Genomic DNA, 115077 nt, shown 5'->3' on the forward strand with positions numbered 1-115077 from the left:
CAAACACGACTACGCAATGTACTACAACTGAAATCTATGAATTATTAATAGATGAATATCCGGTAAATCTTTCAACGTCGGTCTCTCCTATTACCACTTGTAATCCGGGAGATGATGGTGTGGTATTCGGTGTGGTTATGAATGCGCCTAATAATTATACTTATAACTGGACTGCACCAGCTCCCGATAACTCCACGTTTGTTGGCAGAGAGTGGTCAGGTCGTTCTTTAGAAGGAACCTACTCATTGACAGCAGTAGATAATGCTGACCCTGGTTGTGAGGCATCTGGTACTGCAACTATCACTATTGAGCAAGACATGCCAGTGGTTACCGCTGAAGCCAAAGGAGCCGTAACAGTATGTGACCTTACCAAAGCTGACGGTTCTGCAATTGCTATGGTCGATGGATCTTATATTGGCTATACTTTCGAGTGGTATGATGCCAGTGGCTCCCCTACCCCGGTTTATGTAGGTCCTGAATTCTTTGGAATGAAGCCTGGAACTTATGAGGTAGTGGCTATTGACAATATCACAAAATGTAGCTCAACGCAGCAGCTAACCATTGAGGAAAACATTACTACCATGCCAGACCCTACCATAGAGGTATTGTCTCATGTTACTAACTGTTTGACTCAGGATAATGGTGCTCTTTCAGTATCTGTAAATGGCAATACCAGCGACTACATTTTCTACTGGTTTGTGGGTCAGGAAGTAACTGCTGATACAGCTCATATTGGAGAGGTATGGAATAATCTGACAGTTAGTGAATATACTGTAATTGCGAAGAGTAGAATCACCGGTTGTGTTTCCAACCCTGATACGGAAGCAATTCTTGGGGAGTTCGTATATCCCGAGTTTGAATTCGTAGTTGGTAACGCCAGCTGTAGTCAGGAAAATGGTTTTGCACGTTTTGTACTTACCAATAGTGTTGAAATAGATAGCATTACATGGACATATGCTGGCTCTGATAATATCATAGCCCATGGGCCAAACCTTTCTCCGGCTTATGCAGGCATATACACTGTAACAGCAACAACAGCTCAAGGATGTTCAATATCTGAGGATATTGAAATCCGAACTGAAGTCAACCCTTATAACGGTATATCAAGAAATGGCGATTCTTCTAATGATTATTTCAGAATAGATTGTATTGATCAATATCCTGATAACATTGTGAAGATCTTTAACAGGGCAGGTACCCAGGTATACGAGGCCGAAGGCTATGACAATGAAACAACTTTCTTTGATGGTGTTTCTAATAAAGGAATTAGCATAATTGGCACAAATTTACCAGATGGTACTTATTTTTACGTGATCGATAAGAGAGATGGTTCTAAGCCTACAGCAGGCTATCTTGAAATCGTTAATTAAAACTTGTTACCCCTGACCATGAAAATTTTAAAGACTAGTTTAGTCATTGCCTTACTTGCTTTGTTTTGGAATACTTCCAACGCTCAGCAGTATCCGGTTTACTCACAGTACCTGTTCAATGGCCTGGTTATTAACCCTGCCTATGCAGGGAGCCATGTGCAGTTTAGTGCTACTGCCATGTACAGAAACCAGTGGGTAAACTTTGACGGGGCTCCGAAAACCCTATCGTTCAGTGCACATAGTGCCTTGGCAAAAAACAAAGTAGGTTTAGGGCTTCTGATTACAAATGATGAAATCGGGAGCTACTCAAACCAAAGCGTGTTTGGGAGCTACGCATTCATTATAAAGTCTCCTGTAGGTACCCTCGCCATGGGCTTGCAGGCAGGCTTCAACCTTACATCAGCCGATTTCAGTAACTTAAATCTAGACGATCCTAATGATGCCTCCTTTGCTAATATAGAAAACAGGTTTAAGCCTAACTTTGGGGCTGGTGTCTATTTTCATAATGAACTTCTCTTTGCCGGCTTATCCGTACCGTTTCTATTGAACAATAAGGTATCCGGAGGTGTGGAGCAACTGGCTAGTGATATTACAGAGGCCAGGTACTATTACCTGCACGGAGGGATGGTTCTACCCCTTACCAGGGGAAAGACGGTACAGTTTAATCCGGCCATGCTTATCCAGGCACAAGAGGGATCTCCATTGAGAATTGATATTAATGCAGGTTTTATCTTTCATGAAGTGTTTAGTGTTGGAGCATCTTATAGAAATATTGATGCCATCATCACTTATATTGACCTGAAGCTAAGTGAGCAGTTTCACTTTGGATATTCTTATGACTGGACCACCTCTGACCTCAATCAGTTTTCGCAGGGAACTCATGAGTTTATGCTTAACTACAGATTCAGAATCAGGAAAATTCATGGAAATGTTGAATGTCCAAGCCTGTTGAAATTTTAAAATTTATTAAAGGTATTTACCAATGGCCGGAATGGAAATTCCGGCCATTTTTATTTAATCACTTTTTCAGCAAAAGAACTAAGTACATCCTACAAACAAAAAATGGCCGACAATGAGTTGCCGACCATCTTTCGGGTTTAGGTTGATATAAGTCTTAATATCCTTATAATTAGCATATACAACAAATAATACTCCAACTTTACATACGTTGTAAATACGAGAAAAATAACCAAACCTGTTGATGATTCTCAACACAAAAGAAACAACGCCTAAACATAGTGCTGCATTTTCCCTCAGACCTTACCCAACTATTAATCTGTTTACTACAGGGTTTAAAACCCCAAGTTAAGAGAAGGTACAGATAAAAGGCCCAGTATCCAGATTAGAACACCCCATAAACTACAGTATGAGGATAATATAAATACAATATGCTATCTGATTTTCATTAGAGTTAAAATCATGCTAATTTGGCTGTAATAGAGTACAATATGCTTTACCTTATGACAGAAAACAAACTCAAGGTTTCGGGCAAAATCGGTCAGGTTACCTTTGAACTCCTACCCTCCCACTCTCCCAAGGCTGTAATAGTATTAAGCCATGGAGCTGGTGCTGGAATGTACCACTCATTTATGACTTCTCTGGCTCAACAATTGGCTGAAGTAGGCCTTACTACATTAAGGTTTAACTTTCCATATATGGAAAATGGAAAAAAACGACCTGATAATCCACAAATAGCACAAAAAACTATAGCAGCAGCTATTCAAAAGGCACAACAACTCTTCCCTGAGCTGCCCATCCTGGGTGCAGGAAAGTCTTTCGGCGGAAGAATGACCTCATTATATGCTGCCTACAATACACACAATCTTTCAGGTCTGGTATTCTTTGGGTTTCCTCTTCACCCTCCTGGCAAACCATCCGTAGATAGAGCAGATCACCTGAGCAAAATTAGCTGCCCTATGCTTTTTCTTCAGGGAACCCGGGATAAACTAGCGATACCTGAACTCATGCAGGAAGTAACGGCACCCTTACCCAAAGCCACTTTAATCAATCTGGAAGGTGCTGATCATTCTTTTCATATGCTTAAAAGGAGCGGTATTACTGATGAGGAAATAATAAAACAACTTGCCACTCATACTATGAAATGGGCACCTGTTTAGTGTAAATCTGCTTGCTTTTTCATACATTTGCTGTTTAGTCAAAAGGTTGTTTTTCGTAAAATGAACGTTTTCTGCGTCTCGAAACGAAAAGATCATGACTTATAAGTCAATTGCATGTGAAACCGCATTTTTATATCATATTCATTCTTTTTGCCACTTCCTCGTTGGCTCGGCAAGATACCGTAATCATAAGAAATTTTAATACCGGTAATTACAAAGCCACCTCTTTTAATTATATGGGGATACAAGGGAAAGATGGCATTTATTATTTTGGTAATGAGGACGGAATACTTCAATATGATGGTAGTGAATGGCAACTTCATACCGTAAAAAATCATACTGGTATTTTCTCTATGGTTGAGGATGACGATGAAACCCTTTACGTTGGCGGATTCAATGAATTTGGCTATGCAAAAAAAGACTCTTCAGGCACTCTGATTTACTCCTCATTAAGAAATAAAATAAGCCCTGATTCAACCATCAATGAGGTCTGGCAAACACTCATCTACAATAAAAATGTCTACTTCCTTTCCTACGATAGAATATTAAGATGGGACGGCAGTTCAGTACATCATATTCCCGTGAAGGATGCTTATTTATTTCCAGTAAATGGCCATTTGTATGCATCAACTTTTAATGGAAATGTCGTACGACTTGAGGGAGACAGTGTGATATTTGTCAGCAATAAAATCAAATTTAAAGAAGATGCTGCCTTTCAGATCTTACCGGGGCCAGGTGGCAAACATGTTATCTTTACCTCCTCGCATGGATTGTATCTTTTTGATGAAAAAAATGGAGAGATTGATAAATGGGATGTTGATGCCAATACCTTTTTAAGTGAAAGCTTATTATACTCAGCCGTTTATTGGCGAGATAGTCTATACGCCTGTACAAGCTGGACTAACGGACTTATACTGCTCAATAAGAAAGGTGAGATCGTTAAAAATCTCACTAAAGGTGATGGGCTTGCCACCAACTCCCTACGCGAACCCATGCTGGATACCCGAAACAACCTCTGGGTTGCCTCCAACTACGGTATTTCATACCTGCAATGGCCCGTACTTAATCAACCTCAAAAGGTACCTCCTACCATTATTACTAAAGCTACTTTTGACGGAAAATCATTAACACACCCTTATTTATCCAACCTGAATTTAACGTATGAATTACCAGTGACTTTTCATTATGCAACTCCAGGATTTGACAAAGAAGACTTGGAGTACAGCTATTTCCTGGAAGGTGTTGATCCAGGATGGTCAGAGTGGAACCATGATGTAAAAAAAGAATACAGCCACATGAGTGGTGGAGAGTATACATTTCATGTCAAAGCACGCCTCCTGAATGGAATGGAAAGCCAACCGGCTACGCTTACATATCATGTACTTAAACCGTGGTATTTATCAAACTGGTTTGCCATAGTATTGATACTCATTCTAGTAGCATTGATATACATACTGGTTAAGCTTCGTACGCTACACCTCAGCAGGATCAACAGACAATTAGAGTCTCTTGTAGAGGAAAGAACAACCGAATTAGTAACACAAAGGGAGAAGCTTCAGAATGTGAACAAGGATTTACGCACCATGAACACCGAACTCGACAACTTTGTATATCGATCTTCTCATGACTTGGTAGCTCCATTAAAATCTTTAAAAGGACTCATTAACCTAGCTAAAATGGACAGCCCTGGTGACAGGCAAATGCACTACCTCCAGATCATGAATTCAAGTGTATTGAAGCTTGAAGATTTTATTAAAAGTATTATGGACTACTCCATTAATACCAAGAGGGAGGTTGAAAAGAAGGAAGTCACACTTGACAGCATCATCAACGAAATTGTTTCTGAAATAAAATATTTCGAAAAAGCTGAAAAGGTAGACCTTTTCAAAGAGTATGAACCGGACTTTACCATTAAATCAGACCCTAGCAGGCTCAAGATCATTTTCAGCAACTTGATTACTAACGGTGTAAAGTATCACAATTATGATCAACCCCAGCCATACATCAAAGTGATAGCGAGCAAAAATTCTGTAGGTACTGAAGTGAAAATATCAGATAATGGCCAGGGTATATCTGATGAATTCCATGAAAAGATCTTTGATATGTTTTTCAGGGCATCAGAAAGTGCCGAAGGCTCAGGGTTGGGCCTATATATCGTTAAGGACACAGTGGATAAACTGGGCGCTAAAATATTGGTAGAATCTGCATACGGAGAAGGAACGACGTTCACTTTGAAGTTGGATAATTAATTTTATATTCTACTGCTCAACTTTCACAGGTGACTGTTAATTGGCCTGAAAAGATTACATCAACTCCCGGTCTTTCTTTGGACTTCGGAGTTCTTTTTGGAGTTGGCTTTTTGCATGGGGAGTTTACCGGGAATGTCTATTTCCTCACTATTATTTATCTTATCCAGTAATTCGGCCAATTGTTGATGTAATTTCTGTCCTTCCGAACCAAGAGCGCCACTTCTTTCTCTGGTATCAAAATAGTTGAATATATTCTTCAGCAATGTAAGCACCTCTCCTTCTCCTTGTTCTGCATCAGCCTGCTTATTAATTGCATCTCTTAGTTTGCTAAAATACCCTTGTAGTATTAGTTCTGCCGTTGAGTCCATTGTGTGTCGAATTTATTGTGCTTTTGATTTCATTGATCTTTGTAGACTATTGATAAGTTTATCTACATTATCTTTCTCTCTCTCGGAGGCCAACTCTTTATACTTATGCAACACCTTGACTGCTTCCTTAAAATCCTTTTGCATGGCCATTACCAAACCTAGATTATAATATGCACTTTCAAAAGTCGGCTCTATCTCTATAGAAATTTCATAATGAAGTTTCGCCAGGTTAAGCTCCCCTAACTCAGAGTAAACATTGGCTAGGTTATAGTGAGCTTCAAAATGTCTTGGGTCATGCTTCAGACAGTTGGTTAAGCAATCAATAGCCTTAATATAATTCTCCCTGGCTGATTCAAATATGCCTAGGTTACAATAGGCATCTGCCACACATTCACCAGCCTTTATAGCTTTCCAGTAATATTCAATAGCTTTTTCATCATTCTCCTCATCAAAGTACAGCGCCTGTTCAAAGGCACTCTCATGGCTTTGCATACTGACTACCCTGGCTTCGCTAGGTGGAGTAGTAAACATATTAAGCTGGCCATAATCTTCCAGGTTAACACGCCGGCTCTTGCGTACTTTTCTATAGCCTAACTTTGCGCTGTTGTTGATCGGAAACTTAACTATTTTTGCCACTACAAATAACTTTCACTCATAACTAACCTACTTTCTGCTTTTTAGTTTTGGCCGACTCTTTTTCTTCCCCTTTCTTTCCTTTCCTGCCGGTAGCTTTTTTCATTGGCTTCTTCTGAGATTTGGCCTGATCAATACTTTCTTTAAGAGCAGTCATGATATCTACCACTTCTGGCTCTTCCTCAGTATAGGATACTATCTCTTTACCTTCTATTTTGGCTTGGATCATTTCCTTGAGTGCTTCATGGTAATGATCGGTCATGTCAATTTTATCAAATGGCTTACTCATTGAGTCTACCAGTGTTTTGGCAAGTTTCAACTGTTCTTTATCTGCACCCTTTACCTCATCAAGTTTTGGTACATCTGCCATATCCCTTATCTCTTTAGGGTTCCTGAGCTTATACAGCATAATACCATTACCATACGGTGTAAGCAATACCATATTTTCTTTCTCCCTTAAAACCACACGCCCCACTCCTACTTTTCCCGATTGCTTCAGGGTTTGCATAAGCAAGGCATAAGTTTTGGTCGCAATATCTCCATCAGGTCCAATAAAATAAGGTGAATCATACAAAGTGGGGTGTACTTCATCAGAATTAACAAACCCCTCAATTTCAATCACTTTCGTACTTTTAAGCTTAATTTTCTCCAGGTCTTCAGGTCCAATAATAACATACTGACCCGGCTCGTACTGGTAGCCTTTAATAATATCATCGGCCTTCAGCACCTCTCCTGTTACCTTATCTCTTTTCTCATATTTTACAGGGTTCTTCGTTTCTTTCGATAGTTGATTGAATCGAATACTTTCATTGGAATCTATAGCCGTATATATCCTGATTGGGATAGTTACCAGGCTGAAGCGAATGTGTCCTTTCCAAATAGCTCTCATAACTTGAGGGGTTAAGGGTATGTTAATAACGAAAAGAGCGCTCTGATTGTTTATCACCCCATGTCCGGCCTCAATCGTAAAAAAACAGGTTCCCTGAAGCTTCCTTTTCTGGTGATCATCGAATATTCTACCTCGCAAACCAGTCTGGGTTCAACCCAAACCGTTCTGGCTATATCCACAGGATCTTCATCAATCGGTTTATCAATTTTCTGAAGCCTTGACAGGTTCCTAAACAGTCCTTTGATCATCTTATCATTAAAACCTGTACCGACTTTACCCCGATAAACCAACTTATTATCAATATATTGCCCTAAATGTAAGGCTCCAAAAGCAAACTCCCTATCTCCTCTTCCTTTGGTATAACCAATTATAAGCGCTTCAGCGGTCTTCTTCGACTTGACCTTTACCCAACCGGCACTCCTTTTGCCCGGGTAGTATTTGCTATTACCATCTTTGGCCATGATGCCCTCCAATTGCATTTTTTTAGTGGCCTCATATAACTCTTTACCTTCTTTAACGGCTTCACTCATCCGGTAAGGCATATCTTTCCTTATAGAATCGTGCAGCCATTCTCTACGCCTGAGTAGCGGTTCGTTAATTAAAGGTCTTCCATCGAGATATAGCAAGTCAAACACATAACAGTAAGCAGGGTATTTTTTCGAACTTCTCTCAATTTCAGATGCCCCGGTTCGCTGCATTCTATGTATCACAGTTTTAAAATCAGGTTTTCCGACTTTATCAAAACAAACTATTTCAGCATCAATGACGGCGTTAGTAACCCTAAATGCTTTATCGGCGGCTAAAAGCTCAGGAAACTGCTTATTCAGGTTTTTATGGTTTCTACTCCAGATATTAACTTCTCCTTCATTCACAATGATAATGCTCCGTATACCATCCCATTTAAGCTCATATATATATTCATCACCCATAGGCACCTTGGTTGCCGTGTCTGCCATCATAGGTTCTGCTGGAGTGCTCAGCCAATCTATTTGAGGGGTATCCACACGCTCTAACAGCCACTCCTTTCCCTTCATTTGGTGCATACGATATTCCCCATTGATCTGCGGACTATTGAGTGTAAAGTAAAAACCGTCTTTCTTCTTTTTGCTGATTTCGTATCGACCATTGGCATAAATCCACATCTTACCCCCTCCATACTGCCCTTTGGGTATCTCTCCTTCAAATGTGATATATTCCAGAGGATGATCCTCCGTTTCCATAGCAAGTCTTTTAATTCCAGGCACTGAAGGCAACCCCTTAGGCACTGCCCAGGATTTCAGGACTCCATGTTCCTCTAAACGCAGGTCGTAATGCAGGTGTGAGGCATGATGTCGATGAACCACAAAGCCGGTATCACCCCCTCCACTGAACAGGGCCTTGGGTTCCGGGGTTTTAGTGAAATCACGCTTTTTACTGTATTCATTAAGCTGCTTAGGAGACTTATAATGTTTGTTGGCCTCTAACACTTTGCCCTTGCTTCCAGCCTTTCTTTTTGTATGTAGCTCTACTGCGTAAGCCCCCATGCCTTCCCATGCATCTCCATACTCAAGCACGCGATCGGACGCACTATTGATATCATATGCCTGAGAATTTTCAATATCTTCGAGTTGATCCCAAGATAAAGGCATGGAAACCGGAGCCCCGGCGTAACCTCTCAGGCTATAAGGAGCTACAATGGTCTGGCTGCTTCTATTGCGGTAGATATCAATCAACACTCGGCCCTTTCTGGCGTCTTTCTTGATATTGAGTGTCGCCTCCTTATACTTCTCAACAAAAGGTTGTGCTATGTTCTTTGCTGCTTCAAAGGATTCATCAAAAGTCCATTTAGCTTGTACCGGAGTCAAAATGTGCAGCCCCTTCCCGCCAGTGGTTTTAACAAAGCACTGATAATCGTAAGACTCCAAATGATCTTTAAGGTTAAATGCTAATTCTTTTACTCCCTCAAAATCATATACTTCGGGTGGGTCAAGGTCGTAAACTATATAGTCAGGATGATCATGATGAGGACGCCTGGCATGCATTTGATGTAACTCCAAACACGCCATGTTGGCCAGCCAAACCAGAGAGGCTGCCTCGGTTGCCATAATATAATCCTTCTTTTGCTCGCTACCCAAAGCGACATGCTCCAGCCAATCCGGAGCCCACTCCGGCCTGTTTTTCTGAAAGAATCGCTCGCCCGTAATACCATCAGGGAAGCGGATCAGGGAAAGGGCTCGCCCTTTGATGTGAGATAAGATTGTTGGTGCTATAGACAGATAGTATTTAATAACCTCTGCCTTCACTATATCCTCTTCCGGGTACAAGACCTTGGTAAGGTTTGACAGCTCCAACCGTCGCTTTCCTATTTGTACAAACTGAGAGTCACGTCCCATAGCGTACAATTTAATGTTTTCAAACCGTTTTATCCATGGTTGTAACAAACATCAAACATTTATTGTAGTGTCAAGCATTAACTGACACTATATCTGGTATCCTCTCCTACATAAAAAAAGCGCCCGAGTGGAATATTACCACCCGGGCGCCTTTACAATTCAATATTTAATATGTTATTCCTTAACTACTTTTATTGTCTGGTCAAGGCCATCCAGTTCGCTTTGAACTTTGATAATGTAGATACCTTCAGGAACATTCTCCATATTTATCTTATGCTCTTCAACACCAAATGAGAAGCTCACTTCCTGGTTAAGGTGTACTCTACCCATAATATCCAACACCTGAACAGTAGCCTTACCACCGTCTTCTGAAGCAAATGTAAGGTTTACATGGCTGGTAAACGGATTAGGATAAACCGAAACTTCAAAACCATTAACCTCATTAGGCACATAGTTTTCGTGATCTTCCAGTGCACTTGTTCTTGCTGCTGCTTTGCTTCTGTCGGGGATCAGGTTATAGATACCATCGACATCATAACCATCAGCATTGCCAAAGAAATAAGCCGTTTCAGAAACATCTTTGATACGGATAAATTTGGCTTTTTTCATACCGGCAGAAGCCAGGTCAAACTCTCCATCCTGACATGTAGTACCCAATGAATAGAAATCTGATCCATTTTCTGAAGCGAATACTTCAGCGGTTTCGGGATACCACTCGCAAGGTAAGTTTAGCGGCCCAAATGTACTTTCAAAAAGTTTGAACTCATTACCAGATAAGTCATACATGTAATTATCTAGCTCTAAAGTAATCTCTCCTCCAAATCCAAGACTTACGAAGTTAAAGTAGAAGTTCTCAAGAGGTCGTCCCAAAGCTTTTCCAGGATTGCTTCTTAACCAGTGTACAGGTCTGCGATTTCTTCTTTTACCCTGAACAAATGAAACCACATTTACTGCGGTAAAATCATTGAAGGTAACTTCCTCTTCAAATATAAACCTTGCAGATACGATCATGTGATCTGAAACTGTTGATGCATAGTCACTATCATAGTATTGATAGCCAACTCTGGCTGATCCTTCTATAAACTCATCAGCCAATTCATCAGAGGTAATAATATGATCGATCATATTCTCTCTGAAAACATAAGAACGGAAACCCTGCTCGCTAAGGGGCAAACTTAATAGCTCGTACGATGCTGTATCTGATACATAAACCTCATAAGTAGAAGCCGTGGAAGATACACCATCAGCAACCGTAAAGTCAAGGTCATCGTTATAGTCACCCAACATGATCAGGTTAGCGTCTGCATAATATGTATCCAGAGAGTCCTTAAGAACTTCCACATCATATTTACGCATATCATACCTGCTTTGTGCTCCTGAACTGCCATTAGCTCTGGCATGTACGGCTACAAGGTTTACTCTTTTGGTAACCCCATTGATCGTAACATCAGCCACAAACATGTAAGGCAATCTTCCACTCGCCCAGAACCTGCTTGGAGTATCAGGGTAGCCGGTCAGGTGAGAAGCATCACCACCATTATACAATGGGTGAATAGATTCTAGAAGAACTCTTGATTCAGTAGTATCAGGTGATACGGTAGCTGTATTGTAAATAAAACCAACATGCTGAGCATCTGCACTTCCAGGATAAGAAGTAGCAGAAGACATTACATAACTGTAACCTGGCAATTCACTAATCAGTTGATCAAACAAAGTCAGATCCGTTATCTCCTCTACGGCTATGATATCGGCATCAAGTTGCTGTAAAATAACTTTTACACTGTCCTTCTGAATTGCATCAGAGTTAGGGTTGCCTGCTGCCGGTGAATTGCTCTCATCACCAAACCACTCGATATTCCATGCAGCAACATCAAAGGTTTCAGAAACCGGAATACCCAGATCATCACCTTGAGGCTGATATTTCTCTGCACATGGCATATCTTCTGACTGTCTCGGCAGTAGTTGGTAGATATTCATAAAACGTCCAATTACACCTGTAATAGCGCTACAAGTATCGGGCTGAGCATATCCTACAAGATCTTCTACGTCAGCATCCAAACGAAGCTCGCCTGAACCACTTGCATCCGTAATCGCATAATTTGAGTTGCCGAAAAGCAAGTGCCCTGGCTGAGGGAAAGTAACGTTGGTAACTGTAACTAACTCTCCAGAGTGTAAGCTCATTTCACCAAGAGAGATAACTTTAGGCACAATAGGGCTGTTGGCGGGGCCGTAATTTTCCATTGCAGAAACTCCTGACAGTTGCTCCTGATCGTTGAAAGCTCCACGAACAGCTGTTACTTTTATAGAGTCTCCAATCTGAAAGATCATATCTCCATGTATTGATGCATCGAAAATGGCAATACCTGCCGTACTATCCTGAATATAAGCAGGTCCTCCAAAGTGATCGGTTGCTGTAAGTATACCCAGTATGGTCACTGACTCACCTACTGCTTTTGCACGAGCTTCAGCAATAGTAATTACTTCACCTGGCACGACTATGCCACCACCATTCTCAGCACCGGGTGTCGGAGCTTGAGTTGCAAAAGAAGAAGTATTTCTGGCACCACCAGAGCCATTAGGTACTCTTTGCAGAGACTCATTGTCTTTGTTACCAGCTGCATCTTCATTGAGCTGCGGTTCGCCAGCATTTAAAAGAACCAACAGTTCAGCATCATCGCTATCATTAGTGTCGTAAACAACGGCGTCAATTAGGTTAGCAGTATGTACTAATGTACCTGAAGGGAAATCAGTCGCATCTGCCTGATAAAGTGCTATTGCATCTGCTCCGTTTTGCAAACCGTTGTTTGAGAAAATAAGATCAACATTAGTAACACCTGCATTTCCTAATACAAAGTAACCCTCTGCATTGGTGCTATAACCATCAAGATCTATTGCATTGTAGCTGGCATCTCCATTACCATTATAAAATACAACTACAAGACCGCCCAATGATGAGTTACCAACTCCTCCATCATAAAGTTCTATGAACTCCGCCTCGTCTGAACCAGGAGTATCTACATCAATTTCATTGATAACTATAGTCAAAGGCTCAGTAAGGTTAGTATTTGCTGCTCCCGGAGTAGGCAGAGCTGCATTGTAAGTATCAGTATTTCTTAAGCCTCCCTCACCATTAGGGTAGCGCTGTAATGAGTGACCATCTTTACTACCATACATATCTTCATTTACCTGGGGTTGACTTGCATTAAGCAAAGTCAAAAGCCCGGCATCGTCACTATCGTTGGTATCATAAACAATGGCATCAACCAGATTTGTATCCGTCACTAAAGTTCCTGAAGGAAAATCAGCTGCAGTGCCTAAATACAGCGCTACAGCATCAGCACCGTTTTGAAGTCCATTAGATGGAAATTCAATTGATACATTAGGTACCCCGACGTTACCCAATACAAAGTAACCCTGTGCGTTAGTTGTATATCCTGTAAGATCAAAGGCGTTATAACTCTGATCGTTACTTCCGTTATAAAATACCAGCACCAGACCGTCAAGAGATGTATTTCCCGCACCACCATCAAATAGCTCCACAAATTCCGCCACATCGGTACCTTCTGTATCCGCATCTACCTCGTTGATCACAAGAACAGCAGCAGGTCCGGCCTGAACCTGATTAGAAGCTCGTATAGTATTAATGGCTTCACCAGGTGCAGCTTCTGCGGTAGGGAAGTCTGGCAGACCAGCACCAGAGAAACTATTTCGAACCCAATCACTGCTCATATCCGTATCCTGACCGTCCGGAACCCTGGATGCTCCTCCAACAGTAAATGTAGAACCATCAAAATCAGCTGCCAGTACTGTACCGAGGTAATTGAGATCATCAGCACCACCATCGTATACACCTACAACATCTAATACTGACTCCCAATTTAGGGTATCTAGTACACCATCATCCTCAGGGTCAAGATCATCACCTACTGAACCTGTAAAATTTCTAACTAAAAGAAGAGACAATGAACCATTTTCGAAAGCATTGCTTAAAGTACCGGTAGTCCAAAAACCGGAAGCATCTGTTGTACCTAATTGAATGGCCTCATCAACAATACCTGTAGAGGGGCTGTCTCCTTCTATTTCCAACAACCAAAGGTCACTGTAATCCGTGTTTGCAGCACCAAGTATCTCCACAAACTCATTGGTATCTGACCCGGTATGGTTAAACACGAACTCGTTGATCACAGGGTTGATCACTATTGTACCAAAGCTTTGCCCATCGTTTATGCTGTTGTAACTGGAAGGAGATGGGTTTTGCCAGTTAAAGTCGGTATAGTCGGTCCCTGTACCTGTCAACTGCAATGAGTTACCAATAGCAGTTGATCCACTTTCGCTTACTATAATATCAGTACTAATTTGTCCGTCAGCACTTCCGCCTACAGCGGTAAATGATCCTTCATAGCTTAGAAACTGGATCACATTATTGGCCGCATCTACAAGGACTACTCCATCAGGTGCTCCATTTTGCACACCTGCCTGGTCAAAGAATATGGCTCCATAACCACCTTGTTCATTTGCTATAACCCCCGAAAGCGAAACAGTAGCGTATAAAGCTCCTCCGCTACCATTATAAAATTCCAAGGCCCATCCTGATAGATCGGTTCCTGCGGGTCCTGCAATTTCCACACCCTCCTGGGTATCGGCTCCGTCGTTATCATAATGGATTTCGTTGATAAAAATACTTTGTGCCTGCAAACCAAGGCACACTTGCATCAGCAGAACTATTGATAATAGTCTGTAAAGTTGTTTCATATGAGGCTAGGTTTAAGTTATTGATAATTAGCACAAAGGTATATAATACCTCTCAAAAACCAACAAGGCCAAATGTTAAATTAACTTTATCAAATTGGACTATATACAATAAAATCAAAGGAAGTTTAAAGGAAAATTAGAGCAACATACTTTTAACATATTGATAATCAAACAAAAAATTACCTGTTTCAACCCAAAGATCCGTTAAAGTTATGCACCGATAGCTAGTAGTTATATTACCATAATATTACCACCATCAATGGGCTGTATCCTATATTGCATCTAATTGGCTTAACTTTTAAATTGTTTTTTTCTCTTTCAATGCTGTTGTTATCCTTTAATTTCAACAAATAAAATACCATTATTCTTTCATTGATTAAATCGCTCTTTATCAGTAACTTTATATACTCAATTTGAGAAACAAAATCTCACTTTAGGGGACAATGCGCACTTTCATTTAAAACAAAATGGTATCACAAGTGATTAAACTGTATTGGTAAAGAAATTGTCGGACTATAACTGCGTTTAAACCACCAGATAAATATGGAGTTGGAAGAGCTATTGGTAAACAAGTTGATCAATAAAAGCATTTATCACCCCATATATGGAGAAATTGGGGAAATAAATGGATTTCAAAAACATCAGGATCAGAAATACATCATTTTCAAGGAGAGAAGTGTTGCCAACCTGACGGAAGAACAAGATGTACTTAGGGCAATTCCCTCGAAATTATTTTACTTGCACCTCAAGACAAATGAGTTGAGGGTAAATTTTGGACCTCAATGGATCTCAGATGCCCCAAAATTCACTCAGGAAGAGTTGGATAAGGACCCAGAGAAAGTTCTATCCAAGATCAATGAATATTATAAAAACAATTCTCTCTGGCAAGGCAGCTCCTCTATTAAAAATCAGAAGTAAATTTCCTGCGCCAGCCTGTAAGTATTGGCATGTGCCTCAATAATTACCTTAATATCTTCTGAGTACCCACCACCCATCGAAGCAACCAGTGGAATGTTCAGGTCTTTCGCACTTTGAATAACCAACCTATCTCTATCCCTGCAACCTCCTATGCTCAAGCCAAGCCTTCCCAACTTATCGGTTGACAAGACATCTACGCCTGACTGAAAAAATATGAAATCAGGCTGAATCTTTTCAAGCAGATTTTGCAGATTTACTTCCAAAGTATTTAAATAAAAGGAATCCAGAGTACCATCTGGCAAGGCAATATCGAGATCGCTGTATTCTTTATGTAACGGGTAATTATTTGCTCCGTGCATGCTAAAAGTAAATACCCTATGATCGTTTCTAAATATTTCAGCTGTACCATTGCCCTGATGTACATCAAGGTCCACAACCAGTATTTGTCTGGCTAATAAATTGTTAAGCAAGTAATGGGCTGCAACCGCAATATCGTTCAACAAACAGAAACCCTCGCCTCTATCGGAAAATGCATGATGAGTGCCTCCCGCAATATTCATTGCTATACCATACTCAAGTGCATATAATGCACACTGAACTGTACCCTGAACAATTGTAACTTCTCTATCTACAAGCTGCTTCGAAAGTGGAAATCCGGTCCTTCTAATTTCCGATCTTGTCAAAGACAGGTTCTTTAGCTTTTCCCAATAGACTATGTCATGTGCATTAAGTATGACTTCTTCGTCAGTTTTTCCCGGAGTAAAAAGGTTAGCACTAGTAATGGTCCCCTCATAAAGTAATTGCTCTGGCAACAATTCGTACTTTATCATGGGAAACCGATGTTTCACGGGCAGTGGGTGACTGTAAATATCTGACCAGGCTATTTTTAACATTTTAAGGACTATCTTCCAACATACTAAGTAAGCTTGACATCTGAGGGTTTGCAAAATTCGGCAAGGTGACCTGAACGGTAGTGCCCTGGCCTGGTTCTGAAGATATATGAATCTGCCCTCCAAGCTTTTCTAAAACATTATGAACAATGTATAAGCCTAACCCTGAACCTTCGGAATTCTCAGAAGCCCGATAGAACATATCAAAGATTTTGTTCAGGCTTTCGGCAGGTATCCCTTCTCCATTGTCTTCGATAGTAAGCAACAGGCTTTGTTCTGTTACACCGGCCTTTATTTTAATATATTGGTCAGGATTACCCTTAACCTGATATTTCACGGAGTTGCTAATCAGGTTGTTGAGAACTACCCCCACTCTTACAGGGTCTGATTTAAAAACACAATCTTCATTCACTTCAACTGAAACTTTAATTTTATCAAACCTAACCGGATCAATCTGCTCAATGGCAGTCTCAATCATCTTTTTGATATTAATCTCCTCAATCTGTCCTTTTATTCTGCCGTTTCTAGAAAATGTCAAAAGATCGGTAATGAGCTTATCCATCCTCTTAATACTCGCCTCCACACGTGCCAATATTTTAAATATGTTTTCCTTAGATTTCTCCAGGCCGGCAATATGTATAAGTCCAAGTATGGTACGCAGGGGTGATCTTAAATCGTGGGAGGCATGGTATACGAAGTTATCAAGCTCAAAATTCACTTTTTGCAGCTCAATAAAGTTTTTCTTCTTCTCTGATATATCTTGTATTACTCCTTCAAAATACCCTTCCTTTTGGTTTAGCCGACCTGAAACACTTATCCAAACCGAGTAATTATCTTTTGTTGATATTTTGAGTTCACTATTTTCTATAAACCCATTATTCAGTAAAGATCTCAATAAACTCCACAGATTTTCTGTCTTTTTGAAGTGCTTAAATATAGCATCATGAAATATAGGATCCATATTGAGAATATCCCAGGTCCGTTTATTAGCTTGTATTACCTTACCTGAATGAACATCTATCCTAAAAATACCCACGATGGAGTTCTGGAAGATATTCTGATAGTTCTCCTTACTAAGCTTTAAGGCACGGTTAATCCGTAACTGCTCTATCTCTTCTACACGCACCTGCGAAAGCAAATGGTTAAATCTGTCATAGAGGTTGCCTATCTCTCCCTTTTCATCGTGAGTAATGCTTCGCGAATAGTCATTATGAATGGCAATATCCTCTGCAAAGTCCGCCAGCCGAGTAATAGGCTTTGATATATAACCTTGGAGCTTATTGGTAAAAAAAACTGATAAAAGAACAATAACAGCAAAAATGATTAATAGATAAACTACGTCCTTTCTTACTATCTGACTTACAAGAGATTTAGGCACCAGAAGCAATACCGATCCATAGTACTCCTCTTTGTACTCTACGGCTTTACCAATTTTAAAGTATTGCTCACTATTGAGTAAAAGCATCAATGAGTCAGGGGCAACAGCCTGATCTCCTTTGTAATAAGCAAAAAGTGAACTGTCTTTGTTCAATATATAGGCGTGACTTATCTCAGGTATACTAGCCACCTTTTCAATGATCTCCTGACCACCATTTTGGTCCTCAAAGATCATGGGGCCAACACAATATTCGCTGATCAGTCTGGCTGTAACATCCATTTGATTCAGAACTGCCTTTCGGCTGTTGTAATAGGAGTAATAGCTGTAAAATGAAAAACTTATTAGCAAAGCTGATATAGTCACGGACAAAATAATGGCCGTCAGTTTATTCTTAATGGTTAATTTTTTAAAGAACAACATTATATCTTCTTTATTATTCTGGCAGCTTCTAGCAACCGAAAATCTATATCCAACCCACTGGACTTTGCAGCCGATATGTTTAACTCAAACCGAACCTTATTTTGTTCAAGGTAAAAGTTAATGATCACCCCTTTTTTCGCAAACCCTTGGGTATCCCCAATGGTGAGTATTGGTTTTGACTTTACTCTATCGAGTACCTTATCCAACTCTTTGGCCTGCCCAGTGTTAACAAACAGTATATTGCAATATTCAATATTATCTATTTTGTTAATGACATTTATTTTGACGGGTTTGTTCTTAATGGTCCTGTTCTCATATATATCAAACAAGTATTGATTGATATCTCCTTCCCCAAGAATGGTTATGGTAAAATACTCAAGAGTATCAGTTGTTGGCCATTCTATGAACTTGGAAAACTTCTCCAGCCAAATACTTTTCAGGCGATTTTCACCAATCTGGGCCGGAGCCTCGACATTAAAGAAAAGGAAGCACAGAATAACAGGGCCGTATTTCTTCAAAAAAGACTTCATATGCACAACTCATTGTAAAACAGCATCCATCGTGCTGTGTCAGGCATTCCCCCCTGATTTAATTTACAAACAAATGCTTTGACTTTATCCACTATTGATTCAATAAATTACAGAGATTCCTTTATTTAACTGAACAAAAAGCACTAAAAATAACTTATAAGATAAATAATAATACCTGAATTTACCAACATTTAGCACCTATCTCTCACCCTAACTTTATGCCCTTACCCTTTTCCTGCGGGTAGTAAAAAACAGCATGGTTAGTTGCAATACCCTGAAATACAATGCAATAAACAAAACCAGTGACATACACCAGATAACCAGCAGGTTAAAAAAAAGTGTATCGATATAAGCCCCGGCAAAATGCTTTTGTGGGGCAAAGAATTTTGTTCTAAAATCCAGATAACTATCTGGCTCAAAGTCTTTAAAATAGACAGGATAAATCTTTTGTACCAATCTGTTATCCAGGGCTATTACCCTGTAAGTGTTGTTTGTATTCTGTACAGCAGTAACTACAGCATCATTTTGATAGGTCAATCTTAATGAATCTAATTTTTCAAACCCCTCTGCAGTATTTGCCATTGACTCAATTTTTCTGTTTTTTTCATCCACAGCAGCGTTATACCTGTTCACGTACATTTGTTTCAGCTTATTCAAAAACTCTCCGGTTGAAACATAAACGGCAGAATCAAACTCTTCAAGCTGTAGCTTATCCAAATGAGGAAATTTGTCCTGCCCTACAGCTTCCAATTCCTTACCAATTTCATTTTTCAATAACTCGAGTGACCAACGCATTTTCTTAGACTCTGGTGTCAGTCTTTTGGACATATTATTAAAAACATACGCTAGCTCTGACTCAAGTCTTGGTATATAGTAAAGCTTCTTATACTCGGCATTCGCCGCCGCTCTATCTACAGTGTAGAACTGTTTTTCATACTCATTATCCTTAAACTGCGTAACCATAGCAGCCTCAAAGGCCCAACGAGAGACCATGATCTCCCCTATCAAAGGGACTCCGTCCATGGTACTAACCTTAGGGTTAAACTTGTCAAAGTTAATCACAACGCCGCTCAGCAAAAGCTGTGGTATCAGCAAAATAGGTATTAAAATATAAATAGTTACAGCAGAGTTGAAAGAGGCAGAAACATTGAGACCAAGCAAATTAGCAAAACAGGAACTGCTGAATAATATAAGCCAAAACCTGAACCCCATACCCTCTATCTCCAGAATCCAATTACCAATTAATATAAAAGATGCTGTCTGAATAGCACTAATGAAAAATAATATACCAATTTTTGAAGCCAAATAACTGCTACGACTAAGGTTAAGAAACCTTTCTCGCTTCCTTATTTTTCTGTCCCTGAAGATCTCTTCTGCACTTACAGTAAGCCCCATAAACAAGGCTACAATGATACTCATGAAGAAATAAACAGGAATGTTATCATTTTCAAAAAAAGAATAAGTAGCCTTATCACTCTCTATTGTACCATAATAACGAACTAAAAAAGCCATAAAAAAAGCTAATATAGGTGCCTGAAAAAAATTAATCACCATGTATTGTGTATTAGCAATTTTAGAGAGGATATCACGTGTCATATAAACACCAAACTGTCGAAACCAGTTGGGGATCTCCTGCATTACTTTAATTCGCTCACTGACATGCTGTATCTTAGGAAGCTTGATTTTGTCCCTAAAATATTGGTACCATTGCCCGGGAGATACTTTTCTGGTATTCGTCAAGCGCCCGTATTCATTAACAATTTTGGTCTCAATAATACCAAATATTTGCTCTGCATTAATATTACCACACTCCGGACAGGCACTTTGATTTTTATTAGCAGCATTAATGATTTCCTTAAAATAGGTTACTGCCTCAATGGGGTTACCATAATATATCTGCAACCCGCCTACGTCTAATATAATCAGGCTATCAAACATTTTAAATATGTCTGATGATGGCTGATGAATTACAACAAAAACCATTTTCCCTCTTAAAGAAAGTTCTTTAAGCAGGTCCATAATATTTTCAGAGTCCTGAGACGATAGCCCTGAAGTTGGTTCGTCTACAAATAGCACGCTCGGTTCCCGAAGCAGCTCCAGTCCTATATTTACCCTTTTTCTCTGCCCTCCGCTTATGGTTTTATCCAACGGTGACCCAACCTTAAGGTTCTTTATGTCGACCAGTCCAAGGTTCATGAGCACTTTCTCCACCAGATCCTCAGTCTCCCTTCTGGTGTATTGGCCAAAACATAAGCGAGCGGAGTAATAAAGATTTTCAAAAACGGTAAGCTCTTCTATTAACAGGTCATCCTGAGGTATATACCCAATAACACCTTCAACCTCTTCAGGATGCTTATAAATATCAGTGCCGTTGATCAACACCCGGCCACTTGAAGGTTTTTCTGAGCCATTGATAACACTAAGCAGAGTAGATTTCCCAGATCCACTGGCTCCCATTATACCTATAAGCTTTCCTCCCTGCTCACTTATATTTACATTTTGCAAACCTGCCCGACCACTTTTGAAATGGTAAAATATATGCTCCCCTGTAAATGTTATTTTGCTTTCAACCTGGCCCTGTAAGAATTCGCTTACAACATCACTATAATAAACGGTGTCAATTTTATTTCCTCTAATTGTACTTCCTGTAGGGAAGATGTCAATTTTTCGACTCTTCAGAGGAATACCGTTGAGGGTAAGAACCGATATACCTAAATACTTAATAAAGTAAGTTTCAATATTGGAGAGCCTCAAAATAGCGATCAGACCAGTCAGGTTCTTAGCCACCAGCCTGGGACCATCAAATTCATATTCTCCGGAACCTTCATCAATGATCAACACGTCTTTAGAGGCTAGTTCCTCAAGGTCCTGCCCAGTCACAAATTTACGTAGTGATACCATATCGCGACGGGATATCTTAAGGGCTTCTCCTATATAAAATATAAGATTACCTTGTCTTTCAGATATTTCATTATCAGCAAATACAAGTTCTATGATCTTGATAACCAACACTACCTTCTGTTGCATGGTAAGTGCCTTGTTAACCTGCTTGCTTATCGCCATGATCCTACCCCAATCGCCTACAAACTCAAGGGTATCATGGTCCAGATTAAGGCCTTCTCTTTGCTCAAGACCATTTTCACAACAATACTTATCGAACAGGTTTAAGTAGAATCCTATTGCTTCCTGATTGAGGTGTACAGAAAGAAACTCTTTTATGTTATTACGTTCATCTTCAGTTACCCTTTCTTTGGCAACAATGGCAAATAACTGAATTATAGCTTTGAGAAGTTCCTCACTCATGTATGGGTGTCCTTCGCTTTAAATGTAAAAGGTTAAATAATAAAAGGCTACTTAGCAAAACAATTGTAACCATAATTAAATTTAAAAAAGTATCAATAACTACTTCTTCTTGCGTTTTACTTCCACGCTTTTGAAAAGTAAATCGGCAGACTGCAACACCTTATTTTTTAGGTTTGCAGGATAATCATTATGTCTGTATAAAAATTGTCTGACCTCGTCAACTGCTTTTTCGGAACTATGTCCTACAAGGGTATTATCTAGCCAACGCTTAGGGAAAAATATATCACCTGTCAATTGAATTTCCTGAAGCATTTCAAGACTGGGTTTAATATACTTCACCGAGCTTTGCGATCTCAATGGGTGGTGTAAATAGGCCAGTGCTTCAAGCACCCAAGCTTCATTTTCTCTATTCTTTGCCTCTTTCAGACTTTCAAAAAAAGCATCTCTGACAGCCTCGTCTTCTGATAGTGCAGGCAAAATAAAATTAAACCTTTTCTTTCGATCCGGGTTAGTTATTCTATTACCTTGCTCTTGGAGTAAGCTTTCAACCCCATCAATCTCCCTAATCGCTAATTCATAAGCAAGGCTTGTAAAATCCTTTTCAGATAGAGGAAGTCCATCTAGTTCCATTTCTTCATTCCATATCTTCTTTAATACTAATACACCATTTTCAGATATTGCTATGGACTTTAAAGCGTTAAAATAAGTAGATTTCAAATTGACAGATGTAGCATGCAACATCATATTAAGCAAGATACCCTCTAACTTAGGAGCCAGACTAATACGGCTTTCTTCAGTGAGCATTTTCCAATAAATGGTATGGATTACTCCTGTAATATACTCCGTAATCAAGGTCTCTTCCTCTTTAGGAAGGCTCTCTATAGCCCTATCGATAAGTTTATCAGGTTTTATATGCCCTCTGAGCGAAGCTTCATAAAGATTGATCCATATGGATGCTCTAACCACCGGGTCCTTTATGCTATCAACATTTCTGATTAGAAAATCCTTAGAATCCTTATTCATTTTAAAGTAGCCATACCCCAGTCCACCACCATTGGTAAAAAGATATTCCGGATAGGGTTCCCCACTGAATTCAGGCTCCTCTTTATTCGTAAGCAAGTTTGCATTATAGTACCTTGATGTATCACCATATCCCATTAAAACTTTGAGGTCCTGACGCCACCACAGATCATCATCCATCTCCATTTGGTCATTGGTCGACCATATTTTCATCTCTGAAATATTCTTATTGTCCCAGCTTTCAATCGCGTATTGCACTATAGGCATACCTCCCGATTTTACCCAATGCTTATTCCACCTTTCGATATCAAAAGAAGCATCCTTTGCCAGTATATTAATCAGATCGTCCCATGTGGCATTACCAAAAGCATAGCTATTGAGATATTGCTTCAAACCATTTTGAAACTTCTCATACCCAAGGCTATTTTCAAGCATTCGCATTACAATGGGAGCCTTTTGGTAAATGATGGCTCCATACAAAGTGCCGGCATCTTTAAGATTATCAAGCGTTTGCTGTATAGGGTGGGTACCCATTGTTCGATCTACACTGTAGGCACTTGGATAGTGAGCTGTCAAGAACTGTAGATCATGATTAATCTGAGGAAAGCCAGGATTTACAATTTTCGAAGCCATCAAGTTGGCAAACACCTCTTTTAGCCAAACATCATTGAACCATTTCATAGTCACCAGATCTCCAAACCACATATGTGCTGTTTCATGTGCGATTAACCGGCCACGCCCCAGTTCTTGTTTAAGTGTGGACGACTCGTCGAGCAGTAGCGCAGAAGCATTATACAAAACGGCTCCCGGATGCTCCATACCTCCATATTGAAAAGAAGGAATAAGAATAAAGTCAAATTTTTCAAAAGGCAGGGGCACGCTGGTATAGTCTTCCATCCACTTCAGAGACTTTTCGTGCCAATCAAATATTGCATCAATATTACTGGAGAGTTTTACCGAATCAGTTTCTCGATGATACATGTTCATTACTCTGCCATTAATATTTTTTGCAACCTTTTTAAAGTTGCCCACAACAAACGAGAAGAGATAACTACTGATTAATGGTGTTTCCTCAAACATATATGCCGTTTTTGCCTCTACATTTTTTTGAGATACAACATTTCCATTAGCCACTGCTTTCCATTCGGAAGGAACTGTTAGCGAAAGCTTATATCTGGCTTTTAAGTCCGGTTGATCAAAAAGAGGAAAACACGTGGAAGCACGGTCAGGAACAAATAGTGTATAAAGATAATCCTCATGCCTGTTAAGCGATTGTTCACCAGCATCAAACTGTATATCAACGACATTACGCTTCTTCAGAAAATTAGCAGGTATGACTATATGCTCTTTTTCCCAACGAATATCCACAGCCTCATCATTTACATGTATGACCTTCAATCTTTCAGGGTCAGCATTGAAATCCAGAATGAGATCATCTCTGGTATTTTTCAGGTCAAAAGATATTTTCGCAGTGCTGTGAATGGCATTATCTTTAGTGCGCGGAATATCAAAATGCAGCTCGTAAGTGATATCGTCAACAACCGATTTTCTATGCTGGGCCAATTCTTCTGAAATCCCCGGAACCAAAAGGTTATCACCTTTTTTGGTGCATGAGACAAGTATTGAAAGCATTACGGTGATTGCAAATAATCTAAAATGGCATGGAGTCATACCATAAACATAAAAAATAAATTCAACACTTCGCATTTATTTGAATCAGCCTTTAATTTTTAGTCGCCATCTCCTGGCGAAGGTGCTTATTCCCTGACGCTGTGACATATTTAAACCAGGCTGTAGGTATTTTGTTATCAAGGTGAATATATAACCAAAATACTCCAGATTTGAGATATGTATATCAAAAAATTCGGGCAAATGCTACTAGACTCTTTCAAGTTATTAAGGGCCAATCAACCCCTGCTGTTGGCTGCATCAACCGCTTTCTTTACACTATTTTCTCTTGCTCCTATTATTATCATCATTCTTAATGTACTAAGTCTTTATTTTCAGAAAGAGGAAATATCAGACCAACTTTATAACCAAATTGAAGCTCAATTTGACAATAATACAGCAGAACAGATTCATAACATTGTCAATAACTTTAGAAAGCAGGCCAGCAGTACCTGGATTACTATTGGAGGAAGTATATTTCTTGCCTTCGTTTCCACTACGCTCTTTCATGTAATAAGACAAGCATTTAATCACATTTGGAATATTCGCCTGAAAAGCAAACAAAACTTTGCATACACCCTTAAACATCGGACACAAGCCCTGCTCATCATATTTGTCGGCGGGTTATTATTTGTAGGCTCACTTTTTGCCGATACCACGGTTGCTGTATTGAAAGACTACCTTGACGAGATAATTCCATCTGTAGATGCACCGCTAATAAGAAGTATAAGCATAGTACTGTCTCTTATTGTGGTTACACTATGGTTCGCTATTCTACTAAAGTACCTTCCAGATGCCCAGTTAAAGGGAAAAGATGCCATGATCGGTGGACTCTTTACAGCGGTACTATTCAATATTGGCAAGTATATTTTAGGGAGATTTTTGATTACGGAGAACTTCAATGATATTTTCGGAACATCGGCATCTATCATGCTGCTTCTACTATTTATTTTTTACTCTTCGCTTATTATGTATTACGGAGCAGCCTTTACCAAAGTATACATACAAACCATGAGTAGGAATATAATACCTAAAAAGAATGCAGAATTATATACAGTTTCTGTTGCAAGGGAATAATTAATTTTGTCAATCCTCTGACACAATATGCAGGTATACTCTCATTACATTTGCTCCTTCTAAATATCAGTTATGAAAAACTTACTACTTATACTACTTATCACATCTATGGCCTGTACCAGGCATTCTCCCAAGGAAGCTTCTATCTCTGTAACAGAAAAGGACTCTGTGGCATATCCTGTCCTATTGCAAAAAGCCTTAAAAGCGCATGGAGGGCAGAAACACTGGGAAACTTTTAATACCCTAAAATACGAGGTAAAAACAACACTGGGCACTGAAAAAACAGAAACACAATTGATTGATTTAAAGTCAAGAAAGGTCCTGATTACCGGAAGTGGTTATACCCTGGGCATGGATGGTGCGAATGTTTGGGTTGCTCCTGATAAAGAAGCATTTGGTGAAATGCCTCCAAGGTTTTATCACAACCTTGTCTTTTACTTCTTTGCAATACCATTCGTATTATCAGACCCCGGGATCCAATATGAGGACTTAGGAGAACGATCAATTGAAGGCCAAAACTATAGAGCATTAAAAATCTCTTTTAACGAGGGAATCGGGGACGCAGACGGAGATCTTTACATTGCCCATTTTAACCCTGAAACCTACCAATTGGAGCTATTGCTGTATACGGTGACCTATTTTAGTGGCAAGAAGGATGAGAACTATAACGCGCTCAGATATACAAAGTGGTAAAAAGTGAATGGCTTACTGGTACCAGCAGTAATGGAGGGGCATAAATTTGAAGCTGATAGTATTGGAGACTTAAGGTACAGAGCTGAGTTCTCCAAAGCACTATTCTCAGAAGAAGCTCCTGACCAGTCTTTATTCATGATGCCTGAAAATGCAGAGGTAGATAGTCTTCATGTGCAATAAACCAGGTGCTAAGGAAAAATAAAATGCCGAAACAATTACTGTTCCGGCATTTCCCAATACACCTTGTAAAAAACAAAGTTATTTCGCTATAGTAAACTGGTGATATCCTTCACTCCTATATTTTTATTAATAGTGAAACCTTCACCATATTCAACTCCTATGCTGTGACCTAACTCTTTGGCTCTCGCCTCAAGCATTCTCATAAACTCGGGATTGGAGATAAACGTTTCAGGCTCGCTGCTCTCAGGGTCATGAAACTGAGACTTAAAGGCCTTTATAGCCTGTTTTTTTATAGACCAAAAGCCACTGATATCCACTACAAAATCAGGCTGAATAAAATTACTTTGAATATAATGATACAAGGTTCTCGGACGCCAGGCAGGCAACTCATCTCCTTCTTCATCATTCAACTCAATACGTCTTAAACCCGCCAAAAAACAAGCATCTACGGCCAGCTTTGCCGCCTTACCATGGTCAGGGTGACGATCTGTAACTGCATTTGCCAATACTACATCTGGCTGATACTTTCTCACTACGCGAGCCACTTCCAATTGATGCTTTTTGTCATTTGCAAAAAAACCATCCTCAAACCCTAAATTCTCTCTGATGGTAAGCTTTTGTAATTTCGCAGACTCTCTGGCCTCATGGTCCCTGATCTCTGCACTTCCTCTGGTACCTAACTCTCCTCTTGTAAAATCTACAACCCCTACCTTGTACCCCATAGCTATATGCGCCGCCAAAGTACCAGCACAACTTAATTCGGTATCATCGGGGTGCGCAGCAAATGCCAAAATATCTAACTTCATAAATACCCGCTTTTAATGAAATTTTGACTAAAGTAATCAAAAAACATTAATATGACACGGGATTGCAAACAATCAACGTTCAAACTTTATTTTTTAGCAAAAAACAATAAAAAAGGTTGCCTCAAAAACTTTATTCCAACTACACTTTCCCTGTCAATCTCAAAGTTTCTGAAGCAACCTTAATGGTCAAAATTCAAACAAAACACAAAATATTATCTCCAGGCTACACTCAGACAGTAGTCTGTTATGTCATGATAAGCCAAATGATCATGTACGGAGTATGATAGATCTAGCCTATCACCAGATACGCTACCTTCACCTTCAATGTGAAAGCCTCCTACATCCTGGTTTGGAATATAAAGGTAATTCCCCTCTATATGAGCAATTACATCTATTTCCGCACCATAAAAATTTCTTAGTATCACTGAATTGGGTTCTCCATGTAATGCTACAATCTCGACATGATAATAGCTGTAGCTATCAAAAGTTTCGCTGTATTCCTCTACGTCAAAAACTCCCAAAAAACGGTCTCTTATGTCTACATGCACATGTGGCTCTTCTATTACAGTGAGTTGACAAGATGAAAGAGCAAGCAAAATAATAACTGAGAATAGTAATTGTTTTTTCATAGCCGTAAGTTTTCGTTTCTTACTGGTCTCAAACAATTATGAGGCCAAAACTTGAAAAAATAATTAAATAGTTGAAAAACAGTTACTTAAAAAATAAAACTAATCTTACTTACAGCTTACCATAAACTTCATCATTTAGAAGGAAGTCTCCAGATTCTGTAACCTCTAAAGTAATTTTTGAATTGACATTTTTATTCTTATCGAAGAAATATATGTTATAAAGATAAGGCACCAACTTTTCTTTAAGATCCTCTGCAAACCCCAGATCCACATTAAAGTCCATTGGTAAACGCATTTTTTTACTATATACCCGCACGCCCTGGTTATTAATAACCTTAACCCTATAATCATCTGCACCAAGCCACAGTAATGAAATATTTACAGTAACATAAGGAAGCATTTCATTAGTAGACTGGTCATAGTACTCTCCATATGTAATTTCTCCATGAGGAGCAGGTGGTTTAAGTTTAAAGTCGTAGTTAAGTTTAAAATCATAAGTAGAGTCCGACCTGAAGGGCACAGCATCCTGCCCCTGAGTAGCGACAGATATTATAAAAAAGCATGCAACGCCTATTATTAGGCTAATATATTTTGTCATACTATTAATATAATGAAATAAACTATCCTTTAAAATTCATGTAGAGAACATTAATAATAAATACTCTCCTACACCCTCACAAATGACCTTTATCATGAAAAAATGTGTAATAAAATCAGTATATTATAGTATTAGAGCCTTTAAATTAACATCAAATAAAATGTTCAACCACAAGTTATTTCATGATGCATTATTCAACATACACCAATAATAGAGTAAAAAAATTTGAGGGAGAAAACCAAAAGATATATTGGGAGAGTCATTTAAGACTATTTAAAAGCATATTAGGCAAACCTCAAAAAATCAAAAAAAACAAACACTATCAACGATAAGACTTTTAAAGCTATGGGACATAAAAAAATTCTCGTTCCGGTGGATTTTTCAAAATGCTCAAAAAATGCATTAAAATACGCCATACACATTGGAAAAAGGATGCCTGCTGATTTACAGTTGATGCATGCTTTCAGTGTACCTGTTACTCATGGAGAAATGGGTGCCATCTCAATTGTAAATACCCTTGTTACAGGTATTGAGGAAGACTTGGAAAGTGATTTTGCCAAGTTGACTGAAGAGGTACCTGAGTTAGCAGAAGTAAATTATGAAACAGTGATCAAGCATAATTCCGTTGTCGATGCTTTTATTGCTCAATCAAAGCAATTTCAGCCAGATATGGTTATCATGGGCACTAAAGGGGCACATGGTATCGATGAGGTGGTATTGGGCACTAATGCCTTTGCTGTAACAAAGAACAGTAAAGTGCCAGTATTAGTTATTCCTGAAACTGCCGGATACCGCCCACTTAAAAAGATAGCACTAGCGAGTGATTATAAAGATGTTCATGTTGGCCTTTTTGATCCTCTACTCGATTTAAACAAGGTTTTTGGTGCAGAAATACATATTGTACATATCAGCAAAGAAAAAAATTTAACCGCCGAAGAAACTGAGGAAGCAAAAAAAATGCAACGGTACTTAAAGGATGTCCCTCATCATTATCATTTATTGCAAACTGATAATATTGAGGATGGGTTGAATGGCTATTGCCATGAACATGACATTGACTTGCTCACTCTAATACCACGAAAACACCAGTTATTTGAAGTATTAATGAGAGGTAGACAAAGTAAAAAAATTATATTCCATACAGAGATACCGGTATTGACCCTTCCTTCTTAATGGAATAGCTGCACTGGAGCAAGCGTAATTTTAAGCAGTAAAATGTTTACAGCGATTTGTTCAAAAGGGTTACTTTTGAGGTTTCAGGGTATCCCCTAACTGAATTTTTGTTGTAAGGCAGTTGTTTTACTGCTTTTTACGCTTTTATTAACATTGTATATTACGTAAATGATTGTTACTCGGCTCCAAACTAGTTTCAGTGCTTGTATTTTAATTTTATTAGCGACTGCTCTTTATGGCCAACCTCCAAAAATTGATAGCCTTACAGCCAAAACATACGAAGTAAAGGAGGATACCTCACGCGTTGACCTATTTATAGAATTAGCAAAAAATTGGAAAGACATTAATGTTGACTCTTCACTTTACTACTCCAATCTTGCAATTGATCTGGCTCGAAATAATGAGTATATCACTGGAGAAGCTCTGGCTTTGGATATCCAAGGTAGGACTCTCATGGAAAAAAAAGAATTTGAAGAAGCAGTCCAAACATTTGAAAAGGGACTGTCCCTACTCGAAGCTCATGACAAAATTTCTAAATCTGCTGCCGGATACCTTTTTAATGGATTGGCAATTACATATCACCTACAAGGAAAAATAGATCAGGCTGCAACAAACCTGGTTAAATCATATAAAGTTTTTGAGGCCATTCAAGATAGTAGTGGGGTAATTGGGAATGCTATGAATGCTGGTGTAGCCTATGTAGATATGGGAAACTTCATACAAGGTCTTGAATTCTACCAAATTGCCCTTTCATATGCCGAAAAAATGAATAGACGAAACTTTGTAGGTTTAATATATAACGATATTGGTGTAATCTACCGCAAACAAAATCAATACGAATTGGCCCTTGAATATTTCAACAAATCACTTGGAATAGTGTCTGCACTGGGGGATAAACCTGGTATGGCTAATGCCTTAAACAACTTAGGCTTAGTCTACGAAAACAATGGCGAATATGAAAAGGCGCTAGAGTCTTACGGCAGAACAATGGCATTGGATGAAGAGAATGATAATAAATATGGAATAGCACTAACCCTAAATAATGTAGGTTACATAAAAAGAAAGCAGGGAAAATATAATGAAGCCATCCATTCTTATACACGTTCCTTCGACATTATGGAAACGCTCAACAACAAATGGGGACAAAGTAAAGCACTTAAAGGTATAGGTGAAGTTTTTTTAAATCAAAAAGCATATGCAAAGGCCTACCGCCCTTTAAATGAAAGCTATGAACTTGCCAATGAGATCAACAACACAGAGTTGCTCAATCAAACCAGCTCAAACTTATATCAATACTATGAAGCTGTTGGTGATCCTAAAAATGCTTTAAAGTATTACCGGGTCTTCTATACGACACAGGACTCATTGTATAATGAGGAAAAAACAAAAAAGCTTGCCCGCATGGAAGCTGAATATGAGTTTCAGAAAGAGCGTGATAGTTTGGGTTTTGTACAGCAAAGAATGGCGATTGAGGCGAAGCAGAAAATCTCCAGACAGGCTCTTATACAAAGAGTTACGGCTGCAGGCCTGGTTATAGTTCTCATTCTCTTCATGATTATTTGGAGATACTCTCGCCTGAAAAGAAGAGCCAACCTTGAACTCGCAGAAAGAAATAATCAGATAGAAGCCCAAAATGAGGAAATCATTGCACAAAGAGATCAACTGGAAGAAAGAAACAAAATAGTTGAACAACAAAAGTTTCAACTTGAAGAGGTTAATGAAGAGCTAAAGGCTCTAAATGAAGAAAAAAATATGCTTATGGGCGTGGTGGCTCACGATCTCAAAAGTCCTTTAAATCAAATTGTTGGCCTTATTGATATCGCCACAAAATCTGTTGACAACATTCCTTCAGAACTCAATATATACCTGGAGAAAATACATTCAAGTGCTCACAACTCGACTCAGATGATCAACAGAATACTGGATATTGGAGCTATTGAAAGTAAGGAAGAAGCTTCTTTAAGTAACGTTGAACTCTACCCAATAGTAAAAAACCTTATTGATGATTTCCTGATACTGGCAGAAAAAAAAGATATCACACTAAATTTTGAAGGGGATAATGAACACCTCAGGGCGCTTGTTAATGAAAGTTATTATAAGCAGATCATACAAAACCTGATTTCTAATGCCATCAAGTTTTCGCCTAAAGGGAAGAGTGTCCATGTTAGCATATCTAAAAAAGGTAATCAGGTTGTAACCAAAGTAATTGATGAAGGACCTGGAATACCAGAGGCCGACCTGCCTAAGCTCTTCAATAAATATGAAACACTTACTGCTCGCCCGACTGATGGTGAGAGTTCTACAGGATTAGGTTTGGCTATCGTTAAAAAATACGTGGATGCGATGAACGGATCTGTTACTTGCGACAGTGACATCGAAAAAGGGACTACTTTTAGTGTTTTCCTAAAAGCGTGACGGGCATCCAGTTCAATTCAATTTTAGCAATATTTATCAAATTTAGCTGGACAAACCTTCTTAATATTGCTTTCAGCAATGAAAGACTATTACTACCAAAGAATAAAAGATGCCGTCAGTTTTATAGAACAAAATTTAAAGCATAACCTTTCTGTAGATGGTATTGCAGAACAGGCATGTTTTTCAAAATATCATTTTATTAGGCTATTTATGGCCATAACGGGCGATACAGTAGGAGGATACGTAAGGAAAAGAAGACTTACCAAAGCAGCGGAAGACTTAATTTTGACAGACAGCCCCATATTATCCATCGCCGTAGATTACCAATTTGAGTCTCAAGAGGCATTTACCAGATCATTTAAAAGCCTGTACCGCACTACTCCTTCAAAATACCGTAAGCGTGGTATACATCAGTTGGCTTTTCGAAAAAATGAGCTTTCAAGTGATACGATAGATCATTTGAAAAAATCTATTTCACGCGAACCTGAGTTTGTGATGACCACCCCAAAAAAGCTGGTAGGTATGTGTACCATAACTTCATTAACCAATAATAATATCCCTGAACTCTGGCTAAATTTCATATCTAGAATAAAGGAAATAGGGAATATTAGGAACTCCGGCAAATATGGCATACATTCTTATGATAATGAGTCAAAAGTAGAAGACTACTCCGAACATTTTACATTTAAAAAATGGGCTGCGGTTGAAGTAAGTCACTATGAAGATATACCGCCAGGACTTGACCGTTACACCATGCAGCCTGGAAAATATGCCCGATTCATACACAAAGGAGGTATTAAAGGCTTTCAAATGTCAATAGACTATGTATATGGCACCTGGCTACCTGCCTCAGGCTATCAGCTGGATACTCGAGATGATTTTGAGCATTACGGTGAGCGTTTTTACGGGCCTGAAAACCCAGAGTCAGAAATAGATATGTATATACCTATTAAATAATAATATCATGACAGATGTGATCTACGATAATACTTTTGAAGCATCAGATTTTAGAGAAAGTAACTTAAAAAAGGCTGATTACGAAGGCTGTTCTTTTATCAATTGTAACTTCAGCAATACCAATCTCGCGGATATCAATTTCATAGACTGTACGTTTAGCAACTGTGACTTAAGTATGGCTGTGCTAAACAACACGGCATTAAGAAATATCCATTTTAAAAACTGTAAACTACTTGGCCTGCGATTTGACCACTGCAAGCCTTTTTTATTCGAAGTTGCATTTGAAAAATGTCAGCTTAACCTCTCCTCCTTCTTTCAGTGTGTTCTAAAAAAAACAAGGTTTCAAAACTGTGAACTTAAAGAAGTAGATCTTGCAGAGGCTAATCTTACTGAAGCCGTTTTTGATAGCTGTGATCTCTCGGAAGCGATATTCGACAATACGACACTGGAAAATGCTGATTTGAGAACGGCTCATAACTATTCGATGGACCCTGATAAAAACAACATTAAAAAAGCTAAATTTTCGGCTGCTGGCGTTATCGGGCTGCTCGGCAAATATGATATTGTAATAGAACCATAAAACACCCCTCATGCAAACCCCAAGAATAGAAACAACACCCGAAAAGAAACTAGTTGGCAAATCCCTGGAAATGACACTTGTCGAGAACAAAACCCATGAGCTCTGGAAAAGTTTTATGCCCTACCGGAGTAAGATCAAACATCGTATATCAACCGATCTCATCAGTATCCAGGTTTATGATAAAGCTGCAGGTTTTAATGGCTTTGATCCACATGCTAAGTTTACCAAATGGGCCGCTGCCGAGGTATCAAATTTTGATCACCTACCGGAAGGCTTGGGTCAATATACCCTACAGGGAGGACTTTATGCTGTATTTATTCATAAAGGTACACCTGCAGATTTCCCTAAAACATTTCAGTTCATATTTGGCACCTGGCTTCCACAATCTCCTTATGAGCTTGACAATAGAGAGCATTTTGAATTATTGGGAGATAAATACAAAAACAATGATCCCAGTTCCGAGGAAGAAGTCTGGGTGCCTGTTAGAAGGGTCTAAATCAACGAGGAAAGTATTGCGACAGATTATTTTTTTGTTTTATAACAAATAATTTAATCAAACAATGACAATATCCCGTTAATTAGATAAAAAACATAACGGAATGATAAAAAGGGTAATCGTCTAGAACTGTTTTTCTGAGCCATATACACATACCATAAAACATTTGATGTGTTGAAGCCGACAAGAAATAGACTGGCTCTGTCTGCTTTACCGACGTCAAGGTCCTTATAGAAAAACTTAGTTGATAATATACATAGGCATGCTAGCACGAATGCTTATAAAGCAAAAAATCCTCTGAAGACCTTGCTTCAGAGGATAATTAGTTGTCTATAGTTGGCTTTAATTATTTCAAAGGTAGTATCCTCCCGATCAATTGCCAATCATACTACGACCAATGGCATATAACAACGTCTAAATGCGGTATTGAACAATGAACATAACTTCTTACTCATACAACCGATCATTAGCCGACCTATACAAAAGGATAATGCGGTAGCAAACTGGTCAAGAATATAAGGTAAACATACTGAAAAACAACTATATGCATCGACTCCAGCATCCTGTTTCTTTACGTTATAGATTTATATTAATTGAAAATTAATTCGCCTAAGGCATTCATGACATCTAGATAAAAGAGAAAATTACGAACTCACTTTGCCCACAGTCCATCTTCCTTCAGTTTATCTTCAGAAAAAAGCCATGCATAAGCAATTTCTCCATCTCTTACTTCAAACAATCCTCCCATATCAACGCTTTGATTACACTTTGCAGCAGTAAAACGGATAGGCACCGCCACCAAATCTCCACTCTCTTGCAATAATCCATTAAGCTTGATGACTAAATTTCCCTCCACTTCTTCTGTCATTCCAACAATCATCTTCTCAATTTCATCAGGACTATTTTTTATGCCAGAAAATTTGCTATTCCCTGGCTGATTCCACTTCACATCTGAAGCAAAATATGTAAGTGCCTTGGTTATATCTCCCATTGCAAGGGCATTAAAGCATGCATCAACAATACTCTTTGCTCCTATCTTTGTTCTTTGAGTCTTCAACATATACATACGTTTACGCTTTAACTATAAAACTTTCTAAGCCATGCATTGGCTGATTTTTTTTGGCTCTAAGGCTATTTCCCAGCTATCTTTCGCCCCCTCTGCTCTAAAAAGCTTTTAACATAGCACCCACTTTGTACAGGATGAATTTTACTCACCACTTACTCATTACCCTGTAAAATAGCTTAGTATCAAGATTATGAAGCCTATCAATACTACAGAAAGAATCACATCTTTTATATCATATCTATTCTTGTTGCTAGCCTTATCCTCCTCACTTAATGTACCATATGTAAGTCCATCAAGCCTTTTCTGCTCTGGTTTAGCTGTTAGCAGGCTTACCACAATACAAATGATAAGACACAAAACAAACAGAAGGATGCAGAAATGCAGGAAGTTCATAGTTGCCCAAGTATGTAAAAACCCAGTAAGTTTTTCCTTGTTAAGCTCTAATACTAATCTACTCATCCCCAGCAGGAATCCACCTATAAGCGTGGCTAGTGCTCCTGTCGAGTTAATCCTTTTCCAGAAAATACCCAGTAAGAAGACTACCGTTATCGGTGGAGCAATATAAGATTGAACGCTTTGCAAATATTCATACAATACCCCTGAAATATTGGCCATAACTGGTATCCAGGCAATTCCCAACATTACCACAATTAATGTTGCTATTCGCCCTACTGTCACCAGTTGTTTTTCACTACTCTCTGGCCTGATCTTTTTATAAATATCTACAGTAAATAAAGTTGAACATGAATTGAACACTGAAGCCAAAGAGCTCATTAATGCAGCTAAAAGGCCTGCTGCTGCTACACCTTTAATCCCTGTTGGCAGCAACGCAGCCATCATGGTCGGCAAAGCCTGGTCTGAAGATTCCAACTCCAGTTGTCCGGTCTTTGTCATTGCATAAGCTATAATTCCGGGAAGCAGGAAGATAAATACAGGGGTTAATTTCAGGTATGCACCAAAGATAGAACCTTTAAGGCCAACATTAATATTTTTGGCGGTCAGTGTCCTCTGTACAATGTACTGATCAGTACACCAATACCAGATTCCAACTATGGTACCTCCAAATAAAAGCCCTGTCCAGGGAAAGTCAGGATCAGTCACCGGCCTCCACATGTCAAAGTGAGCATTTCCGGCAATTTCCCGGAGCTCACCCCACCCCCCTATTTGGTATAGACCTATGAAGGTTACGGCGCCAGATCCTAATATTAATACAATCGTTTGCAGTGCTTCAGTATAAATAACTGCTCGCATTCCTCCTAAAACCGTGTATAGTCCGGTAATAACTACAGTAATCACTGCTCCAGTCCAGAAGTTCACACCAGTCAGAGCTTCTATTACCACACCACCTGCATATACTGAAACAGATACTTTTGTAATAACATAGCCCACCAGTGAAATAATCGACAAGAACCAGCGAGCTGTGCTATTGAACCTTCTTTCAAGAAACTCAGGCATAGTAAATACACCACTTCGTGCATAAAAAGGCAAAAACACCCACCCCAGTAACAACACTATCCAGGCATGAAGCTCAAAATGTGCCATAGGCATACCTGAAGCTGCGCCAGTACCAGCAAGGCCCACCACATGCTCAGAGCCTATATTAGAAGCAAATATTGAGGCTCCAACCACAAACCAGCCGGCATTCCTGCCTGCCAGAAAATAGTCTTCTGTATTATTTTTACGTTTTTTTATCACCCATACGGCAATTCCAAAGAGTACAAGAAAATATACCCCTATTACAATCCAGTCAAGTACTTCAAGTCCTACCATTGCTTATTTTGTTTTCCAGATGAATTGATTAATAAGGTTTTCAAAAAGCTCCTGTCTTCCACTTCGCAGTCTTGGCTCTCCGTTTTTATGAGCTATAGTATACAAGTCTTCCAAAGTCAGACGGCCTTCTTCAAATGCCTTACCATCCATGGTACTGAAGCTGCTGTATCTGGCTTTTCTAAGGTTATTATATTCTGAGTTCTCCAGAATATTATGCGATATCTCCAAAGCTCTGGCAAACGCATCCATCGAGCCTATATGCGCATAGAATATATCTTCCAGATCAGTAGAGTTTCTCCTGTTTTTCGCGTCGAAATTGATACCACCTCCTTTAAATCCATCCGCCTCCAGGATCACCAACATGGCTTCTACCAGCTCATATACATTGATAGGGAACTGATCGGTATCCCAACCATTCTGATAATCTCCCCTATTAGCATCCATACTTCCCAGAAGGCCTGCGTTGGCGGCCACCTGAAGCTCGTGGGCAAAAGTATGCTGGGCTAACGTAGCATGATTAACCTCTACGTTGAGCTTAAAGTCATTCATGAGGTCATACTCTCTCAAAAAGCCTATGACAGTAGCCGCATCAAAATCATACTGGTGCTTGGTAGGTTCCATGGGTTTGGGCTCTATGAAGAAGTTACCTTTGAAACCACTTTTCCTTCCGTAGTCTCGTACTATGTGAAAAAACCGGGCCAGATGATCTAGCTCTTTTTTCATATTGGTATTAAGTAATGAAAGGTAGCCTTCTCTTCCTCCCCAGAAAACAAAATTCTCACCATTGAGCTTCACGGTGATATCCAGTGCGTTCTTTACCTGAGCACCTGCATAAGCCACTATGTCAAAATCGGGATTAGTTGCAGCACCATTCATATAGCGTGGGTGACCGAAAAGGTTGGTAGTGCCCCATAATACTTTAAGACCTGTTTCTCTTTGCTTTTCCAGTGCAAAATCACTAATGATCCCCATCCTTCTCTCCGTCTCCTTCAGTGAATCTCCCTCATCTATCAGGTCAACATTGTGAAAGCAGTAGTAAGGCACTCCTAGTTTAGACATAAACTCAAAGGCCGCATCCATTTTGTGTTTTGCAGAATCAACAGCATCTCTACCTTCCAGCCATGGAAATCGCTTCGAAGGCAAGCCAAAAGGATCACCCCCTGTTCCACAGAATGTGTGCCAGTACGCCACGGCAAACCTGAAATGGTCTTTCATGGTTTTGTCTCCTACAATTTTATCTTCATCATAGTACTTAAAGGCCAAAGGGTTATCTGATTCAGGCCCCTCATACTCTATTTTTCCTATATTTTTAAAGTACTCCTTTGCCCCTATCACTACTTTAATTTCCTGATTATTCTCTTCAGACACGTTATTATTCATAGTTATATACTGGTTTATAGTTCTTGTTCCTATAATAAAAGTTTCTCCAAATCGGATTTCCATATTTCATAAGCGCCCCGATATTCGCCTGAGATATCAGCTTCATCATATACTTTAGCCACTTTCACCCCCGAAAGCGCTTCTTCTGCTGTAGCATAAGCTCCTATTGCCACTCCTGAAGCGCTTGCTGCTCCTGCAGCGCCTGTAGTTTCAATTACTTCTATTTTACAGCCTGTTATCGCTGAGATAGTAGTTGAAAAAACGCCAGATTGAAACAGGTTATCATTACCCACCCGGATCACCTTCGACTCTATGCCCATACTATTGAGTATCTCCATACCGTAGATAAAGGAAAACGCGATCCCTTCCAACGCTGCCCTGTAAAAATGAGCTCTACTATGGCGATTGAAATGCAAATTGATAATATGTGAGCCAAGAACTTTATTATCTAATATACGCTCAGCTCCATTGCCAAAAGGAATCACGCGCAAGCCTTCCGAGCTAACAGGCACCTGAGATACCATACGCTCCATATCTTCATATGTGGTACCGTTGTTAGATATTTCTTTCTTGAGCCAACTATACTGACTACCAGCTCCATTAATACATAGCAACAGCCCGATCCGCGGATCGTGGCTGGTATGGTTTACATGTGCAAAGCCGTTGATACGTGATTGTTTATCATAAACAGGATGATCTACCACGGCATACACCACTCCCGATGTACCTCCTGTCGCTGCAATTTCTCCAGGGTTGAATACGTTTAACGAAAGGGCATTATTCGGCTGATCACCAGCCCTATAGGAAACGGGCGTCCCTGGCTTTAAGCCTAACTGGCCTGCAGGCTCATTTAGTAACTTCCCTTGATCAGAAAAAGTGGGAACGATATCAGCTACCTTGCTTCTATCAATACCAAAGTAATCTAAAAGAAACTGCGCTACACATTCATTTTTAAAATCCCAATAAACACCCTCAGATATTCCTGAAACTGTAGTACATATTTCGCCTGTCATTTTTAGGGCAATATAATCGCCAGGCAATACAAACTTCTTTAGCTTATTATATATCTCCGGTTCATTATCTAATACCCATTTTAATTTGGACAGCGTGAAATTTCCTGGGGAATTCAACAAATGTGCATAGCACTTTTCTTTACCCAAGTCAGCAAATGCCTTTCTACCTATCTCTACTCCTCGGCTATCACTCCATATAATTGAGGGTCTCAGCACTTCATTGTTTTCCCCCAGTAGTACCAACCCATGCATCTGGTAGGATATACCAATAGACTTTATATGTTCTGCCCTCACTCCGGACTTTTCTAACAACTGCCTGGAAGCAATACATAAATTTTCCCACCATGTCTCAGGGTGTTGCTCAGCCCAACCCGGAAAATGGGATATCACCCCCATCTCTACCTCAGGGTAGTGTGTTACCTGTACTATCATCCGTGTATCAGCATTTACAAGCGCCGCTTTTATTGATGAGCTTCCTACGTCAAAACCTATTAGATATGAATCCATTGCTTTAGTTTATGTAAGAGGAGTAAACTACGCCACTCCTGATAATATTCCGCCTCAAGAGATTAAACACAAATTAAAACCTTTTAAAACAGGAATTCCCAAAACTATCTACTGCATCGATTCGCCATAAAACCTTCATTTCTACGTCAACTTTTCAATAACGAGTGCTACGCAAGACAATTAAATGACGTATAAGTGAAGTACAAAACAACAAAGAGAGGTTGATCAATAGCGTGATCGGGCAAATGGTTAAGAAGAAACCATTCTACAACCTGCATTTAGAGTTGGTCAATTATTTGAATAATTAATAAGTCAGGCTATGATTCCAGCTATTAACCATGATTCATATCATAAATATTCTGCATGACCTACATAATGATATCATGCTTCTGGTAAGGATATTCGTTGAAAAGTGCTGGTGACTCAAATCTGATCGATAAACTCTTCAAGCCCGATATCAGAATTCAGCTCAAGTTTTTTTCTTAATCTGTATCTTCTTGTTTCCACTCCCCTGACTGAAAGGTTAAGCTGGTGGGCAATATCCTTGGTACTGAGTTTCATTTTCAGTAACGCAGACAACTTGATCTCCGATGTAGAAAGCTGTGGATAATCTGTTTTAAGTTTTTTAAAGAAGTCACTATGGATCATCTCAAAATGCTTTTTAAATGCCTCCCAGCAAGCTTCCGAAGAAAGATGGCTATCAATTTTCCTCAATATTTTTTCATACTGCTGCTCATTATTGCCTAGTTCCTTCAACTGTCGAATATCGTTTTTGATCTCTGACAGAAACTCATCCTTCTTCTGCAATTGAAGATGTAAAGTAGTTAGCTCCTTACTACGGTCAGTAATAAGGCTTTCCATTTCCCTCAACTGGTTTTTAAGACTCTCACTGCTTTCCCCTTTACGGGGGCTCTGCATTAAAGCCCTCTCTAATGAAGATTCCCAAAAGTTATACGCCTGCTGACATAGTGCCCTGTTAAACTTTGGTTCATGTACTATGGTTGGGTTGATACCTTTCAAGGCTTCGTCCAGGGAAGCATATACCCCCGTGGCTACACCCGAAGCCCTTGCCGCTCCGATGGCAGCGGTTGTTTCCACTACCTCTATATGACAATCAAGTATAGTTGCAATTGTAGATGAAAATACCTCTGACTGGAACATATTGTCATTACCCACTCTCATGACATCCACATTGATACCAATCTCTTTTAAAATATTTATGCCTTTCACAAAAGAAAAGGCTACACCCTCCAGCGCTGCCCTAAACAGATGAGCACGGTTATGTCTGTTGAACTGAATATTGAAAATATGCGAGTTGACACTCTGGTTTTCCAGCATGCGCTCTGCACCATTGCCAAAAGGTAAAATGCAAAGACCATCACACCCAACTGGTACAGTAGAAACCATACGTTCCATATCATTATAATTCCTGTCGCTCCGTGCAATCTGGTGCTTCATCCAGCTATATTGAATACCGGCCCCATTCAGACAAAGTAAGACCCCTATCCTATCAAAGTTTTCTTCATAATTGACATGAGCAAAGGAATTAACCCTAGAACGTGGGTCAGAAATAGGCCTATCGACAACTCCGTACACTACACCCGAGGTACCACTAGTAGCTGCGATTTCATTAGGTCTCATCACATTAAGCGCCAGCGCATTGGTGGGTTGATCCCCTGCTCTATAAGTGACTGGTGTCCCTTTTTTGAGCCCGGTAAGCTCTGCTGCCTGCTTAGTTACAGTGCCCTGCACACCAAAAGTAGGTGCGAGATCTGGTATCATTTCCCTATCGATACCATAGTATTCCAATAGTTCAGAAGAAATTCTCTTTTCTTTAAAATCCCAGAATACACCTTCTGAAAGACCACTGATGGTAGTTTTAAGTTCACCAGTAAGTCTCAAGGCAATAAAGTCTCCTGGTAGTAAAAATTTGTAAGTCTTACTGTATATCTCTGGCTCGTTGTCTTTAACCCACTTTAGTTTTGAAGCTGTAAAATTTCCTGGTGAATTCAGCAAATGCTCCAGACACTTCTCCTTCCCTATTTCTCTAAATGCCTTTCTACCTATTTCAACGCCCCTACTGTCGCACCAGATAATCGAAGGCCGCAGGATATGGTGATCTCGATCAACGAGAACCAGGCTATGCATTTGGTAAGAGATACCGATACTTGCAATATCATGTGATTTGACCCCCGTTTGTTGCAATAAACGGCGGGTGGCCAGCATAAAATACTGCCACCAGATTTCTGGTTGCTGTTCTGCCCAACCACTTTGCCTGGAGATTATGTCCATTTCACTATCAGGGTATTGAACAACCCCAACGGTTTTGTTACTTTCCGCATCAAGCAATGCTGCCTTAATGGTAGAACTTCCTATATCGTAGCCAATTAAATACATATCAACACTTAACTTCCTACGTCAATGATACGTCATTTTAACAGAAAAACTAATAAAAAAACTCGCAAGGAACCTTAATTAATACCTTCTACAAAACTTCAAAATTGACAACAAGGGTTTTAAAACCCGTTACCTAAACATATATTGCAGCCACAAATATTTAAAATATACTTTATGAAACTATCACTATTATTTTTTGCAAGCCTAATACTTCTGGCCTCTTGTGGAGAAGTACGGGAAGAGATCACCTTTAACAAAGGTGGAGATGGCACGTATGAAGTATCTACCGACATCGTACCCATGATGAAAAAAATGATGCAAAGTACAGTAAAGCTTGCAAGCCAGGGCGGAGAAGAACTGGACAGTGCTGAACTTGCAGCTAAGGTTGAGGAAATGATATGGAAAGATTACCCTGATAAAATAGATTCTGTGATTTCATTGGAATCTAACCTTACCCCTGAAATGAAAAATGACCCAAAGATCATGTCAATGGTTGGTAAAACTACAGCGTATATGAAAGGAAGCCGAGAAGAAGGTTTCATTAAAACTGGTATTAAGTTTGATTTTAGCAATAGTGATGAGTTCATTTCGTTCATGGATATGGTCGAAGAAAACGGCCAGAAAAATGAACAAAAAAACCCGCTAGGAAAGACAAAAACTGAAATAACTGTAACCTCAAAGTCCTTTGTCAGAACGGTAGAATATCTAGATAAACCCGAAAGTGACGAATCCAATGCACTAGCTCTCCTTATGCTTCAGGAGATGAACATTATAACTGTATTGAACTTCCCAAAAAAAATTGACAAGGTTGATGTTACGCATTATGAAATCATAGAGAGGTCTGATAGATCAGTCACGCTGAAATATGACATCATAAAAGCTATGCAAAGTGATGACCAATCAGAGATCCGGATCAAACTGAAGTAGTATGGCACTGAAGGCATCAAGACCGGCAGCATCCAGAGTTAAAACTTCACGAAAGCTCTTTTTTGGAAAAACAGTTTTAATCGCTGCGTTGGCAACTTTAGTGGTTACCATTCTAATTGTCTATTTAACAGGCCTGTCAAATCACCGTACTATAATAGAAAACTCATTGATATCCTTATCGATATTATGTGTAGCTCTATTCACATTTATGACCGTCGGTTTATACAATGGTTTCAATATATATGATGACCTATCTCATAAACTGAAATTTACATGGAGAGGTAGCTCTTCGTGGACTGACGTTAACTTTAGCCCTGACTTACCTGTTGAACTCGATGGAGATGATGCCTGCGCCGGAATACTGATTTCTATTGTAGTCTGGATATTAGTAACTATTGGAATTATACTCTTTCTGTTTCTTGCAGAGCTTATTCTTTCTTTTGCATGGATAGCCTTGGTTGCAGTCATCTATTGGGTCTTTATCAGGGCATTAAAGCTTGTTTTTAGTAAATCCAGAAAGTGTGAAGGAAACCTGTTAAGGAGTTTTTATTACGGATTCTCCTATACCACCCTATATCTGGGATGGGTATATGGAGTCATCTACGTATCCGGGGCCATATAGCATAAGCCACTCCAACTTCAAATAAAAAATGAGGCTAGCCTCATTTTTTATTTGAAGTCCTATCAATTCAGCTCCACATCTGTAAAGTCATTCATCTTGGTAAAGTCCATCAGGGTATCACCAGAAGGTTGTGTTTCATAAACAGAAGCAAACTTACCTCCCCAAAAAACCTCATCGCACTTATAAGAGTAACGCGAATGCACGACTTGACTAAAAGTATCATCGAAACCTTTGATCATGATCAATATTTCCGCATCCATCGCTTCCATTTCCTCTTTAGTTTTGTTAGCAAGCGGGCTTTTCTCGTCTATTACATGCACCACTGTCCAGTTAAGTGGAAAATACAGAATAGAATTTCTTTCAAGGTCAAGATTGATATAGCTTCTTTTTAATATGCTTTTTCCATCTTTGTGCCTCTCAACGGTAACCAACATAACAGTGGCTTCCATTTCCATGAGATTGCTGTTTCTCATATTGGCAATTCTAAACTGGAGGCTGTTCAGCCCATCTTTGTATGGTGCAATTAATGCCTTTTTGCTATACATCAGCCTGGCAGAAGGCTTCGAAAACCTACCATATAACATACCCGTTATAATGGCAAAGCACATCCACCCTACGACCGCTTCAAAAGATGCCACAATATTAGCCCAATGCCCTATAGGATGAACCCCTCCATACCCCACTGTAGTAAAGGTTTGAAAGCTGAAGTAATAGGCTTCAAGAAACCTAACGTAAAAATGTCCGCCCCTTAGACCTCCAAGCTGGTCAACCCCCATAAGAGTATAAACCAAGGCAAAAACAGCATTTACTACTAACAGAAAAGTAAATACAACAAGAAAAAAGCGACTCCACGACATCTTTATCATCAACTGATATGTATCTCGTGTGCTTACCCTTAATCCAGATCGTATTACATTAAAAGACCCGTCCTGATTAATAATTCTTTTAGAATTAATAGTATACTGGGTACCCACACCTGGATCACGTGTTTGCTTTGAGTTTGCCATTTGCTAAAGCAGAATTTTATTCAGTTGAAAATTAAAGAAAATAAGCAACTTCTTTCCTTTCTAATAATATCATGACGATCTCCAGCAAACTATGCCTTTTAGGTTCCTGAGAAACTATCATCTGATTATGCTTTCTCTTCAATCACTCACGCTTGAAATTTTGCATTTCTCTGCTTGATCAACTTATAAATTTAAGTAATCATGATGTTAAACTTATATCAACTGCTAGATTTAAAACCGTAGATTGAAGCCACCAGCACCAGAAATTTGCCACAGTTTGTGTATACATTTCTCTACAATTCAATGCACCTGACACTTCTATAAAAGAGGTAAGAGCAATTGGTATTATTTTTTTATATACAAGATTACCTGAGATAAAAATTATCGTCAGTTGACTTGTAAATATTTAACATTTGTGCCCATGCTTAAAGAAAGACAACCAGACCAAATGATAGAGGATCAGATAACTTTGCTCAACTCTGAGGAAAATAAGCTACGGAAGTTTTTAGCCCATAATGAGGAAGCTAAAGCCTCCATAGATGTTTATATAAAAGAAATACAGCAGAAAAAGAAAAGGCTTTATAGCTTATGTGAAATGATGGGAATAGATAACAGAAAGAACCATGAAGATAAAAATTCTGCTTATGATAGCTGCATTCCCCAACCTGCAGGCAGATTTGGTAGCCGCCTGATTAGTGGACTAAAATGATGTAATTGCATAACATTAGATTTTAACGTATATTGAGATAACCACACTTAACAATGCCACGAATTATAAGCTTGTAAAATAGCCTGTTAATTTGTGGCATTGTTTCCATTGACGCTGTTCACCAATCGTCAAGCCTCAATACACACTACTTAAGCCTGGGAGTGTTTTCACCATGCCTTTTTAGATACGTGTTTAAACTAACATCGCAATCGTTTGCAATTTTCCACAGGGTTTGATTCCATTTCCACACTTATTGATTTTGTTAAACCTCAACTAAACAATTAAATCAATGATTATCAGTGATTTAAAACAAAATAAATAGTTTGGCATCATTTTAAGCTACAAAAAGTAAAATTGCTTGAATTAACACGATGACAATTAACCTATGGAAATAGACTATAACAGACTGGCTAAAAATGATGAGGGATATATTAACGAGATCAAGAAGGCATTAGAGGTACAATGCAATTTTAAAGCAGGTAAACTTATCGGACGGGTATTACACACTCTTCGCGGTAGCCTTACCTATTCTGAATCTGCTGATCTCATACAATTGCTACCTGACAGCATCAAAATCATTTATGTATCGGACTGGAGATTAAAGGCAAACAAAGTTGAGATCAACTGTCTTGATAGCTTTGTAGAATTTGTAATGCATAATGATAAAGCACACGTAGAACAGGTCATTTCAGGAGAGTCAATGGCTTTAAATGCCATTATTACAACTATAAAAATGCTCGACAGGCATATCCACTTTCTATCTCATGATTTTTTAAAATATCCTATTAAAAATGAAATAGAAGAAGCAATGTACAAAGCAGCATAAACTTTAAAACCTATGGACACACTAGAATACTCATACTATGTAAGAAAACACGCTAATGAATGGAGGGTAACCGTAAATAACCCTCTTTATGGCAGTGGTGTTACCAGCAGCTCCAAAGAAGAAGCCATCAGCAAGGCAATAGCATTGGCAAAAACGCATCTCCCTGCTCAAATTCTGATTTACTCAGAGCATGGCGAGCTGATCGAGAAGAGAATTTTTCCACGGTTCTCCGACCCAATCAGCTATGAAGCATGGTCATCAATATAAATCAAAAAAGAAACTGCATGGCTCCATTTGATAATGCTGTCAAGGTAACCCATTATCATTTTTTTAAACCATGTCAGAATTAAAATTACCTCAATTTCTGTATAACTTTAAGCAAGGGTTAATTGTTGCTGCATTAGTTTTTAAAATTCTATTGTTCAATTTAGCCCACCAAGTTGGTTTTACTTTTTGAAAAGGATATAAAAGTAGAAGATGAAGAAAAAGGTTTTACTCTGCGACAATGACCCTGATATAACAGAAATAGTCTCTTTAATACTAGCAGGCAAAGGATTTGAAGTATTTATATGCACAACATGCGAAGAAGTGCCCGAAAAAATAGAGAGTCACGCTCCTGATCTCATCATTATGGATCTGTGGATACCAGAGATGGGTGGTGAGCAAACCACTGCAATGCTTAAAAAATCTGCTAAATACCAAAATATCCCAGTCATTATACTCTCTGCCAATAACGAAATTGAAATGATTTCACAGCGTAGTGGAGCAGACGGTTTTATCACTAAGCCTTTTGAGATCAGAGAGCTTGTAGACACAATTAATGATCACATCGCTGCATAAGCCTGTTATTATTATGTACTATTCTTCAATCATAAATCCATCAAAATCAGTTAGGCAATGCCCTAACTGATCCAATGGTTATTCTAGTACGAATTTCAATAACACCATAGCCTATCCTATCACCGATTTCGCATCTTCAGTACTACAATCACTTTTCATGAATGTGAATGGTATACTTCCCGAGTTTAGCATTCTCAACATTTATATCAAATTTTACTTGTTCTTCACCGCGATTGGTAACAGTTGGCTTTCCCATCAGGTTACTGCCACTAGCACTTGAAATAGCAGTAAATGCTATTTTCGCCATGACTTCACTATTAGGAACTTGAAATAGCATTTTTATTTATTTTGGGAAGATTACTGCTTCTACTACCAAGTCATTGAATTCTATTATGTAGAAAACTTTACACACGAATGGAAATATTCTACCACCTGGAATTGCATTCATTCTGCTAAAACAATACCTCTATTCAAACTTTCAGTGTACATTAGACTCGAGAATCACCCATTGCATAGCCTCTACCTTTTCTGACATATCGAAGTACTTTACCTCTGCGGAAGTAAATGGTTTTGCAAACTTCGCTCCCCACTCCAGCCATTGCTTATCTCCCACTATAGCTACACGTTCAAAGTCATTAAAAATGCTTAATATCAAACTTTAAGTCTTTCCAAACAGCTCCCACCTTTACTTCCTCCAATTCCTCAATTTCACAATACAGATTAATTTTATCATAGTTCCTGATCTTATCTTCTAGTAGATTTACTATGGGGGTATAATCCCTGCCAGTAAGCTCTCCGCTCATACGGATAGCCACAGTATTATCATGGTTACTGGTTAATATTTCAATCATGGCTTTATTTTTATTGGTTTCATTTAAAAATGTAAAAAACCATACCGGTTTGATATGACCTGATTTGCTTTTTCACCTAATACTTCATTGTAAGTGCCTAAAAGTAGACTTTGCATGCTATTGAGGTACTGGAAAAACACCACACTTCATTTTATAATCATATTGATGGCCTAAGATTACCTTGATGTTATGTTTTCCGTTAATAAAAATGGAGGGCAACGGAACCTAAAAAAAACAAACCATTTAATTCACCTGTCGTTTTAATGATAGTCTGAGAAAATAGAAAATGAAAAATATAGCCCCATCTGTTGTACTGATTTTAATTTGCTCTGCATGTTTCGAGTATAACCCGAATCAGATTATCCTGGATGATGATGAAAAGAATCTTACAGCAAAAAATATTGCTCAAATTCAGAAAAAACCTGTTTCTAACATTATACGGTTTGCTCTAATGGGGGATACTCAGCGATTTTATGACGAAACAAAAGCTTTTGTCAAAAGCATTAATCAATATGACAGTATCGATTTTGTGGTACATGCCGGAGATATTTCAGACTTTGGCCTGGTCAAAGAATTTCAATGGATTCATGAACTCATGTCTGAAGCTAAGTTTCCATACCTTACCGTGGTAGGAAATCATGATTTGCTCGCCAATGGAAGAAAGGTTTATAACGAAATATATGGAAAGCTGGACTACTCATTCGAGTATGGGAACTACAAGTTCATTATGCTAAACACCAACTCGCGCGAATATGAATTTGATGGTACCGTACCAGACTTGATGTGGCTCCAAAATCAGCTTGAAGATAACCCCGATAATAAAAAAGTAATTGTAATCTCTCATATCCCTCCTTTTGATGGAGATTTTGATCCTGATCTGGAAGAAGCATATGCTACAATGCTTTCCAATGATCCTAATGTCATACTCTCCCTTCATGGCCACCGGCATTCTTTTGCTGATGATGAGTATTACGATGACGGTGTGCGCTACTTTGTAACCACCACTACTCAAAAAGCAGGCTATGCCATAGTTACCCTAACTACAAATGAGGCCCATATAGAAACCGTTAATTACTAATGAAAAAGCTGACTTTTATATTTCTTTTAATTACCTGCACTTTCGTCGCTACAGCTCAGGATAGTAGTACTACCCGAAAAAGTTGGTTAATCCCCGATCACGTAAAAACTCAGTTTGCTGGCAACATAGGTTTCCTCTCTGTTGGCACAGGCTATCTTCATGGTAAGGAAAAACTTGAGACAGACCTTTATGTAGGTTTTTTACCAAAAAGTATTGGGGGGGACCATATCGTAAGTATATCTACCAAAATGACCTATTCACCCTGGAAAATTGCTTTAAATGAAGAGTATACGGTGATACCGTTTTCCATTGGCCCTTATCTGAGTTACTCATTTGGGAGTCAATTTGATACCTTACTCCCTAACGAATACCCAAAAGGTTACTATTGGTGGGCCACATCATTACGTTTTGGAGCCTTTGTGGGAGGAAGAATACAAATGAATATAGGAGAGCAACAACGTATTAAATCATTTGATTTCTACTATGAGCTGGGAACTTATGACCTCGAGTTTTTGAGCTATATTCAAAATCCCAAAACACTCAAAGTCTCTGATATATTTAGCCTGGCATTGGGTGTAAAACTACGTTTAGATTAAAAGAAACCCGGGAGAAGATGCTACTCTTCCACCCGGGTTTCATAAGGGTAAATCAAGCAACGTCAGCCCTTATTCTTTATACATTTTATAATTGGTGACCTTACCATCTTCTGCAGTCAGTTGCAGGAAGTAAACCCCTGAAGGGATTGTCCCTGCATTCCACTCAACAGAGTGATGTCCGCTTTCCAAAACGCCATCCATAAATACCGTCACTCGTTTTCCTACATTATCATAAACCACAAGGGAAGTATAGCCACTCCTTTCGACATGAAAGTCAACGGTTGCCCCATGAACAAAGGGATTAGGGTATCCACCAATAGCCTTATCTACCGCCGAAACAGGTTGTTCTTCTTCGGAAGCAATTCGTGCTATAGATGCAGCATCAAGTGCATCCAGGTATGGCCGATAACTGTTAGAGAACTCATAACCATTGGCAATATCCCAGTTAATAGACCAGGTCATTAATCCTCGGAAATTGGCATAACCACTTGAGTTGATCAAAGTATAGTTTCCTCTAAAAGGAGTGCCTTTGATAAGATAATCCAACGCCTTGTACACATTAGCCGGTGTAGTATAGCCTCCACCCGCTGCTGCAGGAGCTGCCGGAAGCCCTATAGCCACCTGATCTGCTCTTAATGCAGGAAAACTTGTTGGATTGCTTGCCACAGGGAACCCCTGAAGTAGCATCTCAGCCATAGCTACATGAAAATCAGGTGTGCTTTGTGAGTAACACCTACCATCCAGACCTAGCATACAGCCAGAATTATAGTGTTGTACATGAATATAATCCATCTGATTTCTGAAAGCATAAATGACTGGTAAATAAGCCCCATATGCCCCGGCATAAGTACTATACCCACCTTGCACAAAGGCAGTTTCGGGAGCCATAGAAAGGATAAAATCGGAACTGAAGCTATTAATTACGGTTTGCGCTCCGGCTATGAAATGGACGATCTTGGGAGAAGTAGGGTTTCTAAAGTCCGTATCACCCGATACCAAAGACAATGAACTTCCTTCCAGGTCAATGTCCATACCACTGAAGCCATATTCGTTGATCAGGCTGATCATACTACTGCTAAACGCCTGTGCATCAGCACTACTGCTAACATCTATCGCTCCATTAGCACCTCCTATGGATATCAGCACCTTTTTACCCCGGCTCTTTAACAAAGCTACGTCATCTTTAAACTCCTGAATAGATGGGTAAATAGCGGGATCAGGCGTAAAGGTCATATTTGAGCCAGACGGAGTAGAAGGTTCTGCAAAAGCTATGTTGATGACATCCCACTTATCAGAAACATCTCTGAGTTTAAGAGTACCCGAGCCATTATTAAAGTTATGCCAATAACCTACCATGAGTCGCTTGGGCAGGTCTCCCCCACCTCCTCCGGTAGATTCCACGATTATAGACACTGACTCAGAAGTTGTTGCTCCTCCATCATTGTCAGTGGCTTTTGCAGTAAGTGAATAATTTCCGGCCAGACTGACCCAGTTTATTTCATAGGGACTGGTAGTATCCTCACCTATTTTCGAGCCATTCCTGAAAAATTCAACCTTGGAAACGGTACCATCAGTATCTGAAGCGTTAGCAGTAATGGTCACATTATCACCAGCAGTATAGGTACTTCCATTTACAGGAGAAGTAATGCTAACTGATGGGTTCTCATTGTCATCACCTCCGCCTCCACACTCACTCAGATATGTCCAGGCATCCTGCCAGTGCTGGCCTTCACCCGGAGCATATGCCCACGCAGCATTTGAAGAGCACCAACCTGGCACATTACAACGATACTTTTTATTTATATTTTGTACTTCCTGGTCCTGACTGTAAACATTCCCTGCTACATATTGAGGCAATCCAGAGCAACTGTCTCCTCCAGAGCCGCTAACTGTTACCGATACGGCAGACGAAGTTTTACTGGCTCCCTCATTGTCAAAAGCTTTGGCGGTGAAGGTAAAACTGCCGACACTAGCATTATTCAAGGTAAAGCTATAAGGTGAAGTATTGTCTTCACCTAGTTTTGTTGATCCCTGGTAGAACTCTACCCTCGAAACGCTGCCATTTGAATCCGAAGCAGTAGCCTGGATTTGTATGTTATCCCCTTCAGTATATGTGGCACCATTTGCCGGAGAGGTCAGGGAAACCGAGGGAGGCTGATTAGTTCCGCCTCCACCACATGGGCCAAGATTGGTCCAGTGCTCATAAGGATCAGAATACTGTTCAGGATTGTTATTTTGTGTCCAGTAGTTCGCACGGTATTTATTACCGTTATATTGTACCTCTTCCCCACCAGTATAAACCTGGGAAGCGCTCCATACAGACACACCATTACAATCAAGCTCTCCAGCCAATAACTGACCAGACGACATCAAAATGGCAAATATTAATATTAGCACCACGGCAAAGTGGTCCAATCTATATTTAGAAATATATTGCATAGTTAGTTTATCAAATTGTACATGAATGAATTAATGCAGGGCTGACCGGTATAGGCCAGCCCTGAAAATCAGAAGCTTACCCTGTTATTTTTTAAACATTTTCAGGGTCATCATGCGCCTATCGGCTTTTAACTGACAGTGATATAGTCCACCAGGAAGACTGGTAGTACTCAATTCATAATGGTACTGTCCTGCCTCAAGTTTTTGGTCCACCACTCTAATTACTTCCACTCCCAGACTGTTGTAGATCACAAGAGAAACATCTGCCTCTTGAGAAATGGAAAAATCAATAACGGTATACGCTGAGAAGGGATTTGGATAATTTTGCTTCAACGCGAAGGAATCAAAGTCTGCCTTATCAGAAACTTTAGCACTTCCTGCAGAAGCTATCCTTGCTACGGCGCTGCCACAGGCTCCAAGTTTTGTCCAGTGTCCATGAGGATCAGAAAACTCTTCAGGGTTATTGTTCTGCGTCCAGTAATTGGCCTGATACTTATTGCCGTTATACTGCACCTGAGCACCTCCTGTATAAACTTCAGAAGCCGACCATACTGGTAGCCCTCCGCAATCTCCTCCTCCTACGGAAGTTACCGAAACCGATACCGGCGCACTTGTGGCCGTAGCCCCATCGTCGTCCGTAGCTTTGGCTGTTAAGGTATAGGTACCGGCATTTACACCAGCCCAGGTAACTGTAAATGGACTGGACGTTGCTTCGCCAATTTTTGTGTTTCCATAGAAATATTCGACTTTAATTACCGTACCATCACTATCACTGGCAGAAGCAGTAAACATGATATCATCTCCCTCGTTAAATTCAGCGCCATTGGCAGGAGCCGAAATGGATACACTTGGAGCAGTATTACCCGGATCACCACCTCCGCACTCACCTAGCAGTGTCCAGGCATCTTGCCAGTATTGACCCGCTCCTGGCTCATAAGCCCATGCTGCATTGGATGAACACCAGCCAGGAACATCACATTTGAATTTTTTATTTAGGTTCTTTACCTCCTGATCCTGAGTATAGCCGGTGCCCGCCACGTATTGTGGTAAATTGGCACAATCCCCTCCGTCGGAAGTCTCTACTGTAACATTTACAATCTCAGAAGTGGTAGAAGCCCCATCATCATCGGTAGCTTTGGCTGTAAGAGCATAATTACCGGCTGTTGTACCGCTCCAGGTATAACTGAATAGTTCAGTTGTATCTTCTCCAAGTTTAGTAGTACCTGCATAAAACTCTACAAGAACAACTGTTCCATCAGTATCTGAGCCATCTGCACTGATAGTTAAAGTTGTACCTTCAACGTAGGTAGCTCCATTTGCAGGACTGGTAACAGATACCGACGGAGCCACGTTAGAGCCAGGTTCATTCACCGTGATGTTTACTATTCCTGAAGTGGTTGCGGCGTTATCGTCGTCTGTAGCCACCACAGTAAGGCTTTGAGCACCTAATGGTGCGTTAGTCCAGGTATAGCTGTAAGGAGCACTAAGGTCCTCCCCTAGTTTTGCTTGTCCGGCATAAAACTCCACTTTTGAAATAACACCGTCAGCATCTGATGCTGTTGCAGAAATAACAATGTCTGTACCCTGCTCAAAGCTGCTGCCATTTGAAGGANCTGTTGCAGAAATAACAATGTCTGTACCCTGCTCAAAGCTGCTGCCATTTGAAGGACTTGAAATGCTTGCCACAGGTGAGGTATTAGGGCAGTTTGGAGCACACCCACCTGCCATGATACCTTCGTAGATCTTATCTATAAGGGAATTAGATCCGGAAGCCACATCTTGTGTAGACTCCCAATACATGGCTCCTGCGAGATTATTACCATGTATATAGTCAATTTTATAGCCCAAAGACTGATTATCCTCATAAGAAATGAAGTGCCCCCCCATCTGGTTAGGGTTATACAAGTAAGGTACCTTCGCTACATCATCCCAATAACGGGTATACCCATTTTTGTTGATAAAACTTGATACCAGGTCTTTATAATCATGAACCCCTGAAGGCTGCCCCGGCTCATCCCAAGAGCCTGGAGGTGGCTGAGTAGCCGTTGAAGGCTGGTATAATCCATGAGAATCTCCTGCCTGTACATTACGCCACTCTCTGCTATAAATAGGCAAACCCGCAGTAATCTTACTGGCAGGAGCTCCCTTGCTCAAGTAGTGTGTAATGGCCGAGTTAACATTGAATTTAGGATCTATAATTGGAGTTCCATCAGGGTGAGTCCCTACGCCATCACCGGCACTGTTATGTAAAGGTGCATGATGTCCGGTGTAATTCGCCCATGCGCCATTCATATCATACGTCATGATGTTGGCCCAATCCACCACATCAAAAAAACCTGGAACATCCATTGCATCGATCTTTGAAGTACCGGCTCCCAGTGCAGCGGTGATGTAATAGTAGTTACCATCAATGGCTTGCTGAGCATCAAGTTCCGCACGGATGGCCTGTACCAGTTTGGTATAGTTGACTCCATCTTCAGGGCCACCTTTACCGGCATCATTTCCTCCGCCTCCCGGATACTCCCAGTCAAGATCTACACCATCAAACTTATACTTCACTAAAAACTCCCTAACAGACTTCGCAAAGGCCTGACGGTTGGCGGCTGTTGCTGCTGCTTCGTAGAAATGTGTAGACCATGTCCACCCTCCTACAGATATCAGTGTTTTCAGGTGCGGGTAATACTGCTTTAGTTGATAAAGCTTATCAAAACTTCCTCCCTCCTTTTGCAGATCAGCATACGGATCACCCACTACAATCTCGTAGGTTGATGGGTTAATGTTGGCAAATGCAAAATTGATGTGCGTCATCCTGTCTGCTCGTATGTTTTGAACATGAAAGTTTCTTCCATATACACCCCATGAAATATAGTATGCAATAATCTTTTGAGAAGGATCATAGCCTGACGCGGGGGCACACTGTGGCTGTCCGCAGGGTGAAGGAAACAATGGGCTCAGGTTTTCTACTTCAAACCCTGAGCCACTGATATTGGAGCCATGGATAGTACCATTAAATGGTGGTATGGATATACCTACATACTTGGCATTAACGGATATACTCACAGAGGCATTTGCTCCCAGCGAAGTACCTCCTCCCCAGGAAGGTGGTGTCCACTTGTACCTGTTATTGCCTAACGATGAAATGGTACCTGAATAACTGGTAACCTGAGAATAATAAGGATCGAGTTCAAACTCAATATAGTAGTCTTCAATGGTTGTTGATGTATGGTTAGATACCTTCAACGTTCCTGTAAAGTCTGGTGTAAGTCGCTGCCCCTGTGTCCATGAAGCAGAAAAATCCTGGGCCACTGCAGTTCCGAGTCCCATAAAAAAGATTAAAGCCAAAAGTAAATGCTGCTTAAAGCAAACTTTAAGTAATAGACATAATTTTTGGTAGGTCAATTTGGTCATAATATTGGTTTTAGGTTGTAAATCGCTTGGTGTGTTAGCACCAATAAGTCATGATTTATCAAAACCAACATCTAATTCCAACTTTATTAGCTGAATGGAGGTAAAGTGTAGCTAAGTGCGGAGAGTAATCATCCACAAACTATCAAAACTACCTAACAAACAGCAAAAACGTTATTTTAGCTGCCCTGCCAAATAGCCTGTTGTCCAGGCTACCTGAAAGTTAAAACCACCTGTTACACCATCAATATCAAGCACCTCTCCTGCAAAATAAACACCGGGCATTTTCCTGCTTTGCATGGTATTAAAATCTACATCCTGTAAGCTGACACCACCACAGGTAACAAACTCCTCTTTAAAAGTAGTTTTGCCCCTAACTTCATAGATATCATTGATGAGAATATTTATAAGCCTATTATGCCCTTTTTTGCCTAGCTCCCCCCAGGTAATATCTTCCCTGAGTTCAATCTTATTCAGCAGAAAATCCCAAAGTCTGGAGGGTATATTGAAGGGGTTAGCATTCAGCATCTTCTTTCGGGTATAGTTAGCAGCCTGACCAGACAACACTTCCCTGATGTCTGTCTCTGTATGATCACCAAGCCAGTTGACCTGAATTTTGAAGTTATAATTCTGCTGATATAAAACCCTGGCACCATAAGCTGAGAGTTTAAGAATGGCCGGCCCACTCATTCCCCAATGGGTTATCAGTAATGGCCCCTCTCCTTTCAATTTTGTACCCTGTACCCTCACAGATACATGGCTTACCGAGACACCCATAAGTTTCCTGACAGGTTCCTCTGGCATATTAAAGGTAAATAAAGAAGGTACCGGTGATTCTATAACATGGCCCAACTGCTCCAGCCATTTAAACCCCTCAAGCTTGGGGCTACCTCCGGTGGTAATGATTACTTTTTCAACATATAAGGTTTGGTTTTCCTTGCCTGTCAGTTTATACCCTGAGTTATCGGGTTGAATACTGTGTATTGGAAAATCTTGAATGATCTTCACTCCCAATTTCCCTGCTTCCCGTGTTAAGCAGTCAATAATAGTTTGAGAGCTATCGGTAATGGGAAACATTCGATTGTCCGGCTCAGTTTTCAATTTCACACCACGCGTTTCAAACCAATTGACAGTATCTCCGGTAGAAAAACTACCAAAGGCTTTTTTTAATTGCTTCGATCCCCTTGGGTAAAACTTCACCAGTTGAGAAACATTGTAGCAGGCATTTGTGACATTACATCGCCCTCCTCCTGAAACCTTGACTTTGGCCAGAAGCTTACTCGTCTTTTCATATATCGTAACACCCGCGGCCGGGTGATGCTGCTTCGCTGATATAGCTGCAAAAAAACCTGCGGCTCCGCCGCCAATAATAGCTATTTCCATTCACAAAAAATTCAACCTTAAAGCAAGCTAATAAGTTACACAAAAACCACACATTGCAGAAGAAAACTACCCGTCGGGAAAACAATATAAACCCTCATAAGGCTCAGTGGCTCTTTATAAAAGGAACTCATGTAGAAGTCGCTCGATGCCAAAGCTTACTCCGACATCAAGGCATAAAGCTTTAATCAACGCTTAGTATGATCTTACCTATATGGTTACTACTCTCCATCAGTCTGTGGGCTTCTGAAGCATCTTCTATAGGAAAGGTCTTATAAACAACCGGCTTAATTGCTTTATTCGCAAGGTGAGGCCATATATGTTGCTCTAATTTTTGGGCTATCTCATGTTTAAAAGCATTATCGCGTGGCCTTAACGTAGACCCCGTAATTACAAGTCTCTTTCTCATCACCTGAATCAGATCCACTTCTGCAACTCTTCCTTTCATTGCATTGATCATCACTATCCGCCCCTCTGTTCTAAGCAGATTTATATTTTTTGGCGTATAGTCTCCTCCTATCATGTCCAGCACAATGTCGATACCTTCATTATTTGTGGCAGCCATCAGCTCTGCTTCAAAATCCTGCTCTTTGTAATTTACAGCTCTTTCAGCACCAATTTCCTCGGCAAACCTACATTTATCACTGCTCCCGGCGGTTGTATAAGCCTTTCCGCCCATGGCTTTCACCATTTGGATCGCAGCCACACCAATACCGGAAGTACCACCATGAACCAATACATTTTCCCCTTTTTTAAAACCTGCCCGATCAAACACATTTGTCCAAACCGTGAAAAACGTTTCAGGCAGTGAAGCAGCTTCTGCAAAGTCAAGCCCTTCTGGTATTGGAAGGCATTGTCCTGCCGAGACCACCGCATATTCAGCATATCCGCCTCCACCCAGCAGTGCACAAACTTTATCTCCCGGCTTCCATCTTGAGCCCTCTCCTTTCGCTTCCTTAACTATCCCCGCTACCTCCAACCCCGGGATATCGGCAGGTACTCCGGGAGGTGCCGGATAATTGCCCTTACGCTGAAATATATCTGGTCGGTTAATCCCTGCTGCCTTAACTTCAATCAGTACCTCTCCCTCGGATATTTCTGGCATATCCCGGTTTTCAACTTTCAACACCTCCGGACCGCCTGGGCTTGTGATTACTATTGCTTTCATAATTATAGTTATTCTATTTCTATCAGCTTTCTTTTGTATAAACTTACTGTACTTGGCATAAAGCAACAACCCATGCGATTTATTCCGTGATGAATTTATTTAATGGATATGATTAGAAATCATCAATATCATATTTCGTTTATATACATTGAATATCAATATATTGCAACTGCATTTTAAGTCCTTGTCATTTACCATTACCCATGCAAAATCTTCAAAACTCAAGTAAATTGCTTATTGTATTATCCTTTGCTGCCATATACCTTATCTGGGGTACAACTTACCTAATCATCGCCATTGGCCTGGAAGAACTGCCTCCATTTTTAATGGCATCCCTTCGCTTTATCATAGCAGGTGTTATGCTGATCGGGTATTGCTTGATTAAGAAGGAGAAACTACCATCAACTTCGTCTATTCTCAAAAATACCTTTTTGGGGTTGATTGTACTCGTAGGCGGACAGGGGCTTTTGATTTGGTCGGAACAATACATCGCCACAGGCTACGCTTCAATATTAGTAGCCACGTTGCCCATATGGTTTGTTATCATAGATAAGAGCAACTGGAAAATATACTTTTCAAATCCTTATATCATTATGGGAGTTGTACTTGGCTTTCTTGGTATATTGCTTCTATTTCAGGACACACTCAACTCATCCAGTTTTTCAAATGATGTAGCTCAACAGCTCTATGCCTCAGCTGCAGTCTTGCTGGGTGCCGTCTGTTGGGTGTTCGGCACCTTGTACAACAGAACAAAGCCTGCTCCTGGCTCAATATATTCTAATCTCGGATGGCAACTCTTAATGGCTTCTCTCATATGTGTTGCTATTAGCTACTCAACAGGAGAACTCTCCGATTTTAACTTTGCCCATGTTACTTATAAGGGCTGGTTATCCGTTATATACCTTTCTGTTGCGGGTTCAATTATTGCGTTTATCACCTATACGTGGCTGTTGACAAAAATGCCCTCTGCCATTGTCGGTACTTATGCATATATTAACCCTGTAGTAGCAGTGGTTCTGGGCTGGTATCTGGCTGATGAAGTGATCAGCAATAACCAGCTCATCGGTATGGCTGTAATTCTTGGAAGTGCCATACTCGTGAATATTACCCGAAGCCAAGTGCAATCGAAAAACCATGAGGAAGAGGACACTGAAATTGAAGCTTCAATGAAATTGAAATCATAGTAGTCGCGAATTACGTTTATATAAAAAATACATTATGTCGCGAGCAGCCCCTAATTTGTCAGACACTGCACCGGTTTATCATTGATGGAATGGCTACTTTTACCATTAAACGACTAACCAAGGTATAATGGAAAGCAAAAACCTAAACATTACGCCCCACCAAAAGTCTCTTAGCAAACAATCGGTTTGGCAGGCACTAAAGGATGCTGTACGTGGCACCGAAGCCGACTATACGCAAGTAAGCCTTAGAAAAGCCATATTCTTGCTGGCGGTTCCTATGATCCTGGAGTTAGTAATGGAGTCTACTTTTGCTGTTGTAGATATATATTTCGTAGGTAAACTAGGAGCATCGGCTGTCGCGACTGTTGGGCAAACAGAAACCTATCTATTCTTATTGTATTCGGTAGCTATGGGTTTATCCATGGCCATTACGGCAACTGTGGCCCGGCGAACAGGTGAAAAGAACAAAGAACAAGCTTCTCGCTCTGCCGTTCAGTCTATTTTTCTGGCACTATTGATTTCCCTGCCATTCGCTGTCGCAGGAATATTCTTTTCTAAAGATTTGCTGATGCTCATGGGAGCAGATGACTGGAGCATCACTTATGGTTACAAGTATACCCGTTGGATGTTGGGTGGAAATGCTATCATCGTTCTCTTGTTTGTTATCAATGCCGTATTTCGTGGTGCTGGCGACGCGGCCATAGCCATGCGCGTGTTATGGGTAGCTAATGGTATAAACATTATACTTGATCCCATTCTTATCCTTGGCTTTGGACCAATTCCCGCCTTAGGCATAGAAGGTGCTGCCATAGCCACCACCATTGGTAGAGGTATAGGAGTAGCTACCCAGCTATGGGCATTAATAAAAGGGGGTAAACACATCCGTGTATCTATGAAACACTTAGCCTGGAACGCAAAAATACTGATCGGTATAATTAGAACCTCATTAGGTGGCGTTGGCCAAATGATAGTAGCTATGACTTCCTGGGTATTTCTGATGCGCATACTGGCAGGAATAAGTAGTGAAGCCGTTGCTGGTTCTACCATAGCTATGAGAATTATGCTCTTTACACTTATGCCGGCTTGGGGCTTATCAAATGCCGCTGCCACTTTGGTAGGACAAAACCTGGGAGCAGGAAACCCGGACAGGGCAGAATCCGCCGTTTGGAAGATTGGTTTTTATAACATGATCTTTTTGATCGCAGTATCTCTGATCTATTTCTTCTACAATCGCTCCCTGATCGGATTGTTTACTGCTGACCAAGAGGTCATTGAAATTGGTTCGGAATGGCTCAAAATCCTATCCTACTCATACTTTGTATATGGCTGGTGGATGGTTGCGACACAGGCCTTTAACGGTGCTGGTGATACCAAAACGCCTACAATGATCAACCTGGTGTTTTTCTGGCTTATTCAAATTCCTTTGTCTTATTTTCTGGCAATCACATTAGGTTGGGAGCATTCAGGAGTCTTCTGGGGAATATTTTTTTCAGAAACGTCAGTTGCACTATTTACTTTATACCTGTTTAAACGAGGTCGCTGGAAGTTGGCAACCATATAGGTTCCTTAAGGGATGGCAGCTCTTTACGCGATGCTGTTGTCTTCGACTTTTCCTATAATTATCTAAATCGCTTTGCCATGAGGCTGAATTACTTTTCCCTCCCATTTTCCATTTACTCTTTCTGCTATAACAAGCTCTTCTCCTGAAGCAGAAGCTTTCACCACCTGTTCTCCTTCTACATTCCAGAAACCACTTTGCCCTCCTGAGTGACTGCCCCAAGAATCGCCACCGAAGTTTGACATGAGAATTGCGACATGATAAGCATAGGCATATCTGCTCAATAATTGGTGAGCTCCCTCAATACCACCAGGGGAGTAAAAGATACTGGCCAAGTAAAGAGTTGCACCACTACCTACAGCTTTCTCCAGATGCTTTTTATTCTCAATATCTGCACATATCGCCAAACGAATGGTTTCACCTTCCAGGTTTATAACAGGGTCATGATCAAAGGATGATGCAAAGAACTGCTCCTCCCCATCATGCAAAAATTGCTTGGTATATAAGGATGATTTCCCATCTGGAAAAATGACAAATGCCCCAATGAATAAAATACCTCCTATACTCACCGGTGCCCCTGCCACAATAATCATTTGGTGTTGCTCTGCCATTTCACGCAGCTTATTCAGTCTTTTATCATCAGGAGTAAATGCAACTCCTGGGGCTAGTTTTCTTTCATATCCAGTAATAGAAAGCTCAGGAAAAACGAGGAGTTGAACGCCATATTCGGATGCTTCACGAATTAGCTTGTAGTGATTTTCCAGATTAGTGATTACATCCTCCCTTACGGGAACTGTTTGAGCGGCAGCTATAATCATAATGAATAGCGTTAAATTTCTGAGCGAAATAAAGGATTTTTCACGATCTAAAAGCCACCAGTTAAAATTATCTTTTCAAGACACAAAGTATGTCCTAATTCATGCTCTGAACTCTGTATTCTAAATTATACTCTGCCAGTGCTTCTGAACGGTAAGCTTTACCGAACGTTTAAAGTTTAGTCAGGCTAATATTTACAAATTAATCATTCACTATAGAGAAAAATGAGTCGTATTGTGTACATATCTCTATACCTTTGAGGGATGAAGATCAACAACACTGACATAGAGAAGTTTCTCACTCCTCTCAATATCGATAAACTTAATAGTATTCAGCAGGCTTCTCTTGAACAGTATACATCAGAAAAAGACATGATGCTGCTAGCTCCTACTGGGACTGGTAAAACTTTGGCTTTTTTATTACCAGTGTTAGGTCAGGTACGCCCTAATTTAGATAAAGTGCAGGTATTAATACTTGTACCATCACGTGAGCTGTCAATACAATTGGAGCAAGTATTCAAAGCCATGAGTACCGGTTTTAAAATTAACTGTTGCTATGGTGGTCATTCATTTAAAACCGAAAAAAACAACCTGCAACACCCTCCTTCTGTATTGGTTGGTACTCCAGGCCGTATTGCAGATCATTTGAATAGAAGAAGCTTTGAAACCGATAGTATTCACACTATTATACTTGATGAGTTTGATAAGTCTCTGGAATTGGGCTTTGAAGAAGATATGGAATCCATTATCAGAAGAATTCCACATTTAAAAAGTCGCATACTAACTTCAGCTACGGAGATGAAAAAAATACCGGGCTTTGTTAAGTTTTCAGACCCTGTATTGATCAATCATCTTTCACAACACCCAGCACCCAAAATTGAGTTGGTTCATTTACCTACTGACTCGGCCAGTAAACTGGAAACACTTTTCCAATTGATCTGTCATATTGGGGCTCAACCCATGCTGGTATTTTGTAATCACCGGGAAGCGGTGGATAGAATCAGTGACCTGCTTTTTGAAAGAGGTATCATCCATGAAATATTTCATGGGGGCATGGATCAGGAAGAACGTGAACGAGCACTTTTGAAGTTCAGGAATGGCAGTCATTATCTACTTGTAACTACTGATCTGGCCGCTAGAGGCCTGGATATTCCACAGATCAGACATATTATACATTACCAATTGCCTTCAAAGGAGGATGCCTTTATTCACCGCAACGGAAGAACCGCAAGAATGAATGCCTGTGGCACTGCATACCTGATAACTACAGAAAACGATGAGATTCCGGCTTATATTCACAAAGACGTACCTGAAATGCCTTTGACGGCCGATGCTCCAATACCTGACGAACCTGAGTGGGAAACACTTTTTATTAGTGCGGGCAAAAAGAGTAAGATTAACAAAATCGATATTGTTGGGCTATTTCTGAAAGCAGGAGGCCTACAGAAAGATGATCTCGGATTGATAGAGGTTAAAGATCAATTTGCCTACGCTGCGGTAAAACGCAATATGGTGAAGGCCCTTCTTCCAAAAGTCAACAACCAAAAAGTTAAAAAACAAAAGCTTCGCATTCAGGTAGCCAAGTAATCACAACTATGCAGAACCAATTTTAAGTATTCTTAGTTTAAGGGTAATTATTTAGCTAACTTTGCAGCCTTAAATTTGAGAATGGTATGATCGCAGCAAACAACGTTTCTCTTCAATACGGTAAGAGAGTACTTTTTGACGAAGTAAACATCAAATTCAGTGCAGGCAACTGCTATGGTGTTATCGGAGCCAATGGTGCCGGTAAGTCAACTTTTCTAAAAATCCTTTCCGGAGACATAACGCCCAATTCAGGTAATGTTTCCATTGAACCTGGCAAGAGGATGGCGGTACTTAAGCAAAACCACTTTGAGTTTGACGAGTTCTCTGTACTGGATACAGTAATGATGGGCCATACTAAGCTATGGAGCATTATGAAAGAAAAAGATGAAATCTATGCCAAACCTGATTTTTCTGAAGAAGATGGTATTAAAGCGTCGGAACTAGAAGCTGAGTTTGCCGAAATGGATGGATGGAACGCTGAATCTGATGCAGCCGCGCTTTTAAGTGGTCTTGGTATAGATGAGTCAGAACATTACAACCTGATGAAAGATCTGACTGGTAGCCAAAAAGTAAGGGTGCTTTTATCTCAGGCTCTTTTTGGTAATCCCGACATCCTTATCCTTGATGAGCCTACCAACGACCTGGATATCCATACGGTATCATGGTTAGAAGATTTCCTTCTTGAGTTTAAAAATACTGTGATCGTTGTATCTCACGACCGTCACTTTTTAGATACGGTTTGTACCCACATTGCTGATATAGATTTTGGAGCTATTAAACTGTTTACCGGTAACTACACCTTCTGGTATCAGTCAAGTCAATTGGCCCTGAGCCAACGTTCATCTGCCAACAAAAAGGCTGAAGAAAAGAAGAAAGAGCTTCAAGAGTTCATTGCCCGTTTCAGTGCCAATGCATCTAAATCCAAGCAGGCAACCAGCCGTAGAAAACTATTGGATAAAATCAATATTGAAGATATACAACCATCAAACAGGCGTTACCCTGCCATCATATTTAACCAAAAACGCGAGGCAGGTGACCAGATACTGCAAATCGAGCAGCTCAACAAGAATATTGATGGACGTCCGCTAATAAAAGACCTGGATATTTTTGTCAATAAAGGTGATAAAATTGCTTTCATCGGTAAAGACAGCTTAGCCATTACCACCCTCTTCCGCATACTAATGGACGAAGAAAAAGCTGACTCTGGAGAGTTTAAGTTTGGCCAGACCATTACCACGGCTTATCTGCCCAATGAAAATGACAAATACTTTAAAAGTAACGACAACCTCATTGACTGGCTGAGACAATACTCTGATGATGAAAAGGATGAGATATTTATTCGAGGTTTTCTGGGAAAAATGCTCTTTAGTGGAGAGGAGACCTTGAAGAAGTGTAATGTACTCTCCGGAGGTGAAAAGGTGAGGTGCATGATATCACGTATGATGCTGGCCGGCGCCAATCTGCTTATTCTGGATGAGCCGACCAACCACCTTGATCTGGAATCTATTACTGCTTTTAACAATGCCCTAAAAGACTTCCCTGGCACGGTATTGTTCACATCCCATGACCATGAGTTTACCCAAACCGTAGCCAACAGGATCATTGAAATTACTCCAAATGGCTTTATGGATAAGCTGATGACTTATGATGATTATATTTCAAGTGAAAAAGTAGCTTCGCAAAGAGAAGCTCTGATGGCTTAAGTAAATAAGACTAAACCATGCTGGCTACTAGCTGGCATGGTTTAATTTCCTAATTCATGACCACCTCAAATACTGTGAGGCCTTCATCACATTCTTTAATATTAAGACTACCCCCTAATCGATCTGCTATTAATCTGGACTCATAAAGTCCCAGCCCCGAACCTTTCGAGGCGTCAGACCCAACAAAGAACATATCAAAAACCCGACCTCTTTGTTGCGCAGGAACACCAATTCCATTATCTATTACTGATATTACCACCTGACCGGGGGCACTGCCTTTTGCAAAACTGATTTTAACCCATTTTTGCTTTTGCTCAGGGTCTTGAAAATGAACCGCATTGAGTACAACATTTTCGAGGAGAATCCTAAAAAGAAACTGATCTGACACCAAATCAACACTTTCATCTATATCGTACTCAAACTTTATATTATTTAAATCTTCCGTCTTGGAAATGGACTTTATAACCTGATCCAAAATCTCATGGATATTCAACTGACTTTTAGTTACAGGTGTTTTTTTATTTTGGTGAGTACGTAATAGTCTTCCTAGCATATGATCCATTTCAAAGGCTACCCTCTCAAGAAATTCCAGGTATTCCAACCCTTTTTTGTCTTCAACTTCAAGTTGCCCTAAGTGACACAAACCTAGTATCCTGGCTAGCGGCCCTCGTAAGTCATGAGCGGAACGGTATGCAAACTCATCAAAATTCTTATTAGTAGTCACCAACTGTTTATAGGCATTATTCAGGTCACGTGTGCGCTCATTTACTTTAGCTTCCAGGGTTTTATAAGCATTAGAGTTATCAAGGCCTATGGCTATATAAGTTGCCAATGCGCTGAGCAGATCAAACTGGTATTGGGAGTACTCATTTTCATTAGGACTCTGTATACACAATACACCTATAATACGACCTTCAACAAGCAAAGGAATACACATTAGCGACATTAATAATTCTCCTTTATACTGATCAACGGATTTAATGTAACTATGCCACTCTTTACCTATATTGCCCAACCAAACAGGCTTTTTATTTCTTATTGCCCAGGTAGCAAACCTATCACTGTAAACAGAGTCTTCAAAACCAGGCATTCTCTCCCCGTTGTTAATATATAAAGCAAAATTCACCTTTTTCTTCTCATCATCATATATGCCTATACCAAATTCGGTAGCATCCATTAAATTATTCACACGCTCATGTACCTTCTTTATGATTTTATCAAAATCTAGCATAGACGAAATTTCCTGCCCTATCTCGCTTATGGTACGGATATTTTTGTATGATTTCTCCAGTTCCTTTCTCTGCATCTCCAACTCCTCATTCTGAGCAAGTATTTCATCATTCTGGGCCAGCACTTCATCATTAATGAATACCACTTCTTTCTGTTTTTGCTGTAGTTGCTCATGAGCAGTTATCAGCTTTTGATTTTTCTCCTCAAGGAGTTTACTCTTATGATCAATCTCTGCAGTTCTTTCTTCTACCTGCTTTTCGAGTTTCCTTTTTTGGTCTTTGATGTTGTAAACCCTATAACGATGCAGTCCAAGTACCAACCCTATTAAAAAAAAACCTGACAATATTTTAAACCACCAGGTTTGCCAAAAAGGAGGTGTTATGATTAAATTAACTATAGAGGGCTCCATTCGCCAAACCCCATCACTGTTCGATGCTTTGACTTTAAAGGTGTACTGTCCAGGAGGCAGGTTAGTATAGCTGGCAAATCGCAAATTACCTTTAGTGTAAATCCATTCTTTATCAAACCCCTCCAGAATAAATGCATACTGGTTTTTAGAGGGATTTGAAAAGTGCAAAGCAGCAAACTCAAATGCAACAGAATTCTGGTCATATGCCAGCTTCACACTATCTTTAAATTGAATATGCTTATTAAGGTAAAGCCCATTAGACGTGTCTCTGAGTTTCACAACTTTATTAAATAGCCGAATTTCTGTAATGACTACCCGAGGCAAGGTTTCATTATCGAATATCTCTTCTGGCCGGAAGCAATTAAGCCCATTTATTCCTCCAAAAAACAACTCTCCATCTGGAGCTTTATAGAATGCCCCCGTATTGAACTCATCCCCTTGTAAGCCATCGTTACGATCATAATTCCTGAACATTCCGGTAATAGGGTTAAGGCGAGACAGCCCTTTGTTGGTACTTATCCAAATATTATCTTCATCATCTGCCAAAATGCCATAAGTATGGTCGTTAGGCAATCCCTCATTCACCGTATAATGCTCAAATATTCCATTTTCCCTATCTATCAGCTTGTTTAACCCACGACCTGCCGTCGCCACCCATACCGTGTTGTTGTGATCAACCAAAACAGACTTCACATAGTTATCAGAGAGACTCTCGGGGTTATTCAGATCATAATAATAGGTCTTCCACTGTTTTGTAGATTTATTATAGACATTCAAACCATTCCATGTACCAATCCATAAATTGCCATCCTCATCTTCATCCATAGCATAATTCACCATAATACTACTAATGGTATTATCATTCGAACTGTCCGGTCTGTAGTTAATAAATCTACCTGTTTCCTTTTCATAGCGAAAAAGCCCCTCTTCGTTAGATCCTATCCACATGGTTCCATCACTATCTTCAAATATTAGCCGTACATCATTACTTTTAAAAGAGTATGGGTTATCAGGATCATATGTAAATCGCTTAAATCGGCCAGTTTTTGGGTTATATTGACTTAGCCCTCCGTCGCTTGTACCAATCCACAACATATCATCGCTACTATAACAAAGACTGCGCACAACATTACCATGCATACTATTAGTATCATCCGGATCGCTAAAAAAACGCGTGACCTCTCCTGTCTCCCTATTGATTTTATTTAAACCGGGGTCGGCACCAACCCAAACATACCCTTCAGAGTCTTTGGTTATGGCCCTAATTATATTGCTGGATAACGATTTAGGGTCGTTCTCCTTGTACTCCAAGGTTTTAAATTTTGAAGCGTAAAGATCAAATTTGTTTAGCCCACCGAAATATGTACCAAACCAAAGCACATTTGACTGGTCTTCATAGATGGTTGTTATCCAATTATTGCTAAGACTGGCCAAGTCGCCTTCATCTCTTCTGAATTTGGTTAGCAGCAGTCTTCCTTCAGTTTCTGTCAAGCGGTTTAAACCATCTCTGGTCCCCACCCATATATTATTTTTACTATCCTGAAATATTGCCGTTATCCTTGAGTCGGAAATTTTATTTCCTCGAAAATCGGACTCAAACCGTTCAAATTCACCCGGTTTGTCATGACATCTGTTAAGCCCATTTTGTGTACCTACCCATAGCCTTTTTTGATCATCCTCATATATAGCCGTTACATGATTATGGCTTAGTGACTTAGGGGCATCCGAATGGTAATAACTTTGAAATTTATTATTCTTCCGTAAAAATTTATTTAAACCTCTCTTCGTCCCTATCCAAAGGTTATTTTCAGCATCCTCAAAAATTGTCGTAATTACATTATTGCTTAAGCCTGAAGAGCCACTCTTGAAATGCTCTACTACACCGCCCAAAGAATCAATGCGATCAAGACCATTGGTGGTTCCTACCCAAATTGCACCATAGCTATCAACAAACAGACAATTAATATCGTTGGCTGATAAATCATTCGGCCCAAGACCTGCTCTAAAATGGGTGAAATTGTCATTTGTAATATCTATAAGGTCAAAACCCACAATGGTACTTACCAGCAGTTTGTTTTGACCATAGTATAGAACATCCGATGTATAGTTATGAATGAGTGTGTTAGGGTTTTTAATATTGTTGGTGTAGGCCTTGAATTCATAGCCATCAAACTTATTAAGGCCATCTTGTGTACCAACCCAGAGAAACCCTTGCTCATCCTGAGTGATGGACATAATTGTATTTTGAGAAAGTCCATTATTAATAGTCAGTCTCTCAAACCTGATATTATTTATCTGTCCAAAAGTAGCCACATGGCATACTATTGCCAACAGTAAATTTATCAGAAATATCGCCACATAAGATGCAAATTTCATTAACACAAAAGCTCAACTTGCTAAAAAACAATTTCTATTATAATAAATATAATCTTAATTCTTTTAATCACGAACTTGATGGCCATAGTTTGTTAATAATTTAAAGATATATTCTCACCCTTATTAAGATATCTCCTACACATATTTTACCTCAAGGCAGAACATACTGTATGAGTTTTTTAAAACCAATCTTTAATCTGAGCCTGCCTGCTTAGAAATTTGGGCACAAAAAAAGCCGGCATAAAGCCGGCTTATTATTAAATGCACTATATATTCTTATATATAAATTAAGCAAGTTTTACATTCACTGCATTCAATCCCTTTCTTCCTTCTACAAGGTCGAAAGTTACTTCGTCATTCTCTCTGATTTCGTCAATCAGACCTGACACATGAACAAAGTACTCTTTGTTGTCATCGCTATCTTTAACGAATCCATAACCTTTAGATTCATTAAAGAATTTTACTGTTCCTTCTTTCATTATTAAATTTTAAAATATTATTGCAAACGTAATCAAAAAAACTTTCGTTTTTAAAGAATTACAAACTTTTAATTACTTGCTTTAACGCCACCCTAAGCAAAAAGTTATTGACCTGGCTCAATAATTTTCAATATATATTTCATGCATATAACCACAAAATCTCTATTCATCTCTTTCTGAGAAAGTTGGTTGATAGGGACTGTTTACAAATTATTTCATTTCCGATGGAAAATTTTTACCACATTTTAGAATCCACTATATTGGTCGCTTAATTTTAATAATAATGCATCTAAATGTCTAATAGCATAAAATGGTCTGATGACTTTTTAGAAAGTAAAAGATCTGAGACCGACCCCATAGCTGACCAGGTGGTTGCAACAATCATTGAGTCTGGATATGAAGAGAAGATTAATGAGGTGTTTACCCACTTAGTAAGAAATTCAAGCTTCAATGCCAAAACTTTTTCATCCTTACCAAAAAAAGTCAGTGAAGTAGTTACATCATACTTTGAAGAAACAAAGAATCTTCCATCTTGGGCAGATGCTTCCTTAATGCGCACTGGTGAAGAAGTTTTTACGCTTTATGGCCCTGAGATAGCAATGATTCTGAATGTAAAATCGTTGCCATTATGCTATGCTTGTAGTAAAGGCGCTAAAGTCCTTTATATGACTGGCCGCCTGACTGAAAGAAGTGGATCGATTGACCCATTGGCTCGCAGGTTAATGGAAACTGCCCAAATGATCATGAATGCCCTTTCTCCAGGGGGTATGTCTCCGCAAGGTAATGGCATTGTCACTATTCAAAAAGTTAGGTTAATCCATGCCTCCATCAGGTATTTTCTGTTACATGAAAAGTATAACCCTAAAGGTTGGGATACGGACTACTATGGCAAACCAATCAATCAAGAAGACCTCGCGGGTACATTAATGTCATTTGGGCCACTGGTAATACAGGGACTTAAACAGTTGGGCATTAATCTATCAAACAAGCAAGTATCTGGTTTTATGCATAGCTGGAAGGTTATTGGCTACTTAATGGGTGTAGATGACGAGTTTCTGCCGGACACATTCGAAGAAGGTTGGGACCTTGGTATAGCTATTATGAAGCATCAGGCTGCTGAATCAGACGAAGGTAAGGAATTAACCAAAGCCTGTATTAATTTTTTAAAACACATACTGCCGGGGACGGCATTTGACGAAGTTCCCGAGTATATGATATGGTATTTTGTACAGGATATATCAAAAGCTATTGATAAAGATCTTGCCCAGTTTTTAGGGGTACGTGGAGAGCACGATATCAGAAGCCGGATTGTATTTAAGCTATGCAGGCTTTTTATCATCGAATCGAACCGATTAGAAGAGCATTCAGATGTAATTGCCTTGATCAGTGGTATGATCAACAAAAAATTACTTCAGGGATTCCTCTTATACTATAATGATCACAAAAATGTGCGTTTTTACATCCCTCCTTCCCTTCAAAAAGACTGGAAACTCCATGAGAAATGGGAGGATATGGTCGTAATCACTCCGAATATTTTTGGCAAGCGTCTGGTTATTCAAAAGAAAACAGACACTCTCATTTAAACAACTTACATAAATGAATAAAAAAACCACCTGGTTTATAGTTATCTCACAGGCTATAATGGTACTCTGGTCTGTTATTAGTTCAATAACACATGCGGGAACCTCCTCGGTTTACATTATCACTCTTGGGTCTTTTGTAGTATATGTAGCCTATGCCCTAATCACTAAAAACATACTTTTACAAAAACTGCTGTTGTTTGGTTTTGTAGCTGGAGTGCTGGAGCTGTTTGCTGACCATTACTCTGTATCAGTGATAAACACACTAATATACCCTACCGGGGAAAGTATGATCTGGACTTCCCCTTCTTACATGCCTATTTCCTGGACCATAGCTTTAACCCAACTGGGTTACTATGCTTTGTTACTAACTCGTTGGAAAGGAATTTGGGTGGCAGTAGTGGTTATTTCTCTATCTGGTGGTCTATATATTCCTCTGTATGAGCACCTCGCCAAAAATGCTAACTGGTGGTATTATGAAAACTGCTCGATGATATACTCAGCACCTTATTACATAATCACCTGCGAAGCCTTGTTATCGGCAGCACTACCGTTCCTTATTCAGTGGACACAATCAAAAAAACTGGTATTTGCAGTCATACCTGGTGCCATACAAGGCCTATGGATACTTCTCAGTGCCATCATTGCTTATAACATTGCTCCCTAACCCTTAACTATTATGTTCGATAGTCAAAAGCTATGTCAGGAATACCCTGATCTGAGTTCAATCATCAATTTTTGCCAATATACCGTAACTGAGTTAGCCCTTATTTTTGTTGGCACCATATTCTGGGTCATTGTTTACTTCATCATCATCCGTGATGGATTTAAAAACAAATTTGTTGAAATGCCCGTCCCGGCGGCTGCCTCTAACCTGGCATGGGAATTTACCTGGGCTTTTTTAGTAACAACCGACCTCGGCGTTCTTTTTGTATGGGGCCTTCGTATATGGTTCTTCATGGATCTTTTGATATTTTATCAGGTTTTAAAGTATGGACATAAACAACTTTCAACACCTATGATCATTAAATATTTTAAGCCTATTGAAATCGCTAGTGTAGTATTGTGGACCATTGGTTTTTACCTTTTTATAGTAGAGGGGTATGATACGTCTATGGGAGCTACTTCTGCTTATATTATTACAGTGATCATGGCTTCTCTTTATGCCATATTCTACTTATCAAGTAATTTTCGTAATTACTATTCTTTCACTGCCGCATGGTGCAAAATGGTGGGGAATGCACTGATGAGTATTTATGTATTCATGCATTACCCTGAAATGTACTTCCTGCAACTTTTAACTGTCGTTGTTTTCATTCTCAATGTTTTATATGTTGCAGCGTTCAAATTAAAAAAAGGCACCGCCTGATTGATCAATTTTGACTATATTGGTCTAGATATATGGAGCATGTTCTGAATGAATCAAAAAAGATAGCTGAAGGTGGTAGTTCACTGATTTATTTGAACGAACAAAGTGAGTTTGGCGGGCCGGTAATTATTAAGATTTATAAAAAAGATAATAATTCATACGCTGCTGAAAATCAGTTAATCAATGAATTCGATTTCTTATCTCGGATTAATATTGATGGTGTTCGAAAGCCGGTAAAAAAAATTGAAATTAACCACCAGCCTGCCCTTATACTTGAATATTTTGAGGGCAGAACGCTTAAAGATTATATAAGCAGTCGACCATTTGACCTGGTAACTTTTCTTGAAATTTCAATAAAAATATGCCATACTATCGGACTCATTCACGAACATGATGTTATTCATAAAGATGTCAATGGACATAATATCCTGATCAATGAGAAGAACGAAATAAAAATTATAGACTTTGGTATTGCAACAAAGTTTAGACAACAAGCCCCCCTAAATACCAATATTGAGCATCTGGAAGGTACAATTTCTCACCTTTCTCCTGAGCAAACAGGGCGTGTTAATCGAGTAATTGATAAAAGGTCAGACTTGTACTCACTAGGTGTCCTGTTTCATGAATGGTTAACAGGCAGTCTTCCTTTTACAGGTGATGACCCCATGAAAATGGTACATGCTCACTTGGCAGTCCCGCCTCCTGAAGTGAGTGAAAAAAAACCTGAAATCCCCCAGGCTCTATCTCACATTGTCAGTAAACTTCTGGCCAAAGATGCAAACGAAAGATATCAATCGGCCAAAGGGCTTAAGCATGACCTCAAGTTATGCCTGGGCCAGCTGAAAACAAAAGGAAGCATTGCCAACTTCAGGGTTGGGGAAAATGACTATTCTGACACCTTACGTATTACTCAAAAAGTATATGGCCGTGATAAAGAGATCATGTTTCTTCATTCAGTCTTTGAAAAGGTATGCCAGGGAGACAAAAGAACAGTTCTAATATCAGGCAATCCCGGCTCTGGAAAATCCGCGCTTGCATTCGAGTTAAGAGGCAATGTTATCGAACGGGGTGGAAATTTTATTTTCGGTAAGTTTAATCAACTTCATCATGACAAACCTTATCATGCCCTTACACAAGCATTTAAGTTTTTTGTTGAGAACCTGCTAACCCAGAGTAAGCACCAACTTGCTAAATGGAAACAAAATATCATGGCAGCGATCAGTGATGAAGGTCGCTTGCTTACAGATGTAATCCCTGACCTAGAACTGATCATTGGGCCTCAGCCGAAAATAATAGATCTGGACCCTGAAGAGACTAAAAACAGGTTCAACTATATTTTTAAGCAGTTTATAAACGGTATTACCTCGGTTGAACATCCTCTGGTCTGGGTAATAGATGATTTACAGTGGGCCGATCCTGCTTCAGTCGCTCTGCTACAGGCTATAACTTCAGACACTTCAGTTGCCCATATCCTAATCATAGGCACTTATAGATCAAATGAACTAGGCGACCATTTATTACCTGATTCCAACGCTGAATTTTTGCTCATCAATGGGTTGTCCCCTCTCCATTTAAGCGGACTTATTGGTGATGCCCTAGGCTGCAAACCAAAAGACGTTGTTGAGCTTGCTGAAATTACATTTTCTAAAACTCAAGGGAATGCATTCTTTGCTCACCAGTTCCTTCAGACTATTTACGATGAAAAATTGTTGTGGTTTGATCGTTCTGAATATCAGTGGCGGTGGAACCTAGGCAAGATTCGTGCACTGAAAGTAACTGATAACGTCATAGAACTGCTGACAAACAGAATTAAAAATCTGGATGCCGAATGTCGTAGCTTACTGGAAACCGTAGCTTGCTTCAATGAACAGTTCGATCTCCCGATGCTGGCAAACCTGCATGGCAAGACACCAAATGAGATCAAACATGCCCTATATCCAGCAATCAAACAAGGTCTGATTCAGGAGGTTACTACTTCTAAAAAAAGAGGAGGCACTGGAAATAAGCCTGAAGCACAATATACCGTTGTTCATGACCGTATAGTTCAATCCATTTATTCATCTATAACCGAGTCAGATCGCAGAAAAAACCACTGGAGAATTGGCAAATACTTGTCTGAGAAAATCAACGAGCATGTGGATCCACTCATATTTGATATTGTTTATCATTTGAATAGTGGTGCAGGAAAGGGAACCGACAAAAACGACATCTACAAACTCATCAAATTAAACTTTGAAGCCGGGAACTTAGCCAAAGCTTCCGCTGCATACCCCAATGCATTGGAATACTATGGAGCTGCACTCAGGTATTGCAGGGAGGACATCTGGACACACTATTATGATCTCGCCATCGCAGTACATACAGGCGCAGCAGAGGCCAGCTTCCTTGCTGGAAAATTTGATAAAGCTGATACCCATATCAAGCAGGTAATAAGTAATGCAACTTCAATCCTGGATCAGATTAAAGTTTTAAAGGTCAGCATTGAATCCTATATTGCACAAAATCAGGCACTCAGGGCAATAGAACTTGCAATAGATACTTTAAGCCAACTTGGAGAAGACCTTCCCACAAGACCAAGTAAAGCCTTAATAGCTAAGGAATTAATAAAAACCACGCTACTCCTCAAAAGTGTTGGTATCAAAAAGCTTGAGCAGCTTCCTATGATGACTGACCCTCATAAAAAAGCTGCCATGAACATCATGGCAAGTATAGGATCCGCCATTTCCAGAACTACACCAGAGCTTTTGCCTCTTATGATCTTTAGAATGATCCGTATTTCTATCAAATATGGAAATTCAATAGAATCCATTCCAAACTATGCAGGTTATAGTATAATATTGTCAGGGGTATTGGGCAACCTGGAGCAAGGCTATAAGTTCGGCGAGCTAGCCATGAAACTTCTTAAAAGATTCAAGGCTGAAAAAGTAAAAGCCAAAACATACTTGGTCCATCATTGTTTTGTCCACCACTGGAAGCATCACCTGAATTCAACCCTTGATCCTCTTATCGACACCTATCATTATGGTATGGAATCCGGAGATCATGAGTTTGCTGCATCTGCATTAATGGTTCGCTCATTTCATGGATATTTTTCAGGTAAAAACCTATTGAGACTCAATGATGAAATGAGTGCTCAAAGCAAAAAAATACTTCAACTCAACCAAGAACTGCTTTTTTATCAAAATGAGATTTTTCGACAAGCTGCACTTAATCTGACCGGCAAAAGCAAAAATCCGGCAATACTGGATGGAGAGGCATTTGATTCAACAATATTGACCGAAGATTTCAAAAAGAATAATCCATCTGCATTATTTCATGCTTATTATCATAGTATGGTACTTGCATATATGTTCAAGGATTATGAAAAGGCTGAAGAATATGCAGAGGCTCTCGAAAACAAGCTTGAGTTGGTGGTAGGTTCGATCATTCTGACTCTGTACCACTTCTATAGGACATTAGTGCTCTTTGCCAGACTACCCTACTTGAGATCATCCCAAAAGGGCAAAGCAAAGCGAAAAACTCTAGATAGTATTAAGAAGATGAAAAAGTGGTCAAAGTATGCTCCAATGAACTTTGAGCACAAATACTACCTGCTACAGGCGGAAAAATACAGAACATCCAACAAATTTGAAAAAGCCAGACTTTTTTATGACAAGGCTATTGCAAGTGCTTCGGCCAATAATTACCTAAATGATGAAGCCTTATGTTATGAACTTGCCGGCAGTTACTATGCATCAGAGCCCGACAAATTTCCTTATGAGATATACCTGCGTAAGGCTTATGAAAACTACCTCAGCTGGGGTGCTGTAGCTAAAGCGGAAGAAATATCAAGTAATTATCCTATTGTTGATATTAACCAGCTGGGAGGAAAAAGCAAACATACCGCATCGCTTTCGTCAAACTCAACCAATAATTATTCAACTCTGGAGTTATCGGCAATTCTTAAAGCAGCAACTGCAATCGCCAGTGAAATTAAATTGGCTAAGGTACTCGATAAGCTGTTGAGAATAGTTATTGAAAATGCAGGTGCTGAAAAGGGCGTCCTTTTACAGAAAAAGGATGGTGAAATTTTTGTGAGCGCTAAAGGAACAACAAATAACGAAAAGGTTGAAATTTTTGAAAACACCAAAGCTGAAGACCTGAATGACCTGCCTCAGTCTATTATACAGTACAGTGCCAGGATAAAGGAGGCTGTCATCATTGATAATATCAATACAGACAACCGCTTCACTAACGACCCCTATATTCAAAAAGCAGATTTAAGATCAATTCTCTGCTCTCCAATTCTTGTGCAAAACGAGCTTATTGGTATTATATACTTGGAAAATAACCTCGTGGTGGGGGCATTTACACCAAAACGCCTGGATATGCTCAAACTACTCTCCGGACAAATAGCAGTGTCTCTTGACAACGCTATACTCTACAATAACCTTGAACAACTTGTAGATGAAAGAACCAAGGAAATCGAAGCTCAGCAGGAAGTACTTAAGGATTATAACAATGAGCTCATAGCACTCAACGAAGAAAAGAACCATCTAATAAAAATTGTTGCTCACGATTTACGTAGTCCTCTCAACCAAATCAAAGGAGTGGTAAACTTGATTAAACTTACGTCCAGAGATACCTCTGAAGAGCAGAGCCAATATGTTAATAAAGTATTGGAAAGTACTGAAAGGTTAGGAGAAATGATCAGTCGTATATTGGATGTAAATGCCATAGAAGCTAAGGAAATAGATATTAAAAATGAGAAGGTTAACCTTCGACGCTTACTCAATGAGTTGAAAAACAACTTCCAACTATCCGCTGACGAAAAGAATATCAAGCTTACCATTGAGCCGGGGCCTGATATATATGTATGGGTAGACAACAACTACACTATCCAGGTATTTGAAAACCTATTATCCAATGCACTAAAATTTTCTACTTCTGACACGAAGGTAAATATCAATATTATAGAAAAGGAGAGAAATGTATGTGTAACGGTCAGTGATCAAGGACCAGGAATTAATGAGAAAGATATGAAGAGGTTGTTTATGCCGTATCAAAAACTTACAGCCAAACCTACTGCTGGTGAAGAGTCTACCGGGTTAGGACTTTCTATTGTGAAAAAATATGTGGAGGCTATGAAAGGTAATATCCATTGTGAAAGTGAGGAAGGAAAAGGAGCCACTTTTTATGTTGAGTTTAAAAAATGGCTCTAGTAATACTGTTATCTTTTTCTCTTACCCTTTCGGTTGGAGCGATCTCCTCTTTTTTGACCTGATCGATGATCGTGCAACCTTTTACTACTTCTGGAGTTTCTCTTTCCTCCAGTATCCGCATCATTAACTCGAATTTCACGGCCATCAATCATCATCCCCTTAAAAGGGGACTCAACCGTACCTGCTACTTCAGTTTCCACTTCAAAGTACGCTCTCCGCTCCTCCATGGTAATAGGACCAACATTTGACTTAGAGATTCCAGTTTTTGTAGTTACCAGATCAATGAGTTCCTTTTTATTATAACCATCGATAGAACCAATATTGATGAAGAATCTTTTATAACGTCTGTTTGATGAACTCCTTCTTTCAGCCTTACGGTCGCCTTTACTATGACCATTGCCACTATCTTCAAACTCCTGCTCAAAATGAGGGACTGAAGTACTTATCCCCATATTATTAAGCTGGTGCATGATAAGTTTTTCTACTAGTTCTGATTTAGATAAACTTTCAAAAATAGACTCTACATCAGTTCTATGCTCCTTCACCGCATCCATTTCTGTATTTATCTCAGCAATATCTTTTGCCCATAGCTGCAATTTTTCATTTTGTACTTTAACAGCACTGGGCAGTTCATAAGGAGTAAAATTGAGCTTTAACCTTTTCTCCAACGATTTAAGCTTACGCTTCTCAGAGGTAGTAACTATAGCTAGCGAAATTCCCTTCTTTCCTGCCCTTCCAGTTCTACCACTTCTGTGAGTATAATATTCCAGATCATCAGGTATCGAGTGATGAATAACGTGCGTAAGATCATTAACATCAATTCCCCTGGCAGCAACATCTGTTGCAATCAAAAATTCCAGTGAATGATTTTTAAAACGCTTCATCACCTGGTCTCGTTGGTTTTGAGACAGGTCGCCATGAATAGCATCTACTGGCAGCCCCCTAAACTGCAACTGTTGCGCAAGTTCCTGGGTATCTCGTTTTGTTCTACAGAATACTATACCTCTCATATCCGGCTCCAGTTCAATGATTCGCTCCAGCAAACCGGCCTTATCCTTAGCTTTAGTAACAAAGAATTGGTGGTTAATATTCTGGTTTACCAGCGTACCACTATCAATCTTTACTTCACTTGGATTAGTCATATACTTATCCACTATATCGCGTATCTCATTAGCCATGGTTGCCGAGAACAGCCAGGTAGACTTATCTCCCTGGGCATGTGAGAGTATATCATCTATATCGTCACGAAAACCCATATTGAGCATTTCATCAGCTTCATCGAACACTACATGCTTAACTGTACTAAGATTTATTGCTTTTCTTTTAATGAGATCAAGCAATCTACCAGGAGTAGCTATAATGATATGCGGGGTATTTTTCAAGGCCCTAATCTGTGGGGTTATAGCCGCACCACCATAAACCACCTGAACCCGTACTCCTTTCAAGTATTTTGAAAATGCTTGTATTTGTTGTGCAATTTGCTGTCCCAACTCACGCGTAGGAGCCAAAACCAGGGCTTGAGTACCCTTGGCATCAACATCCATGGCATCCAATAAAGGGAGTCCGAAAGCTGCGGTTTTACCTGTACCTGTTTGCGCAAGACCAATAAAATCCCTGTCAGCTTCATTAATAAGTATGGGAATGGCTTTCTGTTGAATCTTTGTTGGAGTTTCAAGATTTAACTCCGGAAGAACCTTCAACAATGATGGAGAAAGTCCTAAATCTGAAAAATTTGTCAATGGATATTTTTTTATTAAGCTGCAAAGTTACCCTTATTATATCGGATTGTGCTACTGTTAATGATATTTATATTCCCAAGCCAAGCCACCACCCATTAGCAAAGAGTAACAAGTCTGCAAAACCATTCTTAAGAAGATAAAGTTCACTTAACAACCTCATTAGGAACAGTAAATCTAAAAATACTGCCCTCGCCTACACCACTTTCTACTTGTAGTTCGCCTGCATTACTTTCTACAAACTCCTTACAAATGATCAACCCCAGTCCAGTCCCTACCTCTCCCAAAGTACCTTTTGTACTATTTCTAGAATCAATCCTAAATAGATTATCCAGAATTTCTTCGCTTATTCCTACCCCTGAATCCTCTACAGCAACTTCTATGAGACCTCCCTTTTCAACTGCACTAACCTCAATTGAATCTCCCGATCCGGAAAATTTTATGGCATTGCTCACCAAGTTCCTGATAACTGTTTCAATCTGATTTTTATCTGCAAATACTTTATGAGGTTGAGTTAACTGATTATGGATGCTTACCCCTTTTTCCCTGGCTTGATCAGCAAGTATCTCCAAAACATTGTCAACAACCTGATTAAGCTCAAAAACTACAGGGGTAGATTTTATGGCCGCCATCTGACTCCGTGCCCAGGTAAGGATGTTCTCTGTGAAGCGCAGAGTGTTAAGAATTGACTTGTGCATATCATCGAAAATTCGCCGAAGATCTTCCTTTGATAATTTATCACCATGGTTCTTCAAAAATAGTGATGCCCCTAGTATACTATTAATTGGTGAGCGAAAGTCATGCGATATAATGGAAAACAACTTGTTTTTTGTTGAATTCGCCTGAGAAAGCTTTTCTGAAAGCCTTTTTTGCTTAATACTATTCCTTACAGCCACAAAAATCAAAAGCCCAGCCAATCCAATAGTTATTATGAGTAATATAATACTAAGCCTCTGCCTTGAAATAATCTCATCACTGAGAAACTTTTCCTTTTTTAGCATATCGACCTGGCTTCTTTGCAGACTATTCTGATAATACCATTGAACCATCCCAAGCCTATTTTTCTGCTCAATATGTAAAATTGAGTCAGCCACATTAATAAACTTATTCATCATATCCCTGCTCCCCTCGAAGTTATGCTGCATTCCCAATAGGTTGAAACGACAGTAGTATGCTTTTTTGAGCAAATCAAGGTACCCATGAGCCCCCGCAGTTTCTATAGACTTTATGAGATGTGTTTCAGCCTCCTCATACTTTTTCCTATCTATCATGATCTCGGCAAGCACAAGATGACTTTCCGTTAACGCCTGGGTATTTGCCTTTTCTTGTAGAGAATCTGATATCTGAATCACCATGTTTAAATATTTTTCAGCTTCAGGCAGGTCACCAAAGTGAACATATATAATGGCCAGTATCCTGTAATTGCTAGACAACACCGCCTGATTTCTACTCCTATTTATTTTGATGGCTTCTTCGATATAATATTTAGCTGAATCATAGTTGCCAAGCTTCATATGGCTTCGACTAATATTGTTCAAAACAGCACCAAGCCGTTCCTGATTATTTTCCTGCGTGTAAAGTCTCAATGCCTGCAGCTCATACTGCTTTGATTTATCAAAAGCCTGACCTTTTTGATGAATCAGGCCTAACGACAAATAACAATTAGCGAGACCTATCACATCATTTTCCTGTTTGAAAATTTCCAGGGCATCCAGAAGCATCTTCACACCCTGCATATAATTTCTACTCTCACCCAGGGCTGATCCTAATGTCCTCAGGGCATGTGCCCTACCTAACGTATAATGAATGCTATCTGCTAACTCTAATGATTGCTTGGCATATTTGAAAGCCTGAAAGATGTCAATAAAAATATATTCCCTACCCAGCTCAGATAGAATTATAACCCTGTCCTCCGGAGATGATTCTTTTTGCAACAGAGTTTTCAGACTATCCAGAACAGTACCACTGGAAGAATAAGCACTGGTAATCGATAAAAGAAAGGCTACAAGTATAGCAGGCAGTATATAGAACTTGTTGTACATTATTTAGTACCTAACATGTATATCAATCTAATATAAATACCTCATTTTATCAAATTATAATTAGGAGCAACTTAATAGTAATTACTAATATTTTTAGTATTTTAGCGAAATGAAACGATCAGGTCATGCAGATTTACCCCTACACGGTGGCAAGGTACCATACTGGCTAGCTGAGCGTATGTCAAAACTAGGAGGGGCTATTACGGAAGCAATTGTTATCGAATACGGCAAATCGGCATTTCTGGCTCGACTAAGTGATCCTATGTGGTTTCAGTCATTCGGCTGTGTGCTTGGAATGGACTGGCACTCCTCCGGTATCACTACTTCTGTAATGGGCGCCCTCAAAAAAAGTCTTAACCCCATAGCTTCTGACCTGGGCATATATATTTGTGGAGGCAGAGGCAAGCACTCCCGTAAAACACCTGACGAGTTGATGCAGTTAGCGGAAAAAGTAGGTTTCAAGGGTGATGAAATGGTAAAAAACAGCAAACTGAGTGCAAAGATAGATAATACCGCTATTCAGGATGGTTATCAGCTATACCTTCATTCCTTCATCGTGACCAATGAAGGTGAATGGGCAGTAGTACAGCAGGGCATGAACGGTGCCAATGGAATGGCCAGAAGGTATCATTGGCACTCCTCAAAAATAAGCTCATTTTCAGAAGAACCTCACACTGGTGTTTGTGGTATCAATAAAGGCAGCATACTGAACCTGACTGCTAAAGAAGCTTTCCAGACTAAACAGGGAATACTTGCCATATCCAAAGAACCTTCAAGCCTAATGATGCGTGAGGTCAGGAAAATCATACTTCCAAAGCATCATGATGTAAGAGCTGAAGATGTCAACCTCAAAAGGTTAGGAAGTGTATTGGCTCTCGCCAATAGCGGAGAAATAACCTCTTTTGATGATTTACTGATGATCAAAGGGCTTGGGCCCCGCACGCTACAATCTCTAACTCTGGTAAGTGAGGTTATACACGGTACACCTTCAAGATTCACTGACCCCGCACGTTATAGCTTTGCTCATGGCGGTAAGGACGGTCACCCCTTCCCTGTTCCTACAAAAGTTTATGACCAAACCATACAAGTACTGAAAAACTCCGTTGAAAAAGCCAAAATTGGTCATTCTGATAGGCAAAAGGCCATTAAAAGTTTACATGAATTATCCATGAGATTAGAAAAGGGATTCAAACCTTCACCTGAGAGATTTGATAAAATAATTCAAAAGGAACAAAACGAATCCTACAAATTTGGAGGCCGAACAGTATTAGGCAAATCCAAACCTCCAGGAGGACAGTTAAACCTGTTTTAACCAATTATTTAAATTAAAAATATAATCGCCCTCGGGCTAATATTTAGAATTGCTTAGCTACTACCCCCATGAAAAAGCTTAAATAATTAGAACAAAAGACGTACAAAAAGACTTTAATTAAGTACAGAAGCTCATGAATAGTGGCCTGTAAAAGAAATCGTACTAAATGAAATTAGCATCATGAAACAGCAAAAAGACCCCGAATTTGAGCCATCCAAACCACCGGAAATAACCCCTGAACCAGATTTCCCAGAAAAGTTTCCTTCGGAAGAGCCAGAAGAGGACCCCAATGAACCTATAACCAGACCACCAGAGGAACCAGATACTCCCTTCCCTGATAAGGAAGATGGTGCTGCTAAAACATAAATATTACGATAAACAAGGAGCACTAAACCTCCAAGGTATATATTTGGGAGCAAATACACCTATAAACCATATGAGTATAAAAGTATTGAATCAATCGCAATTCACAACTACCTCTTGGGCAGGTGGAACAACAACTGAATTGTTGATATACCCTGAGGACAGTACTTACAAAGCATTAAATTTTGATTTTAGGCTTAGTATTGCTACCGTGAATACTGAAAAGTCTGTTTTCACTCCACTTCCTAGTGTATGTCGCACTTTGATGGTATTGGATGGAAATCTTGAGTTGATCCATGAAGGTCATCACTCAACAAAGCTTGGAAAATTCGAGTTCGATTCTTTTCTTGGTGATTGGACTACTACTAGCTTGGGTAAAGCCAAAAATTTCAACCTGATGACTACCCAAGGCTCTGAAGGCAAACTTGCCAGGATGAAGCTTTCTCCAGGAGAATGCATAAAAGTTGCCAGAAATAGCTGGTACATTTATAATTTACTATGTACTTTCCGGCTCACTGGAAGTTGAAGAAATTATTCCTAAACAATTAGAAACAAGCGACCTACTGTGGATAAAAGATGATAATGATCAGACTCCCGTAATTAAAGCTATTCAGGATAGTGAAATAGTAGCTGTAATCATCAATCAATCAGCTTAAGAGCATGTCCAGTGACTTTTAGCTTTCAGCATCTCCCCATAAATGATGTAGTTCTTGAGGGATTGAAGCTAGTATGCTCTGTACTTCACCCTCAGAGATATGCCTCCTGAGTACTTTTAGAACAGCCATGATCGCATTTTCCCCATCCTTAACCGTAGCTATGTCATGATGCCCCACGGGGTAATCTTCGTGTATCACATTAGTAATAAATTCCCCAATATGCTTTATCCGAAAAGGCTTCTCCTGATATTTCCAGCCTTCAACATAAACACCTTTGAGCACTAAAGGCAATTGCGCCATTAGCTGAAAAGATTCTTGTATGGTAAGTCTCGCCCTAAGCGTATGTAACACAGCACGCAGTATTCTCCCTGCCAATTCCTTATTATCGGGAAAACCAAGTTCGACTGCTACTTCATTAAGTATATTGTTCCCTTTTTCTGCGTATTTAAGAAAGTCCATGACTCATTCATTTTAGTTAGTATTAACGTGACTTCTATCTTAATATCCTAAAATCCCTGCAGTAATTCAAAAATTATTTTAATCTCGATAACAATAAAACCATTTCTTTTTCACGATACCAAAGCAATTACCAGGCTAGAACCTCAGCTATAACATTGTCTTTCAGGCCTTAACAAGTAATTAAACCTTTTCAGCTGAAAATCAGGAAATTTGTTCTTAAAACCAAATGTAAACCTGAAGCAAACTACCAACAATCAACACTCTAAAAAGTAGGTTTACTGCTCCTCTTGTTCAAGTTGTGCTTCCAGTTCCTGTATACGGGCAATATATTCTTTTTCCTTACGAGCCATTTCCTCCTGAGTAGCAGAAAGCTCCTCCATATTCTGGCGCATTTCTTCTTCCTGAGCACGCATTTCCTCAGTCATTTGCTGTGAGGAGTTAAGTAAAGTTTCCGTCCTGGCAGTCACTTTATTAGTAGAGACGGAAGCGGCTATCGACTCTCCTGCCTTTTCCAAAAACTCAATATAGTGTGATTCAAATGGTTTAAATGAAGCTAATTCAAGCACACCTTCTGTTCTTTCATTGACCTTCAAAGGCACAATGATGATGCATGATGGTGTTGCTTCCCCTAAACCTGAAGTGATAGATATATATCCCTGTGGAACATCTTTAAGGTAAAGTGTTTCTCCCTCAAGAAAGGTCTGCCCAATGAGTCCTTGCCCCACTTCGTAGCTGTTGGAAACGTATTTTTTTCGGCTATATGCATAACTCGACACCAAGTCAATAGTTACTGCATCTGCATCTTCATCATTAATGACATATAAGCCTCCTTGGTTGATATCCAGGTAATTGACAATATAAGAGATCAACCTGTCGTAAAGCTCTTCCTGATCCATTTTAGATTGAAGCAAGGATGCCAGGTCAGCCAAACCTTTGGTAGCCCAATTACGCTTCTCATCCTCTGCTCTTGCTATTTCAACCTCTTTGAGTGTTTTCTTAAGCTCCTCTTCACTTTTTAGAGCCTCTTCATTCTTTACATTAGCCTCTTCAAGCAAGCTTATATTTTTCTTTTCATACATATTATTCAGGTTGAACAGAAAAACAGACGAGCTAAGTAACATTACAATTGCCAGAAACATATCTTCATAAACCACTCCGTATTGGTCGGCGGTTATATTCAATTGCTCATAGGCTACCCCAAACATTTCATGAATGGAGTCATAAAGCACTGAAACTACAATTATAACCACCAAGCCTACCCCCAACATGCTCCTCTCCTTAGTGGAAAACAACGTGAATGGTAAAACCAAACTGCTCGTAATAAGCATTCTCGGCGAAATATAATGAACGATCCCCACGTTTTCTGGTTGATCGATCTTAGTAGTAAGATTTATCCATAGAACCGCCAAGGCTGGTATGATACTTACAAACAGACGCGAAACACTATGAAGTTTAAAGAAATTCAGTATCAATATACCCAAAGTAGAGATCAAAATAACAGCCATCAGCAAGAAATTGGTATTTTCCCGAAAGGAAAATATGATCATAAAAACAATGATCAGCAAACTAATAATTGCTCCTAATCGGTTTGAAAGGATCACTCGGTGCTGCAATTGGAAATCCATCTCCTCATCCACTCCAATATTTGAGAGTCTGTTCCAGAGGTTACCGATATAACTCATATAATTCTAGTGATAGGTTGTTAATAGTAAGGGACAAAATAACGATTACTTTAAAATAAAACACCCAAAAAACAATAAATATTGTAACAGGAAGTGAGCATTACTTCTAAACTCCGACCAAGCGTAACAAGTAGCCAACGACTACTGCCATTCCAAAACTCAGGAATGTACCAATAACCAGATACTCAGTCTGGTTCTTTTCTTCAGTCTTTCTCAAATCCCCAAACCTGAATATTGATTTTGCTGCTAAAAGAAACCCAATAGCAGCATCTTGTTTGGCTAGTATAAAAATAAGAATCAAAAAGCGCTCTATGACGCCAATCCACAGCCCAGCGTCCTTAAGGGTCTTTTTCTTATCATCTTCTACTTCCTGTCTCCACTTTTGGGTCGCTATTCCTATAAATATTGAAGCCGGTCTGGAGAGTATAACAAAAGCGGCAATCACATAAAGCCTTTTGGTATCGGAAATCATCGCAATGATATCCAGCTTAAAGTCCTCCACCAATAACCATCTCCATACACACAAAATTATTACAACGTGGAGGGCCTGATCAACAATAAACCACAACGTATTGCGCCCTCTCTGATACGACTTAAACAGATCAATCAATAGATGTGATGCAAATATGATTATTGCTACCTTCCAATGTTTGATATCCCATAACACCAACCAGGCTAAACTGGCGTGCACCAAAGCATGTAGGTACAATTTCGACGACTTTAAATGTTTCTTATTACGATCCTTAACCCAGGCTTTGGGCTGAAGGAAAAAGTCTCCTATCAAATGGGCAATGAGTAATCTTAGCAGAATTCCAATAGACGCTATCATTTCAGGTTCCTGATAATAAGTTTTTGAAATCGGTTTAGAGCAGCTTGCACTGCATCAATATTTGCCGAGGCCAACCTTTTATGCACTGCAGGTTGGGAAATCTTCAATTTAGTAGAAAGTTCCAGTTGGGTAGCTTCTTCCTGAAGATATAAACAGACGGCTTCGGCCATTGCCGAAGACCATCGGTTAATAATGGCATCCAAAAGTTTACAAACAACAGCAAGCTCATCATTTACATCATCCCACGGGGTACGAATCGCGAGCTCTATGCCGGCTTGCTTCATAGAATCCAGAAGCAGACCTGAATACTGAAATGCCTCACCATCAGATTCTACAACCTTATCGGCTTTATAACTTACCGTACCTATTCCAACACTTAGCCTGGCATCCGGAAGGTCATGCAGTGGTTTCGTGCCATTAGCACCAGCATAATTCCATGCCCGTAACCTGGCTCTGATAAGGATAGCCACCAACAAAGCCTTTGACGGATCTTCTATAACTCCCTGGAAACTATCTCCTCGATATATTTCAAAGGAACCTGTTCGTTTGAGTACCTTATGATCGACAATATCAAAAGCACTTTTCAATACTTCATTAAGTTGAGCCCGTTCTTCTATTTTTTTCGATGCTATTATATCTCCTGTAACTACAGCTACCATCAGCGTTTAAATTGATTATTCTAAGATAGCCTATTATTAATAACATCAAAAGGTTATAAATATAAAAAATAACCATAAAAGGTTATTAAAACTGCTTTTGATATTAAAAAATAACCTTACAGAGTTATATGAGGTAAAAATAACATTAAAAGGATATAGCTATTAAAACAACCGATCAGCGGTATCTAAACTAACAACTATTATAACAATAGCCCCCCTCATGTACCAAAGGTGTAAATTATTAATAAAAAGAAAACCCGGCTGAACAGGCCGGGTTTTATCATCCTATATATGTGCTAAATCTTATTCCGCTATTTCCATCTCTTTTGCCTGCAAAAAGCGCTCTGCATCAAGAGCTCCCATACAACCTGTACCAGCAGCTGTCACTGCTTGTCTGTACACCTTATCAGCAGCATCACCGGTCGCAAAAACTCCTTCAATATTCGTTTTGGAAGTACCTGGTTGAACCTTTAAGTATCCCACTTCGTCCATATCTAAAACACCTTTGAAAATATCGGTATTAGGCTTATGTCCGATAGCTACAAAAAAGCCTTGCACCTCAAGTTCTCTGGTTTCTTTAGTTTGGTTATTTATGACCCTTATTCCGGTTACCTCTTCCTCATTACCCAATACCTCTTCTGTCTCAGTGTTCCAAAGAATCTCAATGTTTTTAGTATTCTTTACCCTATTTTGCATAATCTGAGAAGCACGAAGCTCATCTCTTCTCACCAAGAGATACACTTTAGGGCAAAGGTTTGCCAGGTAAGTAGCTTCTTCAGCTGCAGTGTCTCCTCCACCTACTACAGCGACAGTTTTTCCTTTATAAAAAAATCCGTCACAAACCGCACATGCAGAAACACCCTTATTATAATACTTCTCCTCAGATGGTAATCCCAGGTATTTTGCACTAGCACCCGTTGATACAATTACTGTATCAGCAATAATCTCATACTTATCATCAATCGTTACTTTATGAGGGTAACCTGAAAAATCAACTGCTGTGGCTAAACCATAACGAATATCAGTACCAAACCTTTCTGCTTGCTTTTGAAAATCAACCATCATTTGAGGCCCGTTAATACCTTCCGGATAACCTGGGTAATTTTCAACATCATTAGTAGTGGTCAATTGCCCACCAGGCTGACCACCAGTTACCATAATTGGTTTCAACCCTGCCCTGGAAGCATAAATCGCAGCGGTATATCCAGCAGGTCCGGATCCAATAATCAGTACTTTAGTTTTTTCTTGTGTCATTATTATTAATTCTGTTTTTCCTTCCAACTAACAAAAGTAACGATCCCGAAGTTTACATCCTCCGTATCTCATCATTTGTCATATACAATACAAAACTAAAAAAAATAGGCCCCACTACTAATGAGACCTAATTGATTTTGCTTATGCAATCATAGTTATCCTAAATAAGGTTTTAAGGCCTTACTTCTGGAAGTATGTCTTAGCCTACGAATTGCCTTTTCTTTTATTTGTCTTACTCTTTCCCTTGTCAGGTTAAACTTTTCTCCTATTTCCTCCAAGGTCATAGAATGTTCACCATTAAGACCAAAGTACAAAGATATTACATCTGCTTCACGCTGAGTAAGTGTCGATAGCGCACGTTGTACTTCCCTCCTTAGCGAGTCGTTCATAAGCTCTGAATCTGGCGTTTCCTCCAGATCATTCTCCAAAACATCCAGCAGACTATTTTCCTCTCCCTGAACAAACGGTGCATCCATAGACACATGGCGGCCCGAAATTTTCATGGTATCTACAACTTCAGCAGTAGTTACCTCGAGCACCTCTGCCAACTCATCAGGCGAAGGCTCTCTTTCATACTTTTGCTCAAGTTCAGAAAATGTTTTGGAGATTTTATTTAATGACCCTACCCGGTTAAGAGGCAATCGAACGATTCTCGATTGCTCGGCTAAAGCTTGTAGAATAGACTGTCTAATCCACCAAACCGCATATGAAATAAACTTAAAACCACGTGTTTCATCAAATCGCTGAGCCGCTTTTATCAACCCCAAGTTTCCCTCATTGATCAAATCACCAAGTGATAACCCTTGATTTTGATACTGCTTAGCTACAGAAACTACGAAACGTAAGTTTGCCTTGGTCAGTTTTTCAAGTGCTAATTGATCTCCTTCTCTAATTCGCTGAGCTAGCTCTACTTCTTCATCTGGTGTTAATAAATCGACTTTACCAATTTCTTGCAGATATTTATCGAGTGACTGACTCTCTCTGTTCGTAATCTGCTTGCTAATCTTAAGCTGTCTCATTCAGGTTATTTATAATTTTCACTATCGACCATTACGCAAACACCAATTTTATAAAATTTAGTTCCAAATGACAAAAGTCAGAGCAGAATTAATTACTGCTCTGCTCCTTTTTTTCTGGTTTTGGCAACAGTACTTTTCTAGATAATCTAAATTTACCCGTTTTCTTGTCAATTTCAACCAATTTCACCTTTACTTCCTCCCCTACTTCCATTATTCCTTCCATATTCTCTACTCTTTCCCACTTGATTTCGGAGATGTGTAACAAGCCATCTTTTCCTGGCATAAACTCAATAAAAGCACCAAAAGGCATGATTGACTTAACTTTACCATCATAAACCTGACCTACTTCAGGTACTGCTACGATAGCCTTTATTCTTTTCAATGCCTCGTTCATAGAATCTTTATCAACAGCAAATACACTTACTACTCCCTTGTTATCCACTTCTTCGATAACGATAGTAGCACCAGTCTCCTTCTGTATTTCCTGAATCACTTTTCCGCCAGGTCCGATAACTGCACCTATCATTTCCCTTTCGATAGTAAGTACCTCTGACCTAGGTGCGCTTGGTTTAAGATCTGCATTAGGCTGAGCAATGGTTTTCTTCATTTCATTCAGAATATGAAGTCTACCGGCTTTTGCCTGCTCCAAAGCTTGTTTTAAAACATCATAAGAAAGACCATCCACTTTGATATCCATTTGAGTAGCAGTGATACCTTTTTCAGTTCCGGTTACTTTAAAGTCCATATCTCCAAGGTGATCTTCATCTCCAAGGATATCTGAAAGGATTGCAAACTTACCCGATTCACTATCAGAGATCATCCCCATGGCTATACCTGATACAGGTGCCTTGATTTGGATACCAGCATCCATAAGCGCCAGTGAACCGGCACAAACTGTAGCCATTGAAGATGAACCGTTAGACTCAAGGATATCAGAAACTACACGAATCGTATAAGGATTTTCTTCAGGAAGCACCTCTTTAAGCGCTCTCCAGGCTAGGTTACCATGACCTACCTCTCTTCTACCCGGACCTCTGTTTGGCCTTACTTCTCCTGTTGAAAAACCTGGGAAGTTATAGTGAAGCATAAATTTGTTAGAGCCTTCAAACATTGCTCCGTCAATCATTTGCTCGTCCATTTTAGTACCGAGAGTAACCGTACTTAACGATTGTGTTTCACCTCTGGTAAATAATGCAGATCCATGCGTTGAAGGTAAAAAGTTAACTTCCGAAGCTATTGGCCTAACCTGATCAAGTTTTCTTCCGTCAAGTCTTTCTTTTTCATCAAGAACAAGGTTTCTACTGGCATTTTTTTGAATAGCCTTGAAATACCGTGCGAACATAAACTCATCAAGCTCATAATCTTCAGGTAAGCTCTCAATGAATTCTTCTTTTAAATTTTTGAACCCCTCAGAACGCTCATGCTTTGACCCCTGAGCTTTCACTAAAGCATAGGCCTTATCATAAAGCTCTGCCTGCATTTTAGCTCTAAGTTCTTCATCGTCATTTTCGTGGCTGTACTCCCTCTTTTCAGTTTTTCCAACCTCTTCAGTAAGCTCAATCTGAGCCTGACATTGTACCTTAATTGCTTCGTGAGCCACTTTAATAGCTTCAAGCATGTCGTCTTCTGAAACTTCTTTCATCTCACCCTCTACCATCAGAATGTTATCTATGGTAGCGGCAACGATCAGATCAAGATCAGCCTCTTTATTTTGAGATAATGTTGGGTTTACAACGAATTCTCCATTAATTCTTGACACTCTAACTTCTGAAATAGGTCCGTTGAAAGGGATATCAGAAACTGCAAGTGCTGCAGAAGCCGCAAGTGCTGCAAGAGCATCTGGAAGTGCATCCTCATCACCTGAAATAAGTGATATAGCTATTTGAGTGTCAGCATGATAATCATCGTTAAACATAGGGCGAATAGCTCTATCAACTAATCGACTGATCAATATTTCGTAATCAGAAAGACGACCTTCTCTTTTCAGGAAGCCGCCAGGTATTTTCCCGGATGAGGCAAATTTCTCTTGGTAATCTACTGATAAAGGAAGAAAGTCAACTCCTTCTTTAGCTTCAGGGCTTGATACTACAGTGGCTAGCAGCATGGTGTTACCCATCCTGACAACTACAGAACCGTCGGCTTGTTTAGCCAATTTACCGGTTTCTATAGTGATGGTTCTCCCATCAGGTAAGTTTATAGTTTTGTTAATAACGTTAAATTGCATATTGTCTTTTTGTTTAAAATAATAGTTAGGTAGGCTGACTCGCTCGTGCAAAAAGCACCTTCCGGGATAAAGGCAGAAAAGGGAATCCGTGGATTCCCTTTTTCTTTATTTTCTAAGTTTTAATTCAGCTAATATAGCCCTGTATCTTTCGATATCCGTTTTGTGCAAGAAGTTTAATAATTTTCTCCTCTTACCTACAAGCTTTAAAAGACCTTGTTGAGTAGAGTAGTCCTTCTTGTTCTTCTTCATATGTTCTGTAAGATGGCTGATCCTGTAGGTAAAAAGTGCAATTTGAGACTCAGGAGAACCTGTATCTGCCTTTGACTTTAACCGACCATGATTCTCAAACAACTCTTGTTTCTTCTCTGATGGTAAATACATGCTTAGTTAAATTTTGTTTATGTTATGTGTAATTATTAAATAAAGCGCAAAGGTATCAAGCGACCGTGTAATTACCAAATATTACTTATGATCTGACTTCGTTTTTTTTCTATTGCCAAACCAGGTTTTAAACTTATCGATCATTACATTGTAGAAATCGGACTCAAAGAGCCTGGCATCATTTCGGGCTTGCCTCAGAAAAATAAGACCAACAGGAAGTAAAATAGCATTTGCAGCCCACATCCCAACAAAAGGCTCAATCACATCCTGCTTAGCCCACTTCTCTCCCATCATGCTTACAACATAGAAAATGATAAAGAAAATAATAGAAACTAAAACTGGTATACCAAGGCCTCCCCGCTTAATAATAGCACCGAGTGGAGCTCCTATTAAAAACATAATTATACAGGCCATGGAATTGGAAAGTATTTTGTGCCATTGCACATCAAAGGTGTCTTGTTCGTAGATCAGTCGTTCTATACGCTGATTACTGGTTTGCAGCTTGCTTTTAGTCTGCCTCACCATATTTAAAGCACTCTGAAGTTCACGTTCATCATCCCTGTTACCCTCATCGGTCATCAGTTCATGAACAATATCTGCTTTTGTCTTTATTTTTACAGTATCTTTTACCTCCTCCTGTTGCTGAGCTAACTTCTCATCATTTTCATTCATAGGCCTAATACTCTCAGGATCAACCTCACCTACATTTTTATCCCTTTCGGATTTCGTCTTCAACTTTTCCCAATCGGCTAACATTTGTTTTTTAGAAACTTTTTGTTCACTCTCGGCCTGAGATGCTTTGCTGTCCACCACTATTTTTTTAGGCTTGACTACAGGTTTAGGGGTTTGTTTCTTTGGGGCACTATCTAGCTTTTTCTTAGGGCTATTTTTATCCTTTGCAGACGCAAGCCTTTCTTCGTGTGCTTTGATCGCCTTTTTATCCGTTGTCAACGGATTTTCCTCATTCTTCTCCACCTCCTTAGCGGAGGCTTGCTTTATGCTATCTTCTTTAGCTTTTCTAACCAACTCCAAACGCTCTTTGGCAGCCGCCAAGCTATCATTATAGATTTTAAATTCCTTTAGCTCTCGTGGCATTGATATACTATCCTCTCGTAAGTGATAATAAAATGCATAAGGCACTTCTGAATATACCTGCAGCCTCTTCTCCATGATCTCATGCCCAACGGAATCTACATCGCCAGTAAGCTGAGAAAGGTTACGCATAATTCGGTTTCCTTTAAACAGATCTTTATCCGTTCTGTCCAGCCCGAAAGAAGAAAGATCGAGCACAAATTCACTCTTGTCAAACTGAGCTCTTCTGAAAGTTTCCTTTTTATTGGTTGTAGCTTTGGATGTACCTGATCCCTCCTCATAAGAATGGCCCCTAAACAAAACAAGCTTCAGATACCTATCATTATTTATAGTGTACATGGCCCCGGAATCAGCCAGGGTTACATTTTTATTTCCGTTCTGATTGCGGTGATCGTAAATAATCACATCCTCTATGGTGTGTCCATCTTCATGTTTTTTATTGACCTTAATGCTGAAATCAGGTATCCCATTATAGAAGGTACCTTCTTTCAAATCAAGGGCAGGCTTCTTTTGCTTGATATCATAGAGCAAACTATATGCTTCAAGCGCTGCTTTGGGCACAAAATAGTTATTGGAATAAAACGCCAGCACTGTGAGCCCCAAAACAAAGACAAATATTGGAAGTAGTGCTCTGAGCAGGGAGATCCCCGCACTCTTAATAGCAGTAAGCTCAAAATGCTCCCCTAAGTTTCCAAACGTCATGAGAGAAGATAGTAGCACTGCCAGAGGTATAGCTATAGGGGTCATGAACACAGCAAAATAGAAAAAAAGCTGAGCAAGAACATCCCACCCAAGATCCTTTCCAACGATGTCATCAAAATACTTCAGCATATGCTGAGTGAGTAATATGAACACCACTACGAGGAACGTAAGGAAAAAAGGCCCCAAAAAGGAGGATAAAATTAATTTGTCTAACTTCTTCATCACACTACGCGCATCAAAAAAGAAGCCAAAAGTACGGAATACTGATCAGAATTGATTTAACCTCCAACGGTTTCTTTCAAATTATCGACCAGGCTATACCAGAGATCATAAAGTTCGTCATTATCATCCATATCTGAATAGTCAGTAATTTTGATAAAAACACTCTGAGTTAACTCGTTCATTTCCAACCTTAGCTCAAAGTAAGCAGGGTCATCATTCTCCTCGTCGGTTTCCGGAAGAAATTCAAATTTAACATAGTGATTTGTACGGTGAGAAACCATTCGGGCTCTATGATCCTCCTCATCCCAAATAAAATTATAGACTTTGTCCTCATCAACTGTTACATCATCGGCCATCCATTGTGCAAGGCCGCTGGCTGTACTCAGATAAGGATATAACATCTTTGTTGACGCATTGATTTCAAAGTCTGTTGTAAACAAATGTCTACTCATATCCAGCGCGTTAAGAATTGATTTAAGATATGCCATTTTTATGAAACGACCAATTTAAATAAAAATTTAAAAAGTATTTGGTAAAAATAAATCATTATTAGTAAGTTTGCGCTCCATTTGAGAAACAGTTAAGCGAAATACAACTGTCTCGCGATGAAAATCAGAGACATAAATAAGAAGCAAAACTGAGAAAAATGGCGAGGTAGCTCAGTTGGTTAGAGCGCAGGATTCATAACCCTGAGGTCACGGGTTCAACTCCCGTCCTCGCTACATAAAAAAGGCACTTTCGAGTGCCTTTTTTCATTTGGTGTTAAGTTTTGGTGTTAAGTTCAGACAGAAATCCAAACAGCTTTTGCCCCTGAAGCTGCTCCATTATTTGCTTTTGCCCCAGGTAAAAATCAATTGTTGTAGACAAATTTTTATGCCTCTTTAGAGCCTTTGACTTATCACCCAACATATCCCATAATCTTGTTTCCAGTGTTTTCCTCAACGCCTTAAATTCTTTCCTGGTGTTGAATCCAGCTATCGACCAAAAATGCGAAAAGGCCTTTGAACATTGATCTTTTAATGTTTGCCGGTTTGCATGGCATGGCTCTATAATATAATCATCGTCTCCCCCTCTTTCAAGTGTCAACAAGAAAGATGCTACATCTTCAGTTATTGGCAGATAGTGATGATCCTCAATCTTCTGCTTTCTATTCACTTTAAAGTTTGGAACCTTAATATAATTCTCTTCTATGTGTTGCCATTTCAAAAGAAACACCCCATCTCTGCGCTCACCAGTGTAGAGCGCCAAAAGGATCGCATTCCTGAGCCATGGCCGATAGAAATTCCTTCTGGTCTTCCCTACCTGAGCCCAACCATTGTCATATGAAATCACCTTAAACAATTGCTCCAGTTCTTCCTCGTAAACAATATCTGGGTTGTTTACAGTATATTTCTGAGTTATCCGGTTAAATGGATTACTTTCAGTAAAGCCTTCTGTAATGAAAGCATTGTACATGGTACGAAGTCCAACAATATGCTTATTGTAGGTCTTATTCGCGTACCCTTTATTTTCCAGGTAATTATGAAAGATACCAAGGTGACGTTTATTCAACTGGAAGGATTTTATCTTAACTCCTTTCTGAATCAATGCCTCACGAAATCGATTTATAAATCGTTTCTGTTCAAGGATATAATCTTCACTTAGATTCTTCTTTTCAAATTCTTCAACGTTCAAGTCTTTTAAGTAATCTAAATACCACGCAATACCCTGATCCAGATTTTGAGGGGACTCACCTATTTCCTCATTATAATTCGCTTGTATAGCGCTTATATCGTATTCATTCTCAACAAGAAGCTGCTTCCATTCCTGATGATGCAGATATGCATCCTCAACATCCAAATTACTCCAACTCTTAATAAGGTCAGCTTGTTTAGTATTTGGATTCCAAACTCTCGATTGATAGACCATACTATGCCCAACACGCCTGCATGGACTCTTTGTAACCACCTTTTTGCAGGTATTGCACCATACGTGTAACCCAGTTCGCTTGTATTTGGCCGGTAACGTTAATCGCATAATCTATAATCTAAAGTTGCAAATTCAGATTTAGGCTGATACCCCATTTTTTTCCTCACTTTCTCCTCTATTGTAAAGGCTCTATTCAGCTCATTCACTGAAAACCAGGCTTTACCACCCTTTCTAATAATTCTTACCCCTAGCTTTTGTAAATTACCTATTATCGTTCTTTTATCCTTCCAATTATACTCCTTTCTCAACACCTCTACCGGATAGTATTCGATCCCATTCATTTCTTCAGCCCCTCCGTAGGCTGCTCCTTATTCAACTTCACACATAAAAAAACCGGGCTCTTAGTCCCGGTTTTATAATCAATATTTAAAAAGGTTAAAGCGCGATTCACTCCATCACCCAATCAACTACCCCATTCCTAACCCTCCTTTCGGGTCTCACACTTAACAGCAAGTTTCTTGCATCTCCCATTGTCTTTAAAGCCATTTCGCCAAGGTTCTTCATTTCCTGTATAGCTTGGCTCCTGAAAACTTCGTTATCTATACTTTTGAATGCCCCATATGCCATGACCATATCATGACTAAGGTCTGTTACTGTTTGATTATCTGAGTGCTCCTTTGCTAACTCATCGTCGATAAATTGAAAGAAAAATTCAGTCATAATTTGTGTTCTTATTTAAAGCCAAATGGTCGACCACCCACTATAATTGCGATAGCCCGGGAGAACACAAAAGCCCAGACATTACAGAGGTAATCGACCCATTTTGTTGATATTTTTTTCGTGTGTTCTTTTTAAGGATGTTATCGCAATCATCCGATGACACAATTATATGGAGAATAATTTTATAATAAAAACAAGATTATTAATTTTATTTCGATTTACAATATTATTAAAAAATATTGTAAAACGGCCTTAAAATAATCTATTGATAATTTTTAGAAATTTTGACGCAAGAAAAATAATTGCACTTATTCAATAATATCGCTATTATTGTAAATTGAAAGAGAGTGAAAAATATAACCAAGATTGATCCCTTGGTAGGTAAGAAAAAAAATACAAGGATACTTTATTCGTGGGCACCATGGTGCGCGGATCAACCTGAGTTTAGCATCCTTTTAATCACTAATTATGGGGAATGATATGAGAAGTAATGGACAAATTGAAAAAGTGAGAGGGAAAGTTGGTGTAGATGGTTTCAAAACGCTGGACAAGTATTACGATCCAGGGTTAAAACAATTATTCGGACAATTTAGCAAAGTTGAAAGACAATTGATGGAAACTGAGCTGAAGGGGCAACCAAGTTTGATATTTTATTACGCTGTAATTAAGTGCTGGAGGCGACTTAAAGGTAAATACAAAAACATGGCAGTAGTAGCCGATACATTTTTGGAAAGTTCTAATCTAAAAGAATGTTATTCAGAAATATACTCATCAGATAAAAACATTGTCAACCGTAAAACGGTCAAGAATTGGAGAAAAGAACTTGAATCCAGGGGTATTATTAAATGTCACGGCTATGTAGATGGTGGTCATCTTATTGAATTTATTAAAGAGCGAGAATTGAATTCAAGTGGCTATGAAGAGATCACAAAAAAAATGCTTTTAACTGATAAGCTAACATTAGCTGATAAGAAGTTTATTATTTCAATAGTCCCGTTCATTCTAAATGAGCGAGATGTAATAATTCTGAACAACAGAGAAATCGCAATTGCAACGGGGTATGACGAACATACAGTTGGCAGAATAATGAGAGATTTTGAACGCAGAGGAATAATTGCAGTAAACCCAACCAGCTCTGAGCGATTGTTTAATCTGACATGGCTAATGACTGGTCTGATGGATAATTACATTGAGGCATTAGCCAGAATAAATGAGCTAGAAGATGAAAACTTGAAATTGAGAAGAAGGATCGAGATGCTTGAAAGGCAACTGCAGGCCTTAAATGACTCTAAAAAAAATTCCTTAAGTGAAGTTTTAAGCACTCTCATTGAATCCGTAAAGAATCAAGTCGAAAGCAATATAGCACCTGAAAAACTTGATGAAATCCTTCTTATGATCGAGAATAAGATTTTAAGTGCTGTGACTGATGAGAAAAATAAAAATATCGCTGGCATATTGATAGGTTTGTCTGATACTGAACTGGACGAACTACGAGAGCTGAAGGAGGAGGGCATGGAGCCTTTCGAGATCGCAAGAGAAACCTCTTTTGATCTGCAGGAGATAGAGTCGGCTTGGTCTATAATCTGATGTAGAAAAGTTCTTAGGTGTTGCACAAAAGTTCCCTATTCGTTGAACAAAACTTCCCTCATGTTGAAGAAAAGTTCCCACATAGTAACGCTACTAGTAAAGCTACGAATAAAGCTAACTATAGAGGATAGTTACTTTTAATAAAAGTAACCAAAACAATAGGGTGCTTTCGCACTTTAACATTGCTAAAATTTAAAGTGAAATCTTCAGATATAGTTTGTCCCCACGATTAACCAGTATTCTAAACGAGGTTCCCCACGATTAACCAGTATTGTATCCAGAGATAACTAATAAGTTAAAAGCACTTTAAATGAACACTTCAGACTAATCTATATAGAATCTCTCAGTCAAACCATGTAAGAATACCGGTTAATCGTGGGGAACTAAGATGTTTAATACTGGTTAATCGTGAGGACCACTCAGAACGAAAAGGTTTAACCAAGGGTAGATATAATTTACTATACTTAAACATGGAGGCAAAGACAGAAAGTGAGTTATTAGAAAGACTGAAAGATTTGGGACTATCGTTTCGAATACAAGAGACTATCAATATGCGGCTTATACTGATTAATGTAGATGGCATTGAGACCACCATAGCCTTTCATAAGGGAACTGGTCAAAGATTAGATTTATATTAGTAACTGTTTCATTAAATCTTGCAAGAACCGGCTTCATGGAGGTCGGTTTTTTTATTGATTCGAATTGGTTTTGATTGCCTGCTAAACAATCTATCTCCCTTTCAGATGTTACACATTTTGAGAAAAAAGAGGCAACATGTCGTAACCTCCCCCCTATCGTTTTTACTATACTTATTTGATTTTAACATGATTGTTTTTTTGGTTGATACCTCATTGACCCTGTAAGGTCTTTGAGGTTTTCTTAAGGATGAATGTAACATATGAATGAAAAGATAAGAATAAAGAACTTCTGGTATAGAGTTATATACTTTCAAATCTTCCATGGAGCTAGCGTGGCTAGAGCAGTCGAATTGGCCAAGCAGGAATTAGGGAATCCACCATACAAATACAACAGAGCACACGCAGCAAGGATATTAAACAAATTTGATTATCAGTCTTATAAAAGAAACCTACTGGAAAGGCTATCAGAATTTGAGAAGGATATAACGAATAGCATAGCCATTATTGAAAAGTAAATTAGGAGAATGGATATAAAATTCAACAAATCGTACATCGAGTTTGACAGCAGAATATTCAAGCTGCCATTCGCGGAAGTAACGAACATACCGTCTGGTTTGGAGCTTCAATTTGAGAATAAGAAAAATATTATCATCACCTCCATCACGGATATTACATCTATCACAGATAACACATCAGGATCGCCTCAGAACATTTCTATTCCCGCTACCCTGGATGCACTTAAAAAGCTATTAATAGGATTTTAAAGCAGTAAGTAGAGTACTGCTTTAAAATACGACAATAATTATAATAGATTTAACAGTTTATAACATGCAAGAAGAGACAGAAAAAGAAGAGATAATTGTAATTACACCAGAAACCAAAAAAAAGGTTGAACAGAAAATCAAGCAGTGTCAATTACTGACAGAATTGATTTCTAAAGTATATGACTCATTACAGTTACTTGATGGTGTTGATTTAAATAAAGAATTTGTTTTAGGGATGCTTAAAGGGGCAATTAAGCTAGAAAGTACGGGAGTACCCACAAGTAACACCAATTCATTTTTGACGAAAATCAATGAAATCTATATTAATTCGAAATATAATAATGACCCGAACATTGAATTTAGTATAGCAGAAGCCTTGAAGGTGTATCGCCTAAAACTACCAAAAGAGACTATTAGCACAATTGATTCAATCTTCAGTTTACATGATGCTCTAGCTTACATAACAGTCTCAAATAATACTTTTGTTTTTTCTCAAGATAGTATTTACAGATCAACTGGTAAAGTATTTAAAGGTGATGCCGCCAGGAGATACAGCATATTAAAAGCGCTGGAAGAAAATATTAACGAAATGTTAAGTGAAGCCTTTAAAGGCCCCTTCCCTCCCATTGAAAAGATTTTTAACCAGACTTTATTGAATGCATATCAATCAACTGAGATTGGACAGGTAGAAGTAAATCTTCATTTGATAGAACGCTATTAAAAGACTCTATGAGACAACGAGTACTCGAACTTAATTTAACAGGAACAATTGACAGAGCATGCTCTGAAGGCTTTGTTCAACAATTTAAAAAGCTTGAAGCTCAAAAGCCCGATAAAATCTATATTCGAATTAATAGCCCTGGCGGTTCGGTATTACATGGATGGTCAATGGTTGATGTAGTAATGAATTCCAAAATTCCAACTACCGCAATTGTAGTTGGAGTTGCGGCATCAATGGCAACTACAGTCATGGCAGCAGCCGACAAAGCCGTGATAATGGAACATGCTTCATTGATGATTCATAATCCATTCGATCCAACAGAAGTCACTGAACATTCCAGTCCACAAGTAAAAATATATGCCGGACAGATTGCCACACTGTATGCTAAGCGCTGGGGTAAACATAAAAGCCAAATCATGAAAATAATGGCCGGTGCAACCGGTGGTGACGGTACGTGGTATAATGCTCAACAAGCTCTCGACATGGGAATTGTCTCTAATATAATAACGCTTCCCCATCAAACGTCAAGTCAAAGAACTCTTCCGGGCATGGCGGCTACTTTGTCGGACATAGAATCCCGAAGTAGTAATCTTTTAACTCAAATTAGAATATGATCTATAAAGAAAAAGAACTTACCTCCTTTGAAATGAATGTTTTAAAGCTACATGTCTATCATGGGTATAACAAAATAAAGGCATTGCTTGAGGTTTTCAGTAAATACACCTCATTGAAGAATAGTGAATTGGACATTGTTAATTCTGGCTTTTGGGCTAGACCAAGTGTTCAACGACAATTGCGGAAGATGCAGGGTGATAATGACGCCGCAAGCCTGTGCGAACCAGCAATTGGCACATTATATAATCATAGTGAGGGTATTGAAATGATATTATTATGAAAGAACTAGTTTTTAATACAGGGGGAAGAAAGTTATTTAATGAGGATTTTGAGGCTCTACAGGCCTTATCCAAATCTTTCGAATCATTTTACCTGACTGAAGATCCTTTTGTAATCACCGGGGTAAATATAACTTCGGTCAGTGGTAATATTTACAATGTTTCCCCCGGCTATGTATGGTTAGGAAATAGGATCAGAAGATTTGATGGAGCCACAAATACCGACCTCACAAGCGACTTATTTATTAATGTACGTGACACTGAAGAAAGTAAAGAATATTTTGATAATGTTTCTAGGGTATCAAGTCGTACCTATGGATCAATTCTTTCTAACACCAGTTTAGGTGGATCAAATTCACTACGTATATCAAGGACAACAGATGCAAGAAGATACGTAAAGGATGTATTGGGAGGTAAGGTGGTATTATTAACGCCATTTACTACCACCCAGACTGTACAGAACAATTTAACCCTTCAGGGAGATTTAACAGTTAGTGGCTTTAAGTTCGGGGCATCTGGGCAAAAAGTGACGGCAATTAAAACTACGGTTACTGACAGCCATTCAGACCTGGCCACCAGTAAAGCGGTAAAAGATCATGTAGTTAACCACGGGGCGCCAAAAGGTTTTATTGGCATGTGGTCTGGAGCAATTGCGGAAATACCTTCTGGTTGGGTGCTATGCGATGGCAGGGCGGCAGTTAACGGTCAGACCATACCAAACCTTAAAGGTAAATTTATAGTTGGCTACGATCCTAATGATAATGATTACGATGCTATAGGAAAGACTGGTGGAGAAAAGGAGGTGACATTAACTGAAGCTCAGTTACCAGTCCATAAGCATGATATAAGCATGGAGAGTGCCGGTAATCACATTCACAATGCCTCAACTGGTAGTGCCGGTAGCCATAGTCATACAGGATCAATCGGGTATGGAGGTACGCATAGTCACACGGTTAATAATGATCCATATCACACGCCGGATGGAACCGATTATACTCCTGGGGAATGGGGTGGTACATCATCAGGAAATGGAGTTGTGGCAACAAGCTCTAATGGATATCATAATCACTCAATTACGATTAACAGTGTCGGTAATCACACTCACACAGTTACAATAGGTAATGGAGGTAATCACATTCACACATTGTCAATGGGCAATACAGGCCAGGGCCATGCACACGAAAACCGACCACCTTTTTACACATTGGCGTTCATTATAAAAACTGTATAAATGAGAATAAATGAACATGCTGTAGACCTAGTACTCTGCTTATTCAATGAATGCGCTGACTACTATAAGACAAAAGGACACATGAATGGCTTTAAGTATTCCAAGGAAGTTATTAAGGGACTCCAGACGCTTTACAACGCCTCTGGTCTTAACCAGGACAGCTCCTTTGATGAGTTCCTGGTATTCGTTCATAACTCAGCTCTTCAGTGCGCCAACGACAGATATATTCGGGTAGCTGGATTAGCTTGGTTCCTCACAAGAACTCTTGATGTTGGGTTCCGCAATGCCAGAAATCAATTGTCCAAGAAAAATCACGACTGCATTAAAACAAATTTGTTAAAACTTCAACTAAACAACATCTAATAGGCTCATGAGCGATACCAAAACCTTACTCTCTCCCAATGAACAAAAATTCCTTGACTATTACCTAAGTCAGGGGCTTAGGTCGTCTAAAAAGGTGAAGTGCTATCGCCTTGCATTTGGAGAAGAGGTCGAAGATGTCAAGGACAGTTCAATCAATACGTACTGCAAAGTCATTCTTGCGAAAGATGAGGCAAAAAAATATATCCAGAAAAAGAAAGTAACCAATGAAACTGCGGCTCAACATATAATGCAAAATATTGAAGAGCTGGATAGAATATACAAAGAGGATGTGAAATCAGTAAAAGACCGGATAGAAGTCATGAAGGAGAAACGATTGACTTTAGACAAATTGCAAAGTATGATTGATTTTAAGGAGGAGACATTTGAAGATAAGTATATCCTGTCAGACCTTTTAATTAGTATTAATCCGGATATTACCATAGATGACCTTGACAGCAGCAAAGAAGCTAAAGAACTAGCGTGTAGCGCTTTAAAGATAGCAGGGCACGGAAGCCTGATAGTTATCGATTCAAAGGGAGCGATACGCAATATAACACCAATCAGCCGGGCATACAGTAAAGAATTACGTGAAGCAATTGAAAATGGATTATTTAAGATAGCAATTGATCGCCCCGAAAGTGATTAACAAGTTTCGAGAACGACCCACTACATGGACCTTTTTTATTATCTGATATAATCGAATCTAGGTGGTAAAAAATAGTAACATCCAACCAAACCACTCCTAGTGCATAAAAGCCTCATTTCAACTTCTAAATAGATATTAAGGCTAAACCAATTTTCTTAGCACCTGGTAATAAATTGGTAATCTTAAAATTAAAAATACTCTTAGATACTAAGCATGAAAAATCTCCATTTAAATACAACACATAGAGAAAACACACTATAAAGATACACTAAACCAGTGCCTCTGTAAGCAGTAATGATTTGTAACGAATTCAGGGGGTGTGGTTGAGACCGTTAGAAGAGTAGAGTGTGCCTTATTTGAATATTTGAGGCAATTTGAGGCGGAGGCATCAGGTTTAAGGTATAAGAATCCACAGGACAGATATTTAATAAATACCATTACCAGGAAATATCTGAGCAAACACCCCTCCCACCGGCAGCCACACCACTCACCAAATAATATTCTGTTTTTAATAAATTTATCATTACTTAAACGCCCGTTCAAGAAATGATAAGAGTGCAATGATTTTAAATTCTACTTAACATAATTAAAAATTATTGAACAATTGAATCAAAATAATAAATTGATTATCAGATAGTTAAAACATTGTACTATTTCAGAGATCATTATTTAGCAGGCTTATATAAGTATTAGACAATAATTACTTCAGCGAGTATAATTTTATGGAAAGAATGCAGACTTCGAGAAGAAAAAACGTCATTCAGAATATTATTTCGTTGGTAGAAAAAATTGACCCCGGCCCCACCCATGGCCGATAGGAAATATAACCTTTTATTACTCTTTTCAAATCCTCTGACTCCTGCTATTTTACATAGACATGTAAAGAAAAACGACTCCCCACCCAGATTACCATTTTAAAATTCGTATTTTCAGGTCATGGGAAATGAAATAGTTTTATATGCTTTAGCTTTTTTTGTTGGTGCCGTCATTTATATGGTGCTTAGGATTGGGAGGGAAACTGGAGTTATTTAATTTTTGCGTTCGTTTTGCCATTCTTGTATTTGTGAATCCAGTTCGTGAAAATTTGTTACTAAATCGAGAAAAATATTTCTAAAAAGCGTTAATTGGCTTTCTGCAGTGAGATAATCCAGGTCTTTAACATCAACAACAGAATTTTTAAGCTTCTTTTCCAGCATAGCTAGCCTCTTTTCAACAGCATCTGCAAGATAACCGTAATAGTGCCCATATGAATAATAATAAAAGTCCTGAATCAACAATGCCAAATATATTTTGTCGTCTTTGAACATCTCCAATTTGCTAACACGCTTCATTAACATGCTAAGCTTGTTTACCGATGCATATAATGACAAATGATAAGCTGTTTTATGAATAACTTCGTCACTATTAGGTGTTTTTAGTTTATTTATATACTGCCTAAGCGAATCTTGCCCAGTTTCTATCTGATTCTTTCCACTTTTGTATGTCAAATCATCAAATTCCTTTCTGCATAATTCAAGAAGCTTTAATGAACTGCTAAAGTTTTGTTGTTGGCGGTTCCGATTCCTTTCTCCATCTATAGCTCTTTCTTGCACCTTATTAGCTGCAATTTGCGCCTTAAATGATATGTAGACGAGTATTGCCCCAACCAAATTAATTATAGGTGCGGTAATACCACCAATTGTATCTCCAATAGGGCCGGAATTTGATAAATCAAAAAAGGGATGGAGGGCTGGTTTGGATAAAAATAAAACTGAACCGATGCAGCAAATAACCAGTCCTGTTAATAACAATAGATGACGCTTACTCATTATTTATGTTCAAAATTGCAAGTTGTTCCTCTGACTTTACCGAATATTTTCGAAGAAGCTGATTAGATTTTGTACGTAATTCGTCTTCTATTTTATTAAATTCCGAATAGTATTCTTGAAATGAATTAGCAAGTTCAGACGAATCAAGTTTGATGTTACTGAAGGTGTGTGTCGCTTTCTTGACTAACTGCATAATTTCTGTACACTCCGGCAAATCCCTAAAATCGTTCATTATCGTATGCCCAACAGGTTTTACAAAAGCTTGTTGGACATAGGTTAGACTTGATGCATCTGTACGTTTAATATGATAACTACCTAATAATTGATTCAACGCCACCCATACAGGTATTTCGGTATATGTTTCGAGATTCGACTTTCTTATATTCTCAATAAAAAGACCTACGTAATTTAATAATTTTTCCGCCTCATTCTTATACTGAAATCTTCTTTCTGTTATATGCTTCTGCCCCAGCTCATTCTCACTTCTGGCAGCATCTATTAGGACATCTAAAAAGTCTAAATTAGAATAAATGGCCGTAAATCTATTGATGTCGGTATCTTTCGATCCCATCTGGTCTAAATAAGCTTGATAAATCTCATGTTGATTCATTTTTTGAACACGCCTTATGTCGTGATTAACCCGATATCTTACTAAATGGGTCTCATAAGGCTTTGCCTCCAAGGCCTTAGCAAAATTTAAATAATCCTGCTTCTGCCCATTAGTAAACTTTAATATGTTCCTAAGCAAAGCACAAAAATATCGCAACAGCTCTTCATCTCTCTGATTTTTTAGCTTTCTGGATTTCTTTCTATCAGATTTCAATGTTTGGTAAAAAATCCATATAGCCGCCCCAGAACCTATAACAGCCCCAATAACAGCGATAAGTAGATTTTCGAAAAAAGAGGAGTTTCCACTAACTGGATACACATCGCCAAACTGAAAAATTAAATCCATAAAAGACAACAATAGATACAACCTTTAAGATAAATAAATTACAAGAAACATACTTGCTTTCTTTAAACCCTTAAACCCCCAGCTAAGTCATTTACTATACTTAATCAGACAAGAAGCAAGATTACGTGAACGAGACAGTACAGTTTAATATCAAGGTAAATGACCTGGGATCATCTGCCTTAGCCAAGTTTGCAGCCAATGCAACCAAGCACGTTGCCAGGGTTCAAAAGGTCACACAAGGTCTGGAAAAGGGAATTGGGGGCACATCCAGAAAGGTTGATTCCCTAACACGCTCATTCCAGAGTATGAATAAGGGCACCTCCGGAATTAAACAACTCAACAAAAGCCTTAAGACAACCGAAGGCATGATGGATCGCATCATGAATCGGATTAATAGAGTAAAACGCTCCTCCATAGCACAGCCAAGGGCAAGAGGCGGTGCCAGTGCCGGTGTGGGTTTAGGGCTTGGGAATTTAGGAGCTCTGGCGGGTGGTTTCCTTGGATTCCAGGGGATGAAATCACTTGTTTCATCAGGAGCAGATTTAGAGCAAACAAGAGTAGCATTTTCAACCATGCTTGGCAGCGATGACCAAGCAAATAATATGATAAATGCTATAAATAACATGGCCAATAAAACGCCATTTATGAATAAGCAATTATTCGATGCCGGTAAACTGCTACTGAACTTTGGATTAGCTCAGGACCGCGTGTTACCTTCATTAAACATGCTTGGAGATGTTTCCGGGGGAAATGCTCAGCGCTTTCAGTCGTTAGCCTTGGCATTTGGTCAGGTGCAGAGCGCCGGAAAGCTCATGGGACAAGACCTTTTGCAAATGATAAATGCAGGTTTTAACCCTCTTCAAGAAATGAGCAAAATGACCGGTAAGTCTATGGCACAGTTGAAAGAGGAAATGTCCGAAGGAGCTATTTCTGCTGATATGGTTACTCAGGCCTTCGAACATGCCACATCAAAGGGCGGCAAGTTTCACAATATGATGGCCAGACAAAGCAAAACACTATCCGGACTTTGGAGTACATTCATTGGTAAGTTACAATTGAAGTTCTCCCAATTCTCAGAAGGCACCTTAAGTGAAACTTTTAAAAAGGTGGTCAAATGGGGGATTGGTTTGGTTGACAGGCTGGACCCGGTTCTAAACCTTTTAGGTAGAGGTTTCCAAACTGCCACCAACTGGATATCCGGATTGATATCTTTTGTAAAAGAAAATTGGAGCTTCTTAGCTCCTGTTACCGCTGGTATACTCGCTGCAGTAGTAGCTCTTAAAGCCTGGACAATCGCTCAGGCCGTACTTAATGCAGTAATGAGCGCTAACCCTATCGGGCTACTTGTTGTGGCCATAGGAGCCCTTGTAGGAGCTTTCATTTGGGCTTACAACTACTCTGAGAAGCTTCGTATGGTCTTGGGTGGATTATGGGGAGCCATTCAGTTAATCGGCTCTGGAATTGGCAAAGTATTTACTGACCCCATAGGAGCAATTAAAGACGCTTGGTCTGGAATTCAGAGTTTTCTATTTGATCAATTAAAGCCATTATTATCGGCAATTGATCTAATTCAAAAAGGAGAATATTTAAGTGCAGCCAAAGAAATTGGTAAAGCTGCTTTTAATCTTTCACCAGCTGGGCTGGCATTTAATGCCATAAACAAAGTTGTTACTTCTGATACCGTTCAGAAAGCTGCTAAAGATGCTAAGGATTCACAAATAGGTTTACCCTCTTTCCTTTCTCCTGGTAAAATGACTCCAGTAGATATTAGCGATTTTCCCGGTACTTCCCTGCCAAATGCCAGTTCTCCTACTCTTGCAGATAAAGAAGCTTCTAAAGGTTCCGTCAAAAACTACAATGGCAATTCAACGGGTGGAAACTCAATTGTCATTAGCATTGAAGCTCTTATGAAAGACAATCACTTTGTCATGAATGATGGTAGTGACATTGAATCAGTTAAGGCTAAGTTATCAAAGGCTTTACTTGAAGTTGTACAGGACGTGGAAATAAGTTATAGTAGTTAACTAAGTACTCTTTTCCTCACTTAATTGTTCTCCATTTTCTACTGACACTTTGATTACGCTTAAACCTTCATCGGTTTTATATAAATTTTTCAAAAACAAAAGATATCAACCTTCTATCTTTGTATTATGATATATAACATTTACGACGGAGAGCACCTTCATATTAAATACAATAAATTACCATATTTGATCGAATGGAGGCAAACTAATCCATTAGAGCTAGAAGTTACTATTAATCCTAATATCCCTTCAGAAGAACTTAGGTCCCTCAGTACTCATGATACCCTCACGTTTCATTGTGGCTATTTCATGACGACTAAAGAGAGTATAAGCTTCAATGTTGAAGGAAATCAATTTCTAACCTTAGTCTGTACAACCAAGCAACCACACCCTATTATTAAAACGGTTCCATTAAATATGTAAGACGCTGAGTTAATCGGATACTAAGTATTATATCTTTTGAAGCATACCTGAGTTTTTAAAGCACTTTGAGCATTGCGGATACATCATACTAGTCTTGCCATGTGTACTTCCACCACAAGTATGACAATATTTCTCGGGATACTCATAATCGCCAAAATTCGCCCATGTTCTATAGTGGTTAAAGCATAGTGGTTTGCCCAAGTCATATGGAATTTCTCCATTGCAACGGATACAGTGGCCATTAATGGGCTCATCAGAGGTATCATGGTTATTTGACACCAAAGCCACTTCTAATCTATCACTTTTTAGAAGCGCCCCTACTTCCTCTACTCCATCCTCATAAACCTGTTTATCCTGAATAGCATCCAAAAGTATCGCCATTTCCACATTATTATTCTCACTATATTCATAGAAGTTCATAGAGCCAATAATCATCTCCCTTTCATTGAAATAACATTTCGCATGCAAACTCGGAAAATAGAGAACGGTGAGGTTCCTTAATCTCTCAAGCTTTTTCCATTCCTGCACCTGCAAATCATCCTTGCCAAAAATTATAGTGATATTAATATTCTCTCGACTATCAGCCTGTATAAGCCTGTCAAAAAAACTACTAGACAATTTCAGGTATGGAGTTACTAATACCAAGTGATCCTTTGCCTGGATAATAATATCTTCTAAGTGTTTTGCTATGCCTTTAGTACGTAAAAATTTAGCCATTCATTAAGTAATTTCAATTGACACCATTTCTTAAGCAACCGAAACTTAAGATAAAATCATCTCTATGTCATAACGATGTAATATTTGTGGCATATAATTAAGTAAACATTATTGCTAATTATTTTAGTATTTACTAAATTTGAAAGCATGAGACTATTACCAGGTATTTATAAAATCAAGCTTAGAACTCTCATTGAAGAGTTCGCTGTATTACGTGTATACATGAAAGATGGAAAGAAAGTATATCAAGTCAATAATGGTCCTGAAACAGACTTAGATTGGCTCATGGATAGAGACCCATGCCAAGTAATTAAGCAAATAAAGCAGCTACAGGTACAAAACGCTCGGATCGATATCAAAATCACCGATTCCGATGGTGACTATTTTAGTTTTCCTGCATCTAGTGTGGAGGTTGTTAGGCAGATATTTCAGACATTTCCTGATGTAGGGAGGGCTTTGGGGGCAAAAGTAAACCAATAGGCATTATGAAATACTTTTAGTACATTCATTCTCCTATAGATATACAGCTGACTGAATTAAACTATTACCATAATTACAGCTAAAACAATGACAATGGAAACGACTCATATATTATCTCATTGGCGATATTATCTTGCATTAGAAAGTGATCTTGAAAAAATTTCACGCTATATAGAATTTCATCCTTCTAACAATAAAACTTACTCGATTGAATTAGCACATCTTTTCCTTACTTCATGTTCCGAAATTGATGTTCTTTTCAAGTTAATTTGCACCAAATTTGACCCATCGAGTAAAGCTTCGAACATCAACAACTATCAAGATGAACTATTAAATCATCATTTTGAGATTGTACATGAATATGTTTATTTAGATAGATTCAATTATGGATTTCAGCCATTTAACCAATGGCATGAGTTTAAAGTTCTTGACTGGTGGTCGGCCCATAATAAAGTTAAACATACTAGGGATCAACATTTCCCTAAAGCAAATTTAATAAATACTTTAATGGCCATGGGTGCTCTTCTAATTTTGAACATATATTTCTATACAATAAATACAAATAGCGAATTAACAATTGTATCCATAAAAGAAACAATGCGAAAACTACGCCCAATGTCTCACTTTCTATCACTAAAAAGTCAATACTATCCGGTATCAATAATTGCATAAAATTTAATGGAAGACAGTAGTTTTAAATCAGTACGAAAGGGACTAATTGCTCTTTGTTTACTAATTATATCTCTTTTCTTATTAAAGATCGAAATTACAGACTCTAAATTAAGCCTTCCTTTTTTGGGTGGAGCAAAAATCCAAGAGCCATTCTGGATTTTCAGAATTATCTATATTTTTTTCATTTATTATTCTTGGAAATACTATCAATACATGATGCATGAACACACAGAGGGAAACCTAATAGAAAAAGCTAAACAAAATTTTGTAAACACATATGGCAGGTTCCATACCAGCCAAGCGAGATTAATAGCCACTCAGGAGCTGGGACATGAAAACGTAACCAGCGATATAAGTTATGAGGCTAAGAACGGCTTTGTAGCAACTTTTACTTGTTATTATATAGACCCAAGAACCAGAAATCGATTTCCGTATGCCGTTGATTTGAAAATCCCTTTTTATAAACATCTACTACATTACATGTTCTCAAATCCAGAATTTACCATTCTCTTCTTACCCATTATTTTATGGTTTTTTGTAATTTTCGTTGTCCTATTTCCTAAATGGGATGGTGGATTAAGTCTTTGGCCATACATTATCAATTCATAGTGTTAAGTTCTATGTCAAGTTTTTGCAGAAAATTGATGTATATCCACTATTAAACGACTCATATAATATTGATTTTCAACATTTTAATTACAAGCATTAGGATTCATAACCCTGAGGTCACGGGTTCAACTCCCGTCCTCGCTACGAAAAGCCGATTATCATAAGATGATCGGCTTTTTTTCTGAAAGCCTATCTAATCCATATAGATTACAATTCATTTTGAAGGCTATTTATCCACTCGCTATCTTTCTTGTTGGTCTTGTGTCCAGGAACGTTCTTAATGTGACGGGCATTCACAAGAAACTCTTCTAGAATATGATAAACAGGCTTCCTATATACTCCGGTACCTTCCATGGCAATATGGGTAATGCCCTGATTTTGGAGCCAGCCTACTAGCATATAAAGATCATCGGTAAAGGTGGAAAATGTCTGAGTTTATGCTTCAACATCCTTACCCTTTGATAGAAGCAACTACAGTGTCTTTGTAGACATCAAGCTCACAACCACATGATAATAATATAGGAAGGAAGTTCACCAACAGCCATGATACAAGTCGTTAAGTTTTATTGGTACAAAGGTACCGCCCGGCTAAAAGCCTCAACTTTCATAGCTGTTAGTGATTCCTAAATCATGTATGTTTTATTGATAAAATACTATTTGCACCCTTCTGTTTTCGCTTGCCCCCTGTTTTGTAGAATTATCTGCAATAGGTTCCTTTTCCCCTTTACCAATAGAAATCACCCTTGATGGATCAATTCCCTTTTCGAGCAGTGAATTGGCAATTCGCTGCGCTCTTTTTTCGGAAAGCTGTAAATTGAAGGCCTCATCACCCGAACTACTGGCATGCCCGATAACTTTAACTTTAAACGCAGGCTCTTCATTCAAAATTTGCACTACCTGGGTAATTACCCTAAACTGATTATCAGATATTACCTTGCTGTCAGACTCATTTTCAAACCGTATGAATTGATCCCTGTTACCAAACATAAGATTTGCAGACTGCAGTTTACTTGTTTGATCTACCTCAGGAGCAACCTCCCCTGCCGGAGCCTCTTCAGGTAGAGTCCGAACTGAATCAGGTTCAGGTTCCGATACCACCTGAGTAGGTTTTGATTCCTCAAGTATAAGTTTAGGGCTTGGATTAACGGGAGCCGAATCAGGTATTGCCTGCGTTGATGATTTCCTACAAAGCTTAATCCCCAACATTATACCATGAGATACCCCTGTTGTATTCTTACCACCAAAATCGAAACTATATGCCATTGAAAACTTGTCATTTAACATAAGTTCTGCCATAGCAACCATTCCATAGTGGGACCTATAGATCATCCCCATTCCAATTATGTTTTTCCACCTGGCCCGAGCCCCAGTCTCTATTTGATCGTTCTGAGTAATGAGGCTTCGGTATAACACAGAAGTTTCGACCATCCATGTAGGACTGGAAAACCACTGATAAGAAGCATACATATTAGCCCTCTCACCACTCCCTATTTTTTGTGCCAAATTAATAGGTTGAGGCAGAGCTACCCCTAGCTTTAAATGAGGAGAAGTAAACATTAGTCCGGTACCAATGGCAAGTTCAGAACCATTCTGATTTTGCTCCATTAAGATACGATCCGAATAACTGGTAGCAACAACATCATCTAAGTTAAACCGTTGATAGTTTATACCTCCGGAAACCCCCGCATGCAAGCTACTTTCTTTCGCAATTTTGATATGATAGGCATAAGATAGTTTTCCGGAAACCTGAGATAATAATCCGGCATTTACCATTTGTAGATTAAGGCCTAAACCATGCGCCTTGAATACACGGCTATCCATGGTAATACCAGTAGTTGCAGGAGCATTGTTAACACCGGACCACTGCATTCGTTGATTAATAAAGCCCCGGAAACAATTATCCATACCCACAGAAGCAGGGTTGATCAGATATAAGTTCTGATTGTAAAAATTGTTGAGTCCCAATTGCTGAGCCTGACCCGAAACACCTACAAGAAGGGTGCTTACGATTAGAAATATGTTATTGAAGTTACGCATGTCAAAAAGGTTATCTTAATAATGTAATTGCACCCGTTCGGCTTTCTTTACCGCTGCAGGAAATACTGTAGTAATAGGTACCTTCGGGCAGCTCATTGCCTTTGTAGGTGCCGTTCCAGTCATTGTTATATCCGGTACTTTCATGCAACAAATTACCATAACCACTAAAAATTCTAATGGTGCAGTCGTCAAGGAGCCAATTGCCTTTTATCTCCCAAGTATCATTATCCCCATCTCCATTAGGACTCATAAAATTGTTGATTTCAATGTTTTCGTTGACTGTAATTGTTATGTCTGCTGAAGAACTACATCCTTGACTATTCGTAGCGGTTAAGGTATATATGCTTGTTGCAGTAGGGGATACTAAAGGATTTTGAATAAATGGATCATCCAGGCCAATTCCAGGACTCCATTCGTAACTTACAGCATCATCTACGGAAACATCCATTTGGTGAGAGAAACCAGCATCAATCTCTGCATCAGCACCCATATTAATTACCGGCATTGGATAACGAGTAATATTAAAACTACATGTAGCGGTATTACCAGAAGGATCAGTGGCAGTATAAACATTGGTTGTTATCCCGACAGGAAATACCGAACCACTCTTTAGGCCGGAGGTCAGAACGACAGTAACTCCTGCACAATCGTTGGCAACAGGTTCACTGAACACTATTACCTGGTCGCAACTTTGAACGTCAGCAGGACAAGTAATTGTCGGAGCAATGACGTCAAAAGGTATAACATTAAAACTACATTGTGCACTATTGCCGTTGCTATCCTGAGCGGTAAGCGTAATAACCTGTGTAGTCGATATAAATGTTCCCGCTGCCGGTGATTGGGTTACAGTAGTTATAGTGCAATTATCCGTAGCTGTAGCTAAACCTGTATAATCCGGCAAGGTATATTGGCAAGAACCATCAAAACTTACATTCTGGTCACTGGGACAGATGATAACCGGGTTCGTGTTATCCACAGGAATTACATTGAATGTACATTGTGCTGTGTTTCCATTGGCGTCCTGTGCTGTAAGTGTTATCACTTGTGTGGTAGTAATTATTGTTCCTGCCACTGGAGATTGGGTTACGGTAGGCACACTACAATTATCCGAAGCTGTAGCCAGACTTGTATAATCAGGTAATATAAACTGGCAAGAGCTATCAAAACTCACATTCTCGTCACTGGGACAGGTGATAACCGGATTCGTGTTATCCGCAGGAATTACATTAAATGTACATTGTGCTGTGTTTCCGTTGCCGTCCTGTGCTGTAAGTGTTATTAATTGTGTGGTAGTAA

96 protein-coding genes and 1 tRNA gene (1 of these 97 cut by a window edge) are annotated in these 115077 nt (G+C 39.3%); 47 read left to right on the top strand and 50 right to left on the bottom strand.

Annotated features, from left to right (window positions below):
* From JMN32_RS04630 to JMN32_RS27615, 4 genes are all read left to right on the top strand, one after another.
* On the top strand, positions 1-1370 hold the end of the coding sequence (locus JMN32_RS04630) for a T9SS type B sorting domain-containing protein (protein ID WP_202855124.1). The gene continues 4810 nt to the left of window position 1, outside the view; the window shows 1370 of its 6180 coding nt (coding positions 4811-6180); its start codon lies off the left edge, out of view; it ends in the stop codon at positions 1368-1370.
* 18 nt (positions 1371-1388) lie between these two features.
* Positions 1389-2330: a PorP/SprF family type IX secretion system membrane protein gene (locus JMN32_RS04635; protein ID WP_202855125.1), complete on the top strand. Its 942-nt coding sequence runs from the start codon at positions 1389-1391 to the stop codon at positions 2328-2330.
* A 467-nt stretch (positions 2331-2797) separates the two neighbouring features.
* On the top strand, positions 2798-3487 hold the full coding sequence (locus tag JMN32_RS04640) for an alpha/beta hydrolase family protein (RefSeq protein ID WP_238354353.1): 690 nt from the start codon (positions 2798-2800) through the stop codon (positions 3485-3487).
* Positions 3488-3603: 116 nt separating this feature from the next.
* Entirely contained in the window at positions 3604-5736 is a 2133-nt protein-coding gene (locus tag JMN32_RS27615) for an ATP-binding protein (RefSeq protein ID WP_202855126.1), read from the top strand.
* A gap of 59 nt (positions 5737-5795) precedes the next feature.
* On the opposite strand, the gene JMN32_RS04650 is transcribed toward JMN32_RS27615, so the two are convergent.
* The 5 genes from JMN32_RS04650 to JMN32_RS04670 all read right to left on the bottom strand — a co-directional run bounded on the left by JMN32_RS04650 (position 5796) and on the right by JMN32_RS04670 (position 14750).
* Entirely contained in the window at positions 5796-6104 is a 309-nt protein-coding gene (locus tag JMN32_RS04650; RefSeq protein WP_202855127.1) for a hypothetical protein, read from the bottom strand.
* 12 nt (positions 6105-6116) lie between these two features.
* A complete protein-coding gene (locus JMN32_RS04655; RefSeq protein WP_202855128.1) occupies positions 6117-6740 on the bottom strand; it encodes a tetratricopeptide repeat protein in 624 nt (207 codons plus the stop codon).
* A 22-nt stretch (positions 6741-6762) separates the two neighbouring features.
* Complete coding sequence (gene ku, locus JMN32_RS04660; RefSeq protein WP_202855129.1) at positions 6763-7626, bottom strand: non-homologous end joining protein Ku; 864 nt, start codon at positions 7624-7626, stop codon at positions 6763-6765.
* 53 nt (positions 7627-7679) lie between these two features.
* The gene (ligD, locus tag JMN32_RS04665) at positions 7680-9998 is read right to left on the bottom strand and encodes a non-homologous end-joining DNA ligase (RefSeq protein WP_202855130.1); all 2319 of its coding nucleotides are present in this window, start codon (positions 9996-9998) and stop codon (positions 7680-7682) included.
* Positions 9999-10172: 174 nt separating this feature from the next.
* Complete coding sequence (locus JMN32_RS04670) at positions 10173-14750, bottom strand: T9SS type A sorting domain-containing protein (protein ID WP_238354354.1); 4578 nt, start codon at positions 14748-14750, stop codon at positions 10173-10175.
* Between the two features lie 543 nt (positions 14751-15293).
* Between JMN32_RS04670 and JMN32_RS04675 the strand changes: the two genes are divergently transcribed.
* On the top strand, positions 15294-15668 hold the full coding sequence (locus JMN32_RS04675; RefSeq protein WP_202855131.1) for a hypothetical protein: 375 nt from the start codon (positions 15294-15296) through the stop codon (positions 15666-15668).
* Here JMN32_RS04675 and JMN32_RS04680 read toward each other — a convergent pair.
* The 5 genes from JMN32_RS04680 to JMN32_RS04700 all read right to left on the bottom strand — a co-directional run bounded on the left by JMN32_RS04680 (position 15659) and on the right by JMN32_RS04700 (position 24841).
* The gene (locus tag JMN32_RS04680; protein WP_202855132.1) at positions 15659-16561 is read right to left on the bottom strand and encodes a histone deacetylase family protein; all 903 of its coding nucleotides are present in this window, start codon (positions 16559-16561) and stop codon (positions 15659-15661) included. The genes JMN32_RS04675 and JMN32_RS04680 overlap by 10 nt on opposite strands.
* 1 nt (position 16562) lies before the next feature.
* A complete protein-coding gene (locus tag JMN32_RS04685; RefSeq protein ID WP_202855133.1) occupies positions 16563-18356 on the bottom strand; it encodes an ATP-binding protein in 1794 nt (597 codons plus the stop codon).
* A complete protein-coding gene (locus JMN32_RS04690; RefSeq protein ID WP_202855134.1) occupies positions 18356-18886 on the bottom strand; it encodes a YfiR family protein in 531 nt (176 codons plus the stop codon). Before JMN32_RS04690 ends, JMN32_RS04685 begins: the two co-directional genes overlap by 1 nt.
* Positions 18887-19102: 216 nt before the next feature.
* On the bottom strand, positions 19103-22189 hold the full coding sequence (locus JMN32_RS04695; protein ID WP_202855135.1) for an ATP-binding cassette domain-containing protein: 3087 nt from the start codon (positions 22187-22189) through the stop codon (positions 19103-19105).
* 99 nt (positions 22190-22288) lie between these two features.
* Positions 22289-24841, bottom strand: coding sequence for a M1 family metallopeptidase (locus JMN32_RS04700; protein ID WP_202855136.1), 2553 nt, complete (start codon positions 24839-24841; stop codon positions 22289-22291).
* Between the two features lie 240 nt (positions 24842-25081).
* Between JMN32_RS04700 and JMN32_RS04705 the strand changes: the two genes are divergently transcribed.
* The 3 genes from JMN32_RS04705 to JMN32_RS04715 all read left to right on the top strand — a co-directional run bounded on the left by JMN32_RS04705 (position 25082) and on the right by JMN32_RS04715 (position 26827).
* Positions 25082-25954, top strand: coding sequence for a YihY/virulence factor BrkB family protein (locus JMN32_RS04705; RefSeq protein WP_202855137.1), 873 nt, complete (start codon positions 25082-25084; stop codon positions 25952-25954).
* Between the two features lie 72 nt (positions 25955-26026).
* Positions 26027-26647 (top strand): DUF6503 family protein, encoded by a 621-nt coding sequence (locus JMN32_RS04710; RefSeq protein ID WP_202855138.1) that lies wholly within the window; start codon positions 26027-26029, stop codon positions 26645-26647.
* A gap of 3 nt (positions 26648-26650) precedes the next feature.
* Entirely contained in the window at positions 26651-26827 is a 177-nt protein-coding gene (locus tag JMN32_RS04715) for a hypothetical protein (protein ID WP_202855139.1), read from the top strand.
* 86 nt (positions 26828-26913) lie between these two features.
* Here the strand turns inward: JMN32_RS04715 and bshB1 are convergent, their stop codons facing one another.
* The 3 genes from bshB1 to JMN32_RS04730 all read right to left on the bottom strand — a co-directional run bounded on the left by bshB1 (position 26914) and on the right by JMN32_RS04730 (position 28860).
* The gene (gene bshB1, locus JMN32_RS04720; protein WP_202855140.1) at positions 26914-27633 is read right to left on the bottom strand and encodes a bacillithiol biosynthesis deacetylase BshB1; all 720 of its coding nucleotides are present in this window, start codon (positions 27631-27633) and stop codon (positions 26914-26916) included.
* A gap of 212 nt (positions 27634-27845) precedes the next feature.
* Positions 27846-28262 carry a hypothetical protein gene (locus tag JMN32_RS04725; protein ID WP_202855141.1) on the bottom strand — a complete coding sequence of 139 codons (417 nt, stop codon included), beginning with the start codon at positions 28260-28262 and terminating at the stop codon, positions 27846-27848.
* Between the two features lie 109 nt (positions 28263-28371).
* Positions 28372-28860 carry a hypothetical protein gene (locus JMN32_RS04730; RefSeq protein WP_202855142.1) on the bottom strand — a complete coding sequence of 163 codons (489 nt, stop codon included), beginning with the start codon at positions 28858-28860 and terminating at the stop codon, positions 28372-28374.
* A 345-nt stretch (positions 28861-29205) separates the two neighbouring features.
* Between JMN32_RS04730 and JMN32_RS04735 the strand changes: the two genes are divergently transcribed.
* From JMN32_RS04735 to JMN32_RS04755, 5 genes are all read left to right on the top strand, one after another.
* Positions 29206-30033, top strand: coding sequence for a universal stress protein (locus JMN32_RS04735; protein WP_202855143.1), 828 nt, complete (start codon positions 29206-29208; stop codon positions 30031-30033).
* A gap of 168 nt (positions 30034-30201) precedes the next feature.
* Positions 30202-32448 (top strand): ATP-binding protein, encoded by a 2247-nt coding sequence (locus tag JMN32_RS04740; RefSeq protein ID WP_202855144.1) that lies wholly within the window; start codon positions 30202-30204, stop codon positions 32446-32448.
* Positions 32449-32526: 78 nt separating this feature from the next.
* Positions 32527-33405 carry a GyrI-like domain-containing protein gene (locus tag JMN32_RS04745; protein WP_202855145.1) on the top strand — a complete coding sequence of 293 codons (879 nt, stop codon included), beginning with the start codon at positions 32527-32529 and terminating at the stop codon, positions 33403-33405.
* Between the two features lie 7 nt (positions 33406-33412).
* A complete protein-coding gene (locus JMN32_RS04750) occupies positions 33413-33985 on the top strand; it encodes a pentapeptide repeat-containing protein (RefSeq protein WP_202855146.1) in 573 nt (190 codons plus the stop codon).
* Between the two features lie 10 nt (positions 33986-33995).
* The gene (locus JMN32_RS04755) at positions 33996-34481 is read left to right on the top strand and encodes a GyrI-like domain-containing protein (protein WP_202855147.1); all 486 of its coding nucleotides are present in this window, start codon (positions 33996-33998) and stop codon (positions 34479-34481) included.
* Positions 34482-35133: 652 nt separating this feature from the next.
* Here JMN32_RS04755 and JMN32_RS04760 read toward each other — a convergent pair.
* From JMN32_RS04760 to JMN32_RS04780, 5 genes are all read right to left on the bottom strand, one after another.
* On the bottom strand, positions 35134-35541 hold the full coding sequence (locus JMN32_RS04760; RefSeq protein ID WP_202855148.1) for a nuclear transport factor 2 family protein: 408 nt from the start codon (positions 35539-35541) through the stop codon (positions 35134-35136).
* A gap of 165 nt (positions 35542-35706) precedes the next feature.
* Complete coding sequence (locus JMN32_RS04765; RefSeq protein ID WP_202855149.1) at positions 35707-37317, bottom strand: sodium:solute symporter; 1611 nt, start codon at positions 37315-37317, stop codon at positions 35707-35709.
* A 3-nt stretch (positions 37318-37320) separates the two neighbouring features.
* Positions 37321-38697, bottom strand: coding sequence for a xylose isomerase (gene xylA, locus JMN32_RS04770; protein WP_202855150.1), 1377 nt, complete (start codon positions 38695-38697; stop codon positions 37321-37323).
* A 29-nt stretch (positions 38698-38726) separates the two neighbouring features.
* Positions 38727-40217 carry a xylulokinase gene (locus tag JMN32_RS04775; RefSeq protein ID WP_202855151.1) on the bottom strand — a complete coding sequence of 497 codons (1491 nt, stop codon included), beginning with the start codon at positions 40215-40217 and terminating at the stop codon, positions 38727-38729.
* A gap of 423 nt (positions 40218-40640) precedes the next feature.
* The gene (locus tag JMN32_RS04780) at positions 40641-42614 is read right to left on the bottom strand and encodes an FGGY family carbohydrate kinase (protein WP_202855152.1); all 1974 of its coding nucleotides are present in this window, start codon (positions 42612-42614) and stop codon (positions 40641-40643) included.
* Positions 42615-42788: 174 nt separating this feature from the next.
* Between JMN32_RS04780 and JMN32_RS04785 the strand changes: the two genes are divergently transcribed.
* Together JMN32_RS04785 and JMN32_RS04790 are read left to right on the top strand one after the other, a co-directional pair.
* Positions 42789-43541, top strand: a complete 753-nt coding sequence (locus tag JMN32_RS04785; RefSeq protein ID WP_202855153.1) for a hypothetical protein — start codon at positions 42789-42791, stop codon at positions 43539-43541.
* A 1-nt stretch (position 43542) separates the two neighbouring features.
* The gene (locus tag JMN32_RS04790) at positions 43543-44163 is read left to right on the top strand and encodes a hypothetical protein (RefSeq protein ID WP_202855154.1); all 621 of its coding nucleotides are present in this window, start codon (positions 43543-43545) and stop codon (positions 44161-44163) included.
* Between the two features lie 62 nt (positions 44164-44225).
* Here the strand turns inward: JMN32_RS04790 and JMN32_RS04795 are convergent, their stop codons facing one another.
* The gene (locus tag JMN32_RS04795; protein WP_202855155.1) at positions 44226-45170 is read right to left on the bottom strand and encodes an ion channel; all 945 of its coding nucleotides are present in this window, start codon (positions 45168-45170) and stop codon (positions 44226-44228) included.
* A 421-nt stretch (positions 45171-45591) separates the two neighbouring features.
* On the opposite strand from JMN32_RS04795, the gene JMN32_RS04800 reads away from it, so the two are divergent.
* The 4 genes from JMN32_RS04800 (at position 45592) to JMN32_RS04815 (ending at position 47545) form a co-directional block, all read left to right on the top strand.
* Positions 45592-45879 carry a hypothetical protein gene (locus JMN32_RS04800; protein ID WP_202855156.1) on the top strand — a complete coding sequence of 96 codons (288 nt, stop codon included), beginning with the start codon at positions 45592-45594 and terminating at the stop codon, positions 45877-45879.
* A gap of 385 nt (positions 45880-46264) precedes the next feature.
* The gene (locus tag JMN32_RS04805) at positions 46265-46705 is read left to right on the top strand and encodes a DUF2267 domain-containing protein (RefSeq protein WP_202855157.1); all 441 of its coding nucleotides are present in this window, start codon (positions 46265-46267) and stop codon (positions 46703-46705) included.
* 12 nt (positions 46706-46717) lie between these two features.
* Positions 46718-46972: a DUF2188 domain-containing protein gene (locus JMN32_RS04810; protein WP_202855158.1), complete on the top strand. Its 255-nt coding sequence runs from the start codon at positions 46718-46720 to the stop codon at positions 46970-46972.
* 210 nt (positions 46973-47182) lie between these two features.
* Positions 47183-47545: a response regulator gene (locus JMN32_RS04815; protein ID WP_202855159.1), complete on the top strand. Its 363-nt coding sequence runs from the start codon at positions 47183-47185 to the stop codon at positions 47543-47545.
* A 148-nt stretch (positions 47546-47693) separates the two neighbouring features.
* Here the strand turns inward: JMN32_RS04815 and JMN32_RS04820 are convergent, their stop codons facing one another.
* The 3 genes from JMN32_RS04820 to JMN32_RS04830 form a co-directional block, all read right to left on the bottom strand.
* The gene (locus JMN32_RS04820; RefSeq protein WP_202855160.1) at positions 47694-47882 is read right to left on the bottom strand and encodes a hypothetical protein; all 189 of its coding nucleotides are present in this window, start codon (positions 47880-47882) and stop codon (positions 47694-47696) included.
* Between the two features lie 141 nt (positions 47883-48023).
* Positions 48024-48200 (bottom strand): SpoIIAA family protein, encoded by a 177-nt coding sequence (locus JMN32_RS04825; protein ID WP_202855161.1) that lies wholly within the window; start codon positions 48198-48200, stop codon positions 48024-48026.
* Complete coding sequence (locus JMN32_RS04830; protein WP_202855162.1) at positions 48181-48396, bottom strand: SpoIIAA family protein; 216 nt, start codon at positions 48394-48396, stop codon at positions 48181-48183. The genes JMN32_RS04825 and JMN32_RS04830 overlap by 20 nt, the downstream gene beginning before the upstream one ends.
* A 286-nt stretch (positions 48397-48682) precedes the next feature.
* Here JMN32_RS04830 and JMN32_RS04835 point away from each other — a divergent pair, with 286 nt between their 5' ends.
* Positions 48683-49474 carry a metallophosphoesterase family protein gene (locus tag JMN32_RS04835; protein ID WP_238354355.1) on the top strand — a complete coding sequence of 264 codons (792 nt, stop codon included), beginning with the start codon at positions 48683-48685 and terminating at the stop codon, positions 49472-49474.
* Positions 49474-50070, top strand: coding sequence for a hypothetical protein (locus JMN32_RS04840; protein ID WP_202855163.1), 597 nt, complete (start codon positions 49474-49476; stop codon positions 50068-50070). Before JMN32_RS04835 ends, JMN32_RS04840 begins: the two co-directional genes overlap by 1 nt.
* Positions 50071-50139: 69 nt before the next feature.
* Here the strand turns inward: JMN32_RS04840 and JMN32_RS04845 are convergent, their stop codons facing one another.
* The 4 genes from JMN32_RS04845 to JMN32_RS04860 form a co-directional block, all read right to left on the bottom strand.
* Positions 50140-52509 carry an Ig-like domain-containing protein gene (locus JMN32_RS04845; protein ID WP_202855164.1) on the bottom strand — a complete coding sequence of 790 codons (2370 nt, stop codon included), beginning with the start codon at positions 52507-52509 and terminating at the stop codon, positions 50140-50142.
* Between the two features lie 84 nt (positions 52510-52593).
* Positions 52594-55917: a glycosyl hydrolase family 18 protein gene (locus JMN32_RS04850; protein WP_449528499.1), complete on the bottom strand. Its 3324-nt coding sequence runs from the start codon at positions 55915-55917 to the stop codon at positions 52594-52596.
* Positions 55918-56088: 171 nt separating this feature from the next.
* Positions 56089-57297, bottom strand: coding sequence for a BaiN/RdsA family NAD(P)/FAD-dependent oxidoreductase (locus JMN32_RS04855; protein ID WP_202855166.1), 1209 nt, complete (start codon positions 57295-57297; stop codon positions 56089-56091).
* 181 nt (positions 57298-57478) lie between these two features.
* Positions 57479-58462, bottom strand: a complete 984-nt coding sequence (locus JMN32_RS04860) for an NAD(P)H-quinone oxidoreductase (RefSeq protein WP_202855167.1) — start codon at positions 58460-58462, stop codon at positions 57479-57481.
* A 203-nt stretch (positions 58463-58665) separates the two neighbouring features.
* Here JMN32_RS04860 and JMN32_RS04865 point away from each other — a divergent pair, with 203 nt between their 5' ends.
* Both JMN32_RS04865 and JMN32_RS04870 read left to right on the top strand, forming a co-directional pair.
* Positions 58666-59646, top strand: coding sequence for an EamA family transporter (locus JMN32_RS04865; protein ID WP_202855168.1), 981 nt, complete (start codon positions 58666-58668; stop codon positions 59644-59646).
* 127 nt (positions 59647-59773) lie between these two features.
* Positions 59774-61207, top strand: a complete 1434-nt coding sequence (locus JMN32_RS04870) for an MATE family efflux transporter (protein WP_202855169.1) — start codon at positions 59774-59776, stop codon at positions 61205-61207.
* A 62-nt stretch (positions 61208-61269) separates the two neighbouring features.
* On the opposite strand, the gene JMN32_RS04875 is transcribed toward JMN32_RS04870, so the two are convergent.
* A complete protein-coding gene (locus JMN32_RS04875; RefSeq protein WP_202855170.1) occupies positions 61270-62022 on the bottom strand; it encodes a carbon-nitrogen hydrolase family protein in 753 nt (250 codons plus the stop codon).
* A gap of 261 nt (positions 62023-62283) precedes the next feature.
* Here JMN32_RS04875 and JMN32_RS04880 point away from each other — a divergent pair, with 261 nt between their 5' ends.
* Positions 62284-63606 (top strand): DEAD/DEAH box helicase, encoded by a 1323-nt coding sequence (locus tag JMN32_RS04880; RefSeq protein WP_202855171.1) that lies wholly within the window; start codon positions 62284-62286, stop codon positions 63604-63606.
* 86 nt (positions 63607-63692) lie between these two features.
* Entirely contained in the window at positions 63693-65309 is a 1617-nt protein-coding gene (locus JMN32_RS04885; RefSeq protein ID WP_202855172.1) for an ABC-F family ATP-binding cassette domain-containing protein, read from the top strand.
* A 49-nt stretch (positions 65310-65358) separates the two neighbouring features.
* Here the strand turns inward: JMN32_RS04885 and JMN32_RS04890 are convergent, their stop codons facing one another.
* Together JMN32_RS04890 and JMN32_RS04895 are read right to left on the bottom strand one after the other, a co-directional pair.
* Positions 65359-69324, bottom strand: coding sequence for a two-component regulator propeller domain-containing protein (locus tag JMN32_RS04890; RefSeq protein ID WP_202855173.1), 3966 nt, complete (start codon positions 69322-69324; stop codon positions 65359-65361).
* A 287-nt stretch (positions 69325-69611) separates the two neighbouring features.
* Positions 69612-69803, bottom strand: a complete 192-nt coding sequence (locus JMN32_RS04895) for a cold-shock protein (protein ID WP_202855174.1) — start codon at positions 69801-69803, stop codon at positions 69612-69614.
* Positions 69804-70096: 293 nt separating this feature from the next.
* On the opposite strand from JMN32_RS04895, the gene JMN32_RS04900 reads away from it, so the two are divergent.
* From JMN32_RS04900 to JMN32_RS04915, 4 genes are read left to right on the top strand one after another with little or no spacing between them, the layout of a single operon-like run.
* Positions 70097-71386: an oxygenase MpaB family protein gene (locus JMN32_RS04900; protein ID WP_202855175.1), complete on the top strand. Its 1290-nt coding sequence runs from the start codon at positions 70097-70099 to the stop codon at positions 71384-71386.
* Positions 71387-71399: 13 nt separating this feature from the next.
* Complete coding sequence (locus JMN32_RS04905) at positions 71400-72050, top strand: DUF6989 domain-containing protein (protein WP_202855176.1); 651 nt, start codon at positions 71400-71402, stop codon at positions 72048-72050.
* 12 nt (positions 72051-72062) lie between these two features.
* Positions 72063-72752, top strand: coding sequence for a transmembrane-type terpene cyclase (locus JMN32_RS04910; RefSeq protein ID WP_202855177.1), 690 nt, complete (start codon positions 72063-72065; stop codon positions 72750-72752).
* Positions 72753-72784: 32 nt separating this feature from the next.
* Positions 72785-77953, top strand: a complete 5169-nt coding sequence (locus JMN32_RS04915) for an ATP-binding sensor histidine kinase (protein ID WP_202855178.1) — start codon at positions 72785-72787, stop codon at positions 77951-77953.
* An 8-nt stretch (positions 77954-77961) separates the two neighbouring features.
* Here the strand turns inward: JMN32_RS04915 and JMN32_RS04920 are convergent, their stop codons facing one another.
* A complete protein-coding gene (locus JMN32_RS04920) occupies positions 77962-79692 on the bottom strand; it encodes a DEAD/DEAH box helicase (RefSeq protein WP_238354356.1) in 1731 nt (576 codons plus the stop codon).
* Between the two features lie 143 nt (positions 79693-79835).
* Positions 79836-81731: a tetratricopeptide repeat-containing sensor histidine kinase gene (locus tag JMN32_RS04925; protein WP_202855179.1), complete on the bottom strand. Its 1896-nt coding sequence runs from the start codon at positions 81729-81731 to the stop codon at positions 79836-79838.
* 109 nt (positions 81732-81840) lie between these two features.
* Between JMN32_RS04925 and JMN32_RS04930 the strand changes: the two genes are divergently transcribed.
* The 3 genes from JMN32_RS04930 to JMN32_RS04940 all read left to right on the top strand — a co-directional run bounded on the left by JMN32_RS04930 (position 81841) and on the right by JMN32_RS04940 (position 83932).
* Positions 81841-83043: a DUF763 domain-containing protein gene (locus JMN32_RS04930; RefSeq protein ID WP_202855180.1), complete on the top strand. Its 1203-nt coding sequence runs from the start codon at positions 81841-81843 to the stop codon at positions 83041-83043.
* 180 nt (positions 83044-83223) lie between these two features.
* The gene (locus JMN32_RS04935) at positions 83224-83409 is read left to right on the top strand and encodes a hypothetical protein (RefSeq protein WP_202855181.1); all 186 of its coding nucleotides are present in this window, start codon (positions 83224-83226) and stop codon (positions 83407-83409) included.
* Between the two features lie 70 nt (positions 83410-83479).
* Positions 83480-83932 carry a HutD/Ves family protein gene (locus JMN32_RS04940; protein WP_202855182.1) on the top strand — a complete coding sequence of 151 codons (453 nt, stop codon included), beginning with the start codon at positions 83480-83482 and terminating at the stop codon, positions 83930-83932.
* Positions 83933-84080: 148 nt separating this feature from the next.
* On the opposite strand, the gene JMN32_RS04945 is transcribed toward JMN32_RS04940, so the two are convergent.
* From JMN32_RS04945 to JMN32_RS04990, 10 genes are all read right to left on the bottom strand, one after another.
* A complete protein-coding gene (locus tag JMN32_RS04945) occupies positions 84081-84521 on the bottom strand; it encodes a DUF2267 domain-containing protein (RefSeq protein ID WP_202855183.1) in 441 nt (146 codons plus the stop codon).
* 275 nt (positions 84522-84796) lie between these two features.
* Positions 84797-86203, bottom strand: a complete 1407-nt coding sequence (locus tag JMN32_RS04950; RefSeq protein WP_202855184.1) for a GAF domain-containing protein — start codon at positions 86201-86203, stop codon at positions 84797-84799.
* A gap of 106 nt (positions 86204-86309) precedes the next feature.
* Entirely contained in the window at positions 86310-87032 is a 723-nt protein-coding gene (locus JMN32_RS04955) for a DUF3307 domain-containing protein (protein WP_202855185.1), read from the bottom strand.
* The gene (locus tag JMN32_RS04960) at positions 87029-87691 is read right to left on the bottom strand and encodes a SatD family protein (protein WP_202855186.1); all 663 of its coding nucleotides are present in this window, start codon (positions 87689-87691) and stop codon (positions 87029-87031) included. Before JMN32_RS04960 ends, JMN32_RS04955 begins: the two co-directional genes overlap by 4 nt.
* Before the next feature lie 303 nt (positions 87692-87994).
* Positions 87995-88945: a thioredoxin-disulfide reductase gene (gene trxB / locus JMN32_RS04965; protein WP_202855187.1), complete on the bottom strand. Its 951-nt coding sequence runs from the start codon at positions 88943-88945 to the stop codon at positions 87995-87997.
* A 155-nt stretch (positions 88946-89100) separates the two neighbouring features.
* Positions 89101-89964 carry a sigma-70 family RNA polymerase sigma factor gene (locus JMN32_RS04970; protein ID WP_202855188.1) on the bottom strand — a complete coding sequence of 288 codons (864 nt, stop codon included), beginning with the start codon at positions 89962-89964 and terminating at the stop codon, positions 89101-89103.
* Positions 89965-90052: 88 nt separating this feature from the next.
* A complete protein-coding gene (pnp, locus tag JMN32_RS04975; RefSeq protein WP_202855189.1) occupies positions 90053-92188 on the bottom strand; it encodes a polyribonucleotide nucleotidyltransferase in 2136 nt (711 codons plus the stop codon).
* A 105-nt stretch (positions 92189-92293) separates the two neighbouring features.
* Entirely contained in the window at positions 92294-92569 is a 276-nt protein-coding gene (gene rpsO / locus JMN32_RS04980; RefSeq protein WP_202855190.1) for a 30S ribosomal protein S15, read from the bottom strand.
* 81 nt (positions 92570-92650) lie between these two features.
* On the bottom strand, positions 92651-94585 hold the full coding sequence (locus JMN32_RS04985) for an LptF/LptG family permease (RefSeq protein ID WP_202855191.1): 1935 nt from the start codon (positions 94583-94585) through the stop codon (positions 92651-92653).
* Between the two features lie 56 nt (positions 94586-94641).
* Positions 94642-95037, bottom strand: coding sequence for an START-like domain-containing protein (locus JMN32_RS04990; RefSeq protein ID WP_202855192.1), 396 nt, complete (start codon positions 95035-95037; stop codon positions 94642-94644).
* Between the two features lie 196 nt (positions 95038-95233).
* On the opposite strand from JMN32_RS04990, the gene JMN32_RS04995 reads away from it, so the two are divergent.
* A tRNA-Met gene (locus JMN32_RS04995) sits at positions 95234-95307 on the top strand.
* 40 nt (positions 95308-95347) lie between these two features.
* Here JMN32_RS04995 and JMN32_RS05000 read toward each other — a convergent pair.
* From JMN32_RS05000 to JMN32_RS05010, 3 genes are all read right to left on the bottom strand, one after another.
* Positions 95348-96601 (bottom strand): tyrosine-type recombinase/integrase, encoded by a 1254-nt coding sequence (locus JMN32_RS05000; RefSeq protein WP_202855193.1) that lies wholly within the window; start codon positions 96599-96601, stop codon positions 95348-95350.
* Positions 96592-96834, bottom strand: coding sequence for a hypothetical protein (locus JMN32_RS05005; protein WP_202855194.1), 243 nt, complete (start codon positions 96832-96834; stop codon positions 96592-96594). The genes JMN32_RS05000 and JMN32_RS05005 overlap by 10 nt, the downstream gene beginning before the upstream one ends.
* A gap of 106 nt (positions 96835-96940) precedes the next feature.
* Positions 96941-97213 carry a hypothetical protein gene (locus tag JMN32_RS05010; protein WP_202855195.1) on the bottom strand — a complete coding sequence of 91 codons (273 nt, stop codon included), beginning with the start codon at positions 97211-97213 and terminating at the stop codon, positions 96941-96943.
* A gap of 480 nt (positions 97214-97693) precedes the next feature.
* On the opposite strand from JMN32_RS05010, the gene JMN32_RS05015 reads away from it, so the two are divergent.
* From JMN32_RS05015 to JMN32_RS05060, 10 genes are all read left to right on the top strand, one after another.
* The gene (locus JMN32_RS05015; RefSeq protein WP_202855196.1) at positions 97694-98800 is read left to right on the top strand and encodes a hypothetical protein; all 1107 of its coding nucleotides are present in this window, start codon (positions 97694-97696) and stop codon (positions 98798-98800) included.
* 470 nt (positions 98801-99270) lie between these two features.
* Positions 99271-99438 carry a hypothetical protein gene (locus JMN32_RS05020; RefSeq protein ID WP_202855197.1) on the top strand — a complete coding sequence of 56 codons (168 nt, stop codon included), beginning with the start codon at positions 99271-99273 and terminating at the stop codon, positions 99436-99438.
* A gap of 260 nt (positions 99439-99698) precedes the next feature.
* Positions 99699-99953: a hypothetical protein gene (locus tag JMN32_RS05025; protein ID WP_202855198.1), complete on the top strand. Its 255-nt coding sequence runs from the start codon at positions 99699-99701 to the stop codon at positions 99951-99953.
* Between the two features lie 9 nt (positions 99954-99962).
* Positions 99963-100202: a hypothetical protein gene (locus JMN32_RS05030; protein WP_202855199.1), complete on the top strand. Its 240-nt coding sequence runs from the start codon at positions 99963-99965 to the stop codon at positions 100200-100202.
* Positions 100203-100266: 64 nt separating this feature from the next.
* Positions 100267-100923, top strand: a complete 657-nt coding sequence (locus tag JMN32_RS05035) for a hypothetical protein (RefSeq protein ID WP_202855200.1) — start codon at positions 100267-100269, stop codon at positions 100921-100923.
* An 8-nt stretch (positions 100924-100931) separates the two neighbouring features.
* Positions 100932-101537, top strand: coding sequence for a Clp protease ClpP (locus tag JMN32_RS05040; RefSeq protein WP_202855201.1), 606 nt, complete (start codon positions 100932-100934; stop codon positions 101535-101537).
* Entirely contained in the window at positions 101534-101818 is a 285-nt protein-coding gene (locus JMN32_RS05045; protein ID WP_202855202.1) for a hypothetical protein, read from the top strand. Before JMN32_RS05040 ends, JMN32_RS05045 begins: the two co-directional genes overlap by 4 nt.
* Positions 101815-103047: a hypothetical protein gene (locus JMN32_RS05050; protein ID WP_202855203.1), complete on the top strand. Its 1233-nt coding sequence runs from the start codon at positions 101815-101817 to the stop codon at positions 103045-103047. The genes JMN32_RS05045 and JMN32_RS05050 overlap by 4 nt, the downstream gene beginning before the upstream one ends.
* Positions 103048-103410, top strand: a complete 363-nt coding sequence (locus tag JMN32_RS05055) for a hypothetical protein (protein WP_202855204.1) — start codon at positions 103048-103050, stop codon at positions 103408-103410. It abuts the gene before it with no gap.
* Between the two features lie 7 nt (positions 103411-103417).
* Positions 103418-104056 (top strand): hypothetical protein, encoded by a 639-nt coding sequence (locus JMN32_RS05060; RefSeq protein WP_202855205.1) that lies wholly within the window; start codon positions 103418-103420, stop codon positions 104054-104056.
* Between the two features lie 1028 nt (positions 104057-105084).
* Here JMN32_RS05060 and JMN32_RS05065 read toward each other — a convergent pair.
* Positions 105085-105864 carry a hypothetical protein gene (locus JMN32_RS05065; protein WP_202855206.1) on the bottom strand — a complete coding sequence of 260 codons (780 nt, stop codon included), beginning with the start codon at positions 105862-105864 and terminating at the stop codon, positions 105085-105087.
* Positions 105857-106819, bottom strand: a complete 963-nt coding sequence (locus tag JMN32_RS05070; protein ID WP_202855207.1) for a hypothetical protein — start codon at positions 106817-106819, stop codon at positions 105857-105859. The genes JMN32_RS05065 and JMN32_RS05070 overlap by 8 nt, the downstream gene beginning before the upstream one ends.
* A 125-nt stretch (positions 106820-106944) precedes the next feature.
* Between JMN32_RS05070 and JMN32_RS05075 the strand changes: the two genes are divergently transcribed.
* Positions 106945-108843 carry a tape measure protein gene (locus JMN32_RS05075; protein WP_202855208.1) on the top strand — a complete coding sequence of 633 codons (1899 nt, stop codon included), beginning with the start codon at positions 106945-106947 and terminating at the stop codon, positions 108841-108843.
* Between the two features lie 450 nt (positions 108844-109293).
* On the opposite strand, the gene JMN32_RS05080 is transcribed toward JMN32_RS05075, so the two are convergent.
* Positions 109294-109983 (bottom strand): phospholipase D family protein, encoded by a 690-nt coding sequence (locus JMN32_RS05080; protein WP_202855209.1) that lies wholly within the window; start codon positions 109981-109983, stop codon positions 109294-109296.
* A gap of 147 nt (positions 109984-110130) precedes the next feature.
* Here JMN32_RS05080 and JMN32_RS05085 point away from each other — a divergent pair, with 147 nt between their 5' ends.
* The 3 genes from JMN32_RS05085 (at position 110131) to JMN32_RS05095 (ending at position 111744) form a co-directional block, all read left to right on the top strand.
* Positions 110131-110463 carry a hypothetical protein gene (locus JMN32_RS05085; RefSeq protein ID WP_202855210.1) on the top strand — a complete coding sequence of 111 codons (333 nt, stop codon included), beginning with the start codon at positions 110131-110133 and terminating at the stop codon, positions 110461-110463.
* Positions 110464-110556: 93 nt separating this feature from the next.
* Positions 110557-111135, top strand: a complete 579-nt coding sequence (locus JMN32_RS05090; protein ID WP_202855211.1) for a hypothetical protein — start codon at positions 110557-110559, stop codon at positions 111133-111135.
* A 6-nt stretch (positions 111136-111141) separates the two neighbouring features.
* Positions 111142-111744, top strand: a complete 603-nt coding sequence (locus tag JMN32_RS05095; RefSeq protein WP_202855212.1) for a hypothetical protein — start codon at positions 111142-111144, stop codon at positions 111742-111744.
* 207 nt (positions 111745-111951) lie between these two features.
* Here JMN32_RS05095 and JMN32_RS05100 read toward each other — a convergent pair whose 3' ends face one another.
* The 3 genes from JMN32_RS05100 to JMN32_RS05110 form a co-directional block, all read right to left on the bottom strand.
* Positions 111952-112143: a hypothetical protein gene (locus JMN32_RS05100; RefSeq protein WP_202855213.1), complete on the bottom strand. Its 192-nt coding sequence runs from the start codon at positions 112141-112143 to the stop codon at positions 111952-111954.
* A 240-nt stretch (positions 112144-112383) separates the two neighbouring features.
* Positions 112384-113781 carry a PorP/SprF family type IX secretion system membrane protein gene (locus JMN32_RS05105; RefSeq protein ID WP_202855214.1) on the bottom strand — a complete coding sequence of 466 codons (1398 nt, stop codon included), beginning with the start codon at positions 113779-113781 and terminating at the stop codon, positions 112384-112386.
* A 10-nt stretch (positions 113782-113791) separates the two neighbouring features.
* Positions 113792-115077 (bottom strand): HYR domain-containing protein (locus JMN32_RS05110; RefSeq protein WP_202855215.1); only part of this gene is annotated, 1286 nt, incomplete at its 5' end.

Source organism: Fulvivirga marina, from assembly GCF_016775155.1.
Lineage (GTDB): Bacteria > Bacteroidota > Bacteroidia > Cytophagales > Cyclobacteriaceae > Fulvivirga > Fulvivirga marina.

What these genes read in the sequence shown, in the direction of transcription:
- JMN32_RS04635 (WP_202855125.1), top strand. Translation starts at nt 1,389, where the DNA reads ATGAAAATTTTAAAGACTAGTTTAGTCATTGCCTTACTTGCTTTGTTT.
- JMN32_RS04650 (WP_202855127.1), bottom strand. Translation starts at nt 6,104, where the DNA reads ATGGACTCAACGGCAGAACTAATACTACAAGGGTATTTTAGCAAACTA.
- ku (WP_202855129.1), bottom strand. Translation starts at nt 7,626, where the DNA reads ATGAGAGCTATTTGGAAAGGACACATTCGCTTCAGCCTGGTAACTATC.
- ligD (WP_202855130.1), bottom strand. Translation starts at nt 9,998, where the DNA reads ATGGGACGTGACTCTCAGTTTGTACAAATAGGAAAGCGACGGTTGGAG.
- JMN32_RS04670 (WP_238354354.1), bottom strand. Translation starts at nt 14,750, where the DNA reads ATGAAACAACTTTACAGACTATTATCAATAGTTCTGCTGATGCAAGTG.
- JMN32_RS04675 (WP_202855131.1), top strand. Translation starts at nt 15,294, where the DNA reads ATGGAGTTGGAAGAGCTATTGGTAAACAAGTTGATCAATAAAAGCATT.
- JMN32_RS04680 (WP_202855132.1), bottom strand. Translation starts at nt 16,561, where the DNA reads ATGTTAAAAATAGCCTGGTCAGATATTTACAGTCACCCACTGCCCGTG.
- JMN32_RS04685 (WP_202855133.1), bottom strand. Translation starts at nt 18,356, where the DNA reads ATGTTGTTCTTTAAAAAATTAACCATTAAGAATAAACTGACGGCCATT.
- JMN32_RS04690 (WP_202855134.1), bottom strand. Translation starts at nt 18,886, where the DNA reads ATGAAGTCTTTTTTGAAGAAATACGGCCCTGTTATTCTGTGCTTCCTT.
- JMN32_RS04695 (WP_202855135.1), bottom strand. Translation starts at nt 22,189, where the DNA reads ATGAGTGAGGAACTTCTCAAAGCTATAATTCAGTTATTTGCCATTGTT.
- JMN32_RS04700 (WP_202855136.1), bottom strand. Translation starts at nt 24,841, where the DNA reads ATGCTTTCAATACTTGTCTCATGCACCAAAAAAGGTGATAACCTTTTG.
- JMN32_RS04705 (WP_202855137.1), top strand. Translation starts at nt 25,082, where the DNA reads ATGCTACTAGACTCTTTCAAGTTATTAAGGGCCAATCAACCCCTGCTG.
- JMN32_RS04710 (WP_202855138.1), top strand. Translation starts at nt 26,027, where the DNA reads ATGAAAAACTTACTACTTATACTACTTATCACATCTATGGCCTGTACC.
- bshB1 (WP_202855140.1), bottom strand. Translation starts at nt 27,633, where the DNA reads ATGAAGTTAGATATTTTGGCATTTGCTGCGCACCCCGATGATACCGAA.
- JMN32_RS04725 (WP_202855141.1), bottom strand. Translation starts at nt 28,262, where the DNA reads ATGAAAAAACAATTACTATTCTCAGTTATTATTTTGCTTGCTCTTTCA.
- JMN32_RS04730 (WP_202855142.1), bottom strand. Translation starts at nt 28,860, where the DNA reads ATGACAAAATATATTAGCCTAATAATAGGCGTTGCATGCTTTTTTATA.
- JMN32_RS04735 (WP_202855143.1), top strand. Translation starts at nt 29,206, where the DNA reads ATGGGACATAAAAAAATTCTCGTTCCGGTGGATTTTTCAAAATGCTCA.
- JMN32_RS04740 (WP_202855144.1), top strand. Translation starts at nt 30,202, where the DNA reads ATGATTGTTACTCGGCTCCAAACTAGTTTCAGTGCTTGTATTTTAATT.
- JMN32_RS04745 (WP_202855145.1), top strand. Translation starts at nt 32,527, where the DNA reads ATGAAAGACTATTACTACCAAAGAATAAAAGATGCCGTCAGTTTTATA.
- JMN32_RS04750 (WP_202855146.1), top strand. Translation starts at nt 33,413, where the DNA reads ATGACAGATGTGATCTACGATAATACTTTTGAAGCATCAGATTTTAGA.
- JMN32_RS04755 (WP_202855147.1), top strand. Translation starts at nt 33,996, where the DNA reads ATGCAAACCCCAAGAATAGAAACAACACCCGAAAAGAAACTAGTTGGC.
- JMN32_RS04760 (WP_202855148.1), bottom strand. Translation starts at nt 35,541, where the DNA reads ATGTTGAAGACTCAAAGAACAAAGATAGGAGCAAAGAGTATTGTTGAT.
- JMN32_RS04765 (WP_202855149.1), bottom strand. Translation starts at nt 37,317, where the DNA reads ATGGTAGGACTTGAAGTACTTGACTGGATTGTAATAGGGGTATATTTT.
- xylA (WP_202855150.1), bottom strand. Translation starts at nt 38,697, where the DNA reads ATGAATAATAACGTGTCTGAAGAGAATAATCAGGAAATTAAAGTAGTG.
- JMN32_RS04775 (WP_202855151.1), bottom strand. Translation starts at nt 40,217, where the DNA reads ATGGATTCATATCTAATAGGTTTTGACGTAGGAAGCTCATCAATAAAA.
- JMN32_RS04780 (WP_202855152.1), bottom strand. Translation starts at nt 42,614, where the DNA reads ATGTATTTAATTGGCTACGATATAGGAAGTTCTACCATTAAGGCAGCA.
- JMN32_RS04785 (WP_202855153.1), top strand. Translation starts at nt 42,789, where the DNA reads ATGAAACTATCACTATTATTTTTTGCAAGCCTAATACTTCTGGCCTCT.
- JMN32_RS04790 (WP_202855154.1), top strand. Translation starts at nt 43,543, where the DNA reads ATGGCACTGAAGGCATCAAGACCGGCAGCATCCAGAGTTAAAACTTCA.
- JMN32_RS04795 (WP_202855155.1), bottom strand. Translation starts at nt 45,170, where the DNA reads ATGGCAAACTCAAAGCAAACACGTGATCCAGGTGTGGGTACCCAGTAT.
- JMN32_RS04800 (WP_202855156.1), top strand. Translation starts at nt 45,592, where the DNA reads ATGCTTAAAGAAAGACAACCAGACCAAATGATAGAGGATCAGATAACT.
- JMN32_RS04805 (WP_202855157.1), top strand. Translation starts at nt 46,265, where the DNA reads ATGGAAATAGACTATAACAGACTGGCTAAAAATGATGAGGGATATATT.
- JMN32_RS04810 (WP_202855158.1), top strand. Translation starts at nt 46,718, where the DNA reads ATGGACACACTAGAATACTCATACTATGTAAGAAAACACGCTAATGAA.
- JMN32_RS04815 (WP_202855159.1), top strand. Translation starts at nt 47,183, where the DNA reads ATGAAGAAAAAGGTTTTACTCTGCGACAATGACCCTGATATAACAGAA.
- JMN32_RS04820 (WP_202855160.1), bottom strand. Translation starts at nt 47,882, where the DNA reads ATGCTATTTCAAGTTCCTAATAGTGAAGTCATGGCGAAAATAGCATTT.
- JMN32_RS04830 (WP_202855162.1), bottom strand. Translation starts at nt 48,396, where the DNA reads ATGATTGAAATATTAACCAGTAACCATGATAATACTGTGGCTATCCGT.
- JMN32_RS04835 (WP_238354355.1), top strand. Translation starts at nt 48,683, where the DNA reads ATGAAAAATATAGCCCCATCTGTTGTACTGATTTTAATTTGCTCTGCA.
- JMN32_RS04840 (WP_202855163.1), top strand. Translation starts at nt 49,474, where the DNA reads ATGAAAAAGCTGACTTTTATATTTCTTTTAATTACCTGCACTTTCGTC.
- JMN32_RS04845 (WP_202855164.1), bottom strand. Translation starts at nt 52,509, where the DNA reads ATGCAATATATTTCTAAATATAGATTGGACCACTTTGCCGTGGTGCTA.
- JMN32_RS04855 (WP_202855166.1), bottom strand. Translation starts at nt 57,297, where the DNA reads ATGGAAATAGCTATTATTGGCGGCGGAGCCGCAGGTTTTTTTGCAGCT.
- JMN32_RS04860 (WP_202855167.1), bottom strand. Translation starts at nt 58,462, where the DNA reads ATGAAAGCAATAGTAATCACAAGCCCAGGCGGTCCGGAGGTGTTGAAA.
- JMN32_RS04865 (WP_202855168.1), top strand. Translation starts at nt 58,666, where the DNA reads ATGCAAAATCTTCAAAACTCAAGTAAATTGCTTATTGTATTATCCTTT.
- JMN32_RS04870 (WP_202855169.1), top strand. Translation starts at nt 59,774, where the DNA reads ATGGAAAGCAAAAACCTAAACATTACGCCCCACCAAAAGTCTCTTAGC.
- JMN32_RS04875 (WP_202855170.1), bottom strand. Translation starts at nt 62,022, where the DNA reads ATGATTATAGCTGCCGCTCAAACAGTTCCCGTAAGGGAGGATGTAATC.
- JMN32_RS04880 (WP_202855171.1), top strand. Translation starts at nt 62,284, where the DNA reads ATGAAGATCAACAACACTGACATAGAGAAGTTTCTCACTCCTCTCAAT.
- JMN32_RS04885 (WP_202855172.1), top strand. Translation starts at nt 63,693, where the DNA reads ATGATCGCAGCAAACAACGTTTCTCTTCAATACGGTAAGAGAGTACTT.
- JMN32_RS04890 (WP_202855173.1), bottom strand. Translation starts at nt 69,324, where the DNA reads ATGAAATTTGCATCTTATGTGGCGATATTTCTGATAAATTTACTGTTG.
- JMN32_RS04895 (WP_202855174.1), bottom strand. Translation starts at nt 69,803, where the DNA reads ATGAAAGAAGGAACAGTAAAATTCTTTAATGAATCTAAAGGTTATGGA.
- JMN32_RS04900 (WP_202855175.1), top strand. Translation starts at nt 70,097, where the DNA reads ATGTCTAATAGCATAAAATGGTCTGATGACTTTTTAGAAAGTAAAAGA.
- JMN32_RS04905 (WP_202855176.1), top strand. Translation starts at nt 71,400, where the DNA reads ATGAATAAAAAAACCACCTGGTTTATAGTTATCTCACAGGCTATAATG.
- JMN32_RS04910 (WP_202855177.1), top strand. Translation starts at nt 72,063, where the DNA reads ATGTTCGATAGTCAAAAGCTATGTCAGGAATACCCTGATCTGAGTTCA.
- JMN32_RS04915 (WP_202855178.1), top strand. Translation starts at nt 72,785, where the DNA reads ATGGAGCATGTTCTGAATGAATCAAAAAAGATAGCTGAAGGTGGTAGT.
- JMN32_RS04925 (WP_202855179.1), bottom strand. Translation starts at nt 81,731, where the DNA reads ATGTACAACAAGTTCTATATACTGCCTGCTATACTTGTAGCCTTTCTT.
- JMN32_RS04930 (WP_202855180.1), top strand. Translation starts at nt 81,841, where the DNA reads ATGAAACGATCAGGTCATGCAGATTTACCCCTACACGGTGGCAAGGTA.
- JMN32_RS04935 (WP_202855181.1), top strand. Translation starts at nt 83,224, where the DNA reads ATGAAACAGCAAAAAGACCCCGAATTTGAGCCATCCAAACCACCGGAA.
- JMN32_RS04940 (WP_202855182.1), top strand. Translation starts at nt 83,480, where the DNA reads ATGAGTATAAAAGTATTGAATCAATCGCAATTCACAACTACCTCTTGG.
- JMN32_RS04945 (WP_202855183.1), bottom strand. Translation starts at nt 84,521, where the DNA reads ATGGACTTTCTTAAATACGCAGAAAAAGGGAACAATATACTTAATGAA.
- JMN32_RS04950 (WP_202855184.1), bottom strand. Translation starts at nt 86,203, where the DNA reads ATGAGTTATATCGGTAACCTCTGGAACAGACTCTCAAATATTGGAGTG.
- JMN32_RS04955 (WP_202855185.1), bottom strand. Translation starts at nt 87,032, where the DNA reads ATGATAGCGTCTATTGGAATTCTGCTAAGATTACTCATTGCCCATTTG.
- JMN32_RS04960 (WP_202855186.1), bottom strand. Translation starts at nt 87,691, where the DNA reads ATGGTAGCTGTAGTTACAGGAGATATAATAGCATCGAAAAAAATAGAA.
- trxB (WP_202855187.1), bottom strand. Translation starts at nt 88,945, where the DNA reads ATGACACAAGAAAAAACTAAAGTACTGATTATTGGATCCGGACCTGCT.
- JMN32_RS04970 (WP_202855188.1), bottom strand. Translation starts at nt 89,964, where the DNA reads ATGAGACAGCTTAAGATTAGCAAGCAGATTACGAACAGAGAGAGTCAG.
- pnp (WP_202855189.1), bottom strand. Translation starts at nt 92,188, where the DNA reads ATGCAATTTAACGTTATTAACAAAACTATAAACTTACCTGATGGGAGA.
- rpsO (WP_202855190.1), bottom strand. Translation starts at nt 92,569, where the DNA reads ATGTATTTACCATCAGAGAAGAAACAAGAGTTGTTTGAGAATCATGGT.
- JMN32_RS04985 (WP_202855191.1), bottom strand. Translation starts at nt 94,585, where the DNA reads ATGAAGAAGTTAGACAAATTAATTTTATCCTCCTTTTTGGGGCCTTTT.
- JMN32_RS04990 (WP_202855192.1), bottom strand. Translation starts at nt 95,037, where the DNA reads ATGAGTAGACATTTGTTTACAACAGACTTTGAAATCAATGCGTCAACA.
- JMN32_RS05000 (WP_202855193.1), bottom strand. Translation starts at nt 96,601, where the DNA reads ATGCGATTAACGTTACCGGCCAAATACAAGCGAACTGGGTTACACGTA.
- JMN32_RS05005 (WP_202855194.1), bottom strand. Translation starts at nt 96,834, where the DNA reads ATGAATGGGATCGAATACTATCCGGTAGAGGTGTTGAGAAAGGAGTAT.
- JMN32_RS05010 (WP_202855195.1), bottom strand. Translation starts at nt 97,213, where the DNA reads ATGACTGAATTTTTCTTTCAATTTATCGACGATGAGTTAGCAAAGGAG.
- JMN32_RS05015 (WP_202855196.1), top strand. Translation starts at nt 97,694, where the DNA reads ATGAGAAGTAATGGACAAATTGAAAAAGTGAGAGGGAAAGTTGGTGTA.
- JMN32_RS05020 (WP_202855197.1), top strand. Translation starts at nt 99,271, where the DNA reads ATGGAGGCAAAGACAGAAAGTGAGTTATTAGAAAGACTGAAAGATTTG.
- JMN32_RS05025 (WP_202855198.1), top strand. Translation starts at nt 99,699, where the DNA reads ATGAATGAAAAGATAAGAATAAAGAACTTCTGGTATAGAGTTATATAC.
- JMN32_RS05030 (WP_202855199.1), top strand. Translation starts at nt 99,963, where the DNA reads ATGGATATAAAATTCAACAAATCGTACATCGAGTTTGACAGCAGAATA.
- JMN32_RS05035 (WP_202855200.1), top strand. Translation starts at nt 100,267, where the DNA reads ATGCAAGAAGAGACAGAAAAAGAAGAGATAATTGTAATTACACCAGAA.
- JMN32_RS05040 (WP_202855201.1), top strand. Translation starts at nt 100,932, where the DNA reads ATGAGACAACGAGTACTCGAACTTAATTTAACAGGAACAATTGACAGA.
- JMN32_RS05045 (WP_202855202.1), top strand. Translation starts at nt 101,534, where the DNA reads ATGATCTATAAAGAAAAAGAACTTACCTCCTTTGAAATGAATGTTTTA.
- JMN32_RS05050 (WP_202855203.1), top strand. Translation starts at nt 101,815, where the DNA reads ATGAAAGAACTAGTTTTTAATACAGGGGGAAGAAAGTTATTTAATGAG.
- JMN32_RS05055 (WP_202855204.1), top strand. Translation starts at nt 103,048, where the DNA reads ATGAGAATAAATGAACATGCTGTAGACCTAGTACTCTGCTTATTCAAT.
- JMN32_RS05060 (WP_202855205.1), top strand. Translation starts at nt 103,418, where the DNA reads ATGAGCGATACCAAAACCTTACTCTCTCCCAATGAACAAAAATTCCTT.
- JMN32_RS05065 (WP_202855206.1), bottom strand. Translation starts at nt 105,864, where the DNA reads ATGAGTAAGCGTCATCTATTGTTATTAACAGGACTGGTTATTTGCTGC.
- JMN32_RS05070 (WP_202855207.1), bottom strand. Translation starts at nt 106,819, where the DNA reads ATGGATTTAATTTTTCAGTTTGGCGATGTGTATCCAGTTAGTGGAAAC.
- JMN32_RS05080 (WP_202855209.1), bottom strand. Translation starts at nt 109,983, where the DNA reads ATGGCTAAATTTTTACGTACTAAAGGCATAGCAAAACACTTAGAAGAT.
- JMN32_RS05085 (WP_202855210.1), top strand. Translation starts at nt 110,131, where the DNA reads ATGAGACTATTACCAGGTATTTATAAAATCAAGCTTAGAACTCTCATT.
- JMN32_RS05090 (WP_202855211.1), top strand. Translation starts at nt 110,557, where the DNA reads ATGGAAACGACTCATATATTATCTCATTGGCGATATTATCTTGCATTA.
- JMN32_RS05095 (WP_202855212.1), top strand. Translation starts at nt 111,142, where the DNA reads ATGGAAGACAGTAGTTTTAAATCAGTACGAAAGGGACTAATTGCTCTT.
- JMN32_RS05100 (WP_202855213.1), bottom strand. Translation starts at nt 112,143, where the DNA reads ATGCTAGTAGGCTGGCTCCAAAATCAGGGCATTACCCATATTGCCATG.
- JMN32_RS05105 (WP_202855214.1), bottom strand. Translation starts at nt 113,781, where the DNA reads ATGCGTAACTTCAATAACATATTTCTAATCGTAAGCACCCTTCTTGTA.